Source organism: Marinobacter adhaerens HP15 (genome assembly GCF_000166295.1).
Taxonomy (GTDB): Bacteria; Pseudomonadota; Gammaproteobacteria; order Pseudomonadales; family Oleiphilaceae; genus Marinobacter; species Marinobacter adhaerens.
Genome location: NC_017506.1, coordinates 3,027,694 through 3,143,036 on the forward strand (window position 1 = coordinate 3,027,694; position 115,343 = coordinate 3,143,036).

Here is a 115,343-nt window from a genome sequence, read left to right on the forward strand (position 1 = left end):
GTTGTAAAGGGACTGGTTGTAACGGGACGAGGAGGCGTCTTCCGGGGTGGAGACGTGTACGTGGTGGCCGCGCAGGTGTTCGACTTTGAAACCGGCGTAGCAGACCAGTGACAGCAGGAAGCCGCCAGCCCGGGTTTCGAGTTTTTCGTCTTTGTGGATGAGTTCGTGGGCGACGTTGATGCCGAGACCTCCGACGATGCCGATGGAGACGATCCAGCCAATACTGCCCACCAGGCTGAAGGTGCCGGATGCCAGTTCCAGCATGCTCCAGACCAGTAAGGCTGCAAAGCCTGCCACCCAGCCCAGGGTAATCGCTTTATAGAACCGTTCGCCGACCATCCGCGGCACGTCGGTTTCTTCATCCGGGTTCAGGGAATCCTTGCCGAGCAGCATGTCCAAGATCGGAATGATCCCGAACACGACCACGGGGACGCCCCAGGAAAACAGGTTCACCAGATCAGTGGCCTGGCCGGCGGCCAGCAGCAGAGGCGGCAGCAACAGGGGCACCATGGCGATCAGGTAGCTGTACTTCTTGAGGGTCAGCAATATCCTTCGGCGGGTGGCCTCTCGATTTACCGATAACTGCGTTGTGCTCATTGGGTTCTCTCCATCAAATGCTTGTTGGTGAAACTCTGATCACCTGTTGTTTTGTGCATTATTGTCCTACAATACATCAGTCGTCAACATTTCTGGCGAGGTTTTTTGACAATTGTCAGGAAGCCCCGCCGAATCAAGGCGTTGTCGCTATCGCACTCCGAGGCTGTGATAAACTCATGCGCATACACTCTTCCGCCGGTCGGCTTACCTCAGCAGCCGACCGGTTCTTTCGACCTGTCCAGAGAGCCTTTATGGATTTTCAGGTGCCGAACACACTGGCCGAGCAGATTGCCAATTACCTGGCAGAACGGATCATGACCGGGCAGATTCGCCCGGGTGAGCGGATTCAGGAGGCCACGCTCGCCGGTGAACTGAAGGTGAGCCGGGCTTCGGTGAAGGAAGCCCTGTACACCCTGGAGCGCTGGCACCTGGTGGAGATCACGCCCCGTAAGGGCGCTTCGGCAACCCGGCTGGATGCGGCCCATGCTTCGGAGCTCTACGACGTTTATATGCACTTGCTGATGATGATGGCGGTGCGTTTGTGCGAGCGCTGGCAGGAACGCGACAAGCCTCTGGTGCTTGGGGCGGTGAGCAAGGTTGTTGACAAGATAAACGATGGCTCTGCCGACATCTCCGGGGTGGTTGAGGCGAGTTTTGGTGTGATGGATGCCTGTTGTGAGGTGGTTGGGAATCCTTATCTCACGGAGGCGCTGTCGAATTTCAAGCCGGCGGTCAGTCGGGCCTATTATCTGAGTGCCGATCGGTATCGTCGGGGTTTGACGCAGACCAGTGAGTTTTTTGCCAATCTGCCGCAGGCTGTTCTGGCGCGGGATTCGGTCAAGGCGCAGGCGTTGATTCGGGAATTTGCGGAGCACCAGAAGTCTCTTATTCAGCAGGCTTTGGCTTCGTAGTCCGAGCTTTGCCCCAACCTCTCCGGTGGCCTCTTCGTGTGACAGAGCTCACGGATCTTTTTCGCTTCACCCCCTATCGTAACAGTCTGTAACAAACCAAAGTTTTTGCTGCATTGGTTGTGCTGTCCCCCTGCGGCCCGGGGAGCGTTGAACGCTCACCACTAAAAAACAATAAACCAGACTTTTGGGGCCACCATGACTCAGTCACTAGCCTGTCGTCGAAACACCACATCTTCCACTCTCTCGCTCTGGGTGCTCGCCCTCTCGCTGCCATTGCCAGCGATGGCGGAGTTCAAGCCGTTGGACGATGGGGCGATGTCGGGTGTGACCGGGCAGGCGGGTGTGACGATTGAGCTGGAGACCAAGCTCAGCATTGATCGGTTCAGCTGGATTGATGAGGGTTCGTTGAATGTGAACGGGCTGCGGTTATCCGGGCAGAACGATACGGTGCTGGATAACATGAAGCTGACGATCGATATTGCCGGCGATGGGGAGGTGCTGGAGCACGGGTTTTCGGAGATTGCCCGGCGGGCCGATGCGGGGTTGTTGGACCCAACCAATCCGGATGTGGCCGATGCTCTGGCGAAGTATTCCGTCGCGGGCTCTTTTGGCAAGCAGTTCAATAGCGGTGATCTGGTGATGCACCTCGGTGCAACCGATTATGGCGATCCAACCAGTCTGGATGAATACCTGCAGGCGGTGGATTTTGAGCTGGCGGTAGACAGTGTGACCACTTCAGGCAGCGAGGGTTCGGCGACGCTGTTCTCGGACGTTCTTCTGCAAGGGCATATCGGGCCGACGGATCTGGTGATTCGTAACGGGGGCAGTTCCACTCGCACTCTAGCGAACGGCAACGAGGTGTCCGGTTCTGAACTGCAGCTGGATACCCATTTCGAAATTACCGACGGACGTCTGAACTGGGATGCAGCGGATGTGATTCTGCTGTTCAACTTTGCCGCGGTCGGTATTGAAGGACTTCAGATTCATAATCGGCGCGGCGATGACACGCTGGGCCATTTCGGTATGGCCAGTGCCACTGCAAAACTGTCACGGGGCACCAGTTCTGCTTCGGGCAACGACGGGCTTTCGGTGCACGATGTTGAGTTCCGGGCGGATATTGATATGCCGGTCTTCAAGATGGGCGGTACCAGTATCGGCAGTGTTCAGTTCACGGACTTCGCCATCACCAACACCACCATGATGGTGTATGGCCACTAGCCCGACACTGGACACCGACCACACCCTACCCTGTAAACTGCCCGTCTCACTCTGACGGGCAGCCCATGACTGACTCCACTGAAATCAGCTATTCAAAGCGCGCTTCTGGAAAAAGACTGGCGATGTTCAGTCTGTTGTTTCTGGCGCTCACCGCTGCCGGGCTGTATGCCGTTTACCATCTGTTCGCCGAGCGCACCCTTACCTTCGATACCAGGCTGATCGCTCCGGGAACCCTGTTATCGGTGGCTGGCCTTTTGCTGGTTTATTTTATCTCGGATGGCCTTCGGCTCTATTTTACCCTGAGAGCCCTGGGGCACAGGATTCCCCTGCCGGCCATGGTGCGACTGGTGTTTATCAATCTGTTCTTTTCCAACATCACGCCGATGGCCACCGGGGGCGGTTTCGCCCAGATCTGGTTTCTGAGCCACCATGGCGTTCCGATTGGGCGTGCGACGGCTGCGACCACGATCCGGACGATCCTGGCGGTGCTGTTCATATTTTCGCTGACGCCAGTATTCCTGCTCACGCTCAAACCCCTGGACGGCAATTCCATTACTGGCGATATCGGTACCGCTCTGGCAGTTCTGATTGTGTTGTACCTCGGCTTTTTCCTGGTTCTGCTGTTCCGGACCCGCTGGCTGATCGGCCCCCTGACCCGGCTGCTGAGGGCCGCGCGTCGGCTCCATCTGATCAGTGAACCCCGCCATCGGCGCTGGCAGTTCAAGGCACGCCGGGAAATGCTCCGGCTGTCACGGAGTTTTGGTGATTACCTGCGTGGTGCGCCGGTATTCGTCTGGCTGTCCATCCTGTTCACCGCCGTGTTTCTGCTTAGCCTGTTCAGCTTCCCGGCGCTGCTGATGCACAGCCTGGACTACCGTGTTGACTATGTGATGTCCGTGGGCCTGCTGGTTGTGACCACCTTCGTGATGTACTTCTCGCCCACGCCGGGCGCCTCAGGCATCTCGGAGGGTGTTTTCGGGAGCTTCTTCCGGGATATCCTCTCGGGAAACCACCTGATTCTGGTCATCGTCTGCTGGCGTCTGCTGACCATCTATCTGGGCATGATTATCGGGCTGGTGGTGCTACAGAAGGAACTTGTTGCCAATCGCAGGAGAGCCGGATGATCTTCCGCAACCCACTCAAGCTGCTGTTTTACCTCTGCCTTCTGGTGGTGTTTCTGCTGGTTGGCTACAAGACCTACCTGAATCTGTTCACGGAGGATTTCGAGGGGGTACATACCGAGCAGGTAGAACGGATTTATCAGGCACTTGAACCCGGCGAGCCCTTCAGTTTTGCGGTGGTGGGCAATATCAATAACTCGGTGGGCATCTTCGAGGACCGCATCATCCCGGAGCTGAATCGATCCGGGCTGGATTTTCTGGTTTCGGCGGGGAACGCTGTCAGTGGTGGCGGCGAAGACAAGTACCGGGCACTCTACGGCACTCTGAGCCACCTGGAGATCCCCTATCTGCTTACCTTCGGTGCCCACGAGTACGAGGATTTTGGCAGCTTCCGATTCTACGATCACTTCGGCCCGCACTTCTTCAGTATCGAGGCCGGTAACAGCCGGCTGATTTTCCTGGACAGCACCGGCAAAACACCCTGGCGCTGGCAGATCCGCTGGCTGAAAGACCTGTTGGCCCAGGACACCTCCCGGGCTCGGATACTGTTTATTGGCCACCCTCCCCTGCACCCGGACGAAAATGCCCCGTTCGATCAGAAAGAAGATTACCTGGCGCCCCCCGAGTTCCGGGATGCCCTGCTGGCGGCAATCAGGGACCATGGCGTGGACCGGGTATTTTCCGCCAATCTTTCGCTCTATGCCGAGGAGCAGGTAGGCGAGACCACGTTTGTGACGACCGGCGGTGCCGGTGGCCTGGTGATGAACAATGACACCAGCTTCTATCACTACGTGCGGGTAAACGTGGACGCCAACGGCGAGGTAAGCCACAGCCTCCAGCGCCTGAAGGTGGGCCAGCACCCGATCCTGAAGCGCCTGGAAAGCCTCTGGTTCTTTATCTACTCGCTGTTCTATACCGGGTATCTGAACTTTATTCTGATCGTCGCCGTGTTTGCGGCCATTGCGATCAAGCTGTACGGCGCCATTTTCATCGGCAAGGATTATTACCCGGACTACGACCTGGACCCTTCGCCCTGGCTGGACAGACCGATGCGGGTGGCCATGTTTACCAACAACTACCTGCCGTTCATCGGTGGGGTACCCATTTCCATTGAACGGCTGCGCCGGGGCCTGGAAGCGCTTGGCGATAAACTGCTGGTCGTGGCGCCCCGCTACAAGGGGCAGCCGGAAACCGAATCCCACGTTTTGCGAGTGCCCTCGCTACTGGCCATGGGCGAGAAGCGGGAATTCCGGCTGGCTAATATTTTCCTCGGGCGGATTCGCAAACGGGTACGGGCATTCAAGCCGGATATCATCCATCTGCACCATCCGTTCTGGCTGGGGTCGCTGGGCCTGTTCGTGGCGCGCACCCTGAACATCCCGGCCATCTACACCTACCACACCCGCCTGGAGCATTACGCCCACTTCGTGCCGCTGCCCGGCATGCTGTTCCGGAACCTGATTTCCCACGCGCTGATCAAACGCTTTGCCAACAAGTGCGACGGCGTGATCGTGCCTACCTACTCCACGGAGGAATACCTGCGGATGATCGGGGTTAAAACACCGACCTTCGTGCAGCCTACCGGCATTGAATATCACAAGTTCCAGGAGGTTCAGGAGAAGGACGTCGAACAACTCCGGGAGAAGCTGAAGCTCAGGAATGAGAAAGTGTTTGTCAGTGTTTCCCGGCTCTCGAACGAGAAAAATATCGACTTCATGATTGAGGCCATTGATGCCCTGCGGCGGGAAACCGATGTGCCCTTCCGGTTCCTGATGATCGGCGATGGCCACCAGAAGGATCGCTTGCAGAAGAAGATCGAAGACCTGGGACTTGAACAACACTTCACCCTTGTTGGTGCCGTGCCGCCGGACGAAATGGCCATCTGGTACCGACTGGGGGATGCCTTCCTGTTCGCCTCCATCTCCGAAACCCAGGGCATGGTGATTCTGGAGGCGATGGCTGCCGGTTTGCCGGTCGTAGCGGTTCGCTCCAGTGGTATTGAAGACGTGGTCCGACACGGGTTCAACGGCTTCAAGACGCCGGAAAAACAGGACCAGTGGCGGGCGCAGGTCAAAAAACTGCTGGAAGACGACGAGCTGCGCGAAAAACTCTCCGAACAGGCCCTGGAGTTTGCCAGGGACTACTCCGTAGAGCAGTTCGCCCAAGACGTTCGCACCATCTACGCCACCACACTCGCCATGGCCGCGAAGAAACGAAAAGGCTCGATAATCCATCCTGAATAGTTGGGGTTACAGTTTTCCGCAGCGGCCTGATCGGGCTAGACTGAATTCACGTATTACAAAGACAGTTTTAGCTATCAGACCTGGTTAATTATCGGAGACTAACGTGAGCGGCATCCCCGTCGGAATCAGCACCTGCCTGCTGGGCAAGGAAGTTCGCCATGATGGCGGCCATAAACATTCCCGCTACTGCACCCAGGTGCTCTCGAAACACTTTGATTTCCGCTCCATCTGCCCGGAGCTGGAAGCGGGCCTGGGCGTTCCGCGCCCGGCGATCCACCTGCGCGAATACAGTGATGGCCTGCGCCTGATCGAGACCAAGGGTGCGGCGGATCACACTGATGCCATGCAGGGCTTCATCGAACAGGTGATGCCGACCCTGGCAGACCTTCGTGGTTACATCCTGATGGCCAAGTCCCCCAGCTGTGGCATGGAGCGGATCAAAGTACACAACGAGGATGGCAATGTAACCCGCCGGGATGGCCGGGGCATGTTTGCCGAGGCGCTGCTGAAGGCCTACCCGCTGATGCCGGTGGAAGAGGAAGGCCGACTGAACGACAACATGATCCGGGAGAATTTCGTTGAAAGGGTTTTCGCCTACGACGACTGGATGCAGAACGTGGCCGGAGACAAGCTCTCGGCCAGGGCGCTGATTGAATTCCATACCCGCCACAAATTCCAGCTTCTGGCTCACTCCGAAAAGATCTACCGCCAGCTTGGTCCGATGCTTGGAGACCTGAAGTCCGAGCCGTTGGAAGACATTGCTGAACGCTACATCCACCAGTTCATGGAGGCCATGAGCAAGAAGGTAAGCCGGGGTTCACACATGAACGCCATGCAGCATCTGATGGGCTACCTCAGGGATTCCATGGGCGATGAAGACCGCAAGGTGTTGATGGAGCAGATGGAGGCCTACCATCGGGGCGAGGTACCGCTGGTGGTTCCCATGACGCTGCTGCGTATGGCCCAGAGAAGGGAGCCGGTGGATTACCTGCATGCCCAGCAGTACCTGACGCCTTATCCCGATGAGCTGGGACTCAGAAACAACGTCTAGAAACCGTAGAGCAGCGAGAGTGACGTTTCGGTGTCGGTGTTTTCGGAGCCGGCCGGAGCGTCAGACACGTGCTTGACCCGGAAAGCCGCCTTCATGGAGAGGTTGCCCACCACGTTCGCCTGCAGCGATGTTTCCGATTCGGTCACCGTGTTGTTTTCGTCCAGGCCAACTTCGGTGCTGAGCTTCTGACGGAACAGGGAATTTTCCGAAAGGGCGTAATCAAACTGGCCAGCAAGGCGGGCGATGGCCTCTTCCTCGGTGTCCTCGCCTTCGGCATTCACCATATCCAGCTTGTTATACCGATAACCGACACCGGCTGACAGGTCGAGGAAGGACCGCTCACCAGAGTTCCAGACCCGGTTGCCGTAACCCGTGGTTACGGTTGATTCGAAGTCGTAGCCGGAGAAGCGATCGTCTTCATAGGAGCCACGGAGAAACCAGTACTGGTTCTCGGCGAACTTGTAGTCGGTCTCCAGGGCGGCCTGATATTTCTCGGCAGTGGTTTCGTCTTCAGTCTCGGAATAGTTGGTGCGGAATTCGCCGGTGTTGCGCCAGGTTTCGACTTCATGGACCAACCCCAGGCGCCCCTTGATGTTGGTCTCTTCGGTATTGCCCGAGGTAATCAACACACCCAGTTCGGTTTCGCCCTTCCAGTTATCGGCGTCCTGCGCGCTGGCAAAGGGCGCGATAGCAACTGCGGTAATGGCTACAGCCAGTCGTAAATCCATGAAGTCTCCTTTCTGGGTTGGTCAGGCCCCGTCGGTGCTTCTCGCCCTCTCGCCATCCAGGCTTTTCCGGGCCTGACGTTCTCTTTCCGCCTTTTTCCGGGCCTTACGCTCGGCGATGATGCGTGCAGCTTCTCCGCCCACGTGGGCTTCGCCCCGCTCCTCTGCCAGACGCATCTGGCGTTCACGCTCGGCAAACCGGGCTTTCTGCTCTTCGGTCAGCGAATCGATGCACTGATGGCAGCTCACACCCTGCTCATATTCGGGGCGCTGCTTGTCTTCTTCGGTGATCGGCCTGCGACAGGCATGGCACTGGTCGTAATCGCCACGCTCCAGCCGGTGGTTAACCGTTACCCGATCATCAAAAACAAAGCACTCTCCGTGCCACAGGCTCTGCTCTTCCGGTACCTCTTCCAGATATTTCAGGATGCCGCCCTTGAGGTGATAGACCTCCTCGAAACCCTGCTCCTTGAGATAGGCGGTGGATTTCTCGCAACGGATACCGCCTGTGCAGAACATGGCCACCTTCTTGTGCTTCGAAGGATCCAGGTTCTGCTTCACGTATTCCGGGAACTCCCGGAAGGTATCCGTGGCCGGATTGACGGCATTCCTGAACGTCCCGATTTCCACTTCGTACTGGTTGCGGGTATCCACCAGCACCACGTCCGGATCGGAAATCAGATTGTTCCACTCTTTGGGATCCACATACGTGCCAACAATCCGCTTCGGATCGATACCGTCCACACCCATGGTGACGATCTCTTTCTTGAGCTTCACTTTGGTGCGTTTGAACGGCTGGATGTCCACAAAGGACTCTTTGTAATCAATGCCGTCGAACCGCTCGTCGCTGGCGATCCAGGCTTTCACGGCATCAATGCCTTCGCGGCTGCCGGCAATGGTACCGTTGATGCCTTCGCGCGCCAGCAGCAAAGTGCCATGCACGTCTTTATCAAGCATCAGATCCAGCAGCGGCTGGCGGAGGGATTTGTAATCGTTCAGGACTGCGAACTTGTACAGTGCGCAGACAACAACATTGTTGCTCATCATGTTCTCCTGCGGGCCGGACCGTAAATCCGGAGCATGGTTTCGGGGTTCATCTAAGGCGGGAGCCTGAGAGGGCGCAAATTTTAACCAACTCAGGCTCACGATCAAGTGCGGGGTTACCCGGGGCTCAACAGGTCACTCCGCCCCGTTGGCCAGTTCACGTTCAACTACGGCAGAGAGCTGCCCCCAGCCGGGACGGGTCAGGCGGATGTTATCCACCAGAACCGTCGGTGTACTGGTGACTCTCAGTTGCATGGCCACCTGGCGGCTCTGTTCGACTGCTTCACGGTGCAATTCCGTGGTCATACAACGGCGAAAGCGACGCTCTTCAAGGCCCAGATCACCGGCGTAGCGGGTAAAGGTGGCAACCGGATCGTTTGAACCGCTCCACTCGGTCTGGGAATCGTAAAGGCGTTCGTGCATGGCCCAGTAGGCGTCCTGGTCTCCGGCACAGCGTGCTGCCTGGGCGGCCAGCATGGCGTTCTGATGCTGCTGTAATGGCAGATCAAAGTAGACAAAGCGAACCTTGCCCTCAGCCACATACTCTTCCTTCAACTGCTTGCTGGCAGAGGCAAAGTTGCCGCAGGCGGGGCATTGATAGTCGGCAAACTCACGCACCACGACCGGTGCGTCGTCGGGACCCACGGAGACACCGAACTGGTCTAACTGGGCGGGGAAGTCCTCGGCATTCGGAGCGGCCACAGGCAGCCCGTCAGACGTGGGTTTTGGTGGAGCGGTCAGGAAAAATACACCAAGAAGCACTGCCGCAAGCGCAAGCAGTCCGATACCCGCATACAAAAGCTTGTTTGATTTTCCTTTTTGGGGCGGCGGCGCACCGGTTTCCTTGCGACGTTTTGCTTCACCCATGGAGGGACTCCTTATTGTGTTTCTGGTTTCCGGAATTAATTAGCTCGCGACCGTTTTCAGATCGGGCGTGGCACGCTAAGATCCTTTATATCCTACAAAAGTTCCAACAAAAATTAAGGAATCCTCATGCCATTGCCCGCTTCCCTGACAGACTCTCTCTCACTGCCCCTGGTGGCCGCACCCATGTTTCTGATCTCTGGGCCCGAACTGGCGCTCGCCTGCTGCAAGCAGGGCATCGTTGGCAGTTTCCCGGCTTTGAACCAACGCACCAGCGAGGGCTTTGAGGAGTGGCTGATCCAGATGAACGATGAGCTGGCCGCTTACCGAAGCGCCAATCCGGAAGCAAAAACGGCGCCCTACGCCGTGAACCTGATCGTGCACCGGACCAATCCGCGCTGGCAGGCAGACCTGGAACTGTGTGTTAAACACAAGGTGCCCATTATCATCACCTCCCTGGGCGCCGCCAGCCAGGTGGTGGAGGCGGTGCACAGCTACGGCGGGGTGGTGTTCCATGACGTGACCAACCAGAAGCATGCCCGCAAGGCGGCCGAAGCCGGTGTGGACGGCATTATTGCCGTGGCAGCGGGTGCCGGTGGCCATGCGGGCACGATCAACCCGTTCGTTCTGGTGCATGAAATCCGGGAAGTCTTTGACGGCACGATTTTGCTGGCCGGGGGGCTGTCCCATGGTGAGGATCTGCTGGCGGCCCAGGCCCTCGGTGCGGACCTGGCCTACCTGGGTACCCGTTTTATAAACACGTTCGAGTCCCAGGCCGATGAGGCCTACCGGAACATGATCATTGAGGCAGTGTCTGGCGACATTATCCATACCCCGGCGGTATCCGGTGTGCCCGCCAGCTTTATGCGCCAAAGCCTGGAAGCGGCCGGCTTCCCCATGGACAAACTTAACCAGGCCGGCGAGATCAACTACGGGGAAAAGCTGAAGCCCATTGATGATGAAGCCAAGGCCTGGAAAACCGTATGGTCGGCCGGCCAGGGCGTCAGCCAGATCCACGACGTGCTCACCGTCCCGGAACTGGTGAGCCGTCTGTCCGAGGAGTACAGAAACGCCCGGGAGCGCCTGTTATCGACAGGTTCCTAAACCTGGAACTGTGAGGCTTTATCCTTCAACGAGGTCAGTGTCCGGGCAATCTGGCCGCTGGCCTCGTCGGAGCGCTCAATGGCTTCCACCGTCTCGCGGGAGGAGCCTGCAATATCGCTCACGCTCACACTGACTTCACTGGCATGCCGGCCCTGCTCTTCCGCCACGGATGAAATAGCCATGGCCCGATCCTGAAGGCTGCTGAGCAACTGGTTGATCCGGTCGAAATGCTCGTCAGCCCGACGGAACTCCGACGACGACTCCGCAACCTGCCCTGACACCTCGCCAATGGCGCTGACAGCCTGCCGGCTGCCCTGCTGCAGACGTTCAATGATGGACTGGATTTCGGTGGTGGATTCCTGGGTCCGGCTCGCCAGAGTGCGGACCTCATCGGCCACCACGGCAAAGCCCCGGCCGGATTCTCCGGCACGCGCGGCCTCGATGGCGGCGTTGAGCGCCAGCAGGTTGGTCTGCTCTGCGATGGCGCCGATCACCGACAGCACCGATCCGATTTCCTTGCTCTGGTGGTCCAGCTGATTGACCGCTTCCACCGCCTGTTCAACATTACGGACTACCTGATCCAACCGGTTCCGCACTTCCCGGGAAATCCCCGCGGTGGCCTCACTCTCGGAACTGACGTTGCTGACCGAGCCTGCGATATCCTGAATGTTTTCCGCCACCTCGGAAATACTCCGGGACATGGCATCCATGGTGCCGGACACCTCCGCCACTTCCTGTTCCTGACGGTTCACGGCCGCCACCGCACTGCGGCTGATGTCACCCTGAGCCTGGGCCTGGCCGGCGGCCGATTCGGCAGACTCTTTCACGTCGGAGACCAGCTCCTGGATACGGGCAATGAACCGGTTCACGCCCTCGGCCATCTCCGTAAGCTCATCATTGCCTTTCATGGACACCCGGCGGGTAAGATCGGCCTCGCCATCGGCGATACCCCAGATCGCCGAGCTCAAACGGAAAACTCTGGGCAGCAAGCCTCCGCCGAGCACCAGTGCCACCAGCAGGATCAGAACCACCACGGAACCGATTGCCAACATGCTCAAATTGGCGGAGAGGCTCGAGGCTTCGGTATTCAACGCCTCCACAGTGTTCTGGATTCTGGAGCGAGTGTCAGCGTCCATACTCGCCAACTGCTGCTGAAGGCGCTGGTTAACCTGCTCGGTTTCTGCTTCGAGGGTGTCATGCAGCGCGTCGATGCTGCCGGTGATGGTAGCGCTGAATTCCTGCTCCAGGGCCGCCAGGTCCTGATTGATGCCTTCGAGCGACAGTCCCAGCTTCAGCTGACCAATGGCGGAACCCTGGGGAGCGATATCGGCCGTAATGATGACCACGTTGGGGTCGCGACTTGCCGCATCCAGGACCCGATTTGCCGCACCACGACCTTCCCCCTGCTCCATTAAGGTGCGTACCCGGTCATCGGTGCGGTCCACATAACGGGTCAGGCGTTCACCGTACTGGTCGTAATACACGGCAAACAGAACGGATTCACGGGCGTCGGCCAGCTCGACAAGATCGGTGAGGCGCGGGACATCCCGATCCCAGATCAGCGGGGCCGCAACAGCGGCGAGGACATCAGCCAGACCCTGAGCTTCCGCCATGACAGCGGTGCGAACGTTGCCGGCAACGCGTTCTTGTTGGGCAGTCTGCTGGCGGGTGAGTTCGGCGGAGAGTTCCTCGGTGGTCTTCTGCCGCATGGTCTCCAGGCGGGATCGGACATCCTCACGGGTATCCCCGAAGGAGGCACTGACCTGCTGGCTACTGGCCTCAAGGGCGGACCCTGCGGTGTCTACCAGGCGCTCTACCTGGCTGGAAATCAGCCACTGGCTGACCAGGACCTGAACCAGACCGGCAACGACCAGAACAACAAAAACCGGTCGGAGAAGGCGGCTAGAGATCAGCCGCCGGATAAAACTGAGTGACATACGGACTCCGCTAGCATGTGTGCTTCATGCATCCTGCACAGTCGGCAACAGCGTCCCTGCTTGGCGTGTCCGTATGTATAGCAAAACCCGGGCCTGAATAGCGCGCTTTTATGTACGGGTTTTGTAGTTAATCGTCATCGCTTTCTTCGAGTTCGATTTCATCGGCCGTATATCCGGAGGCCGTTTTGCGATATTCCACTTCGAGAATGATCGGCGCATCACTCCCGAAGAACGCATCAACGATGTCGCCCCTCAACACATTGTCATAATCGGCACTTGAGTCGTTTATCTGCACCCCGAAGAGCGTGATGGTTCCGGGGATCGCGGAGATGCCACGAAGCTGGCCCTCAAGCTCAAACTTGTCACGATCTCCGAAGTCAGCCTCCTCGCTATCAACTTCTACCCTCAACGCATCGATGAAGATGTCTGCTCCCAGCTCCTTTTCGATGCCTTCAACCTCAACTGCGGTATTGCCCACAGGAAGCATCTGGAGTGTGATGTCAGAACCGTCCTCAACGGTGAACGTTGTGTTTGGACCTACCCGGACCTCAACGCCCCCGATGAAGAACGCACTGTCGGTCGTTAACGAAACCACGCCCCTGATTTTTGCGTCGCCGTCCCGCAGTTCAATTTCCTCAGCTTCAACAACCGTATCCGAGACGAATTGCCCCTCCACCTGAATCAGGAGGCCTTCGGTAAGCTCGTCGAGAGTAATGCTGTCATCCAGTTCGGTTGCATCTGTCACCCGAACGGTCAGGCCTCCCATGGTGAACTCGCCGGGAAGTGTGCCAGCACCGGAAGGCGCGTAAGACGCATCGATGATTGCAGTAAACTCGATATCGTCGGCACTGCGGCGACTGAAGCGTCGGGCGTCGTCCCGGTCAATGGTGGCGGCAGTCAACACACTTCCTGACAGGGTTCCTTCTACCTCCCGGACAGCGCCGTTGATCAGGTTCGCCTCGGTCAGGTCTGATCCGAAACTGACGCTGTTCTCATCATATTCAACGGTGATCGTGCCAATCGTGAATTGATTCTGGGATATATCCACCGCTGACAATGTGCCTTCCAACTCGATACTAGTCAGATCCGGATTGATGACCTCAATGTAGCCGGCCCGATAGGAGCCATCGGCCTGACGCCAGGCGCTGACACGGACATGATCTGTGATAGAGGGTTCGCCAAGCAGTGTGGCGTAAGTTGTGCCGCGAACCACCGTCTGGCGATCAACCCGCACGGATTGCCCCATCACTGAAAGGGTCACGAATTCACCGGCACCACTTGGATCGGCAGTCACCAGGTCTACCGGACCCCGCAATGTATCGTCGTAACTGAGCTTCTCGGCCGTGCCTTTGCCATCATCAAACCACTCGCCTTCAACCCTGAGAATCATTCCTTCGCTCAGCAGGCCCTCAGCGGTGATGCCATCGTTGCTTTCCACTTCCCGATTCGGAATGTCATCGGTGCTGAATTCAACGCCATTAACAAAAACACTCCCGAATCCGGAAACCGGACCAACGCTGGACCCGGTGCCCCGGATACCACCATCGGCAACATCAAGGCCTCCGCCAGCGCCACCGCAGGCGGAGATCGCCCCGAAGACCACTGTTCCGGCTGCCAGCCCAATAACACGATTGCAGAAGTGCCGTTTCATAACTTTTATCTCCGTAGCCGGCGTTCCTGGCCGGCATCTGTCATATCGCTTCTTTAAAGCGCCTGCGGAAACTTTTTTATTCCCCACCCCGGCCGCCGTTTCCGGCGGGCTCTTCGAAGAAGAAGATGCTCACGCCGGTTCGGACGGGCTCACCGGATACACTTTCAGTCTCTTGACCGGATATATCCCGATCATGGGGACCAAGCCACTTGTCCAGTTCTTCCAGAAGAGACTGGGACCGTTCGGCTGCGTGCCTGCGCCAGCGCTCCATCACTTCCGGAGGGATATTGTTGTAGGTCAGGGTTCGCTGGAACAGCGGTGGCTGCCCGGACTCGTCACTGACCAGATTGTGATCAATGGTTGCGATGAGATCCGATACGTCCTCACCGAAAATCTGCAGCATTTCCTCGCTGTCTCCGGCCGGGACAAAGGCCCTTTGCTGCAGGACCAGGCGGCCCGATTCCCCCTCCACGGAGACCACCCCCACCCGAAGCAGTTCATCCAGCACGGAACGGGGCGGCATGTCGCCGCTGTAGCGTTTGACCAGCTCGCTGAAGCTTGCAGGCCCGTCGAAAGCCAGCATTGCAGGCTCTCCGTCCTTGGCCTGAAACACCGCATCGTGGACCCAGCCCGATACCACACGGGACGCCCGGTTGGTATGAAGCACGTCGCGGCTCCCAGCATCCTCCCCTGCCAGGATCTCCCGCTGGCGTTTGACTTCCTTGCGGGTCAGCCCGGTCATGACTGCAGCCCGTGAGTCCGTGGGCTTTCTCCGGTCGTCGGTGAAGTCCTCCAGGGCGGCTTCCACGTAGGCACGTTTAACCAGCTCGGAGAACTCACCGAAAGGAATACCATTGCGCAACAGCAACCTCGCCAGAGGGCGCAGAATGCGAAACAGCGCTTGATGCAGGGGGTTGGGCTTTTTCATGTTTGGGATTGTATTCCCATAGCGACTTCGAAAGCCAGAATGCGGGCCGACAACACCCCGGCCCGCTCCGGCGGTTCACTGATCAATCATCGCTGTCACTGTCGTCATTGCTGTCGTCGACCTCGACATTCTCGGTCAGCTCATACAAGCCACCACTGGTCTGGCGGTACCCGATTTCCACTTCATCACCAACCTGTGCGCCGGACAGGCTGTAGCCATTGCGAAGCACCTCAAGATTCATGATGGTGATGGAATCGGCTCCGATGGCACTCACCCGTGCCTCGAGCTCAAAATCGTCATCGTCGTCGTCATCTTCGCGTTCAATGCTGATGGCCTCGAGGAATCCGCCGTCACTGCTCTGTTGGCGACCTTCAATTTCGAGATAGTCTCCCACCTGCAGGCTCTGGATGTCCTGGACGCGACTGCGACGGTCATCTTCGTCATCGTCGTCGTCATCAATCAGGGTATTGCCGGTCAGCTGGACCTGGACGCCACTGACGACCATGGTTTCATTGGTCAGATCAAGAGACTCGATGCGACCATCCAGCTCGGCATCGGAATCCCGGCCTTCGATCTCTTCAGCCACCAGGACGCCATTGCGGAAATCCCCTTCCACTTTCACAAACAGGCCGTCTGCAAGGCTGCTTTCGCGGAGATCGTCGAACTCGGTGCCACCATCAATCTGGACGCGCACCCCATTCACCGAGAACTGTCCGCTAGCAGCGTCATAGTCATAAATGCTTCCGGAGATTTCGACATCGTCATCATCGTCGAAGAGGTCGTCCTCATCATCGATCTCCTCGGCCATGATGGTGTTGCCGTCCAGGTAGCCTTCCACTTCCACCACGATTCCGTTTGCCAGATCGTCCAGGGAGAAGCCGTCATCGCCGACAGCGCTGGTGTAATCAACCAGGAAACCGTTGATGGTGAAGGTCTGGGCGCTTGTGTCCAGATCGGCAACAACGCCTTCAATTTCTACTTCGTTGTTGTCATCGAATTCCAGGCCAATGGCCCGGGCACCCACAAAGCTTGCCCGGAAGCTGCCATCCTCAAGGCGCCAGGCGCTGACCCTTACACGATAGCCCTGGGGATTGTCGGTAAGGGCCGTTGGTGTTGCGCCGCGGAAGACGGTTTTGCCATCCAGGGCAATACTCTGGCCAAGCATGGTCAGAGTTCCGGTGCGGGTAACCTCATCCCAACTCATGCCGGAAATCGGCCCGCGCAGGGTATCGTCATAACTGACTTTGTCCGCCCGCCCCTGACCACTGTCATCCCAATCGCCCTCAACTTTGAGGATCATGCCCTTTTCGAGCTGATCCTCGCGTTCCAGGCCATCGTCGCTGCTAACGCGGCCGTTGGTCTCAAAGCGGGTACCGTTCACGTAAACACTGCCGAAACCGGATACCGCCCCGACACTGGTCCCCGATGAAGCATCACTTGTTGAGGCGTCTCCAGAGCCACCGCCTCCGCAAGCGGCGAGCGCGCCAGCAAGAGCGCCGGTCATGGCCAGTTTCACTGCAATTGCTAAAGGTTTGCGATTCATCGTTCTTCTCCAGGCTTGTTGTTGCGTCCCCGGGCGACCACGTCTTAGCGCCCGGCAATAAATTGGGAATTTTTTCCCATATATTTATTTGGGAATTTAATCCCATTATTTTTGGCTGTCCAGTTTTTGATCATGAAAATTTTGTGAACTTTATGGAGCAAAAAACGTAAATCTTTGAACGTTAAACCAAAACAGGTTCATTACGATGTTGGGATTTTTGAAAGGCGATCCGAAGAAAAAACTGCAGAAACAATACGAGGCGAAGCTCGCCAAGGCACTGGATGCCCAGCGCAATGGCGATCTGAGAACTCACGGAACCCTCATGGAGGAGGCCGAGAAAATCTACGCCGAGATACAACGGCTTTCTTCACAGGAAAAATAACAGCAGCATAGAAGTCCACCAGGTTCTACAATTTGTCATCAAAAGCGCAACTGGCAAATTGGCATAACCATGAAAGTTCTCCCGGGTGTCTTTACAGGGTTCCTGTTAACGTTTGCAGCCCTGATGTTTTTCGCCCAGTCCGCTTCGGCTGAGCAGCGCGAGCAGCTCAGGTTCTGCGAAGATCCCTGGGCCCCCTACACACTGGGAGAGATTGACTCTGTGCCCGAAGGCGGTATTGCCGTCGAGTTATTTAAGGAACTCGGAGAAAGGCTGGACGTCGATTTCCAGCTGAAGCTGTTACCGTGGAAACGCTGTCTGTTGTGGGCAGAAACCGGCGACTACGACGGCGTCATGCTGCTGACCCGGAACGATGAACGGGCAGCCTACCTGACATTTACCGACTCCGTTCATGAAGATAAAAACCTGGTCTGGCATCAGGCAGACAGGCGTTTCGGTCACAGCTTTGAAAGCTTTGCCGACTTCAAGGGTGTTCGTATCGGTGTAACAGCCGGGTTCAACTACGGTGAAAGGTTCAACCAAGCCGTTGATGAATTCGATCTTGTGGTTGAAGAAGCGCCGAACATATTGAGCAACCTCCGGCGCCTCGACCTGGGACGTATAGACGTATTCCTGGTTAACAAACCTGCAGCCGAATTTTCGATGGTTGAATTCCCCGATTTGCGACAGCGGCTTACTTACGCAGATGGCCCTTTCGAAGCCCTACCGTTTTATATAGGGCTGTCCAAGGCATCACCCGTGATCTTCGAGCTGGAACGTTTCAACCAGGCCATCGCCCACATGCGCGATGAAGGCACCCTCGAAAGGATTTTCAGCGCTCAGCCAGTGCCCTGATCCGGAGACAGCTGGGCCAGCCGCTGTTCCAGGCGCGCGACCTTCCTGCGCATGGTTTCAACTTCATCCAGCAGTTCCAGCGACATGGCCAGCCCCGGCAGATTCATTTTCAGATCCCTTTGCAGTCTCCGGGCCTTGCGCAGCCGGCTGAGGGCCGCAATGTCGAACTGCCAGTGAACGGTCTCGGGCAAATCTTCCAACGGGGCGATGATGCCGAAATTGACCAGTTTGATAACGAACTCTGCGTGGCACTCGCCACGTTCGCAGATTTCACGCAGGGTGAAGGTGCTGCCACTCTGGTCAAGTACCTCTACCGTCAGCACATGATCTTTATTGCTCATACCTTACTCCCGCTCACACGTGAAGCTTGCTGCGTGGATTGAATTGCTTCTCGGCCTCGGCCAGCTGCTCGTAGAGCTTTTCGGCCTCAGGGCTGTGTTTCTCGGGCATGGCAATCTGCAGGATGACAATCTGATCGCCCGGGTGCTTGCCCGGGAAACCCTTACCCTTGAGGCGCAGCTTCCGTCCACTGGTGGAGCCCTTCGGCACCTTCACATTCACCTTTGAGCCAATCGTTGGCACGGTCACCGTTGCCCCCAGAGCGGCCTCCCAGGGGGCGATCGGAACCGTGACCAATACGTCCCGGCCCTCCACCGTGAAATGCGGATGGGGTGCCAGCTCCACTTCAATGAACAGATCGCCTGGTTCTCCGCCACCAACGCCCGGCGCCCCCTGGCCTTTGAGGCGAATATGCTGGCCCTCGCGCATGCCTGCGGGAATCTTCACTTTCAGGGTCTTTTGCCGCGGCATCACCCGGCCATGCTCATCGGCCTCATGTACCGCAAAAGAAACCTGCTTTTCACAGCCGTGAAACGCTTCTTCGAGGAACAGGGCGAGCCTCGCATGCACATCCTCACCGCGCATTCTCATGTTCTGGCGGAAACCGCCACCACCGTAGCCCCCGGAGAAACCGCCCTGCCGGCCACCTCCGAATATCTCCTCGAAGAAGTCGCTGAACTGGCGCGCGTCGGCATCGGTATAACCTCCGCCACCGAAACCGGCACCGCTTTGCCAACCCGGAGGCGGCTCGAAAGAACCATCCGCCCTGGCGCCGTATTTACGCAGCTGGTCGTACTCCGCGCGCTTCTCGGGATCTTTCAGTACCTCGTAGGCTTCACCCACTTCCTTGAATTTGGTGTCGGCGTCCTCTTCCTTACTGACATCCGGATGGTATTTCCGTGCCAGCTTTCGGTAGGCTTTTTTTATCTCCTCGGCAGAGGCAGACTCACTCACACCGAGTACGGCGTAATAGTCTTTGAAGTCCATCAGGATCCTCACCACTGGTTATTCTGCTGGGCGTATGCCCGCTTACTAACCACTATATTTGATGAGATTGGGGAAATTACAAGGGGAAGGTCGTTCGTACTTGAGGTGGGTCAGGCATTTGGGGCGGAGATCCGCCCCAAATGAATAACAGAACTTACTTAACTTTCGGATCCAGCTCACCGGAGGCGTAACGCTCGAACATGCGCTCAAGGTTCACCGGCTTGATCTTGCTGGCGTTGCCGGCACAACCGAAGGCTTCGTAGCGTGCGATGCACACGTCGGTCATGGCCTTCATGGTTTCCTTGAGGAATTTGCGCGGGTCGAACTCGGCCGGGTTTTCAGCCAGGAAGCGACGGACAGCACCAGTGCTGGCGAGACGCAGGTCGGTATCGATGTTGACCTTACGCACGCCGTGCTTGATGCCCTCTACGATTTCTTCGACCGGTACACCGTAGGTTTCCGGAATCTCGCCACCGTATTCGTTGATGATCTTCAGCCACTCCTGGGGTACGGAGCTGGAGCCGTGCATAACCAGGTGGGTGTCCGGGATGCGGGCGTGGATGGCTTTGATCTGGTCGATGGCCAGGATGTCGCCTGTGGGCGGACGGGTAAACTTGTAGGCGCCGTGGCTGGTGCCGATGGCGATGGCCAGGGCATCAACGTGGGTTTTCTTGACGAAGTCCGCCGCTTCTTCCGGGTCGGTCAGCATCTGGCTGTGATCCAGGGTACCTTCCGCACCGATGCCGTCTTCTTCACCGGCCTGGCCGGTTTCGAGAGAACCCAGGCAACCCAGCTCGCCTTCTACGGAGACACCGCAGGCGTGGGCCATTTCAACGGTGCGACGGGTAACGTCGACGTTGTATTCGTAGTCGGTGGGGGTTTTACCGTCTTCACCGAGGGAACCGTCCATCATCACGGAGCTGAAGCCCAGCTGGATGGAGCGCTGGCACACGGAGGGGCTGGTGCCGTGGTCCTGGTGCATGACCACCGGGATGTGCGGGAATTCCTCAATGGCCGCCAGGATCAGATGGCGCAGAAATGGCGCACCGGCGTACTTACGGGCACCGGCGGAAGCCTGGACAATCACCGGCGAGTCGGTTCTGTCGGCGGCTTCCATGATGGCGCGCATCTGTTCCAGGTTGTTGACGTTAAAGGCTGGCACACCGTAACCATGCTCGGCGGCGTGATCCAGCATTTGCCGCATCGAAATCAGGGCCATGGGTCGTCTCCTTCATTTGGACTTTGGGGATAGTTGGATTCTTTCAGTAACTCGTTACGCGCCGCGTTCTTCCAGCACCGCTACTGCCGGAAGCGTCTTTCCTTCTACGAATTCCAGGAACGCGCCACCACCGGTGGAGATATACGAGATTTTGTCAGCAACGCCGTACTTGTCAACGGCGGCGACGGTATCACCACCGCCGGCGAGGGAGAAGGCGTCACTTTCGGCAATTGCTTCGGCCAGCGCTTTAGTGCCATTGCCGAACTGATCGAATTCGAAAACGCCAACCGGGCCGTTCCAGAGGATGGTTTTGGCGTTTTTCAGCAGTTCAGCGAATTCGCCCGCGGTCTCAGGGCCCACATCGAGAATCATGTCGTCCTCGGTGACGTCGGAGATGTTCTTGACCGTTGCGGTGGCGGTTTCGGCGAACTCGCTGGCAACAACCACGTCTACCGGCAGCGGGATTTCAACGCGACTGGCGATCTCTTTGGCGGTGTCGATCAGGTCGTGTTCGCATAGCGATTTGCCGACCGGGTGACCGGCCGCGGCCAGGAAGGTGTTGGCGATGCCGCCGCCCACGATGATGGAGTCACACACTTTCTCAAGGGCGTTGAGCACGTCCAGTTTGGTAGAAACCTTGGAGCCGCCAACGATGGCAACCACCGGTTTGGCCGGGTTGTCCAGGGCTTTACCAAGAGCTTCAAGCTCGGCCGCCAGCAGCGGGCCAGCACAGGCCTCGGGGGCGAATCTGGCCACGCCGTGGGTGGAGGCCTGGGCGCGGTGCGCCGTGCCGAAGGCGTCCATGACGTAGACGTCGCACAGGGCCGCGTACTTCTTCGCGAGGTCTTCGTTGTCTTTCTTTTCGCCTTTGTTGAAGCGCACGTTCTCGAACAGGACGACTTCGCCATCAGCGACTTCAACGCCGTCCAGGTAGTCCTTGATCAAGCGAACTTCCTGGCCGAGGACTTTGGTCAGGTGATCAGCAACGGGCTTCATGGAGGAGGCTTCGTCGTAAACGCCTTCTTCCGGACGGCCCAGATGGGACATCAGCATGACTTTGGCGCCCGCGTCTTTAGCCGCCTTGATGGTGGGCAGTGACGCGCGAATGCGCGCATCACTGGAGACTTTGCCGTCCTTGACCGGCACGTTCAAATCTTCGCGGATCAGCACTCGCTTACCGGCGAGGTTAAGGTCGGTCATTCTCTTGATGGCCATAACGTTCGTCCCTTCAACAAAATTTCAGATTAAGAATGTTTGGTTAACCAGCTTTTGCTGACATCGAGCATCCGGTTCGCGAACCCCCACTCATTATCGAACCAACACAGCACTTTCACCATGGTGCCCCCGGTGACCCGGGTCTGGCCGCCATCCACCACGCCGGAATGGGCGTCGTGGTTGAAGTCGGAGCTGGCCAGTAGTTCGTCGGTATAGCCGAGTATGCTCTTTAACGGACCGTTGGCGGCCTCTTCTAACAGGTTGTTCACCGCTGCCACGTCGGTGGCTTTGCCCACATTCACCACCATGTCGATGGCGGAGACATTCATGGTCGGCACCCGCATGGCGACCGAACTGAACTTGCCTTCCATGCTCGGCAGCAACCGCTCAATACCTTTCGCAAGACCGGTTTCCACCGGAACAATGTTGTGCAGGGCGCTGCGGGTTCGTCGCAAATCCTGGTGGTGGTAGGCATCGATAACCGGCTGGTCATTCATGGCCGCGTGAATCGTGGTGGTACTGCCCTGCTGCACGCCAAAGGCGTCGTCCAGCACCTTGATCACAGGCACCAGGCAGTTGGTGGTGCAGGAGGCGGCTGCAACGATCACGTCTTCCGGTGTGAGATCAGCGTGGTTGACCCCGTAGACAACGGTGCGGTCCACATCGGACTCGGCCGGCTGCGAGAAGAGCAGGCGTCTGGCCCCGGAATCGATGTGCTTCTCGGCCGTAGCACGATCCGAGAAGGCGCCGGAACATTCCAGCACCAGATCGACATCAAGCAGGCGCCAGGGCAGCTCTGCCGGGTCAGCGTGACTCAATACGCGGATGGCATCGCCATTGACCATCAGGTCCTGACCCGAAACCGAAATGTCACCCTGGAAACGCCCGTGGGTGGAATCGTATCGGGTCAGGTGGGCAATGGTGTCGATATCCGACAACTCGTTGATCGCGACCACCTGAAGGTGGTCGCGGAAGCCGTTTTCATAAAGCGCACGCAACACGCACTGGCCGATTCGGCCGTACCCGTTGATGGCGACACGAAAAGGCGCAGAGTCCGTCATCAGGCGTCCAGAAGCTCAGCAGCCACTTCCAGGACATTGTCGACGGTAAAGCCGAATTCCTTGAACAGCTCACCGGCCGGCGCGGACTCACCGAAGGTGGTCATGCCGATGATGCGACCGTCCAGGCCAACGTACTTGTACCAGTAATCGGCAATGCCGGCTTCAATGGCGATGCGGTTGGTCACATCCAGCGGCAGGACCTGCTGCTTGTACTCGGCGCTCTGGGCATCGAACACGTCCGTGGACGGCATGGAAACCACGCGCACGTTCTTGCCCTGATCACGAAGCTGGCCAGCCGCATCCTGCGCCAGGCCGACTTCGGAGCCGGTGGCAATCAGGATCAGGTCCGGCGTGCCTTCGCTGTCTGACAGGATATACGCGCCCTTGGCTACGTCCGCCAACTGTTGGGCATCGCGCGGCTGTGCCGGCAGCCCCTGACGGGAGAAGACCATCGCGGTCGGGCCATCGGTGCGCTCAAGAGCTGCTTTCCAGGCCACTGCAGATTCAACAGTATCCGCCGGACGCCACATGCTCATGTTGGGCGTGGTACGCAAGCTCGCCATCTGCTCGATCGGCTGGTGTGTCGGGCCGTCTTCGCCCAGGCCGATGGAGTCGTGGGTGAACACGAAGATGGAACGCTGCTTCATCAGCGCAGCCATGCGCACGGCGTTGCGGCAATATTCCATGAAGATCAGGAAGGTTGCGCCGTAGGGTACGAAACCACCGTGCAGGGCAATCCCGTTCATGATGGCGGCCATGCCGAATTCACGAACGCCGTAGTAGATGTAGTTACCGCTGGCATCTTCCTTGGTCAGCCCCTTGGAGCCAGACCAGATGGTCAGGTTGGAGCCGGCCAGGTCGGCAGAGCCGCCCATCAGTTCCGGCAGCAGCGGGCCGTAGGCGTTCAGAGTGTTCTGGGAAGCCTTGCGGGAAGCCACAGTCTCGGCCTTGTCCTGGCACTCCTGGATGTATGCCTGGGCCTTCTCGGCAAAGTCGGCAGGCAGGTCGCCAGCCATGCGGCGCTTGAACTCAGCCGCCAGTTCCGGCTCCGCCTTTTCGTAGGCGGCAAAATTCTGCTCCCACTCGGACTGGGCAGCGGCACCTTTTTCACGGGCATTCCAGGCACTGGCAATGTCGGCCGGGATTTCGAACGGGCCATGCTGCCAGCCCAACTGCTCGCGGGTCAGGGTGATTTCGTCGTCACCCAGGGGGGCACCGTGACAGCTTTCCTTGCCCTGTTTGTTCGGGGAACCGAAGCCGATGATGGTCTTGCAGCAGATCAGCGTGGGCTGCTCGGTGTTGGCGCGAGCGGCTTCGATTGCGGCGCGAATGGCGTCGGCGTCGTGGCCGTCGACTGCGGGAATCACCTGCCAGCCGTATGACTCGAAACGCTGCGGGGTGTTATCAGTAAACCAGCCGTCAACTTCGCCATCGATGGAGATGCCGTTGTCGTCGTAGAAGAACACAAGCTTGCCGAGGCCCAGGGTGCCTGACAGGGAAGCCACTTCGTGGGAGATACCTTCCATGAGGCAGCCGTCGCCGAGGAACGCATAGGTGTAGTGATCAACAATCTCGTGGCCCGGACGGTTGAACTGCGCTGCCAGGGACTTCTCGGCAATGGCGAAACCAACGGCGTTGGCAATGCCCTGGCCGAGGGGGCCGGTGGTCGTTTCAATGCCCGGGGTGTAGCCATATTCGGGATGGCCCGGGGTCTTGGAGTGCAGCTGACGGAAATTCTTGATGTCGTCGATGGAAACGTCGTAACCGCTCAGGTGCAGCAGGGAATACTGCAGCATGGAGCCGTGACCGTTGGACAGCACGAAGCGGTCCCGGTTGGCCCACTGAGGGTTGGCCGGGTTGTGGCTCAGGTAATCGTTCCACAGTACCTCGGCGATATCCGCCATACCCATGGGCGCACCCGGGTGGCCGGACTTGGCTTTCTGAACCGCATCCATGCTCAGCGCGCGAATGGCGTTGGCGAGATCTTTACGAGACGGCATTGACGTTTCTCCAGTGTTTTGCAGGAAAAGAATTCGTAGTGATTAAAGGGCGATCAAAATGAGGCGCGTATTTTCGCCGATTAGTGTGTGCCGGGGCAAATCGGCATGTGCCTGTTTCACGATTGTTTGCCTGTGGATTTCCGAAAGGTCTGATTTCAAAGAACGATAAACCTATATCAAAATTTTTTGATATGCCTATTGATTGACCACCCGAAGCCCCCTACACTTCGTTTCCATGACATCCATGAACACACACGCCGACAACCTGTCCTCCGTGGACGCATTGGCCCCGATCTTCAAAGCAGGCGGGGATCCGTTGCGCCTGGAGATTCTGCGTGTGTTGAGACGGGATACGTTCGGAGTTCTGGAGCTCAGCCAGTTGTTTGATATGCGCCAGTCCGGCATGAGTCACCACCTGAAGGTAATGAACAAGGCTGGTCTGCTTGAGCCCCAGCGTGAAGGCAATGCAATTTTCTATCGTCGCCCGCTGCACCTGGACAGCGACAAGCCAACCGACCAGACCATCCGACAGATATTTGAAGCGGTAGACCGGGTGCCACTGCCACCACATCTGCAGGAGCGCATTGAGGCCATCCGCACACAGCGCGCAGACCAGTCCCAGGCTTTCTTCGCCCGGCATGCGGAGCAGTTCCGCGAGCAGCAGGAACTGATCGCCGCTTTTGATCTTTACGCAGAGCCGGTCGCGGAAATGATCCGCAAACGGTCCCGCAAACATCAATGGCAGGCCGCACTGGAAATCGGCCCCGGCGAAGGTGCCTTCCTGCCGGTTCTGGCAGAGCTTTGTGGGCATGTGGTTGCCCTGGATAACAGCCGGGACATGCTGGCCAAGGCCACCCGCACCTGCATTGACGAACGGCTGAACAACATCGACCTGATAGAAGGTGTTACCGACACCCTGCTGGCCAGGGGCGACGCCTTCGACCTGGTCGTTGCGAATATGGTTCTGCATCACGTGCCCAGCCCCGCTGACATCTTCCTCGATGCCGCGGCGTTGATGAACAACGGTGGCTGCTTCGTAATCAGCGACCTCTGTAGTCACGACCAGGACTGGGCAAAAGCAAACTGCGGTGATCTCTGGCTCGGGTTTGAGCCGGAAGAGCTTACCACCTGGGCCGCGGACGCCGGCCTGGTTGCCGGAGAACAGCTGTTTATCGGCTTGCGGAACGGGTTCCAGATCCAGGTTCGGGAATTCTGGAAACACAGCGGTCAGATTTGACGACCTGGATCGCAATATCAACAAATTTTGATATACGGATACGTAGTTTTACGTATCCTCACACAGACCAACAAACCGGATACCGGAAAGCGCTTTAAGAAAACCGCTTACCGGCCTGAATTTGAATCGCTCACAGAGGAGCATGCGCTATGGCTGACTACAACATCTTCACTTCCGAATCGGTCTCTGAAGGCCATCCGGACAAACTGGCAGACCAGATCTCTGATGCCGTGCTGGATGCCATCCTGACCGACGATCCCCATGCCCGCGTTGCCTGCGAGACCATGGTAAAAACCGGTGTGGCCATCGTTGGCGGTGAGATCACCACCAGCGCCTGGGTGGATCTGGAAGACCTGGTGCGCGGTGTCATCAAGGACATCGGCTACACCTCCTCGAAAGTGGGCTACGACGGCGACACCTGCGGCATCATCAACATTATCGGCAAGCAGTCCGTCGATATCGCCCAAGGCGTTGATCGCAAGAAGCCTGAAGACCAGGGTGCCGGCGATCAGGGCCTGATGTTCGGCTATGCCAGCAACGAAACCGACGTACTCATGCCGGCGCCGATCACTTTCTCTCACCGTCTGGTGCAGCGCCAGGCCGAGGCCCGCAAGAGCGGCCTGCTGCCGTGGCTGCGCCCGGACGCCAAGAGCCAGGTGACCTGCCGCTACGAAAACGGCCGGGTTGCCGGTATCGACGCCGTGGTTCTGTCCACCCAGCACGATGAAGACGTGACCCAGGAAGACCTGAAAGAAGCGGTGATGGAACTGATCGTCAAGCACGCCTTGCCGCCCGAGCTGCTGCACAAGGACACCCAGTTCCACATCAACCCGACCGGCAAGTTCGTGATCGGTGGCCCCGTTGGTGACTGTGGCCTGACCGGCCGCAAGATCATCGTCGACACCTACGGCGGTATGGCGCGCCACGGTGGTGGTGCGTTCTCCGGTAAGGATCCGTCCAAGGTTGACCGCTCTGCCGCTTACGCCGGCCGTTACGTAGCCAAGAACATCGTCGCCGCCGGCCTGGCCGACAAGTGCGAGATCCAGGTGTCCTACGCCATCGGCGTAGCCCAACCGACGTCGATCTCCCTGAACACCTTCGGAACCGGCAAGATCAGCGACGACAAGATCATTGAACTGGTGCGCCAGAACTTCGATCTGCGCCCGTATGCGATTACCAACATGCTTGACCTGCTGCATCCGATGTATCGGGCAACAGCCGCCTACGGCCACTTCGGTCGCGACCCCTATGAAATGACGGTTGGCGGCAAAACCTTTACCGCCTTCCCGTGGGAGAAGACCGATCGCGCCGCGGCCCTGAAGGATGCTGCTGGTATCTAAACCGATTTCGGGCGTATGTCATCAGGCATACGCCCAAGCCAAACTGATTGAACTGACAGGAGAACACCATGAGCACTCCCGCAGAAAAGCTGAACAGCTTTGACGACTACAAAGTTCGCGATATTTCCCTGGCCGGCTGGGGCCGCAAGGAAATCAACATCGCTGAAGGCGAAATGCCGGCCCTGATGAAGCTCCGCGAGAAATACAAAGCCGAGCAGCCGCTGAAAGGCGCCAATGTGATGGGCTGTATCCACATGACCATCCAGACCGCCGTGTTGATCGAGACGCTGATTGAACTGGGTGCGAACGTGCGCTGGTCCTCGTGCAACATCTTCTCCACCCAGGACCAGGCCGCGGCCGCCATCGCCGCGCAGGGCATTCCCGTGTTTGCCTGGAAGGGCGAAACCGACGAAGAGTACGACTGGTGCCTGGAGCGTACGGTCGGAGCCGATGTAGACGGCTGGGAACCGAACATGATTCTGGACGACGGCGGCGATCTGACCGCCCTGCTCCATGAGAAGTACCCGGAAATCCTGGCTAACTGCCACGGCGTGACCGAAGAAACCACCACCGGTGTGCATCGTCTGCAGGAAATGCTGCGCGAGGGCACTCTGAAGGTGCCGGCCATCAACGTGAACGACGCGGTCACCAAGGCCAAGAACGACAACAAATACGGTTGTCGCCACAGCCTGAATGACGCCATCAAGCGCGCTACCGACCACCTGATGGCAGGCAAGAAAGCCCTGGTGATTGGCTATGGTGATGTAGGCAAGGGCTCTGCTGCTTCCCTGCGCCAGGAAGGCATGATTGTAAAAGTGACCGAGGCCGACCCCATCTGTGCCATGCAAGCCTGCATGGACGGATTCGAAGTTGTGTCTCCGTACATTGACGGCGTGAACACCGGTACCGAGTCTGCCGTGAACCGCGACCTGCTGCAGAACACCGATCTGCTGGTCACCACCACCGGCAACATGAACGTGTGCGACGCGCACATGCTCAAAGCCCTGAAAAGCGGTGCTGTGGTGTGCAACATCGGTCACTTCGACAACGAGATCGATACCGCCTACATGCGCAAGAACTGGGAATGGGACGAGGTGAAGCCGCAGGTGCACGTGGTGTACCGCGACAAGGCCACCAACGACCACCTGATCCTGCTGTCCGAAGGCCGCCTGGTGAATCTGGGCAACGCCACCGGTCACCCGTCACGGATCATGGATGGCTCCTTTGCCAACCAGGTTCTGGCCCAGATGTACCTGTTCGAGCGCAAGTTCGCCGATCTGCCGGAAGATGCCCGCGAGAAAGGCGTATACGTTCAGGTTCTGCCCAAGCACCTGGATGAGGAAGTGGCTCGGGCCATGGTGGAAGGCTTTGGTGGTGTTATCACCAAGATGACGCCGGAGCAGGCCAAATACATTGGTGTACCGGTCGAAGGCCCGTACAAGCCAGAAAGCTACAAGTACTGATCGGGTAAACAGATGCAATCCCAGAAACAGTTCAAGCGCCGTTTCAGCTTTGAGTTTTTCCCGCCCAAGACCGACCAGGGCAAGGAAAAGCTGCAGAACGTGCGCAACCAGCTGGCCGAGGTGAACCCGGACTTTTTCTCGGTTACCTTCGGCGCCGGTGGTTCCACCCGGGACCGTACCATCGAGACCGTGCTCAACCTGCATAGCCAGGGCATTTCCACGGCACCTCACCTTTCCTGCGTCGGGGGCACCCGCCAGGAAATCGGGGAGCTGCTGGATCTGTACCGGGAGCACGGAATCAACCGGATTGTCGCCCTGCGGGGCGACATGCCCTCGGGTATGGGAGCCGCCGGTGAGCTGCGCTATGCCAACGAGCTGGTGGAGTTTATCCGCGAGCACAGCGGCGATACCTTTAACCTGGAAGTAGCCGCGTACCCTGAGTTTCATCCTCAGGCCCGCAACGCCGAAGAAGATCTGAAGAACTTTGCCCGCAAGGTTCAGGCCGGTGCGAACAGCGCCATCACCCAGTACTTCTTTAATGCAGACAGCTACTTCTACTTCATCGACCGGCTGGAGAAAATGGGCGTTACCATTCCGGTGGTACCGGGCATCATGCCCATCGTCAATTTCTCCAACCTGGTTCGTTTCTCCGACATGTGCGGCGCGGAAATTCCTCGCTGGATTCGCAAACAGCTCGAAGCCTACGGCGACGACAGCGATTCCATCCGCAAGTTCGGTGAGGAAGTGGTTACTGAGATGTGCGAGAAGCTCCTGGCAGCAGGCGCGCCGGGCTTGCATTTCTACACCCTGAATCAGGTAGAGCCCAGCATCAGCATCTGGAAGAATCTGGGCATCAGTGAGCGGGAGAAGATTGCGTTTTAAGGCACCGTGCTATCCGCTCTCCCAACAAAAAAGGGGCAGATGAACACTTTCATCTGCCCCTTTTTTATTCCCCTCTCCGGCGGGACCTACCCGCCAAGCATTTGATTTCCTGTGTACATCTGCGTAATAGTCTAAAGTGTATGTGATGCAGTTCCATCAACGCTCCCCGGAGATCGCCGTCAACAGCAGTGATTGGTCCGGCTTGCCTTACCGGGCAAATGGAGCCTCATAAGAAAGAAAAGGAGAATGTATGAGCACGAAGTGGCTGAAGACCGTAAGCGCCAGCCTGGCACTGACCGTTGCCGCAGGAACCGTGAGCGCAGAAACCCTGCGCGTCGTCACTGACCCGAGTTTCGTTCCGTTTGAAATGATGGACCAGGAAACCGGTGAGATGATCGGTTTCGATATGGAGATCATCCGCGAGGTAGCCGACCGTGCAGGTTTCGAAATTGACCTCAACACCATGGACTTCAACGGCATCATCCCCGCCCTGCAAACCGGCAACGTCGACATTGCCATTGCCGGCATCACGATTACTGAAGAGCGTGAAGAAATCGTCGATTTCTCCGACCCGTACTACGACTCGGGTCTGCGAATCCTCGTTCGCGAGGGTAATGACGACGTTAGCGAATTCGACGACCTCGAAGGCAAGAAAATCGGCACCAAGATTGGTAGCACCAGTTATGACTACCTGGTCAAGAACCTTGACGCCGATGACGGTGTAACCCCCTACCCGGGCAGCTCTGATATGTACATGGCGCTGATGTCCCGTGCCATTGACGCAGTGTTCTACGATGCGCCAAACGTTGGCTACTTTGCCCGCACCAAAGGTGAAGGCAAGGTGACAACCGTCGGCCCGCTGTACGAAGGCCAGCAGTATGGTATCGCCCTCAAGAGTGGCAGTGAGTGGGTTGATGATGTAAACGAAGCCCTTGCCGCAATGAAGGAAGATGGTACTTACAAAACCATCTACGAAAAATGGTTTGGCCCCATGCCCGAGGGCATGTAAGGGCTCCCGGACCCCAGAGGTCTGATTCCCTTTGCCGGGGCTTCACTGCCCCGGCACTTCGTGACTCCAAAACTCTGCGGAGACTCTCACTGTGGAATTCCAGTTTCAGTTCGACTGGCAGGCAGCCATCGACTCTATCCCTTTTCTGATAAAAGGGATCCCCTACACCCTGCTGATTTCCTTCGGCGGTCTTCTGATCGGTTTTGCTCTGGGCATTTTCTTTGGCCTGCTGAGCATCAACAAGAAGTGGTTCCTGCGGTGGCCGGCAACCGCCTACATCGAAATCTTTCGTGGCACTCCGATCCTGGTTCAGGTCCTCTTTATTTTCTACGGCCTGCCCGACCTGATTGGCGGTCCCATTGATCCCTTGACGGCCGGCATCGCGGCCATCGCTTTGAACTCCGGCGCCTACATATCCGAGGTAGTCCGCGGTGGTGTTCAGTCCATCGATAAAGGCCAGACCGAGGCCGGCCTCTCTCTGGGGTTATCCCGTACCCAGACCTTCTGGTCTGTCGTGTGGCCTCAGGCGTTCCGCCGGATGATTCCGCCGCTGGGCAACCAGGCTATCGTCAGCATCAAGGACACCTCTCTGTTCTCGGTGATTGGCGTGGGCGAACTGGTACGCCAGGGCCAGATCTATATTGCCAACACCTTTACCGCGTTTGAGGTGTATTTTGTGGTCGCGATCCTATACCTGGCCATTACCCTGTCCCTGTCCATCATTCTCCGCTTCGTTGAGCGGCGCGGACTGGCTTCTGTCTGAAGGAACGTTACCCATGACTCAGATTGTGAAAATGAAGGGCATGAACAAGTACTTCGGGAAACTGCATGTCCTTAAAGATATTGACCTTACCGTTGAACAGGGCGAAGTGGTGGTTATTATCGGGGCCAGCGGCTCCGGCAAATCCACCCTGATTCGCTGCGTGAACGGACTTGAAGAGTATGAATCCGGAACACTGGAAGTGGACGGCCAGCAGCTCGCGCCCAAGAGCGGCAATCCGAAAGCTCTGGCTGAAATCCGCAAGGAAGTGGGGATGGTATTCCAGCAGTTCAATCTCTTCCCTCACCTCACGGTGAAGAGAAACATTATGCTGGCGCCCAAGAAGGTCAAAGAGACTCCCGAAACCGTCGCCAACGCCACCGCAGAGCGTTTGCTGAACCGGGTAGGCATCGGCAACCAGGCCGACAAGTACCCCAGTCAGCTTTCCGGCGGACAGCAACAGCGGGTCGCAATCGCCCGGGCGCTGGCGATGGAACCTCGCCTGATGCTGTTCGATGAACCCACCTCAGCACTCGATCCGGAAATGATCGGTGAAGTGCTGGATGTTATGCGGGAGCTGGCCAAAGAAGGCATGACCATGATGGTCGTCACCCACGAAATGGGCTTCGCCCGTGAAGTGGCCGATCGCGTGATCTACATCCACGAAGGTGCGATTGTGGAACAGGGCAAACCGGACGATGTGTTCGATAACCCGCAGAACGAACGCACCCAGGCGTTTCTTTCGCGGGTTCTTGCGCACTGAAGCAACCACTCAATCAGCCCCCGCTTCGGGGGCTTTTTCTTGAACGTGTCCCGTCTCGCAACGGAATTTCAGGCAATGCTATCCAGCTGGGCCTGTAATTGATGATCAACCCGACGTACCTCCCTCACGAGATTCACGCCCATACTCACTCCGGCCACGCCCATCAAATCAGTCGGAATCGCTCTTCTCTGCGTTTCGGAGAACCAGGTCAGCACATCTACCAGATGCCAGAGCGCACTCGCGCCCTCATGGACCGGCAACGGGAAACTGGCCAGATGAGTTTGAATGAGTTTACGCATGTTCTGGCGTGAGAAGTTCAACAAGCTGGCCATATCGGAAATACCAACAAGGTCCGGGCCTGCCTCCACCCAAGCTTCAATCAAAACCGTATAGCGAAAGCCCGTGGTCACGATCACAAAGATGAACAACAAGCTCAGAATGATACCCCCGGCCACCACATACGCTGCGAAGATTCGCCATTCCTCACTCACGGTTGCGCGCCTCGTAGCTCAGCTGTGTAAGAGAAAAGGGGTTGTTTACAGCAGGCGATTCTTCACTCAACAATAACCATAATAATGGCCGAAACTGTAAATATCATTGCGCAGGCAAAAGTAGAGGTGACAGGAATAAGCGCCCAAAGCTTTAAATGCCTTGGCGTCGCCCCATCCTCTTCACCCATTCGCGATGCAACTTTGCTACCGATCACAGGGAGATTCCTATAGGTGAAAAAGGACCAGACGTTCATGGCGCGAATCCACCTTCCCCAGGGACCATCGCCCCACAGAGTTTTTGTCATATCCAGGTAGGCGCCGGGCTCGGCAATCTTGGCCTCTACCACGCGTATCCTCGAAAACGCTACTGTCACTGTAAACAGAATTCCCAGTAAGCCGCCTATCATGGAGGCAATCCCCAAGAACGCTGAAATAACTGTGAGTTTCTCAATCAACAACAATTACCTCACGAATACTGGTAGCCATAATGGCTCCACGTTTCCTTTCGAGATTCCTCTAACGAATTGCCCCACCCGGTGCCTCATTTCACAGATTGAATCACCAAATTGGTGACCAAGGTGGTAATGACGGCCAGATACATGAGAAGCATTGGCGTTATAACCCAGGCTTGCCAACTTCGCGGCAAGGACACGGCCGGATCGCCTAGTAAAGATGCGCGTTGCTGGAAAAACGGAAAGGGAATCGCTCGGAAGATCAGATAAGCAAATACATTACTGCTTCTCATCAGTCGCCCAATGATCTTTCCTTGCCAAATGTACCTAGCTGCTGAAATACCCCCTCTTTCAGTCGCCACCCGAGCTTCAATCAAAACCGTATAGCGAAAACCGAGCGTGAGGATAACGAGTAAGGGCATAAGTCCAATAAAAAGACTCAGATAACCAATATGCGTCAACGTATAAATCATTTCGGTGTTTTCTTATTCAAGCTGCATAAATACACCCGCCAGCAGAACAACCACGAGCGTTCCATACATCGACAACACAGGCACCAGACACCACGCTTGCCAAAGCCTCGGCAGCGGAACGTCAGGGTTACCCAGCATGAATGCACGCTTGTGGCAGAAGCGAGACGAACAATTACGGAAAACAAGGAAGGCAAAGATATGACTGCATCTGACGAGGCGGCCAACAAGCGCTTCTGACCAAATCTGGCTGATAGTGGAGAGACTGCCAGAACGTGTCGAGACTCGTTGTTCTATTTTTTTTGCATAGTGAAAGCCCTTGGTCACAGTCACAACGATGAACATCAGGCTCAGCAGAATGCCCCCAGCCACGACATACGCTGCGAAGATTCGCAATTCCTCACTCACGGTTGCGCACCTCGTATATCATTTCTCCCGCAGCTGCGCCCATATCCCCGATTGTTTTTCCACCGATAGCGCTGCCGATGCCCGCCGCTATTATTCCGCAAGCTACTCCGCCCACCCCAGCAGTGCCGATGCCTACAGCCACGCAGAGTAACGGAGCTGCAAAGGCTCCCGCTGTGCCACCCGCAGCTGAGCCAGCAAATCGCAAAGACTCGGTTAGCCCAACTCGCTCGCACTCATTCGCTCGCCCAGTCGAGCACGCCTCGTAAATCTTATAACCAGCCAGCCCGGCATCCAGCGCCACAACCAATCGTCCGCCATGCTCCACAAACCGTGCAGCGCCAGCAGCTTTCGAATAGTGGGCTCCATAGCCCGGAATCGGCCCGACACCCGCTTCTTTCCAATGGTGAACAGTGCCTTTGGTTGAAAGCCCGAGGGCCTTCTTCAACTTGGAGTTGTCATCGAGCGAGAGACCCTTTCGCGCCATCTTTCCCAGGGCGAAATCCAATTTGGTGAATAGCGCCCGGCGTTGCTCGTAAAATTCCGGCACATTCAGCCTGCCGTATTTTCTGAAGGTATTCTGATACAGCGCCTCAATTTCCTTCAGTGTTGCATTGATGCTTTTGATCTGTTGGCCAATCATCGCCGCGCCGGCACCCATGCCAGTCGCAGCATTCGCCGTCATCAGCTCCAGAAGGTCATAGTGATCGACGATGAACTGGGCCTCCTGCTCGCTCAGTTGCCGCACTTGCTGATTGACCTGTGCAGCCACTGCCATCAGATCGTTTTCTTTGACCGTGCATTCCATACTTTCAGGGTCTGCAATAACGATCATTTCACCAGGTAAAACTCGGTTACCTAGCGCTGGATTCAGACGCTCAAAATTGTCAGGTTTCGCAGACGCATCACCATAAAGTTGAGACAACAGTTCGTTGCGGCTCATTGGTTCGCGAACGACATGGAATCCGGGCTCACTCAGATCCCGATTGTCGCTGGCGTCAGGATGAGTTGAATTTACTGTGCTGATCGTACTGAGCTCAGTCGCGGATGGTGAGTTGGTCGGAGAATTAGGGGGTTCAGCCCGGCCTGTGGAGCTCGCCCTCTCTGGTGTTGCCTGCACAGACTCCGCGGCTGTTGTTAAAGTTACTGCTGCTCTTGGCGTGACGGGGGATACGCCCGAAAATGGCGCAGGCGTGTGAGTATCACCAATCACCACACTGCCAGAACCAATAGTCACACCACCGCACGCAATCGCCCCGCCGGTCACCGCCGCCGGTTTGCCGTTGATCATGACGGTGGACGACCCACCGGTGATGGTGCGCGGATGAGGTGGATGCTTGGGTTTGGAATGAGGTGCCAGCGGGTCGCCTACCCGGGCAACTGGCTTGCCATCAATCAACACATCGGGGGAACCGGCAATCACCGGCGTGGGCGGGAAACCTTCGTGATCGGAGCCGAGGTCTCCGAGCAGAACAATCGCTTTACTCATGTCACGTCCTTTGTGTTTTTGCCGGGCCATCCTGGCCCGTTGCGGGTAAAACGGCAGTTTATACTGAAGCGCTCTTCCAGCCAAACCCATCGATCTCACAGTGTGACGGAATCAAGAGCGAGGAAACGTCAGGCAATACCGTGTCAGCTCAACCTGAAATCCGGGTGGCCGATATCCGCTGTTAACTGTAATATCCGCACAGGTTAACAGCGACAACCCAGAATCAGACCGTCTGACGGAGAATTATCATGCGCAATGCTGACCTCGTCACCCGTGGCCTCAAGTCCGTGTGGCACCCCTGCACCCAGATGAAAGACCACGAAGGCGCCGTGCCTCTGGTGCCCATCAAGCGTGGCGAGGGTGTCTGGCTTGAGGACTTTGAAGGCAATCGATTTATCGATGCCGTCAGCTCCTGGTGGGTCAATCTCTTTGGCCACGCCAATCCAAGAATCAACGCGGCGATCCAGAAGCAGATTGGCGAGCTGGAACACGTTATCCTCGCCGGTTTTACCCACGAGCCGGTGGTCAATCTGTCCGAGCGACTGATTGAAGTGACCCCGCCCGGTCTGAACAAGGTCTTTTACGCCGACAACGGCTCCTCGGCCATCGAAGCCGCCCTGAAAATGAGCTTCCACTACTGGAAGAACCACGACAAACCGGGCAAGAAGAACTTCGTGAACCTGAGCAACAGCTACCACGGTGAAACCCTGGGTGCGCTTGCCCTCGGCGATGTCTCGCTCTACAAGGACACCTATCAGCCGCTACTGATGGAAGTGCTGACAGCCCCGTCACCGGACGCCTTCAACAAGGAGCCGGGTGAGACCGACGAAGACTACGCGCTGCGCCAGTTTGAAGCCATGGAAAAGCTACTGGCAGAAAAGCATGAAGAAATCTGCGCCGTGGTGGTGGAGCCTCTGATCCAGTGCGCCGGCGGCATGCGGATGCACCATCCCATCTACCACACCAAGCTGCGGGAAGCCTGCGACCGCTATGGCGTGCACCTGATTGCCGATGAGATCGCCGTGGGTTTTGGCCGCACCGGCACCCTGTTTGCCTGTGAACAGTCTGGCATCACTCCGGATTTCATGTGCCTGTCCAAGGGGCTCACCGCCGGCTACCTGCCTCTGTCGGTGGTACTGACCACCGATGATGTCTACAACGCCTTCTACGACGACTACGAAACCCTCAAGGCGTTTCTGCACAGCCACAGCTACACGGGCAACCCCATTGGCTGTGCCGTGGCGTTGGCGACTCTGGACATCTTCCGGGATGACAATGTGATTGAGAGCAACCGCGCGCTCTCCACCTGCATGGCCGAATCGGTGGCGCACCTGGCAGACCACCCCAATGTCGGGGACATCCGCCAGCATGGGATGACTTTGGCCGTGGAGATGGTAAAAGATAAAGCGTCGAAAACGCCTTTTCCCTGGCAGGAACGCCGTGGCATTCGTGTTTATCAGCACGCATTGACCCGCCAGGCCTTGCTTCGCCCCCTGGGTAATGTGGTTTACTTCATGCCGCCTTACGTGATCACTGAAGAGCAGATCCGCCACCTGGCCCAGGTTGCAACGGAAGGCATAGAGATTGCGGTTCGCGACTGACAACCGCCAGGAACCTGAGAGACCAGCTCATGCGCATACCCCGCATCTATACCAATTCTGCCCTCGCCCAGGGCAGCACTGCCGAACTTGATGACAACGCCGCACAACATGTGGGCCGGGTATTGCGCATGCAGGCGGGACAGGAGCTGCTGCTCTTCAACGGTGATGGCAACGACTACCCCGCCACCATTTCCAGTGCCAGCAAGAAGAACGTGGAAGTCCAGGTTGGCACCCCGGAAGCCAACACCACCGAATCTCCACTGGAAATCGTTCTCGGCCAGACCCTTTCCAAGGGCGACCGCATGGACTACGCAGTGCAGAAAGCGGTGGAAATGGGTGTTACCCGTATCGTGCCGTTAACCACCGAACGATGCGACGTAAAACTGAAGGGCGACCGGGAAGACAAGCGCCTGCGCCACTGGCAATCCGTTGCCATCAGCGCCGCCGAGCAGTGCGGGCGCGCCCGGGTGCCAGAGATCCTGCCGGTGATGACGGTTTCCGAGTGGCTGGAACACAGCCGCGATTGCGAAGTCCGCCTGGTTCTCCACCACCGCACCGAACACGCCCTGAAGTCCATCATTCCCCCAGAGCGGGTGGCTCTCATGATCGGACCGGAAGGCGGCCTCTCTCCCGAGGAAATCGCTCACGCAGAAAAGGAAGGCTTCCTGCCGGTAGCCCTCGGCCCCCGGGTACTGCGAACGGAAACCGCCCCGGTTGCGGCCATGGCGCTTTGCCAATGGCTGTGGGGCGACATCGGCGGCTGACCGACACCGACCGTACCGCCGTCTCATGTTGGCACGCAAGTCATTGACATAACGGGGTGCCAACAACATTATCCCTGTCGACTCCGGAAGCAAAAAAACGATCACACGCGAGTAACGGGATGACAAGCCTGCTAAGCACCCAAGAATTCTGGCAATACCTCAGTATTCCGGTCATTGCCGCCCTGATTGGCTGGACCACCAACTGGCTTGCCATCAAGATGACCTTCTACCCCCTGGAATTCATCGGCAAACCACCGCTGCTTGGCTGGCAAGGTATTATTCCCTCGAAGGCCCGCAAAATGGCGGCCATCAGTGTCGACGCCACTATCTCCAAGATCGGAACCGTTCGGGAGATCTTCCAGCAGATCGATCCGAAAGTTCTCGCCACCCATATCGTTCACTCCGTCGAACCCCGCATCGAGGAATACGTGGACGAAATGATGCTCAAGGAATACCCCACCTTTTGGGAAAACCTGCCGGCCTCGGCCAGGAAGATGGTCTACGATCGCGTCCGCAAATCCACGCCCCAGCTCGTGGACAATCTCGTGGAAGATGTCTCCGATAACATTGAAGACCTGCTGGATATCAAGGGCATGGTCATCGAGCGCCTGGCCAGCGACAAGGAGCTGCTGAACCGGATCTTTATCGAGTGCGGTGAGGTGGAATTCCGGTTCATCATCAACTCTGGGCTCTACTTCGGCTTTTTGTTCGGCCTGATCCAGATGGCAGTCTGGTATGTCTATCCGAGCTGGTGGGTGCTGCCGTTCTTCGGTCTTCTGGTGGGTTGGGCAACCAACTGGATTGCCCTGAATGTGATTTTCCGGCCGCTGCACGCCAAAAAAGTCGGCCCCTTCCGGATTCAGGGTCTGTTCCTGAAACGCCAGCCGGCCGTGGCAGAGTCGTTCTGCCACATCGTGACCCACGAGATACTCACCGTTGGCAACATCATTAACGCGATTCTCGATGGGCCCAAGGGTGATCGCGCCCGCAACATGGTCAAGAAGCACATCAAACCGCTGGTGGATGAAACCGCCGGCATGGGCAAGGCGCTGACCCAGATGGCCTTCGGACCCACCGGCTTTGCAACGCTTAAGAACAAGGTTGGCGAGAAGGCCATCGAAATATCACAGACATCGTTCAACAACCCGGTGTTCGAGAAGGACCGGGCCAGAGCCGTCGAATCAATCATGGTCGAGCGGATGATTGCACTGTCTTCCGAAGAGTTTCAGGACTTGCTACGGCCCTGTTTCCAGGAGGATGAAATCAAACTGATTCTGGTGGGCGCATTCCTCGGCTTTGGCGCCGGTATCTGCCAACTGGTGTTCGTGTTCGGGGAGTCGTTCCTGTAAATTCCCGCCATAATTCACCGGCTTAAAACCTGTGCAAGGATGCGTCGTACATCTATACTCTCGGAAACGGAGGTTCATTACTTCGAACAGGTTCGACCCGGAGGCAACGGATGCCAGGTTTTCTCTCCTGGATTTCAGGATTATTCCCAAGCAAACAATCTGCACCACCCGCTCCGGAAGCGCGGCTGTTCAATCCATCCCCGGAGAAACCTGCGGCCGATACCCCTGACACCAGCCCGGAGCTTGCCCAACAGCTTGAGGAACATTTGTTCTGCTGGCTGCTGGATGCAGAGCCGGCGGCCCTGCGCGCTGATCTTTCTTCCTACGAGGACGTGCTGGAGGAGCTTTATCAGCGGCTCACCAGCAACAAAATGGAGGAACTGCCCCGCCAACCCATGAGCCTGCCCATGCTCATGCGGGCCCTGTCCGACGAGTCCACCGATCGCCAGCGGCTCACGGAGATCATTCTTGGTGATCCCTCCCTGACCGATCAATTGCTTCAGATTGCCAACAGCCCCTACTTCCGAACCAGCGACCACGCCATCGAATCGGTGGACCAGGCGGTATTTGTACTGGGGGTAGATGGCATCCGGAACGTGATTTCCGCGGCGGTTATGCGCCCCATGATGGCCGCAAGGAACAGCCGGGAAGCGCTGTTTGGTCAGCGTGGCTGGCGCTGGGGCCTGACCTGCGCGCGAGCCGCAGAACTCATTGCCAGAACCCAGGGCGAAGACACCAGTGCACACTTTATGGTGGGCCTGCTGCCTTCACTGGCGTACATCACGATCCGCCGTGAACTTCAGCGAATCTGCCGGTCGCGCACAGCAATCGGCGAACCGGAGCCGGCGCTTATTCGGCATGCTCTGGCGAGATACCAGTGGGCTACCTGCCAGCTCCTGGCGAACGAATGGAACCTCCCCCCCAAGTACCATGCGTACCTGCTGGCCGCGGAACGGCCAGCACCAAAACAGAAACACACTCCGCTGACGGACGGCATGGTTATTGGCACCCGGGAAGTGCTGAGGCACGCCCATCAGCGCAACCTCGCAGAAGAGGACCTGCCAAAAGTGGTGCGCCTGACCCCGGATCAGATCAGCAATATTCGCAACGCGCTGCAGAAGATGCTTCGGGAAGGCGGCCGTTCAACTGTCAGAAGTTGAGACAGGCTCCCTCTCCGCCACAGATCCTGGTTTTTCCTTTGCCTCGTCGCCGCGCAACAACTCCGCAAAGGTTCGTGTTTCCTCCACCTTGCGGACTCCCACCAATTCGGCAGGGATCACTTTAGGGAGCCGATCAACAATCCGGTCCTCGTCGTGGCGTACAACCCTGAGAACGTCTCCGATCGTTATCAGATCCAGCGCCCGCCCGGGCACCAGTCGATCGCCCTGACTCCCGGCCAGGCTCAGTAAACCGGCACGGATCAGTTTGTCACTGAGAGCCCGGGTTACCTCACCCGGCACCCTCAGCTGGTATTCCAGTAATTCCTGCTGGGGTGCAGGCTTGCCCTCGCTGAAGGGCTTGGCCACCAGCCACATGGTCGCCAGCGCCACATTTTCCTGCAGCTCTGGTGCCAGTTGCACCTCGCGCCGTTTGGCCACGGAGCCGGGATTCTGCAGATAGAACCCGATGCTGGCGCCCAGCAAGAGAATCATCCAGTTCAGATAGATCCAGATGAGCAGAATAATGCCGATGGCGAAACTGGAATAGATTGCCGCGTACTTCGCAGACCCGGCAACGAATGAGGCGAACAGCATGCCGGCCGCCTGCCAGGATACCCCGGCAACCAGACCGCCGATGGCCGCATAACGGAGTTTGACCCGGGTATTGGGCATGAATACATAGACGAATGTGAAAGCGCCAACCACCAGGAAAAACGGGGTGAACCGGCTGGCCACAAGAATTACCGATCCGAACGGTTCGATTTCGATGAGCTTCTGGACGATGGTTGAGGAAAAAATGGTCGCGCTGACGCCAATGGCCGAAACCATCAGAAGCGGTCCCACCATGATCACACTCAGATAATTGCTGAATCGCTGCGCCATGGAACGCATGTCTGGCACGCGCCAGATCATATTGAAGGAACGCTCGATTTTCTGGAGCAGTGAAACCACCGTATAAACCAGCAGCGCCAGGCCCACCGATCCCAGAACGCCGACCTTCATATTATCGACGAAGCCCAGGATCTGTTCGGCAAGATCAATCCCCTGCGGTCCCAGCGGCTCAAAGAACTGGAACAGGAACGGCTCCATCCGCTGATGCACTCCCAGCGCCTTCAATACCGAGAAGCTCAGGGCAAGGAGAGGCACGATACTCAGGAGGGTTGTGTACACAAGACTCATGGCGTGGAGAGTCAATTGTCCACTGAGAACATCCCGAGCCATCGCATAGGCAGTGCGGCCGACCTTGTACAACCAGGTCCAGGGCCAACTCTGGGGCGGATTGGGATTCGCCAGAATCCAGCGCTCAGCTGCCTGAAGCCGGTCTTTTAATTGGAATGAAGCCACTTTAGGTCCTGTCGTTCCATGTTTTGTTCAGATTATCAGTCAGATATCCAGTGTAACCAGAGTATGGCCGATTAACGGCAGTTTGCGAGGGCTACACATCCAATATAACCATATCATCATTTATTACTTCCTCTTATAACAGATCTTCTGTAAAAAGGCCGCTATTCAAGAAATGGTATTTTCTGATCAGGTATTTTCTCATGCGAATCAAACTTGCTCTGGGCGTTGCTGCACTTACCGCCTTCTCACCGGTGACTGCCCTGGCCACCAACGGCTATTTCAGTCACGGCTACGGCACCATCAGTAAAGGCATGGCCGGCGCGGGCACTGCACTGTCCCAGGACAGCATTGCAGCGGCAACCAACCCGGCCGGTATGGCTTTTGTCGGGAACCGGATTGACGGTGGATTCGAAGTTTTTTCGCCCCGGCGGGAATACACTGTCGAGGGTCCGGTCTCTCCTCCCCCTGCGTTCTCATTGCAGCCGGGCACTTACAAAAGCAGCCGCAACGGTTTCGTTATCCCCCACTTGGGTTTTAATCGGGAACTTTCCGACACCACAAGTTTCGGCGTTTCGGTGTTTGCCAATGGTGGCATGAACACCGACTACTCCGGTGAAAGTGGCGGCCCCTTCTACGCAGGCCGCACCGGCGTAAACCTCGAACAGCTTTTTATAGCCCCGACCTGGTCCTGGGAGTTCTCCGACAACCAGGCCTTCGGCATTTCACCAGTCATTGCCTATCAGCGTTTTGAAGCTGAAGGCCTGCAGAGCTTCGCGCCATTCTCGTCAGACCCGGGGGCACTTTCCAAGAACGGCACCGACGATGCCTGGGGTTACGGTTACCAGATCGGCTGGCAAGGTGAAATCACCGACACCCTCCGCGGCGGCCTGAGCTGGCGCAACATTCTGAAGATGAACGAGTTCGACAAATACCGCGGCCTTTTTGCGGAACAGGGCGACTTCGACATTCCCCAGATGTTCAACGCGGGTATCGCCTGGTCCGGACTTGAAAACCACTGGTTCCTGCTGGATATCCAGCACATCCGTTACAGCGAGATCAACAGCGTGGGCAACCCGCTGCTGCCCAATCTGCAGACGGCACAGCTCGGCGATGATAATGGCGCAGGCTTTGGCTGGGACGACATGACCATCGTCAAGCTGGGTTGGCAGTGGCAGCAAACACCGGCGCATGCCTGGCGGGCCGGCGTCAGCTATGGAGAGAATCCTATCTCCGACGAAGATGTGCTGTTCAACATCCTGGCACCGGGCGTTCAGGAGTGGCACTTCACTGGAGGATTTACCCACAGCTTCAGCGAAAACCTTGATGTGTCTGGCATGGCCTTTTATTCCCCGGCCAAGACAGTGACCGGTCCCAACCCGCTGGCACCGAACCAGACCATTGATCTGGAAATGTACCAGCTGGGCGCCTCGGTCAGCGCGGGCTGGAAATACTGATCTCCCAAGGCCAGTCTGCAAAGCCCCGGATCGTCCGGGGCTTTGCTGTTACAGCACAGATTTCAGATTAACAGCGGTGATGCCGACGATCCTCTGCCGCGCTTCCCGACTGGCCCAGGCCGAGTGCGGGGTCACAATCAGATTGGGAATATCGTCCGCTAGCAAAGGGTTGCCGTTGCGGGGCGGTTCCTCGGTCAACACATCAAAACCGGCGCCACCGATCTCGCCGGCGCGAAGCGCGTCCGCCAACGCCTGTTCGTTCACCAGGCCTCCGCGGCTGGTGTTGATGAGCAACGAGTCGGGCTTCATCATTTTCAGTTCACGGGCACCGATCAGATCCCGGGTCTCGTCGGTCAGCAGGCAGTGCAACGAGACCACGTCTGCCTGGGGCAGCAATTCGTCCAGCGGAATTCGCGAATAGCCATCGACCACACCCGGTTCTTGCCCGGGCCGAGCTCCAAGAAGAACCTTCATACCAAAGGCCGCAGCCCGCTCCGCCACGCCCTGGCCCAGATCGCCGTAGCCGACAATACCGAGAGTGCGCCCCTCAAGTTCCATGATTGGATGATCCATCAAGCAGAACATGTCGCTCTTGCCCCAATGCCCTGCCTGGACATCACGGGTGTAATCCAGAAGCCGAGTGGCCAGTGCCAACATCAAAGCCATGGTGTGCTGCGCCACCGTTGAGCGGCCGTAGTTGGTCACGTTCATCACCTTGATGCCGTGATCCTTCGCCGCCGCCTGATCGATGTTATTCAATCCGGTCGCCACCACGGCGATGGTCTTGAGTTCGGGGCAGGCGTCGAAATGCTCACGGGTGAGCACGACTTTATTGACCAGCACGGTATCGAACCCCCGGATGCGTTCCAGTATCTGATCCGGCGTGGTCCGATCATACTTTTCCAACCCGCCGGTTACCGACTCAATGGGCGAGAGATCCACATCGTCGCCAAGGGTTTTGGCATCAAGAAACACCGCTTTCATACTTTTCTCCTGAATCCAGATGGCCACAGATTAGGGTAGACTTGGTTAAACGTCCAAAACTCAACATGTCCAAGCACGAACAGGGTATGAACCATGGAACATGAATTCTGGCACGAACGCTGGGCCAAAAAAGAAATCGGTTTCCACGAGGGCACGGTTAACCAGTATCTCCACGACCATTGGCCGGAACTGGCTGGCAAAGGCACCGACGCCGTTTTCGTGCCCCTCTGCGGCAAAGCCCACGACATGTGGTGGCTCCACGACCGCGGCCACCCGATCATCGGTGTAGAGCTGAGCGAACTGGCCTGCAAGGACTTCTTCGAAGAAGCCGGCGAGAAAGCCAAAGTTCACCCCGGCGAACCCTTCATAACCTTCAAACACGATAACCTGCAGCTCTGGTGCGGCGACTTCTTCCAACTGGTACCGGAAGACCTCAAACACGTTCGACTGGTCTACGACCGGGCCGCCCTGATCGCCCTGCCGCCCCACATGCGCAGAGACTATGTGAACCACCTGACCGCCATCATCCCCGACGGCACCAGAATCCTGCTGATCACCCTGGACTACGACACTGAGATCAAGGGCCCGCCGTTCAACGTCAGTGACGAGGAAGTCCGGGAACTCTACCAGGACGACTACAAGATCGAGCACATCCTGACCAACACCCTGGCCAAGGATCATCCGTTTACAAAGAGAAAAGGTCTGGAAAACGCCTCTGAAAGCGTCTTCCGTTTAACCAAACTCTAGCCTGCCTTCAGGCGATCGCCTCCGTGATCTGATCGGAGTGTATCGGGTGGCTTTCTGACAACGAATTTGATGTCTGAGCGAAGCGAGTTGCCAATTCGTTGTCAGAAAGCCACCCGGTGCACTCCAGCCCCCTCACACTGTCCCCCCAGAAACACGGCAAGCTACAAAACCAACACACCCGCCTAACATAATTTAATGAACCTTAACCACTCACACACTGTCCAACTCCCGAACCGTGAACTAAGCTCAAAGTAAGCAAGCCGACCTCGACAAGATCGTGCACAGGCTTGTAAGTATCCATTCCTTCCACCCATAACTAAATAAACCACCCGGACGGGCGGAACTGACTGCAACGGGGAAATTGCGTGAACTGAAAGCTGAAGATACAGCGAGCGAGGGCGATCTATGAGCATACTGCAGCACTTCAAAGACCGGTATGAGAGTACTCAGGAAGAAGAATACAGTCTTGAGGAATACCTGGAGATCTGCAAAAAGGACCCAACGGCCTACGCCACGGCCGCTGAGAGAATGTTAATTGCCATCGGCGAACCAGAGTTCGTCGACACCTCGAAAGATCCGAGGCTTTCAAGGATATTTTCCAACAAGGTCATCAAGCGGTACCCCGAGTTTTCCGAGTTCTATGGCATGGAAGACGCCGTAGAAAACATCGTCTCCTTCTTTCGCCATGCCGCCCAGGGCCTGGAAGAAAAGAAACAGATTCTTTACCTGCTTGGTCCCGTGGGCGGTGGTAAATCCTCCCTGGCGGAAAAGCTCAAGTCACTGATGCAAAAAGTGCCCTTTTACGCCATCAAGGGCTCGCCAGTGAACGAATCTCCACTTGGCCTGTTCGATCCGGCCGAAGACGCCCAGATCCTGGAAGAAGAATACGGCATCCCCGCTCGTTACCTGAAAAACATCATGTCGCCCTGGGCCGTTAAACGGCTGCACGAATTCGGCGGCGACATCAGCCAGTTCCGCGTTGTAAAGATGTATCCGTCGGTACTCGACCAGGTTGCTGTTTCCAAGACCGAACCCGGGGACGACAACAACCAGGACATTTCCGCCCTCGTGGGCAAGGTCAACATCCGCATGCTGGAGGATTTCTCCCAGGATGATCCGGATGCCTATAGCTTCAGCGGTGGCCTGTGTAAAGCCAACCAGGGCCTGATGGAGTTCGTGGAGATGTTCAAGGCTCCCATCAAGGTCCTGCATCCGTTGCTGACAGCGACCCAGGAAGGTAACTACAACACCACCGAAGGCATGGGCTCGGTGCCCTTTGATGGCGTGATCCTGGCCCACTCCAACGAATCAGAGTGGCAGACCTTCCGCAACAACAAACACAACGAGGCGTTCCTTGACCGGGTCTATATCGTCAAGGTGCCCTACTGTGTTCGGGTGACGGAAGAAATCGAGATCTACAAGAAACTGCTGAGCAACAGCTCCCTGGAAGGCGCTCCCTGCGCGCCCGACACCCTGGACATGCTGGCCCAGTTCTCGGTGCTGTCGCGCATCAAGGAGCCGGAAAACTCCAGCATCTTCTCCAAGATGCGGGTTTATGACGGCCAGAACATCAAGGACACCGACCCGAAAGCCAAATCGATCCAGGAGTACCGTGACGCTGCCGGCGTGATGGAAGGTATGGATGGGCTCTCCACACGTTTCGCCTTCAAGATCCTGTCCAAGGTGTTCAACTTCGACACCACCGAAGTGGCTGCCAACCCGGTGCATCTGCTCTACGTTCTTGAAAAACAGATCGAACAGGAGCAGTTCCCTGCTGAAACTCACGAGAAGTATCTCCGGTTCATCAAGGAATTCCTGGCACCGCACTATGTGCAGTTTATCGGCAAGGAAATCCAGACCGCATACCTCGAGAGCTATAGCGAATACGGCCAGAACCTGTTCGACCGTTATGTCACCTATGCTGATTTCTGGATTCAGGATCAGGAATACCGGGATCCGGATACCGGCGAGATCCTCGACCGCTCTTCAATCAACGAAGAGCTGGAAAAAATCGAGAAACCGGCGGGCATTTCCAACCCGAAGGATTTCCGCAACGAAGTGGTCAACTTCGTCCTGCGGGCCCGGGCGAACAACGGTGGCAAGAATCCGTCCTGGCTCAGCTACGAGAAACTGCGCGCCGTGATCGAGAAGAAAATGTTCTCGAACACCGAGGATCTGTTGCCAGTGATTTCTTTCAACCCGAAAGCGAGTCAGGAAGATCAGAACAAGCACAAGCAGTTCGTCGAGCGTATGGTCGACCGAGGCTACACGGAGAAGCAGGTGCGGCTGTTGGCTGAATGGTACCTGCGGGTTCGCAAGTCTCACTAAGTCAGTGACCATTCACTGAGCTGGAGTAACGCCATGGGAATGACCCACATAGTCGACCGGCGCCTGAACGGTAAGAACAAGAGCGCAGTGAACCGTGAACGGTTCCTGCGCCGTTACCGACACCACATCAAACGTGCGGTGTCGGATGCTGTTCAGAAACGCTCGATCACCGATATAGAGCGGGGCGAGAAAGTCAGTATTCCGTCTCGCGACATTGAAGAACCCATCTTTCACCATGGCCAGGGCGGCAAGCGGGAGATGGTGCATCCGGGCAATCAGGAGTTTGTGGCCGGTGACACCATTCCCAAGCCCGATGGTGGTGGGGGCCAGGGCTCCGGGCAGGGGCAGGCCAGCCCGGACGGCGAAGGCATGGATGAGTTCGCTTTCCAGATAACCCAGGAAGAGTTCCTGGATTTCCTGTTCGACGATCTCGAACTGCCCAATCTGGCCCGTAAGAAACTCAAGGATACCGAAGCGTTCAAATATGTCCGCTCTGGCTTCAGCACCGATGGGGTGCCGGCCAAGCTGGATGTAGTACGCTCATTGCGCGGAGCCCACGCGCGCAGGCTGGGCCTGGGAGGGGCGCGCAAGAAGAAGATCCGGGATCTGGAGAAACAACTGGAAGCCCTGAAATCGGCGCCCGAGGATCTGGACGCGGCATTCAGCCATGAGGATCAGATCCAGGTACTCGAGGAGGAAATCGCACGACTGAAAGCAAACGTTCGCCGCATTCCCTTCATTGACGAAATCGACCTGCGCTATCGCCAGCATTTGAAAAAACCGCAGCCGGCCACCAGCGCCGTGATGTTTTGCCTGATGGATGTATCCGGATCCATGACCCAGATGCACAAGGACATCGCCAAGCGGTTTTTCATCCTGCTGTACCTGTTCCTCAAGAAGAACTACAAGAAGATCGAAGTGGTCTTCATCCGGCACCACACCAGCGCCAAGGAAGTGGACGAGGAAGAGTTCTTCTATTCGCGGGAAACCGGGGGCACGATTGTCTCCAGCGCCCTCAAGCTGATGCACAAGATTATTGAGTCCCGTTATTCCCCGGCTGAATGGAACATCTACGCAGCGCAGGCGTCCGACGGTGATAACTGGAACGATGACTCGCCGGTGTGCGGCAAGATCCTGGCCGACAATATCCTGCCACTGGTGCAGTACTTTGCCTATGTGGAAATCACGCCGCAGGACCATCAGATGCTCTGGTATGAATACGAGAAGATTCAGGAGCAATTCCCCCAGAGCTTTGCCCTGCAGCAGATCGCCGACCCCGGTGAAATTTACCCGGTATTCCGCCAGCTGTTCGAGAGGAAAGCCGCATGACTAACCTCATGGACCGACCCAATCCGCCCGAAAGCGACCAGCCCAGGGCCCGGGAGCCGATCTCCACGGGCTCTGAGTGGACCTTCGAACTGATCCAGGAATACGATGACGAGATTGCCAAGTGCGCAGCCGAGTTCGGCCTGGACACCTACCCGAACCAGATCGAGGTGATCAGCGCCGAGCAGATGATGGACGCCTACAGCTCCGTGGGCATGCCAGTTGGCTACCATCACTGGTCCTTCGGCAAACAGTTTCTCAGCACATCCAAGGGCTATCAGCGCGGCCAGATGGGCCTGGCCTACGAGATCGTGATCAACTCCAATCCCTGCATCGCCTACCTGATGGAGGAAAACACCCTGCCGATGCAGGCGCTGGTTATTGCCCATGCCTCTTATGGCCACAACTCCTTCTTCAAGGGTAACTACCTGTTCCGCACCTGGACCGACGCCAGCGCGATCATCGATTACCTGGTGTTTGCCCGTCATTACGTGGCGGAGTGTGAGGAGCGCCATGGCGTGGACGCCGTGGAGGAGATTCTGGATTCCTGCCACGCCCTCATGAACTATGGCGTAGATCGCTACAAGCGCCCTGCACCGATATCGGCTTCAGAGGAAGTGCGGCGCCAGAAGGAGCGTGAGGAATACCAGCAGAGGCGCATCAACGACCTCTGGCGGACAATACCGAAGCTTGACGAAGACGATGACCCGGTAAGGCGTCGCAAACGCTATCCAGAAGAGCCCCAGGAAAACATTCTCTATTTCATCGAGAAGAACGCGCCCCTGTTGGAAACCTGGCAACGGGAAATCATCCGCATCGTGCGGAAGCTTGGGCAGTACTTCTATCCCCAGCGCCAGACCCAGGTCATGAATGAAGGCTGGGCCACCTTCTGGCACTACACCCTGCTGCATCGCATGTACGACAAGGGGCTGGTGACCGACGGCTTCATGCTCGAGTTTCTCCAGAGCCACTCGGCGGTGGTGTATCAGCCGCCATTCAACAGCCCGTGGTATTCGGGCATTAACCCATACACCCTGGGATTCTCCATCTTTACGGATCTGCGCAGGATCTGCGAGAACCCGACAGACGAAGACCGTGAGTGGTTCCCGGACATCGCCGGCAGCGACTGGCTGGAAACCCTGCATTTTGCGATGAAGAACTTCAAGGATGAGAGTTTCATCCAGCAGTTCCTCTCCCCCAAGGTAATGCGGGATCTGAAACTTTTCGCAATCCAGAATGATGACCAGGAAGACGTGTACCGGGTAACCGCCATCCACGATGACCCCGGCTACCGGGACCTGCGAGAGAAATTGGCGCGCCAGTACAACCTCAGCTATCGGGAGCCCAATATCCAGGTATGGAATGTGGATGTGCGCGGCGACCGCTCACTGACCCTGCGCCATATTCCCGTGGACCGCGTCCCCCTGGGCAAGGAAACTGATGAAGTCCTGCGGCACGTGCACCGGTTGTGGGGCTTTGATGTGCACCTCGAGAGCGTGGATGATGGCACCGTGGTAGAGGACCACCACTGCCCGCCCAGGGAAGCTGAGGAGGATTAAGCCGGCAATTCAACGCTGACCCTCAGGCCCCCGAGGCCTGAACGTGTCAGCGTGAGGGTTCCGCCATAGATTCTGACAAGGTCGTTCACGATCGAAAGTCCGAGTCCCGACCCCGAGCGCTCTTCGTCAAGGCGGGCACCCCGGCTGAGAGCTTCGGCGCACTGGGTTTCGGACATTCCCGGTCCGTCATCTTCGACAACGATGGAGAGGCTCTCAGGCGATTGCTCAAGAACCAATTCAACGCGCTTTTCTGCCCAGTTGACAGCATTTTCCAGCAAATTACCGACTATTTCCTGAATATCCTGCTGCTCGTACCTGACAGGCCCGGCCAGTCCAAGATTCTTTTCAAACTGAACGCCCCTACGCGAGGCGAGCCCCTCCAGCGCCGCAAAGACTGGAGTCAGGGCCTCGGCCAAATCGGTTTTCCGACCCAAACCGACCGGGCCCGCCGCCGACGCCCGGGCCAGATGATGCCTGACAGCGGCATTCAGGCGCTGCAGTTCCGCCCGGAAAGCCTGTTGTTGAGACGCGGGTAACTGCTCGGATAACGTGCCCAGCACAGACAGCGGCGTTTTCAGCGCGTGAGCGAGATTGCCGGCCGCCGAACGGCCACGTTCAATCAGCGTCTGGTCCCGCTCGAGGACCAGGTTAATCGCCCGCGCAAGGCGGGCAAGTTCCTCAGGAAGGTCGGTTGCGAGGCTATTCTGTCGACCGGCTTCGACACTCTTCAGGCTTTTTTCGACGCGTCTCATGGGATCAAGACCCCAGCGTATCTGGAGCCCGATAAGGATCAACAAGAGAACCCCAAGCGTTGCCAGAGACACAGCAAGCAACCTGTGGAAACGAGCGACCTCGGCTCGAACTTCGGTCAGGTCGGCCGCCACTGATACATGCAACGGGTCCGGCAGGTTCGGAATCTGGATCGTGCGCGCCGCCACTCTCAGCGTTTGTCCCCCGGGGCCTGCTGACTGCCGATAGACAACCTGTGAACCTTCTACAACTGGAAGCCGCTGATCCCACAGGGATCGTGAGGTGATCACGCGTTCGGCACCATCAGTTGCCTGCCAGTACCAACCTGAAAAAACCCGCTCAAACCGCGGGTCGCCCAATTGGCGCTCCAGGACCAATGCATCGTTGGGAACGTCATAGGCGACACCGGCAATCACCACATTCAGCAGGGAATCCAACCGGTTGTTAAATGATGTATTCACGGCCTCGCGGAAATTCCAGGCCAGCAGCCCTCCAGCGACAGGCAAAACCAGCAGAATCAGCACAAGGGCGGACACCATCATCCGAGTGGCAATGCCCCAGCGTTTCAAGCCCGACAGGATCATGTTGGAGCTTTCCCGCCATTCATCCGGTAACCCTGGCCACGAACGGTCTCGATCGACTCTCCGCCAAGCTTCCGACGCAACCGGCTGACCTGGACATCAATCACATTGGAATCCGGCTCCTGATCACCGTCATACACATGTTCGGACAGTTCGGTACGGCTCACTACCCTCGGGGCGGCGTGGATCAGGCGGGACAGCAGCCTGAACTCCTGGGCGGTCAGGGCAACCGGCATTCCGGCACGCGTGACTTGCCCTGCGTGGGTATCCAGGGCAATTTCGCCGACCGTAATCATCGGATGGGCATGACCATGGGCCCGGCGCATCAGCGCACGAAGCCGGAACAGGACCTCCGCCGTTTCGAACGGCTTGGTGACATAATCATCAGCCCCGGCAGAAAAACCGGCGGCCTTGTCGGACCATCGCTCCCGGGCTGTCAGTATCAGGACCGGCAGGTCAATTCCTCGCTCCCGCCAACCCGCAAGCCATTGCACACCGCTACCATCAGGCAATCCGAGGTCCAGAATCACCACGTCGTAGCGTTCGGTGCTCACCAGAAAATCTGCACTGCGACCATCTTCTGCCACTTCCACCAGGAGCCCGGCATTGCTCAGCGCAGCGGCAAGGCCCTCGGCAAGAGCCCTATCATCCTCCACCAGCAATACTTTCATCGGCGCCTCATCCCCTGGATATTACGACCTTCCATTTCAATTATTTCACCGGTTTGGGCATCCACTTCAAATTCCACGACCTGTCCCTGAGGCCCAAGAAGCTCGATCTCGTATATCCGCCGGCCATCATCGTGATCCAGGTCCACATCGATTACGTCACCGATCCAGTCCTTCGAAAGGCTCTCGAGAATCTCGCCAAGAGGTTTGATTCTACCCGCCTGTACCTCCCGGTGCAGGCTGTGCCAATCCTCATCGTCATCGGCAAGAGCGTTGGGCACGCCAGCTACCGAGGCGATCACCAGCACCAGCAATACCGTGAGCACCGAGAGACGGAGGTAGTGATTTGCTGCTTTCGTGGCATTTTTCATGGCGTCATTTTGTCAAAGCCCGGATGAACGAATCATGAACGGAGCACTCACGCTGCGGTAAGCACATCCCGCCTAGGATGCACTCAGGTTGACGGGAAAACCCTTCCTGTCTCCGATCCTGTTTTCAAAACTTTCAACGGCACTAAGGAGATTACTATGAAGACGATCATAGCGCTTGCGCTGGCCGGCGGCATGATTTCCGCTCCCGCAGCGATGGCAATGGGCTCTTTTGACGATGCTGAACGTATTCTTAAGGCGGGCAGCGACTATGGCATCACCCAGTTCCGAAGTCTCGAATTTGAGTATGAAGGCTACGACGATATAGAACTGGAAGGTTGGGTCGACAACGATTGGTATGTTGAGCTGGACATGAACGACGATGGCTCTATAGAACGAGAGCAGCGTCGCAAGCACGGCGGAGAGCCTTCCGGATTGACTGCGGAAGAGGTCCGCAACTACCTGAAGGCAGCACAGGCAGAAGGAATGGACAGGCTCGAGGAGCTCAAGGTCAGTTCCCGGGGCTATATTGAAGTGGAAGGTAATGACCCTTCCGGCCAGGAACTCGAAATTGATTTTCGCGTCGGCGACCTGACGCCGGTCAGGATTGAACGGGATGACCAAAATTGACTGACGGGCACGCAGCCATGAAACAAACAACGCCGGGGCCGGTCATAGCCGGCCCGGTCTTGCGACATGCAGCACCGGACTCACTGGTGCTGTGGCTGGTAACCAGTGAGCCGGCAGAGTTTGCCGTTAAGGTGTTCCATGACTCAGAGACTCTTCTGAACCGGCCGCTAGCCGATTCAGAGGTGATCCGGCTGCGAATGGGTACCCGAGCTTGGTTGAACCTGCTGACCATCACGCCTGAGGCTACTCTCCCACAGGACACCCGTCTGGAATACGACCTGGGGCTCACCGCCGACGGCTCAGAGGCTTGCGAGTGGATCCGGACCTGGGCTCCACATATCTGCCCCGAGGGCCGGGAGAGGCCAGGCTTTACCCTGAAATCCAGACTGGACCGAATACTCCACGGCTCTTGCCGAAGACCCCACCACCCCTCTCCTGACGGGCTGGTTCGAGTGGATGAAGAACTGCAGAAGGCACAGAAGCTTGAGGATGTTCCGTCTCTGCTCCTGATGACCGGCGACCAGGTTTACGCCGATGATGTGGCCGGCCCTATGCTGCATGCCATCCAGTGTGTCATTCACCAACTGGGCCTTTACCAGGAGGTACTGGAAGGCGCCTCGCTGTCGCACAGCAAGGAACTGACTTCGGTGGCGAATGCCTATTACCACCGGGATGAACTGCTGCCGGAATCCGAATTCAATGAAGACCTGACCGAGCGCTTCTTCGGTGGCGTTCGCAAGCCGGTGTTTACCACCGCCAATGCCGGCAATCACCTGATTTCCTTTGCCGAGGTGATGGCCATGTATCTGCTGGTCTGGTCCCCGGAGCCCTGGGCTTTTGTGACCAGTGCCGAGCCGGTCGATGACCCGGACGAGCTGGCGCGCTATCGGAAAGAACAGGCCGCCATCGACGAGTTCCGCAAGAGCCTTCCGCAGGCAGCGCGGGCCATGGCCAACGTGCCCGTCTATATGATCTTTGACGATCATGACGTGACGGACGACTGGAATCTCTCCGCGCTCTGGGAAACCACCGCTTACGAACACCCCTTTTCCCGGCGCATTATTGGCAATGCCCTGCTGGGCTATCTTTTGTGCCAGGGCTGGGGCAACCAGCCTGGCAATTTCGGCCAACTGATCGAACAGTGCCAGAGGCTGTTCGAGTCCAGCAACGGGCAACACGAGCTGGACACGGCCATTCAGAATGATCTGATCGACCAGCTGTTCCACTTTCAACACTGGCACTACAGCCTGCCAACATCACCCAGACTGGTGGTGCTGGACACCCGCACCCATCGCTGGCGGAGTGAAATCCGGCGCAGTCACCCCTCCGGACTGATGGACTGGGAATCACTGACCGATTTCCAACACGAAATCATGGGCGAGGATGCCGTCGTGGTGGTTTCGCCGGCGCCGATGTTCGGGGTAAAGCTCATCGAGATGATCCAGCGGGTGTTTACCTTCTTTGGCAAGCCGCTGTTGGTGGATGCTGAAAACTGGATGGCGCATCGGGGCGCGGCCAGTGTGCTACTGAATATTTTCGGCCACCCCCGAACGCCCAGACACTTCGTGATTCTCTCAGGCGATGTTCACTATTCGTTTGCCTACGATGTGAGGGTGCGCCACAAACAGAACGGCCCCCGCGTCTGGCAGATCACCAGTAGCGGCATCAAGAACGAATTCCCCAACGCCCTGCTGGAATGGCTGGACCGGCTCAATCGCTGGCTGTTCGCACCCTGGTCGCCCCTTAACTGGTTCACCAAGAGACGACGCATGTGGATTTCCCCCAGGCTACCCGAGGGCCGGGAGGCCGGCGAGCGGCTGTGGAACGGAGCTGGCATTGGCGATGTTCGACTGGACAACGAGGGCGCACCCACCGCCATCCGGCAACTGAATGCCGGCGGCGGGGGAACGATTTTTCAGCAGCGGGCTAAAGACGACTGATCAGGCGTTGACCGAGGGCAGCCCGGACAAGGCCATGGCCAGTTCCTGTTCGTCGTATTCGTGGTCGCTCAGTTCACCGGCGAAGTAGGAGGTGTAGGCCGCCATATCGAAATGGCCATGGCCGCAGAGGTTGAACAGGATCACCTCTTCCTTGCCTTCCCGCTTACAGCGCAGGGCTTCGTCAATGGCGCCCTTGACCGCGTGGTTGGCTTCCGGAGCCGGGACAATACCCTCGTTCTTCGCGAACAGGACACCGGCCTCGAAGCACTCTCGCTGGGTGTAAGAGACCGCATCAAAAAGACCCAGCTCCTTGGCATGGGACACCAGCGGCGCCATACCGTGATAACGCAGACCGCCAGCGTGGAAGCCGGGCGGCGTGAACCCGGAGCCCAGGGTATGCATCTTGGTGAGCGGGGTCATGTGGGCGGTATCGCCGTAATCGTAGGCGTACTTGCCGCGGGTCAGCGTGGGACAGGCCGAGGGCTCTACCGCCACAATCCGGGATTTCTCGCCGCCTCTCAGGGCGTGCCCCATAAACGGGAAAGCAATTCCGGCAAAGTTGGAACCACCGCCAGTACAACCCACAATCACATCGGGCCAGCAGTCCGCCATTTCCATCTGCTGCATGGCTTCCAGGCCAATGATGCTCTGGTGCAGCAATACGTGGTTGAGCACCGAACCCAGGGCATACTTCGTGTTCGGGTCCTGGACCGCCAGTTCCACCGCTTCGGAGATGGCAATACCCAGGCTGCCTGTGTGGTCCGGCGTCTCAGCCAGCACCTTGCGGCCAAACTCGGTCAGTTCCGAGGGCGAGGCCACACATTTGGCGCCGTAGGTTTCCATGACCGCCCGGCGATAGGGTTTCTGGTTGTAGGAAACCCGAACCTGAAACACGGTAACGTCAATATCGAACAGGGAGCCGGCAAAGGACAGCGATGTGCCCCACTGCCCTGCACCGGTTTCGGTGGTGAGGGTGCGTATGCCTGCTTCGCGGTTGTAGAACGCCTGCGGAATCGCGGTGTTCGGCTTGTGGCTGCCGGCCGGGCTCACGCCTTCGTATTTGTAGAAAATCTTTGCCGGCGTGCCGAGGGCCTTCTCGAGGCGATGGGCCCGATAAAGCGGCGCCGGACGCCAGAGGTTGTAGACATCACGCACCGGCTCAGGAATCTCTATTTCCCGTTCGGTGGTCACTTCCTGTTCGATCAGCGCCATCGGAAACAACGGTTCCAGATCCGATGGGCCCACCGGCTGCTGGGTACCCGGGTGCAAGACGGCCGGCAGCGGCTCGGGGAGGTCCGCCTGCAGGTTGTACCAGTATTTCGGCATCTGGCTTTCTTCGAGAAGGAACTTGGTTTGCATGAATTAAAAATCCCTACTGTTTGTGTTGTTATCGCCCCTCAGAATACCCATTCCAGGCCCGCATAAAAAGTTCTTCCCGGGGCGGGTTCGAAATAGCCCCGATCTTCCACCGGGCGGTTCGCATTGGCGTTTATCCGCACGTTACTGAAGTAGTCCTGATCCAGCAGATTGCGGATCCCGGCATACAGGTTCAGGGTCTGATCCGCCATGCGCACTGAATCGCCGGCACGTATACCGACCAGCCAATAGTCACTCACCAGGGTCTGGTTGCTGTTTTCGGCGTAGAACTCGCCCACATACTGCCACTCCAGAGCCGCGAAACGACCGGCTGCACCGCGCCACTCCAGCTCGCTCACCCAGAGCTGCTCCGGCAGACCTGGAATAGCGTTGCCGCTGGCGTCGTTGCCCTGCTCATCCACAAAGTCCCTTAGCTCGTAATCCGCCAGGGTCAGCGCGCTGGTTACCCGCCAGGCGTACGAAAGGTCCCAGGCCAGACCGAGTTCAAAGCCATTGCGACGGGTTTCACCGGCGTTTTCGTAGAAGGTCTGATCGCCCACGTTAAAGGGCAGGATCTCGTCCTCCACCCGGATGGAGAACAGGGCCATGTCATAGCTGAGGCCACGGCCAAGCATGCCGCGCATACCCAGCTCGCGATTCAATGCCTGCTGCGGCTCCAGCTCGGGATTAAAGCCGCCGCCATTCGGATTGGCAAACTCGGTAAAGGTGGGTGACTCGAACGCCGTACCGAGGGTGGCATATACCTGGTGCGCCGGTGGCAGTTTGTAGCTGATACCGGCAACGCCACTGTATTCCCGGAAAGTCCGGTTGCCCGAATCATCGTTACCGTCTTGCAGCCAGTCGTCGTCAATGGCCAGACGCAACCGGTCGAACCGCACGCCAAGGGAGACGTTAAGTGCGTCGCTCAGCGCCAGGTCGCCCTGGCCAAACACCGCCACATTGGTGGCACTCTGGTTTTCCGCCTGGGTCTGGCCGGTGATATCGCCATCGATAGACACCGAATAGCGGCGCCGGTCGTCGGACTGATGGTGAACATCCAGGCCGGTAACCCACACCAGCGACAATCCGGCCAGAGTCGATTCCTGCTGGTACTGGGAACTGATGCCGTAAAAGTGCCGGTCGTAGGCTATGCGGCTGCTTCCCGGAAACGGCAACTGCTGTGCGAAATCCCGGTGAGTGTAGAAGGTATCGAGGGTGAGTTGGCCGGGAAGGACGCCCCAGTCTTCAAATCTTACACCCAGGGTCTGCTGGGTCACGGTCTGGCTACTGTCCAGCCTCTTGGCCAATGCGGTGGCCTGCTCCGGATCGTCCTCGGTCTGGGCCAGGGTAAGCCCGCCCGGATCTTCGGATTTGGGGTTATGCAGCGCGTTGAATGTGGCGGTTACCCGCCGTCCAGAATCCAGATCCCGTGCCACACGGGCGTTGAACAGGGCTTTCTCTGCCTTGCTCTGTTCCCGGTGGCCATCAAACGTCAGCCAGGAAAGCGTGGCTATACCGCTGGTATCACCATCAACGCCATTTCCCTGTATCGCGGCCTTGCGATAATCGTCACTGCCGCCATCGAGCCGCAGCCGACCGCCCTGGGGAAGCTCATCACCCAACGCCGTGGAAATATCGATCACACCGCCCGCGGCATTCCCATACTGAACCGAGGCAGGCCCCCGAATGACCTCGATTCGCTGGGCGGAATCCAGATCGATGGCATCGATCTGGGATTGGCCATCGGGCAGCGTGTAGGGGATGCCATCCACCTGAATCCGGATACCACGAATACCGAAGGGCGCTCTGGCGCCAAATCCGCGAGTAGACAATCTTAGATTCTGGGCGAAATTGTAGCGGTTCTGAAAGAACAGGCCCGGGACAGTGTTGAGTGATTCATCCAGTTGCAGGCGCTGCTGGCCCTCACGGATATCGGGTGCGTTGATGACAGAGACCGCCGCGGGCGTTTCGTACAGATCCCGAACCAGTCTTGGTGACGTTACTTGAAGCACCAGCTCCTCATCGTTGTCCAATGACGACTGTGCAATCGCTGGAAGCGAGCTCGACATCCACACCGGTGACAGAACAAGCACTGCCAGGTAGTTATTCCTGCTCAAGGGGCCTCCTCAGGGTTCGCTTATCAAGGGTTCTCTTGATAACGAGTACGCCAGCAATGGGGAAATGGAGTTATCCCATTGAATCCATCGGAAGAGCCGGCTCAGGCGGGGATCCAGGCTTCAAGCAGATCGACCAGCCAGGGCACGAGCAAGGCGGTAGCGAAGGCGGAAAGCGCCATCGCAAGCCCGGAAAAAGCACCCATCTGCGAACTTACCTGAAACGCCCGGGCGGTCCCGATACCGTGTGCTGCAACACCCATGGCAATGCCCCTGGCGGTGTCATCACGAACCCGGATCCACTCAAAGAGCTTGGTGCCCAGAACGGCGCCGGTGATGCCCGTGATAACAACCAATACGGCGGTCAGCGACGGAAGGCCGCCAATTTTTTCGGAAATCCCCATGGCCACCGGCGCCGTTGCCGATTTCGGTGCCAGGGACATCTGGATCTCCGTGGAGCCGCCCAGAAGACGGGCCAGGCCAATGGAGCTGCCAGCGGCGATCACCACGCCGCAGAAAAGCGAAATCGTCACCGGCAACCACAGCTGTCTAAGCCTGGAAAACTGCTGATACAGGGGGACGGCCAACGCCACCGTGGCCGGCCCCAGCAGAAAGTGAACAAACTGGCCGCCTTCAAAATAATCACTGTAGGAGGTGCCTGTTGCCAGCAGCAGGATAATGAGCATGGCGACGGACGTGACCACCGGGTTGGCCAGAGGGTTGGAGTTGGTTTTCAGGTACAGCCGGTAGGCCAGGCCATAGGCCACCAGGGTGATCGTGAGCCCCAATAGCGGTGATGCGGAGAGATATACCCAGATGTCTTGCAGGCCCGGCTCATTCATCGCCGCCCTCCTTTTCAGCAAGCGGCTTGGCAAACCAGCGGGTGGTTACCTGCATGATCAGCGCGGTGGCAACCATGGTAATCACGGTACTTAACAACAGCGCCAGGGTTATCGGAAGCCACTCGTCGGCGATGCGGCCAAAGTGCGCCATCATGCCCACGCCAGCGGGAACAAACAGAAGCGAGAGATGACTGAGCAAGGCCGTGGACGCCTGATCGACAGACTCCGGCGCCTTGCCCCGTATCATCAAAGTTACGAACAGCATCACCATGCCAAGTACGGGCCCGGGGATGGGAACACCGAGCAAGCGAACTGTAACCTCCCCTACCAACTGGTAGACAAGCAGAAGGGTAATGCCGTTCAGGAACTGCATAACGCAGGACTCCAGTCAGTTTTTGCTCTGTACCGTCGAAATGGGAATGATGCTTCGACCATACATAGCGAGAACAAAGCCGATGGGGAACATCAGCACCCCGTAGACAGCAGCCGGGATCGACATGGCGCTGGATTCCAACAGAGTCAGAGTGACCATAAGGGCAATGGTGCCGTTCTTTACACCCAACTCCACCGCCACTGCCAGGGATTCCCGCTGTGTCAGACCCGCCACCCGGCCGGCCGCCAGACCGAGACCAATACCGGCCAGATTCAACAGGATGGTTGCCGGCCCCGCCTGCTTCAGGAGCTCCCAGATCTGGTCGCGAACCCCGTACACCAGCGCCACGATCAGCACCGCCAGCACAATGCCACCGAAGATACTCACAATGCCCTCTGCCTTGCGGGCAACTTCCGGCTTACGGGTGCGAACCACCATCCCGATGGCGACCGGGAAGAGCACGATGCCAATCAGCATGCCCACGGTTTTCCAGACCGGCAGCACAATGTCTTCCTCGGTTCCCATGTAGTGCTGAAGGGCAATATTGGTAAACAGCGGCAGGGTGAGAATGGTGATCAGGCTGGCGCTGACGGTCAGTACTATAGAGAGGGCAATGTTGCCCCGCGAGAGCAGCACAAACAGATTCGATGTGGTGCCTCCAGGGCAGGCGGCGATGATCACCAGTCCGACCGCTATGGCCGGCGGAACCGCCAGCAACGTGGCCAAAATGAAGGCGATGAGCGGCATGACAAGAATCTGGGCAATGGTGCCGACGATCATCCCTTTCGGATACACCGCCACCTGGCGGAAGTCTCGTATCGTCAGGGTCATGCCGATACCGATCATGATGATGAACAGAGCAATCGGCAGTCCTGCCGAGATAAGCGGGCTGGATTCCACAACGCCTCCGGATGTTTTTGTTTTTACTGCAACCAACCGATGAAAAGTAGCACACACTCGCCTCTTTCGGGAGACTAAAACGGCAAAGGTTTGAGGTGATAAGGCACTGCAGAACCGGGGAACTTTATGACCTGAAACATCGTGTCACGAAGCAGTTGCAAGTATACTTGCATGAGATAACTAAAATACCTGGATACTGGTGGAGACGCACAAGGAATGAAACGCCTGGGAACGCTGGATGCCTCTTGGCTGGCCGTAGAATCTGAAGACACCCCCATGCATGTGGGCAACCTGCAGATCTTTTCGCTACCGGAGGGCGCCCCTGAAACCTTCCTCCGGGACATGGTGACCCGCATGAAGGAAACCGGCGATGTCGCGCCCCCCTGGGGTTTAAAGCTTGCCTGGTCCGGACTGTTGGGTCGGGTACTGGCGCCGGGCTGGAAAGTCGACAAGAAAATCGATCTGGATTACCACGTGCGTCACTCGGCACTGCCGCGCCCCGGCGGTGAACGGGAACTGGGCATATTGGTATCGCGCCTGCACTCCAACCCCCTGGACTTTGCCCGCCCACTCTGGGAATGCCACGTTATCGAGGGCCTCGAGAATAACCGTTTTGCGCTCTACACCAAGATGCATCATTCCATGATTGATGGCATCAGTGGTGTACGCCTGATGCAACGGGTACTGACAACCGATCCCGACAAACGGGACATGCCGCCACCCTGGTCGGTTCGGCCGGAGCGCCGTCGCGGCAGCAAATCCGATTCCGAGGCCAGCGTGCCCGGCGCGGTCTCACAGGCCATGGAGGCACTGAAACTGCAAGCGGATATGGCGCCACGTCTGTTGCAAGCGGGCAACAGGTTGGTGCATTCGGTCCGTCACCCCGAGGATGGTCTCACGGCACCGTTTACCGGGCCCGTGTCCAAGATCAATCACCGGGTTACCGGCCAGCGCCGGTTTGCCACCCAGCATTACCAGCTCGACAGGATCAAGGAGCTTGCCCACGTTTCCGGCGCTTCCCTCAACGATATCGTTCTGTACCTGTGCGGAACTGCCCTCAGGCGTTTTCTGCTGGAACAGAATGAACTGCCGGACGCTCCCCTCACCGCCGGCATACCGGTTAACATCCGGCCGTCCGATGACGAAGGGACAGGCACCCAGATCAGTTTCATGATCTCTTCGCTTGCGACCGACGAAGCCGATCCGCTGACCCGCCTGCAAAACATCAAGGCGTCAACGCGAAGGGCCAAAGAGCATTTGCAGAAGCTGCCCAAAAGCGCGCTCACCCAGTACACCATGCTCCTGATGTCGCCTTATATTCTGCAGCTGATGTCCGGCCTTGGCGGTCGCATGCGGCCGGTATTTAACGTCACGATTTCCAATGTGCCGGGGCCCCAGAGAACGCTCTACTACGAGGGCGCGAAACTGGAAGCCATGTACCCTGTCTCGCTGATTACTCACGGTGGCGCTTTGAACATCACCTGCCTGAGCTATGACGGTTCACTGAACTTCGGCTATACGGGCTGCAGGGATACCCTGCCGAGCATGCAGAGACTTGCGGTTTACACGGGTGAGGCACTGGACGAACTGGAAAGCCTGATTCTTCCGCCAAAGGCCAAACCGAAAGCTGCGGCCAAGCCCAGTGCGCCGCGCAAACAGCCGACGAAAAAGAGTAAAGCGGACTGATACAACGGACAATCAGCCCGCGCTTTGCCAGTGGGCGGCGCCCACGAAAATCAGTTGCAGGAAGCGGGTGGTCCGCTTCCTGATCTGCTCGATCTGATAGTCGTCGTCGGCGGATACGCCGAGCAGATCAGTCAGGCTGAAGGCGACACTGCGCACCACCAGATCACAGGTCATGTCCAGATCCTGATCGGTCAGATGGTCCACCAACCTCAACCTGCGCAGATCATTGGCAAGCTCACTGGCAAAGAAACGCATCTCGCTCCGGATACCTTCCTGCACCGCCCTGCTCTCACCGGCCAGCCCCTGGGCCATGAACAGAAAGAAACTCCGGTTGGCCTGCGCGTGGCTGATAAAGATGGCCACCGACTCTTCGATCAGTTTGTCCGCCTGCAACACATTCGCCCGGGCTTCTCGCATCATCCTGCGTAGCACCAGGCCCAGCTCATCCACAAGCTGCAACCCCAGATCGTCCATATTGCGGAAATGCCGGTAAAACGAGGTGGGCACCACGCCTGCCTGACGTGTCACCTCCCGGATACCAAGACTGGCGAAATGCCGGCCCTTGCCTACCAGGGTTAACGCCGCGGTCATCAGTTTCTCGCGGGTTTCACCCGGCTTTCTTCGCTGTTTTTCCGCCATCCTGTACCCATACCGCCTGCCGTTAGCCAATGGTTCACGAGTGTACACATCCCAAAAAATAAAAGTACAGAATGCTTGTCATTTTGAGCCATTACGAGCTCTGCCGTTGTCAGTTGACGTTGTCGTGTGTACATTCGTACACATTAGTGAACACTTGTACACAAGGGAAACAGAAAGCCTCAGGGAGGCAATGACCATGTTAGCGAAACAGACCCAGCAAAAAGCCCTTCACTGGCTCGGAAGGCAGCTATTCAACCGGGATGACCCGGAAGCGTTTTTTGACCCACTGCTGGAACGCATCAACCCCATGTGGGTACAAGAGTACACACCGGCCAGAGTGGAGCAGATCCTTTCTGAAACCGGGGACACCAAGACACTGGTTCTGAAACCGGCCAGGCGCTGGTCGGGATTCCGCGCGGGCCAGCATGTGAACATATGTGTTGAAGTGGATGGAGTACGCCGAAACCGTACGTTCAGCCTCTCGAGCTCACCCCTGCTCTGGCAGGAACAGGGACTGGTCACGCTGACCATCAAACGCCTTCCCGGCGGCCTGGTGACCAACTGGCTTCACGATCACCTGCAAACTGGTGCGGTAATCGGTCTGGGCGAGGCCTTTGGTGATTTTCTGATACCGGAACCGGCCCGGCCGGTGCTGTTCATTGCCGGTGGCAGCGGCATCACGCCAGTGTTGAGCCAGCTTGAAACCATGGCGGCCCAGGATTACCGGGCACCGGTGACACTGCTGTATTTCGTCAGAACCCGTGATGACGTTATCGCCCGGGAGAAACTGTTGGCCCTGAAGGCACGCTATAGCGCCCTCACGCTTAATATCATCGCCACCAACGAGTCCAGGGAACCCCGCTACCTGCGTGGCCAGGATCTGGATGCAGTGCCGGGCATCAAGGCTCGGCAGGTCTATCTCTGCGGCCCCAAAGGCCTGATGGATCTGGCCCAGGGCCTCCTCTCCGAGAGAGGCTTTGCTGACGCGGATATCCACAGCACGTTCTTTTCCGTGCCAAGTGCCAACCTTGGAAACGAAACGCTCGGTGGTGAGGTTCAGTTTGAGGGCAGCCAGATGGTGGTCGGTTCCGAGGGCGATGCCACCCTGCTGGAAATTGCCGAGGCCGCCGGACTGACACCGCGCCACGGATGCCGCATGGGCATCTGCCACCAGTGCAGTTGCCGGAAAACCACGGGTACCGTCATCAACCGTCTGACCGGCCAAACTTCCGGCCCCGGCGAGGAGACTGTCCAACTTTGTATCTCCGTTCCCCGCGGCCCGGTCTCGCTCGACCTTTAAGAACCCACATCCGATTTTATTGCGGGGCCTGAGTGCACCGCAGGGAGTATGACCATGAAAAAGATGACCGAAGCGCAACTCGCAGAACTTGAAACAGATCTGAACGCGATCCGGGAGGAGGTTCTGGAGGACCTCGGAGAACGGGACGCACGTTACATCCGGAGGATGGTCCGACTGCACCGGAGTCTCGAAGCCGGTGGCCGGATCATGATGCCATTCGGCTTCCTTCCGCCGGTGTTCGTTGCTGCCACGGCAACCCTGGGCATTGCCAAGATCCTGGAAAATATGGAGATCGGTCACAATGTCATGCACGGCCAGTATGACTGGATGAACGACCCGAGCCTGCATTCCCAGACCTACGAGTGGGATACGGTCTGCACAGGTGACTCCTGGCGCCGTACCCATAACTATGAACATCACACCTACACCAACATCATCGGCAAGGACCGTGACTACGGCTACGCCGTCTTACGACTGACCGATGACGAGCCCTGGAAACCCTGGCACACGCTGCAGTTCATCAATTACATTCTGCTGAGCGTGTTCTTCCAATGGGGCGTGGGCCTGCACGAACTTGAAACCGAGAAGCTGCGAAGCCGGGAAATAAGCTGGCGGGAAAAACTGCCGTTCCTGAAGCAATTCGCCCGCAAGGGTGGCCGCCAGGCCTTCAAGGATTACGTGTTCTTTCCGCTGCTCACCTTGCCGGTGGCGCCTGTTGTTCTGGCGGGAAATGTTGGCGCCAACCTGATCCGCAACCTCTGGTCATCCACCGTGATTTTCTGCGGCCATTTCACACAGGATGCGGAAACCTTTACCGAAGAGGAGTGTGAGGGCGAGAGCAAAGGCCACTGGTATCTGCGCCAACTCACCGGGTCTTCAAATTTCACCGGTGGTCGTTGGCTGCACATCCTGAGTGGGCACCTCAGTTACCAGGTAGAGCACCACGTGTTTCCTGACCTGCCTGCCCACCGATATCCGGAAATTTCCGGGAAGGTGCAGGCGGTGTGTCGAAAGCACGGCATACACTACAACACAGGCAGTTTTGCCAGTCAGTATGGAACAGTCATCAAGAGGATACTGAGGCACTCCCTGCCCGGAAAGATGGCTGGGCTTGCCAGAGCTGCCTGACGGGGTCGAGCCGGCCAGGCAAGCGAGAGGGGACCTGGCCGGTTCAGGCTATCTGAAGCAATCTCAAAAGCTGGGGTCTGTGCTGTTCCTGAATGACGTCGGCAAGCGTGTACTTGTCGAGCACCTCCAGAAACGCTTTCAACGCTTCCCCAAACATTGATTTGAGACCGCACACCGGCGTTATCTTGCACGCATTCTTGGAGGAGAAGCACTCCACGATGCTCAGATCCTGCTCGGTTTCCCGCACCAGGATGCCGATGCTGATATCCGAGGGCGAACGGTGCAGACGCATACCGCCCTTTTTGCCACGGATAGTCTCGATATAGCCTTTTTTGTTCAACTGGTGCACCACCTTCATAAGGTGGTTTTTGGAAATATCATAACTGTCGGCGATTTCCTGTATGGTCGCCAGACGATCACCCTGTACTGCCAGATAAATCAGTACTCGAAGTGAATAGTCCGTGTAACGGGTGATGTGCATTCAAAGCTCCAGTCGTTATGACAATCGTTCAGTAAGAAGGGCGGGTCACCAGGTAACATGCGGTGCCGCATAAAAACACGCCAGAAATCCCCAGCACCAAACCGGAAGCGCCCAACACAAACAGCATGCCCCAACTGAGCGCCATCATGCTGCACGCCAACACCTTTGCCCTTGCCGGCACCGCCCTGCGTGTGCGCCACTGATCAATGGCCGGCCCAAACCTCGGGTGATCTTCAAGCCACTGGGCAAAGGCTGGCGATCCCTTGCTGGCAAAAAAGGCGGCCAACAGGACAAAGATCGTCGTGGGCATAAGCGGCAAAACCACCCCGGCAAATGCCAGACCGATTGAGATATACGCAAGAATGCGAAATCCGGTTTTCCCGATACGATCGCCCATCGCGGGGTTCTCACTACTGTTGATAATTGCATTTAGTCTACAACGATAGAACCTATGGGTCTCTAGCAAACAGGAACTCTAAGGCTTACCTCCCGAGGGGTATCGGAATTGGTGATCCAATCTGCAATACTTGGGCTATACTCAGGTTAAAAAACAACCGGCAACAGGACCCTCCCGATGTCCCAGAACAAGCTGACAGACCGTTTTGGTCGCACTGTCAATTACGTGCGTCTGTCCGTCACTGACCGTTGCGACTTCCGCTGCGTGTACTGTATGGCCGAGGATATGACCTTCCTGCCCCGTCAGCAGGTTCTCACCCTCGAAGAAATCGCTCGCGTTGCCCGTAGCTTTGTGGATCTCGGTACCGAAAAAATCCGTCTGACCGGCGGCGAACCGATGGTACGAAAGGACATTCTGGAGCTGGTCAAGGAAATCGGTACCTACGGCTTGCGCGACTTCGCCATGACTACCAATGGCAGTCAGCTCGCCACCATGGCAGAGCCTCTGCGCAAGGCGGGGATGCACCGCCTGAACATCAGTCTGGATTCTCTGGACCCCGAAAAATTCCGCAACATCACCCGCACTGGCAAACTCTCGCAGGTTCTGGACGGTATTGATGCTGCCCGGGAGGCCGGCTTCCGGGGCATCAAGATCAATACCGTGGTCATGAAAGGCCGCAATGATGAAGAGGTCCCCGAGCTGGTCGAGTTCGCCCGGAAAAAGCAGGTGGACATCACCTTTATTGAAGAGATGCCCCTGGGCGAGATTTCCGAGCACGATCGCGGCCTGGCGCTGTGCACCAGCGAAGAGGTTCGGGACATTATCCGCAAGCACCACGAGCTGGTTCCGGCAACCGAGGATTCCGGCGGTCCAGCCCGCTACTACCGTATGGAAGATAGCGAAACGCGGGTGGGTTTCATTTCTCCCCACTCCCACAACTTCTGCTCGACCTGCAACCGGGTCAGAGTAACCGTTGAGGGGCGGCTGCTTCTTTGCCTCGGTAACGAGCACTCGGTGGATTTGCGCCGCGTGCTGCGTGGAAACCCGGTGACCGATGACAAACTGCGCGAGACCATCATCAACGCCATGGATCTGAAGCCGGAGCGGCATCACTTTTCAGCGAATGGCGATGTGCAGATTCTCCGCTTTATGAACATGACTGGCGGCTAAAAAGGTCAGCAAACCCGGAACAGGCCGCGTCCGCTCAGCCTGTTCCGCACACCAACCAATTCAAATAATCCGCGAGAACCGCTGGCTGGCGCCCTCTTTACGGTACAGATCAAAAATCTGGCAGATCGCCCGGATCAGCAACCGCCCTGCGGGCTGAACCTGCAGTGCATTGCCATCATCGGCAATCAGTTCATCCTGAACCATGGGCTTCAGACGGCTGAGCTCATCGGCAAAATAACGGTTCAGATCTTCGTTCCAGACGTCTGCGAACAGCTGGCGATCCAGACGGAACTGGCAGATCAGCTGGCCGATCACCCAGCGGCGGATGCGGTCATCTCGGGTCAGGTTCACGCCTTTGGTGATCGCCAGTTGGCCGGCATCGATGGCCGCTTCCCAGGAAGGCAGGTCGTGATTGTTCTGGAAATAGGCGTCGTCGGTCTGACCAATGGCGGAAACACCCAGGGACACAAGATCGCACTCGGAGTGGGTGGTGTAGCCCTGGAAATTCCGGTGCAGACGTCCCTCCCGTTGCGCAACGGCCAGGCTGTCATCCGGCTTGGCGAAGTGGTCCATACCGATGTATTCGTAGCCGGCCTCCAGAAGGCGGTTGATGGTGTTGTGCAGGATGGCCAGCTTCTGCTGGGGGCTGGGCAGGGTGTCGCCCTGAATCCGGGTCTGCGGATAGAAACGCTCCGGCAGGTGGGCATAACTGAACACGGAGAGCCGGTCCGGCGACATCTCGATCACAGCCTCCAGCGTCTCCGCAAAGCTCTCCGGCGTCTGGTACGGCAGGCCGTAGATCAGGTCCAGGTTAATAGAACGGAAGCCGATGCGCCGCGCCTCATTGAGCACGGCTTCGGTCATGGCCCGAGGCTGGGTGCGGTTGACCGCTTTCTGAACCTCCGGGTTTACATCCTGTACCCCCAGACTGATCCGGTTAAAGCCGAGGTTCCAAAGGGTTGGCAGGGTATCCTGATCCACTTCCCGCGGGTCAATCTCCACACTGTAATCCCGCTCCTCACCGGTTTGCAGGTTGAACAGCTCCCCGTAACCCGCCATCAGGTGTTCCATCACATCTTTTGGTAAAAACGTGGGGGTACCGCCGCCCCAGTGCAGCTGGGTTACTGGCCGGTCGACCCCGAACAGTTTTGACTGGATGGCCGCCTCTTTCAGCACCCGCTCTACGTAAGGCATGGCCTTGTCACGTTTTTTGGTGATGACCTTGTTGCAGGCGCAGTAGTAGCAGAGGTGCGCGCAGAACGGCAGGTGGGTGTACAGCGACAGCGGCCGGCCACTGGCCTTGCTGCGAGCCGCTGCTTTCACCATGTACTCAATCGGGTAGTTCTGATTGAACTCGACGGCCGTGGGATAGGAGGTGTACCTCGGGCCGCTCAAGTCATAGCGACGGATCAGGGCGTCATCCCAGATGAATTCTGGCAGTGTAGCGTCTTGGGCTTTGAGTGCGGATGTGGGGGTCATGTCAAACTCGGGGTCAGATGAAATCGGGGCCAGATGGAACGTCCACCTTTCCCCATGTTCAGGGAAGCTGACGCATTCTAAGGCAATCCCTGTCGCCTCTTTTTGATGCGTGTCAGCTGAACGTTGGTTTAAGTTTACCAACGCTGCATATGAACCACCCTTGGGCTGTTGGCGTACTTGGTTTACCCCTTTGTGGGCATAGCCCGCAGCTTTCTGATTGGAGGATTCCCCAGCATGGCCAACCTGATTCTGATTCTCGGCGACCAGTTAACGAGAAACATCAGCGCTCTCGACAACGCCGACAAGGATCGGGATCTCGTGGTGATGGCCGAAGTCCATGAGGAAGCCAGCTACACCAATCACCACAAAAAGAAAATCGTACTGCTGTTCAGTGCCATGCGTCACTTCGCCCGGCAACTGGAGAGCGATGGCTGGCAGGTTCACTACCAGGCCTATCACCCGGACAACGAGCACCAGAGCCTCGAGGCAGTGGTTGGCGAGCAGGTTAAGCAGATCATTGCCAAGAGCGTAATCACCACAGAGTGTGGTGAATGGCGGCTGCATGAGCAGATCAGTGGTTGGCACGAGCGCCTTGGGGTGCCGGTGGAAATCCGGCCGGATTCGCGGTTCATTGCCACCAAACAGGAATTTGCAGACTGGGCCGAGGGCCGCAAACAGTTGCGGATGGAGTTTTTCTACCGCGAGATGCGGCGCAAGACCGGGTTGTTGATGACATCCGACGGCGAGCCCGAGGGTGGTCAGTGGAATTTCGATGCGGACAACCGGAAGAAATGGACCGGCAAGCCGCCAGCCCCCGCACCATTCCGGATAGAGCCCGATGCCATTACCCAGGAGGTTATCGCCCTGGTGGATGAGCACTTCAGCGATCACTTCGGCACCACCGACGATTTCCATTTTGCCGTTACCGCCGAAGACGCGCAGGCGGCGCTCGAGCACTTCATCGATTATGCCCTGCCCTGCTTCGGCGATTATCAGGACGCGATTTCGGACAACGAGGACTGGCTGTTTCATTCCATCCTGTCGCCCTACATCAATTCCGGGCTTCTGGATCCGGTGGCGGTTTGCGAGGCGGCCGCTCAGGCGTGGTATTCAGGCCGTGCACCGATCAACGCGGTGGAGGGATTTGTCCGTCAGATACTGGGCTGGCGCGAGTTCGTGCGGGGCATTTACTGGATGAATATGCCGGGATATGCCAAAGAAAACCGTCTGGGCAACACCCGCGCCCTGCCCTGGTTCTACTGGACCGGGGACACGAAAATGCGGTGCATGCACAAGGCCATTGATGCCACCCGTCGCAACGCTTACGCCCACCATATTCAGCGCCTGATGGTTACCGGCAACTTCGCGCTGCTGGCGGGTATCAAGCCGGAGGAAATCTGTGACTGGTACCTGGCGGTATACGCCGATGCCTATGACTGGGTGGAACTACCCAACGTGCTGGGGATGGTCATGCACGCGGATGGCGGCTACCTGGGCTCAAAGCCCTACGCCGCCAGCGGCAAGTATATCCAGCGCATGTCGGACCATTGCGCCAACTGCCATTATAAGGTGAACAAGGCCACCGAAGATGACGCCTGCCCGTTCAACGCCCTGTACTGGCATTTCATCGATCGCCATCGGGACGACTTTGCCAAAAACCCGCGTATGGGCATGATGTACCGGAACTGGGACAAGCAGAAGCCCGAGAAACGGGAAGCGCTGCTCCAGCGCGCCGAATACCTGCTGGCAAACGTGGAGCAGCTTTAAAACCGCAACAGCCAGTTAGTGCGGGGCGATCCGCTTCTCCGTTTCCGGATCGAAGAACACAACCTTCTTCATATCGAACATCAACTCGGCAGTCTCGCCCCAGGTCACCGGGTGTTCCGGATCAATCCGGCAATGAACGTTGGTATCGTTCAACTGAATCAGAGCAATCACATCCGGGCCGGTGGGCTCGGTCACTTCGATGGTGAACTCGCCCTTCGCCACCAGGGTCTGGTCGTTTTTCTGATCCTGGGGCTGGGTGATGTGCTCCGGCCGGATACCCAGAATCACCTTTTTGCCCACCCGGTCGGCCAGAAATTCCGGCACCGGAAGCTTCACCGACCGGCCATCATTGCCACGCACTTCCGCCTGCAGACCACCTTCACCCTGCTCCACAGTCACCGGCACAAAGCTCATCGCTGGTGAGCCCATGAAACCGGCCACAAACAGGTTTTCCGGTCGGTCGTAGACTTCTTTCGGTGTGCCCAGCTGTTGCAACTCACCATCCTTGAGCACTGCAATCCGGTCCGCCAGAGTCATCGCCTCGATCTGGTCATGAGTGACGTACACAATGGTCGTTTTCAGGCGCTGGTGCAGCTTCTTGATCTCGGTGCGCATCTCCACCCGCAGCTTGGCATCCAGGTTGGAGAGCGGCTCGTCAAACAGGTAAATACGAGGCCGGCGGGCTAACGCTCGGCCCATGGCTACCCGCTGCTGCTGACCGCCAGACAGGTTGGCTGGCTTCTTGTTCATAAGCGGGGAGATTTGCAGCAAATCGGCCACCCGCTCTACTTCCTGATCAATCTCGTGCTTTGGCAGACCGCGGATCTTGAGGCCGAATGCGATGTTCTCCCGCACAGACATGGTCGGGTAAAGAGCATAGGACTGGAACACCATGGCAATGTCCCGGTCTTTGGGCTCCATGGTGGAGATGTCCTTGCCGTCCAGGACTATCGAGCCATCGGTGATGGTTTCAAGGCCGGCGATGGTGTTCATCAGGGTGGACTTTCCGCAGCCGGAAGGGCCAACCAGTATCAGGAATTCACCGGAAGCGATGTCGATGTCGATGCCCTTGAGGGTTTCCTCGGCAACGCCCGGATAGGTTTTGCGGATGCTCCGCAGTTCCAGTTGAGACATTATTGTTATCCTCTCAGGTCAACCTTTGACAGATCCGGCGGTCAGGCCCCGGATGAAGTATTTGCCGGCAACGATATAGACCACCAGCGTGGGCAGCGCCGCGATCATGGCTGCCGCCATATCCACGTTGTATTCCTTTACCCCCGTGCTGGTGTTCACCAGATTGTTGAGCGCCACGGTGATGGGCTGGCTGTCACCGCTGGCGAACACTACGCCGAACAGAAAATCGTTCCAGATCTGGGTGAACTGCCAGATCAGCGACACCATGAAAATGGGTGTGGACATGGGCAGCAGGATACGGAAGAAGATCGTAAAGAAGCCGGCGCCATCGAGCCGCGCTGCCTTGATGAGCGCATCCGGAATGGCCACGTAGTAGTTCCTGAAGAACAGCGTGGTGAAGGCCACCCCGTAAATCACATGAACCAGCACCAGGCCGCTGGTGGTATTGGCCAGGCCAAGTTTTCCGAGGGTTGCAGCCATAGGCAACAGAACCACCTGGAACGGGACAAAACAGCCGAACAGCAGCATTCCGAAAAACAGGTCAGAGCCCTTGAACTTCCACTTGGACAATACATAGCCGTTAAAGGCACCCAGCAACGTGGAAATCAATACCGCAGGCACGGTCATCTTGAACGAGTTCCAGAAATAACCGCTGATCCCCTCACACTGAACACCGGTGCAGGCCTCGGACCAGGCTTTGGTCCAGCCAATGGTAGTCCAGTCCGTGGGCAGAGCCATCAGGTTGCCGGTCCGGATATCCATGGGTGTCTTGAAGCTGGTCACCAGCATGATAAATAGCGGAATCAGGTAAACCAGGGCGGCCAGGAGCAAAAGCCCGTAGATGGCCACGCGGCTGGGACGAAAGCCGGTGCGAACCACATCAGTCATGGCGCTTCTCCCTCAGTTCCGAATACAGGTAAGGCACGATCAGGGCCAGAATGGCGCCCAGCATCAGCATGGCACTGGCGGACCCCAGGCCCATCTGGCCACGGGTAAAGGTGTGGGCATACATGAATACCGCCGGCAGGTCGGTGGAGTAGCCCGGACCACCGGCGGTCATCGCCATCACCAGATCAAAGCTCTTGATGGCTATGTGAGCCAGAACCATCACTGCGCTGAAGAATACCGGACGCAGGGACGGCAGGATGATTTTCCAGTAGATCAGCGGTAGGCTGGCGCCATCGACCCGTGCGGCGCGGATAATGGAGGAATCCACACCGCGCAGCCCCGCCAGAAACAGCGCCATGACGAAGCCGGAGGCCTGCCAGACGGCGGCCATCACGATGGTATAGATAGCCATGTCCGAGCTGACCAGCCAGTCGAAGCTGAACGAGGTCCAGCCCCAGTCGTGCATGAGTTTTTCCAACCCGAGGCTGGGGTTCAGGATCCATTTCCACACGGTGCCGGTGACAATCATCGACAGGGCCATGGGGTAGAGGTAGATGGTGCGGATCGCACCTTCCTGACGAATCCGCTGATCCAGGAAAATGGCCAGTATCACCCCAATAACCAGGCAACTGAGAACGAAAAGACCGCCGAAGATGCCCAGATTGATCGAGGCGGTCAGCCAGCGGTCGTTGGCCATCAGTTTGGCGTACTGATCGAAACCGACAAAGTCATACACCGGCAGGAAGCTGGAGCTGGTAAACGACAGCACACCGGTCCAGAGCATGTAGCCGTATATGCCGACACCGATGAGGACAAATGTGGGCGCCACAACCAGCTTTGGCAGCCAGCGCTGCAACGCGTCGAGAAAGCGTGACGGCGCCCTGGCCACCCTGGCGGGTTGGCGTTGAATGTGTTCCATGATGAGTCTCCCGAGAGGATCGGGGGCCACCCGAGTGGGGCGGCCCCTACCGGATCAGAGTGCCGCCTGAATAGCTGCCGCCAGCTGGTCAGTGGCCCGGGCCGGATCCTTGTTATCGGAGTTCACGAAGTTGGTGACAACATCAAAGATCTGGCCCTGAACATAACTGGTGGTAGCCAGGCCATGGGCAAAGCTGGGCACCAGGCCGCCGTCCTCAGCACTGCTTTTGAACGTGTCCATGGACGCCTGGGCACAGGTGTCAAAGTCGGTACGAACCGGGATCGAACCCTTGGCCTTGTTGAACACGGCCTGGAACTCCGGCTCCATGATCGTGCGGGCCAGGTCTTTCTGGGCCTTGGTGTTGTCCTCATCGCTGAGACTGAACATGGCGAACGAGTCGACGTTAAAGGTGAACTGACCACCGGTACCCGGTGCCGCGGCACACACATAATCCTCACCCGGCGTCAGACCGGCAGCAGTGAACTCACCCTTGGCCCAGTCGCCCATGATCTGCATGGCGGCTTCGCCCCGAATAACCATGCCGGTGGCGGTGTTCCAGTCACGCCCGGCGGCATTGTCATCCACGTAGCTCATCACCTTGGCAAACTCGGCGAAGACCTCTTCCATCTGTGCGCTGTTAATTACGTCCATGTCGTGCTCAACAAAGGCACTGGCGAAGTCGTCCGGGCCCATGACCGCAAGCGCCACGGCCTCGAAAACCGTTGCGTCCTGCCAGGGCTGGCCTCCGTGGGCCAGAGGAGTAATGCCTGCCGCCTTAAGCTTCTCAGCGGCCTGATAGAACTCATCCAGGGTCTTGGGCACACCCACACCGACCTTGTTCAGGGTCTCAGGATTTGCCCACAGCCAGTTAACCCGGTGCACATTCACCGGCACCGCGACATAGCTGTCCTCGTATTGCATGACATCGGCAATAACCGGCGGAATCAGCTGACCCCAGTTGTTGGCCTCCGCCACGTCATCGAGACTGGTTAGAAACCCAAGCTTGGCCCATTCCCGGATATCCAACCCCTTGATCTGGGCGGCAGCCGGAGGGTTGCCGGAAACAGCGCGGGTCTTGAGCACGGTCATGGCGGCTTCACCGCCACCGCCGGCCACGGCAAAGTCCTTCCAGGTGTGGCCCTGATCTTCCATCATTTCTTTCAGTGCGACCGCCGCGCGGGCTTCCCCGCCAGCTGTCCACCAGTGCAGAACTTCAACTTCACCGGCCTGGAGCGCCTGGGCCGGAAGCAATGCCGCGGATACGGCTGCAGCGGTGAGAGTCTTCTTGAACGTAGTCATGGTCAATTCCTTCCTGTTTTATTGTCTTGATCAGGTTCAGAACCAGATTTCCATCTGGGTGCCAAAGGTCCACTGACTGCTTTCGAAATCACTGTCGACGCCAAGTGCATCGCCAGAAGCGTAGGTTTCAAGCTCGTCATCCCAGGTTGAGTAACTTGCAAACACGCGGATTTCAGGACGGTTCCAGAACCCGCCGACCTGGGGCTTGAAGGTGGGCGCTACAGTAAAACGGCTGTAGTCTCCATCCACGGAATTTCTACTCTGATAGCCGAGGGTGGTGAGATCCATGGTCTGCCAGGAGGCCTCGTACTGCATTTCAAAATTCGCGCTCAGCTCCTGGGCAACACGGGCATTAAAGGTCAGCCACTGGTATTCGTCGCCCTTGATGTAACGATCCTCACTGGTTTCCGCCAGAATCGCCGGTGCGAAACGCCAGGTTTCGCTGAGGTAGGTGGTGCCGTATACCGCTACACGGGTGCTGACCGCATCTTCGTGCAGGTCGCCATCGGCGCCGATGTTCTTGGTTTCGGCGCCCAGGCCGGTACCGTGAATTATCGCGGCCTTGAAGCTACCGTCTGAGATTCCGAAGAAACTGTCCCCGTGGTAGGCAAGCATGGTGTGCAGGCCGGTCTCGGCGGCTTCGGTCACGCCACCGACTACCCGCAAATCGTTCTCCTGAGCCTTCATACCATTGATCAACCACTGGACGTTCCCGAAGTAGTTATTGGCAGTGAGGATCAGATTGTCAGTGTCTGCGGTGATGTCCTGATCCTGGATATCGGAAGGGAACTCCAGGAAGCTTCGGCCATAGAGGGAGAAGTTGGATTTCAGGCTGTCTGAAAACGTGACGTCGTAAACACCCGCGCCCAGACCTCCCAGGAAAACGATGTCACTGTCGAGCCAGTGGATATCGAAGTTCAGATCCCTGTCGAAACGCTTGCCGGCCCAGATCGCGGCGTCGTCGAAAATACCGGAAAAGCTGGCCAGGTTACTGAATTCCACATAGGCCTGGCGAACGTTCAGGGCACCGTCACCGGCCGTCCAGTCGTTCGAGGACGTGGTTGAGTCGGCAATCATCAGCCTGTAGTGGGATTTGGTCCCGTTCTCGGCCACCTGCTTGTAGTTCAGGATAGCCTCAAGATAGGTATCAGGCTCATTGCCGAGTCGACCGACTGCACCGCCAACGGAACCGGCGGGGGTCAGGTAGGGTCCGCCCGGGGCACTTTGCAGATCGCCGTTCAGAAGCAGGCCGGAGCGCGCATAGGTGTTGAAGGAAAAGCCCTCCAGACCACTGGCCTTCGGTTCAACCTCGGCCAGCTTTGCCTCGAGAGTCGCGAGCCGTTCTTCTACGGTCTGGTCCTGAGCCTGTGCCTGTCCGGTCATCAGGCTAAGCGATATCAGGCCAACGGCAGCGGGTAACAGACATACGTTGGGTGTTCTTTTTGCAGGGTTTGCAGGGGTAGTGCCATAGGTAACATTGAGCATTCTTGACTCCTTGTTTTTGTTTTATTGGCAACGATGGAGTCTATGGCAAGAAACGAACACGCTACGTATCAAAGGGAAATGCCCATGTAACAAGGTTGTTACACAAGCTGTCAGTGGCGGGGCAAGGTCAGCTGGACGTGCAATCCTCCGGTGGGGCGGTTGCTGATCTCCAGCTCACCGCCGTGACTCTGGGCAATGTTTCGCGCTATTCCGAGCCCGAGACCAAAACCCTGATGCTGATTTTTGTCCAGCCTGTAATAGGGTTCGAAAATGCGGGACAACTGGTCATCGGATACACCGGGGCCTTCGTCCTCCACATGGATCACCAACTGCCCCCCCGTATCTTCAATACTCACCATTGCTCTGGCCCCGTATTTGACGGCGTTGTCCACGAGATTTCCGAGGCACCGTTTCAGCGCCAGCGGCTTACCCCGATAGGAACTGCAATGTCCCTGCACGATCACCTGTCCGGAGCCCTCGCCCTGGTAGGCTTCAGCCATTCCCCTTAGCATTTGCTCAACATCCACCGACTCGGGATTTTCGTGAATGTCGGTATCCTTCATGGACTGGAGCGCATTTTTCGCCAGCAATTCCAGTTCCCGGAGGTCCGCTTCCAAACGTTCCCGCATCACATCGTCCTCAATCAGATCCACCCGCAAACGTAACCGCGTGATGGGTGTCTTGAGGTCGTGTGAAATGGCACGGAATAGCTGGTTCCGGTCGCTTATGTAACTCTGCAACCGGCGGCGCATGGTGTTAAAGCTGCGGGTCACGGCCAGGATTTCCGCACTGCCCTTCTCGACCAGGGGTGGCTGATTGTCCTCGAGCGGCAGATCCCGGGCCGCCTTGGCGAGCTTCCTTAGCGGGCGCGTCTGTTGCCGGATAAGCCACGCGAGCACGGGAAAAAGGATGGCGATCATCACCACCAGAAACAGAATCTGCTGCCCCGGGATGCCTTCATCCTCCAGTGACACGAAGGGTGCCGGCAGTGCCGCAGCCAGGTACAACCATTCACCGTCTGCGACTTCGATCTGGGTGACCAGCACTGGCGGATTCAAAGGCTCCAGAGTCAGCGCATAGTGGGCCCAGGATTGCGGCAGCGCATCCAGGGGCAATTCAGTGTTCAGGATCCTCAACTCGGCGGGGTCGACAAAATCGACATACAAGTTGATCCGGTTGCCCAGTCTCTTGTGCAGTACCGTTTCAACCTCTTCGGTAACCAGCTGTTTTCGTTCGGTGTCTGGTAACGGCACCATATCGATACGCTTATCATTGAGCGAGACGAAAAAGCGGGTGCCGCCCATGTCACGTAGCTGATCCAGCACAATGTGCCGGTATTCCAACGGAAGCGAGTTAAAAAACTGCGCCGTTGCCGCGGCCGACTGAGCCAGGTTACGGGTGGTGGCCACCAATCCCTCAACCTGCTGGGCCCGAAACGTGGCTATCCAGGCGGCGCTGGAAATAATCTGGGCGCTGGCCATCGCCAGCAGTGTCAGCAGCAATACCCGGCCAAGCAATGAGGAAGGAAACCAGCGCCAGGATTTCTTTTCCGCTTTACCCGCCTTACTCCGAAACATGAGTCACCGTTGCTGCCAGAAGGTAACCGGCACCCCGGACTGTCTTGATCAGACGGGGATTACGACCCTGATCTCCCAGCCGTTGCCTCAGGCGGCTTACCGCCACATCGACGACCCTATCAAGGGGCATGGACTCCCGGCCACGAGTAACATCGGATATGGTGTCTCGATCCAGAACCTCGTTGGGATGGCTCAGAAACAGCTGCAGCAAGGCGAAGTCCGCCCCGGACAGTGCCGTGCCTTGCTGGTTCTCATCAATCAGCTCATGGGCCAGGGTATCCAACCGCCAACGATCGAAGTCGACGTAGCGAGGGTTGTCGGACCGACTGAAGCTGGCCCTGCGGAGAAGAGCTTTCACTCTGGCCTGCAATTCGCGGGCGCTGAAGGGTTTGGCGAGGTAGTCATCAGCACCCAGCTCCAGCCCAACAACACGATCTGTCTCGTCAGAGCTCGCCGTCAACATGATGATGGGCACCCGGCTGTATTCGCGAATCTGCCGGCAAAGGGTGAAACCATCATCCCCCGGCAGCATGACATCCAGCACAATCAGATCGACATGGGAGGAGTTCAGCCGCTCTCGCATCTGATCGCCATCTCCCGCAGTCCTCACGTCATAACCTACACGGGTCAAATGCTCCTCTAACAGCTCGCGGATGGCGGCGTCGTCATCCACGACCAGTACTGATGCTTTTCTTTCGTTCATGGGTTGGACTTTGTTGTTGTTCATGGTTAACAGAATATGTTCTTAAGTTGTGCAGCAAAAGCCCCACATTGGTGCTAGCCTGACATTAGGATTGTTAACACCATGGACGCGGCCCCGACGATGAACCTTCGACTGGCAGTGGGTCTGACAACTGTACTGGCATCACCCCTTTGCCAGGCCCAGCCTCCAATCTTGAACCTCTACACCTTTGAAAGCCCCCCGTATCAGATGGTGGGCTCTGACACGGGTGGAGAAAGTCAGATCTCCGGTGAAACCGCAGACACGGTGATTTGTGCTGCCAACCGTGCCGGCTGGTCAACCCGCATCCGGATTACGCCCCAGAACCGCGCCATACATTCGCTGGAACGCAATATGATCGATGGCTATTTTGCCATTGATCCTTCCGCAGAACTCGACACCATTGCCACACGGAGCGATCCGGTGGCGCTTGAGAAGTGGTACTTTTTCACTCGCGACGACAAAGCGTTTACCAAAGACCTTCGAATAGGCGTTGTCGCCGGTAGCAATGAAGAGGCCTGGCTGAGCGCTAAAGGCTATGGGATTTTCCTGAGCGTATCCTCCCCTTCACAGCTGTTGGCCCTGCTCAAGCGGGGCCGGATTGATACCGCCCTGATGGATGAGCGAGTCATGGATCGTCTGCGCCAGGCCAAAGAGTTGGCCGGCACGCAGCTCCGTGCGCACTTCGTTCGCTATGCCCCGCTCTACCTTTATCTGGGCGAAACCTTTACCTCAGAAAACCCCGAATTTCTCGGCATATTCAACCGCACGCTGAACAGCTGTATGGCTGGGCAACTTGCGCTGTCACAGGAAGAAGATCGACGCATTTCGGAGCTGTCGAGCCGGCTTTTCAAGGAAATGAACAGCATCCTCGATGTTCGCCAGATCATCGACGAAGGACCGAGGCAGGAGAGCTTTACTGACGTAATGACCATCGACAGCCAATGGACGGCGCTGTCACCCCTTGCAGTGCCAGATCTGGCAGCGGACATACTGGCACTTCCAGGCTCCAAAGCGCTGCAGGCGTGGCAACATTCCCACCAGGGCCTTGTCACAGAGGTAATGCTGGTCAATGACATGGGAACCCTCGCAGCGATGAGCCAGCTCACCTCAGACTACTGGCAAGGTGATGAGCCCAAATTCCAGAAAGTCATTGAAAATCAGGCAACCCAACCCGGCGGCGATCCACCGATATACCTCTCACCCATTCGGTACGACAAGTCCGCGGCCAGATTCCAGGTTACCGCCAGCAGGCCGGTTTTGAGTGATCACGGGGAACCGGCCCTCGGTGTGATCGTGATCGGACTCAGTATCGAGGAAGCACTGAGCGACTCTGAACAATACTGATTGATTCAATCGTCCTCCCGGCAAAGCAGACACTCAGGGCGGTCCGACTTCACAGGCCAACACCAGAGCCCAGAACTCCGAGAAGTCATTGACCACCACATCCGGCTTATCCGGGTGTTTGTGGGTACCCGGAAAAATCTTGTTCAGCCAGGGCAGATCCCACTGGGCCCCGTTGAAGAATACCGAGGTCAGGCCCGCGCGCTTGGCGGCAATAACGTCAGTCGTGCTATCGCCCACGTACCACACACTCGGGTCGGGCGGGTAATCCAGTTTCTGGACCGCCAGCAGCAGTTGATCCGGGTGGGGCTTGCGCAGGGGTGTATCGTCGCCGCAGACGTCAACATCAAACAGATGCGTCCAGCCGGTATCCTCCACCGCCGCCAGTTCGTGCTCGAAAAACTCGCGGTCCCGGTTGGTAATGACACCCACCTGGATGCCCAGCCGCCGTAACCCTTCCAGAACTTCGCGCACCTTCGGCTCAAACGCCTTCACGGTACCGTAGTGTTTCCGGTAGTGGTGGTTGAACGCCTGGTGGGCAATCTGCTTGGCTTCCTGGTCATCCCCGAACAACACCTCAAAGATATCGGTTCGGGAAATCTTGCGGTCTGCCTTCACCTTCGGATGCAGCTTCGCAAACTCCCTGACGTAGGCCACCAGCTTCACATCTTCCGGGGTTTTGCTGTCTTCCGGCGCCACCATGCGGTCCATCAGTTTGAGTTTGTGGAAATCCGGCAGCATGTCGTCCACCGCGTGGTACATGGCGTCGAGGGTATCTACCAGGGTGGCGTGCCAGTCGAACAGGATGACTGCCGGACGGATGAGCTTGACCACCGCCGGGTGCCAGTCCGGCTCAATTCTCGGCTCGGGTCGCTGTGGCGGCGGAAAGGGCCGGGGTCGAACCTCGGCAGGCGTCTGCTCGAAGGCCTCCGGCTGGCTCCGCTCAAGCAGGGCTAAAAGGTCCATGAGGTCCTCAAAGCTGTCCAGAATGGCCGCGGGCGCGTCCCGGTGCGAGAACCAGCTGTCGATCCGGCCGGATTCCCAGCAGGCGCCGTTGTAGAACACGCCCGACACGCCGGCCTTGTTGGCGGTGAGCATGTCGACGTAGCTGTCGCCGACATACCAGGCCGTTTCATCCGCTGGCAGACCGAGCTTTTCAAGCGCTTTGAGAATCACCTCGGGGTCGGGCTTGTACTCGGTTACATCGTCGGCACAGACCGTGGCATCGAACAGGCGGCGCCATCGGCCTTCATCGACCGTCTGTAATTCACGATCCAGAAACTCCCGGTTCCGGTTGGTGGATACCGCCAGCCGGATCCCCATGGCTTTCAGGGCGCTGAGGTACTCATACGCGCCGGGTTGAAACGGTTTTACCTGCCCGAAATAACGGCGGTAGGCCTCGTTGTAGGCCTTGTGGGCAATCAGCTTGGCCTCTTTGTCGTCGCCAAAGATGGCATTGAAAATGTCCGTCCTTGAAACCCGCCGCTCTGCCAGAATACGCGGATGCAGGCGCCGGAATATCCGGATGTAGCGCACCAGGCGCGCGTCGTCGCCGGTACGGCATTTATCCTCCGGCAGCAGCCGCTCCACGAGCCCCAGCTCTTCCAGTTGCGGCAGCATATCTTCCATGGCACTGAACATGGCATCGTGGGTGTCGACGAGGGTGCCGTGCCAGTCAAAGATCAACACCGACGGTGCTGAAATGGAATCGCAAAATCGGGCCATGCCCCGCCTCCATCAGAAGTTGCCTCAAGCCGGCCTTGAAATCCGCCGCCGGGCCGGCAAAACTCAGCGGTACTGACAAGAAAGATAAACCCGGTTTCCACTGCGTGCACGCATCGAGTCTGATCCATGCCAGTATCGAGCTACCTGCTGCCCTACGACTTTTCACCGCTGACCCTGCTCAGTTACATGCTGGTGCTCGGGTTTTACGGTGCAGCGCTACTGAGGATGCCGGAGCAGGACCGGCCGGGATCGGGCCGGATCGTTACATTCACACTGGGCGTTATGCTCTGCTATGCGGTGATGCAGACCCGGTTCGACTACTACTCCCAGTACATGTTTTTCGTTCACCGGGGACAACACCTTATTCTTCACCACCTGGGGCCAATTCTGATTGCGCTGTCCAATCCACTGCCGGTGATGCGCTTCTGGTATCAGAAAATTTTGCCGTCTGTGCGTTATTGGCTGCAGCCTCTGGGGTGGATTTACCGGATTCTGCAGCAACCCTTCATCGCCTCGTTTCTCTTCGTGGGGCTGATCTATTTCTGGCTCTGGCCGTCCATCCATTTTGACGCCATGCTCAGCCGGCAGCTCTACTGGATCATGAACTGGAGCATGCTGCTGGACGGCCTGCTGTTCTGGTGGCTGATCTTCGATCCCCGTAGTCCTGCAGTCACGAATGCGCTTGGCTATGGGAAACGTATCCTGCTGCTGGCGCTGGTGGCGATACCCCAGATGATTCTTGGCGCCTGGATCGTATTTTCCAGGGGCATGGTGTATGACGTTTACGAGGTCTGCGGGCGGGCATGGCCGATGCCTCCGGAAACGGACCAGTTGCTGGGCGGCCTACTGACCTGGATTCCCCCGGCCATGATGAGCATCCTGGGCATCCTGATCGTGCTTCGCCGGGCCATGCATGAAGATGGCAAATTCCCGAAAAGCCGCTCTCTGGCGGGAGGTAACGCATGATCAGAATACGGCTACTCTGGCTGATTTTCCTGGCACTGATGTTCACCGGCTGCACCGGGAATGATGAAAGCTGGCATGGCAAAGACATCTCAGGCCTGATGCCCGAGCTTGAGTTCCGGCTCGAGGGCACTGATGGGAATACCGTGACCCCCGCTGACTCACGAGGCACCATCCGGCTATTGTACTTCGGCTTCACCTCCTGCCCGGATGTCTGCCCGACCACGCTGACCGATCTTCGCCGGTCCGTTGGGCAACTGCCCGAAGAGTACCGGGACGATGTAACAACCCTGTTCGTCAGCGTTGACCCGCGCAGGGATACGCCGGAACGCCTGGCCAGCTACGTAGATTTTTTCGGTGATCGGGTTGTTGGCATGACAGCGGAAGAACCCGCGCTTCGAGAGCTCACCAAACGCTATCGAACAACCTTCGGTTACGACAAGCCCGACTCCAGCGGCAACTACAACGTCTCCCACAGCAGCGCCGTTTACGTGTTCGATCGCAGTGGCAACGCCCGGCTGCTGCTACGCCCCGGCCTGTCGCCCGAGCAGATCAGTGAAGACCTGGCCCAGTTGGCCCGGGAATCGGGTTAATCTCACCCTTGACCCTGTAGCAACTACAGGGTTTTGAATACTCCCCAGAATCATCAATAAACGGAGAGCAGAAAATGCACAGCCACCATGATCACAGCCAAGGGCACGGCCATGCGCAGCATTTCGACACGCATAATCGCTCGTTTGCGCTGGCCGTCGTGCTCAATGTGGTCTTTGTTGCCATTGAGGCGGTCTACGGTGTCCTGTCCGGATCCCTGGCCCTGCTGGCAGATGCCGGCCATAACCTGAGCGATGTGCTGGGCCTTGTCATGGCCTGGGTTGCGAGTTGGCTTGCCACCCAGAAAGCCACCGACCGGAACACCTACGGACTGAAAAAATCCACGATCCTGGCAGCTCTGTTCAACGCGCTTTTTCTGATTGCTGCCGTTGGCGGCATTGCCTGGGAGGCCATTGGCCGTTTCAGCGAACCGGCGGAGGTTACCGGTTTGACCGTCATCGTGGTCGCCGGCATCGGGGTCATTATCAATGGCCTCACGATGCTGCTGTTCATGAAAGGCCAGGAGGGCGATCTCAATATCCGCGGGGCGTTCCTCCACATGGCGGCAGACACGGCTGTGTCCGTAGGCGTTGTAGTTGCCGGCCTTGTGATCCTGTTTACCGGCCTTGACTGGATCGATCCGCTCGTAAGTCTGGTGATCGCAGCGGTGATCTTTATGGGAACCTGGCAGTTGCTCAAGGATTCGCTCAGTCTTGCGGTAGACGCGGTACCCAGGGACATCAACCCGCAGGAAGTCCTCGATAGCCTGAAAGGACTGCCCGGTGTTGAATCGGTTCATCATCTCCACATCTGGGGGCTGAGCACAACAGAGAACGCTCTCACAGTCCATCTGGTAAAGCCCGACCCGTCCAGTGACGATCAGATCATCGAGCAGGCCACCCGAATGCTGGCAAGTGACTTCAATATCCAGCATGTGACCATTCAATGGGAGCGGGAGGCCAGCAATTGTCCGACACTTGCCTACTGCTGATCCCCGGGAAGGAGCCGGACGTACTATGGCCAGAAACCTGAACGGAGCCCGCTAGTGCCCCACAAAAAGCTGAATCTCCCTGAAAAGACCTGCCCGGTCTGCCAGCGACCCTTCGCGTGGCGGAAAAAGTGGGCAAAGGACTGGGAAAATGTCCGCTACTGCAGCGAACGTTGCCGGCGCGAGAGGAACGCATCCACATGACGACCGTTGTGTGGTTCAAGCGCGATTTGCGTACACGGGATCATGCCCCCCTGGTGGCGGCAGCCAGCCTGGGAGAGCCCGTCATTCCGCTGTATGTTATCGAGGATGATTACTGGCAACTGCCGGATACCAGCGGCCGGCAGTGGGCGTTTATCCGGGATTCTCTGGACGACCTGGACCGACAGTTGCGCAAGGCCGGCAGCCAGTTGCTGGTGATTAGAGGGTCGGTGACCGATGCGTTGAAGAAGCTTCAGGCCCGCCAGGGCATCGACCGCATCTTCTGCCATCAGGAAACCGGCGGACACTGGACTTTCGAGCGAGACAGGGCGGTAATTGGCTGGTGTTCGGAAAACCAGGTGGAATTCCGTGAGTGGAACCAGTTCGGTGTGGTTCGCCGCCTGAGCGACCGGGATGTCTGGGACAGGGCGTGGACCGAGCTGATGCGCCAGCCAGTGCTGGAGGCTCCGACTGCAATCCCGACATCGGATACCCTGAAGACCGATTGGGCTGCCGACAATGGCCAGGGTTTCGAAGTGCCAGACTCATGCCCGGACCGCCAGAAAGGCGGCAGCGCGAGAGGGGAAAAGCTCCTCGAATCCTTCCTGGATCGCCGCTGCGTCGGTTACCAGTACAACATTTCCAGCCCGAACACCGCCGTCAGGGCCTGCTCGCGCCTGAGTCCGCATATTGCCTACGGCACCGTCAGCCTGCGGGAGATCTACCAGGAGGCCAAGGCCACCGGGAACCACCGCAACACCCTGCCCCGAAAAAAGAAAAGCCTGACCAGCTTCCGCTCCCGGTTGCACTGGCATTGCCATTTCATCCAGAAACTGGAAGACGAGCCGGAGTTGGAGTTCCGGGCCATGCACCGGGAAATGGAGGCGTTGAAAACCGGGCCCAATGATTCCGAGCGACTGCAACGCTGGCAGGAAGGCCAGACCGGATGGCCCCTGGTGGACGCCAGCATGCGTGCACTGGCCCACTCCGGCTGGATCAACTTCCGGATGCGAGCCATGCTGATGGCAATCGCCAGCTACCAGCTGTGGCTGCACTGGCGCGATCCGGCCCTTCACCTGGCCCGCTTGTTTACCGATTTCGAGCCGGGCATACACTACTCCCAGACCCAGATGCAGTCCGGACTCACAGGCATCAACGCCCTGCGAATCTACAACCCGGTGCTGCAGAGCCAGAAACTGGACCCGGAGGGCGAGTTCATCCGGCGGTGGATTCCCGAGCTGGCCGGCGTGCCCAGTGAAATGATCCACACGCCCTGGTTAATGACGCCGGCGCAGAAGGAACGATACGGCGGTAACACCTATATCGCACCTGTCTGTGACCACGAACAGGCAGCCCGCGTGGCTCGCAAGGCGGTAGGCGACTTCAGGAAACAGAGCGTCAGCCGGGCAGAGACAGATCGGGTGCTGCAGCGTCATGGCAGCCGCAAGGGCCCGATTCAGAAGCGTCCTGCAGTGCCCGGCAAGCGGAAACCTGATGGCGAGCCAGGAAACAGCCAATTGTCTCTGTTCGAGTGATAGACTCGAAACAAGGGTTTCTGAACCAGGCGGAGATCAAAGTGAAAATTGGTGAACTTGCAAAAACGACAGCCATTCCTGTTGAAACCATCCGCTACTACGAAAAGATCGGCCTGCTACCAGAACCGGACAGGGACAACAGTGGCTACCGGTCTTACCGCACTGCCCATCTGGACAGGCTTCTTTTTATCAAACGCTGCCGCAATCTCGACATGGCCCAGGAAGAGATCCGCGAGCTGATCCGGCTGGCCGAGCAACCGGAGGCGGATTGCAGCAAAGTAGATGCCTTGCTGGCCCAGCATCTCGTGCACGTTCGCGAGAGACTGAAGGAGCTCGCCAGCCTCGAACAGACACTGGTGAACCTCCAAAAAGCCTGTGCGGACGGCGGCACCGTGCGCGAGTGTGGCATTCTGGGCGGGTTAAGCTCAGAGCTGGAATCACTGGAAGCCGAAAATCCTGATAATCACGTGCCCGGCACCCATGGCCCGGGCCACAGCTGATGAAATAAAAAGTTTTGGCAGAGATTGTTGACCCTATAGCAACTACAGGGTTTTTAATAAAGACATTCGATTAGAGGAGGTCTTTATGGCGTGCAGTTGCTCCGCCCCCGAACCCAAATCCCCTGCTCCCGGCTTTCGTAAGGCCTTATGGATTGCGCTCTGGGTAAACCTGGCCATGTTCTTTGTCGAGGGCATCGCCAGCCTGTCATCCGGTTCTGTCTCACTGATGGCGGACGCCATCGATTTCTTTGGCGACAGCGCCAACTACATCCTGTCCCTGACCGTGCTTTCCATGGGAATGTTGTGGCGCGGCCGGGCAGCCATGGTCAAGGGTATTACCATGACGGCATTCGGCCTGGTGGTCTGGGCCCGGGCAGTCTGGGTGGTGCAGGCGGGCATAACACCAGAGCCGCTGACCATGGGCGCGGTTGGCCTGCTGGCACTGGCCGCCAATGTAAGCGTGGCCGCAATGCTGTTCAAATTTCGTGAAGGGGATTCGGACATGCGCTCGGTCTGGCTGTGCAGCCGAAACGATGCCATCAGCAACATCGCCGTTATGGTGGCTGCGCTCGGCGTGTTCGGTACCGGAACCGCCTGGCCCGATCTGATTGTGGCGGCCATCATGGGCACGCTGGCGATCACAGCCGGCATCAGCGTGATGCGCCATGCCCGCAGCGACATTGCCCAAGCCAGGGCCAGTGAAGCGCAACCGGCAGCTACAGCATCGAGCAGCCGCTAAAACGCCAGGGAGATCATTACCGGGATAAACGCCAGGGCAAACAGCGTGGTAAGCAACACCGTACCCGCTGCCTGCCTCGGCGAGGTATCCAGCAGCGTGGCGATAACCACGGTGTTAGCAGCAATCGGGGTGATCGAGATGAGGAACATGGCCTTGTGAACCGCTGGCTCGTATATGCCCAGCACTGCTGAATCAACCCACCAGAACACAATCGCCACCAGTGGCCAGATCACGAACTTCCCGAAAAACGCCAGCGCGGTGAAGCGGACATTGCCCGCCAGTCCACGAAAGCTGGTGATGCTCATGCCGATGATCATCATGCCCAGAATGCTGTAGGCCCCGCGCAGGTTATCGAACAGTGGCACGAAGATATCGGGAATCCCAACACCCGTCAGATTGAGGGCAACGGCCGCCAGGAAGGCATAGACAGACGGGAGTTTCAGCACCCGCCAGAGCGCATCCTTGATGCTGTAGCGCCCTCTCGCCGCCAGATAGAAGCCCACGGAGTTCTCGAACAGCGTGGTACCCAGCATGCACACGATGTAGAGCCCGAGCCCCTCTTCACCGAACAGCAACAACGCAACCGGAACCCCGAAGTACCCGGTGTTACCGGAACCCACACACAGGGGAATGATGTTGGCACTGCCGTCGGAGAGCACCCTCTTTGCCAGCTTTAATTGCACAATTCCCAGAACAGAAGAAATCCCGAATACCAGAAAGGGCAGCAAGATGACTTCGGGAGAAAGCGGCGCTGCCATAACACCGGAAAACACCACGGATGGTGTCACGATGTAGAGCATGATGCCGGCAATATGGCGACCACTGGCCTCAAGATAGCGACCGGCGATCCAGCCCAGTGCGACGGTCACATAGAGCGGTATAAGCTTGAAGAAAAGGGCAAGGGCTGCAGCCATCGGAACTCCGTGAGGCAAGGGTAAACTTCCAGCGACAGGAGGCGGAGTCTATCACTGAACTTTCACCGAATCGCGATATCGACTCAGTGAAAAAGCCTTAATGATTTAAGTCATTTCAAAAGATTCTTCTCTGATACCATAATTGAGGTGACACTCATAACAGGGTCAATGCCATGAACAGTATTTTCAGGCCAGACGTCTCCTCGGCTCCATGCATGCTGGGAGAAAACAACCCGGATATTGTTGAGCAGGATGCCGCACCAGAGTCGGCAGCCCTCCTGCATGGCCTGAGCCGGGTATTCGGTATTCGTCTGGCGGGCCATGAAAATGATCCGGACGCCCGGTTTCTGGCAGACCTTGCATGCCTGTTCCACCTCAGACGGGTGGACCCCGAAACTGCACTGGAAAAGCACGATAAACCCTGGGCAAACGTTTACCTGATTCAGTACGGCATACTCCGGCTTTTCCGGGAAGCGCCAAGTGGCAAGGTGTCGGTGCACCATTTTTTTTCCGAAGGCGATATGGTCTGGCCGGTTTTTGGCCGAACCCGCACGGTACGCAATACCCTTTGCCTGACTACGGTCACGCCGGTGACTACCTGGGTGGCCGACTTCTCGGCTTTCCGGTCGGCGATCCAGTCTCATGGAGAGGGGCTCTGGCCCCAGTTCGCCCTGGCACTGACAGAAGAAATCGCAGAGCTCACCAGCATGAGGGAATTCCGAAAGCACACAATGCCGGCCCGTGATCGATATCGGTTATTGCTCGAGGAATATCCGGAACTGGTCAAACGGGTGCCGGACAATCAGCTGGCGTCATGGCTCGGTGTTGTGCCGGCGACTTTTTCCCGTCTGAAAACCGGAGCCGCAAGAACCTGACTGTGAAGGCGAGGCTCCAGGAGCGCTGCATAAAAAAGGGCAGCAAGCTCTCGCCTGCCGCCCTGAAAAACGCTCAACGCTTTGCTAAAACCTCAGTCTTATCCGTGCAGCTTTACTGCCAGTTCGGCAACGTGCTTACCCTGGAAGCGGGCAATGGCGAGTTCCTTTTCACTCGGTTGCCTGGAACCATCGCCACCGGCGATGGTTGAAGCGCCATAGGGCGTTCCACCGTTCACTTCAGAGATATCGAAGAACTCTGGAATGCCATACCCGAGGGGCACAATCACCATGCCGTGGTGCGCCAGGGTGGTCCAGAAAGAGCTGATAGTATGCTCCTGTCCGCCCCCGGTGCCGGTAGACGTGAACACGCTGGCTACTTTGCCGTGGAGCTTGCCTTCAGCCCATAAGCCACCCGTCTGGTCCAGAAAGGTACGCATCTGGCCCGCCATGTTGCCGAAACGAGTGGGCGTGCCGAAAATCACCGCATCGTATTCTGCCAACTCTTTCGGATCAGCCACCGGCGCTTCCTGATCCGACTTCCCGCCAGCACTGGCAAACGCTTCGTCGCCCATCGTCTCGGGCACGCGCTTGATGGTTACATCGACACCGTCAACGCCTTTAGCGCCGTCGGCAATGGTGTTTGCCATCGTCTCGATATGGCCATACATGGAATAATAGAGCACAAGTACTTTTGCCATGAGAAAAACCTCCCGTGTCTTTAAATCGATATACAGATGCTAACCAGAGGCAGACTCGAGAGAAATCGGAAGTTTTCCGACAGGTTATTCAGTTTTTCTGAACAGCCTCACAGGATGGTCACTCTGGGCCATTGCGTACACGTGTACGCTCAAGTATTTTATTGGCATGACATATCAGGAAGACCATTCAGTGACAGTGACAGCGACAGCAACTCCATCCCCGGCACCCAATACCCATCACCGCATTGAGGAATGGCTGAACAGTGCCACCCACGGGCTCGGAGCCATCCTGAGCATTATCGGCACTGCGGCCTTGATCATTGGGGCCAGCCAGTTCGGGGATATCTGGAAGATAGTCAGCTTCAGTATTTTTGGCGCTTCGCTGATCCTGCTATACCTGGCCTCCGCCCTGTATCACAGTGCCAGGCGGCCGGAACTGAAAAGCGCCTTCAAGACCCTGGATCATTGCGCCATTTTTCTGCTGATCGCCGGCACCTACACGCCGTTCCTCCTGGTAAATATGCGCGGAACGGTCGGCTGGACGCTGTTCGCCGTAATCTGGTCACTGGCGATCACCGGCGTAGTGCTGAAGGTTATTTTCAAAAACCGCTTCAAGCTCGCAAGGGTTGGCATCTATGTGGCCATGGGCTGGCTGATCACTTTCGCCTCTTCCGATCTGGTGGCCAACCTGAGTGAGACCGCCCTGAACCTGACGATTGCCGGCGGCGTTGTCTACACCGCCGGCGTCGCCTTCTACCTGGCTGACCGCATACCTTACATGCATGCGATCTGGCACCTGTTCGTGATCGGCGGCAGCGCCTGCCACTTCAGTGCCATCTACTATGGCGTGCTGCCTTTCAGCGTCTGAACCAAGTACTGTCCTTATTTACCGATGCTTGCGGTACCCGCAGACAAGTGGAGTAATTGATGACGAAGTGGCTGGTTAAATCAGAACCTTCAGAATGCGGCATCGAGGATTTTGCCACGGCCCCGACCGGTGTGATTCCCTGGGATGGCGTGCGCAACTACCAGGCCCGGAATTTTCTGGCGCGCATGGCAGAGGGTGACGAGGTCTTTCTTTACCACTCCAGCTGCAAACATATCGGGATAGCCGGTATCGTAAAGGTCGTTCGCAGCGCCTATCCAGATCCAACCCAGTTTGATCCTGAATCGCCCTACTTTGATGCCAAGAGCACCGCTGAGAAGCCTCGCTGGCAAGCCGTGGACATGAAGTACGTTCGCACGCTGCCGAAACTGATCCCGCTGGATGAGCTTAAATCCATGGCCGGGCTCGAAGACCTGCCTTTGGTCCGCAAGGGTAACCGGCTCTCAGTGATGCCCGTGAGCGAGGAGGAGTGGCAGATCATCCTGGGCCAGGCTGGCTGACACCAGGGATCTGCCATCAGCTCGTCACTCGTCGTGGGGAATCGGGTCCGGGCTGCGATCCCAGCCCACGAGAGCCAGGGTTGCCACCACGCCGATCAACAGCCCCATCCATGGCTCAAAGAACGCCAGAGCAGCACCGATCAGAACCACCGTTCCCCTTGAGGCATTGTCCCTCGGGATCGACATGGCAATGTAAGCACAGGCAAAACCGGTCAGCACAAGAGTCAGCGACAGCGCAACACCCAGCAGCGGTTTGAGGCCGGTCAGCAGCGGCAACAGGAAGAAGATGAACGGCAGGCCCATCAGGTAGTAGGAGGCCAGGCCACTGTGCAAACTGTTCATGGCCTTCGGCCCCTGCTTCCAGCGCTGCACGACAATTACATGTACGCCGGTCCACACCGCTCCCTGGGTCGGGAAAAAGGGCGCCACAATACCCATGATGGCGTTACGGATCGACAGGGAGAAATGAGTGCGGTTCAGGTTGATATCCACGTGCTCGTCCTTGCGCACCTTCAAGCCATCCCGCAGCACTTCATTCCCGGTGACCAGATCGCCAAACAGAATGATGTAGGCAATCAGTGCCAGCGGAATACTCTGGAGAATCATCTCCTGGGACGGCCAGCCGATGGCCAGTGGAGAAACCTTCGCCAATGCCTCGCCCAGTGGTGGCACCAGAATTCCCCATTGAATATCGAAATCCACCTCGCCAACCAAGGGCCCGACGATGGCCGCAGCCAGAAAGCCCGGCAGCAGGCCCAGGGCTCCCAGCATAAAGAAGAACCGGCTGCGCTCCTTGAGCTTCTGCATCGGAATGGAGAACGTGAATATCAAACAGATGGCACAGGCAAGACCCGTGGCGATGGGCTGTTCAAGCAGAAAGCGCTCGGCATCGTCCACGAACACCCGCTTGAGCGCAGCAATCGACGCCCCGAGAATGATGCCGGCCTTAAGCGTGTCGGGTAGCCAGATCACAAAGCGACGACCCAGGCCGGTTATCCCGAGAAACAGGACAAGCGAGGCAAACACCAGGCTCAGCGCAGTCATCGCCTGGAACCGGCTGACCGGATCCTCGTAGCCCCCTATCACAAACGCCAGAATCAGGGGCAACGCGGGGGTAATCCAGCCGCCAGCGTAGGGCTCGCCGAAAACAATCACCGCCGAGGCAATCAGGGAGGCATGGATCATCGACAATGCGACGGCTTCTTCAAAACTGAGGCCGAAGAAGGCGGTCATTACGGGAATCAATGCCAGGCCTGTAGCGGCTGAAACAAACAGCCCTTGCAGGAACTCGGACCAACACAGGCGCGTGTGGTAAAAGGGCACGCGGAACGTGAACGGCCCCCAGCGCCAGCCGGGTAACTCCGGTCTATCTTCCATGGATTGTCACTCGCTTTTTGGTTTTATTGTTTGCGACTTGATTATGGAAAGGGTTTGCGGATCGCACGAATGAATATTTCTGATCAGGCTGAATAAATCCTGCTAATTACACCCAGCCAGGTACCTTGCAAAACGAACGACCCTTGTTGAGGCTATCCAATTATGTCCCGGCCCTTTAGAATTCGGCCTTCCCCGAATCTTCTGGAGCCGTCGCCTGCCATGCCGTCCCAACTGAACCCCGCCTCCGGTTTCGAGAAACTCCGCCGCATTGAGTCCAGCAAGGTTTTCCAGGGCGCAGTCATCACCATCATCATCCTGTCGGCACTGACCATTGGCGCCAAAACCTATGATCTGCCGCCCCTGGTGGAGAAGTCGCTCATCGTGATGGACAACGCCATCACCCTGTTTTTCCTGCTGGAAATCCTGTTCCGATTCGGTGTGTGCGCCAACAAGAAACGTTTTCTGTTCGACGGATGGAACCTGTTCGATACCCTGGTGGTCATCGGCAGCCTGATTCCTCTGGATAACTCCGAAGCGGTTCTGCTGGGACGTCTGTTGCGGGTTTTCCGGGTGTTGCGCCTGGTGTCGGTGGTTCCGGAGCTCCGGTTCCTGATCAACTCGCTGCTAAAAGCGATTCCGCGCATGGGCTACATCGCCCTGCTGATGTTCATCATTTTCTACATTTACGCGGCCATGGGTTCGATGTTCTTCGCCAGCGTGGACGAGGAACTCTGGGGCGACGTGGCCATCGCCATGCTGACACTCTTCCGGGTGGCTACCTTCGAGGACTGGACGGATGTGATGTACGCCACCATGGAGCAGTATCCGCTGAGCTGGGTTTTCTACATCACCTTCATATTCCTGACGGCGTTTGTTTTCCTGAATATGATGATCGGGGCAATCCTGGAGGTCATGAGCGAGGAGCAGAACGCCAAGCAGGCCCAGAAGGCCCACGATGAGCGGGACGAAATTGCCCGCCAGCTCCAGGCCGTTCAGGTACAACTGGCGGAGCTGACGAAGCAGATCAGCGAAAAGCGCTGACTCAGAACGGCTTGGCCAGGGCCAGATGAAGAATGGCCGTAACCTGCACCAGGGCCAGTACCGCCGCGGAAATTCGAACGGGCTTTCCGAGGGTGGTTTTCAGGGCGAACACGCCAGCAATGATGTAGCCGACCAGTAAGACAATTTTGGCAATCAGCCAACCCGGCATGGCCGAAGCGTACCCGGCCACAAAAACCAGAGAGATCGCCGCCACCAGCAAAATGGTGTCGTTGATGTGGGGAATGAACCGCAGCGGTGTCTGTCGCCACCCAGGTCTTCCGACGGCGTCCAGGAGCAGACGCAGGGCAAAGAGGGTGATGGTGAGGTACGCGGTGGTCACGTGCAGGTGTTTCAGAATCATGTACGCGGTCATGAAAGTTCCTTAGTTAACAGGCGTTTTGCCGCATTGTACGCAATCTACCTACAAGCAGGTATGGTTAAGGCGGTTGTCAGGGTTTAACATATACACAGAATACATGTATATGAGAGACATCTATGCGGGCCATTCCTACTTCCCCTGAACGGGCGTCGGTCAGCGTCAGCCAATTATTTTCCTACCCCTTTCGGATTTTCTTTCTGTCCATGACCGTTCTGGCCCTTGCCGTCATTCCCCTCTGGGTGATGCAGGTCAATGGTGTTATCAGTCTTCCACTGGCCATGCCCGGGTTATTCTGGCACCAGCACGAGATGTTGTTTGGCTTTCTGTCGGCAGCGATCGCGGGGTTCCTATTAACCGCAGTGTGCGTGTGGACCCAGACAGAACGAACCCATGGATTCAGATTGGTGCTGCTCTGGGGCGTCTGGCTGGCCGGCCGTGTACTGCTGGCAACCGGTGCTGACCTGCCCTTTTGGCTGGTTCAGGGAGTAAACCTGGCATTCCTGCCCCTGGTGGTGGTGGATGCCGGCTGGCGTATCTGGCACGCCCGGCAAAAACGACAACTGATGATCATGGTGATACTCGGCCTGCTTTGGCTGATGCAGATCGGCTTTGTCACCCGCCTCGACATGGCCTTCAGCTATGGTGCACTGGTCATGGCCATGGCACTGATCAGTATTGTCGGTGGCCGCATCACTCCGGCGTTTTCCACCGGCTGGTTGCGCCAGAGGGGACTCGACAGCAACGCTGTAAAGACCATTCCCGCGCTGGACATGGCAACTGTATTCAGCCTGATTCTGCTGATGGTATCCCTGGTGACTGGCTGGCAAACCGTTACCGGTTTGCTGGCGCTGCTGTCCGGTGGGCTTATGCTGGTGCGTCTGGCGGGATGGAAGGGCTGGCTCGTACGCCAGGAACCCCTGCTCTGGATTCTGCACCTGTCCATCCTGTGGGTGCCGGTAGCCCTGTTCCTGCTGGCAGGCACACTGTTCGCGGGCTGGCCCTCCAACGCCTGGAGCCATGCCGCCGGCACCGGGGCGGTGGCGTGCCTGATTCTGGGGGTTATTGCCCGGGTCGCCCTCGGCCACAGCGGCAGACCGCTGGTGTTGCCGAAGGGAATGGTGTTTGCCTTCGTTGCAATTCATCTGGCCGCGCTGGTACGAGTACTCACAGCCTTCGAGATCATCCCATGGCACCCGGGCATTGGTGGCAGCGCCCTGCTCTGGCTGGTCGCCTTTGGTATATTCCTGTACCGCTACACCGCCATCCTGGCCAGCCCCAGACCGGATGGCCGAGAAGGCTGAGCATTTTCCATTCGGTCGCACAAGCACCTTGATGACCATCAAACGGGGTTAACAGACGAGTTCGGGGAACTTCAAACCGGCAATCATCCACTAAAGGTCAATAGCAGCTCCCGAAATTCGAGCTAAAGTATGAGGAAATCATTTTGTAACAGAGACACTGGCACTATGAACCCGGATCATTTTGATAAAGAAGACCTGATCAAATGCGGCCATGGCGAGCTCTTCCCCGGCTCCATGCGCCTGCCCATCAACGAGATGCTGATGTTTGACCGCGTCACGCACATTGCGGACGACGACGGCCTGTACGGCAAGGGCAGCCTGGTAGCGGAGCTCGACATCAATCCGGACCTGTGGTTCTTCAAGGTGCACTTCGTTGATGATCCCGTGATGCCGGGCTGCCTCGGCCTCGATGCCATGTGGCAGCTGGTAGGCTTCTTCCTCGCCTGGGGTGGCGGTGAAGGCAAGGGCCGCGCATTGGGCGCCGGTGAAGTGAAGTTCACCGGCCAGGTCTTGCCGACGGCCAAGAAAGTCACCTACCGTCTGGATCTCAAACGCGTGATCAGGCGCAAACTGACCATGGCAATTGCCGATGGCCGGATGGAGGTAGACGGCCGGGAAATCTACACAGCCAAAGACCTGCGGGTCGGCATGTTCACCTCGACCGATGATTTTTAGGAGTTAACAGGATGCGTCGTGTTGTAATCACCGGTATGGGCATTGTTTCCAGCCTTGGTACCAACCAGAAGGAAGTCGCACAGTCACTCAGGGAATCCCGTTCTGGCATCGGCTTTAGCGAAGAAGCCCGGGACAATGGTCTGCGCAGCCACATCTGCGGCCAGATCAACCTGAACCTGCCCGAATTGATTGACCGGAAACTGTGGCGTTTCATGTGCCCCGCTTCCGGTTACACCTATCTGGCGATGCTTGAGGCTATCGAGCAGGCCGGGCTGACCGATGAGCACATCAAGGCCGACACCACTGGTATCATCTTTGGCCAGGGCGGCGCCTCGACGGTTGAGCTGCTGGATTCCATCGATACCCATCGCGACCGCGGTATCCGCCGTGTCGGGCCCTATCGCGTGCCGCGCACCATGGGCAGTGCGATCAATGCGTCACTGGCAACCGGGTTTGGCATTCGCGGCATCAACTACGGCATCACCTCTGCCTGCGCTACCAGCGCGCATTCGATCGGCCATGCCGCCGATCTGATCGCTCTCGGGCGCCAGGATGTCATGTTTGCCGGCGGTGGCGAAGATATCCACTGGACCCTGAGCCTGCTATTCGATGCCATGGGCGCCCTGTCGACGAAATACAACGACACGCCTGAACTGGCGTCACGCACCTATGACGCGAACCGGGACGGCTTCGTGATTTCTGGTGGTGGCGGTGTGTTGGCCCTCGAAGCGCTGGAGCACGCGGAAGCGCGGGGCGCAAACATCCTGGCAGAGCTCGTCGGCTTCGGTGCAACTTCCGATGGCGCAGATATGGTTGCCCCGAGTGGCGAGGGCGCAGTGCGCTGCATGAAGCAGGCAATGAAGAACCTGGATGGCGAAATCAGCTACGTGAATACTCACGGCACCAGCACCCCGGCCGGAGACATCACCGAGCTGAAAGCATTGAAAGAGACATTTGGCGACAAGATCCCGCCGCTGAGCTCCACCAAACCCCTTTGCGGCCACGCTCTTGGCGCGGCGGGCGTACATGAGGCTATTTACAGCCTGATCATGCTGCGTGAAGGCTTTATTGCTCCATCGGCAAATATCCAGGACCTTGATGAAGGGGCCGAAGGCTACCCGATCGTTCGGGAACGCATGGATAACCAGAAACTGGACCTGGTGATGAGCAACAGCTTTGGCTTTGGCGGCACCAATGCCTCTCTGGTGTTCAAAAAGGTCTGATCAGGATCAGGAAAGCCTGACAGAGCGATATTCAGCCGGGGATGTTCCCATCCAGCGCTTGAAAGCCCGGCTGAATGCGCTCAACTCCGAAAAACCGAGCTGCTCGGCAATCTCCACCAGCGGTTTGGTCCTGTCCTGCATGTAGGTCAGCGCCTGCCTGCGGCGAACATCCTCCAGCAAACGGGCGAATGTCAGCCCTTCACGCTTCAGTTTCTTGTGCAACGTGTAGCGGCTCATATGCAGCTGCGACGCCACGACTTCCACACCAACTTTGCCACGAGCAAGCTGAACACTGATCAGGGAACTGACCCTGACACTCAGCGAAGCCCGCGCCACCTCTGGCGTCAGAGGCTTTGATGCCATCCTGAATTCCTCCTTTGCAACGCTTCGGCTCGAAAAGCCCGAACCGTGAGCGTACACATGTTAGCCGAAAACAATCAATAAGACCTTTGAGCAGGATCAAGGGAACGGCCGACGGCATACGGCAGAATGCCCCGTTTTCAGAATCGCCCGGAGCCACTATGAACACCCCAGAACTGCTCGCCCCCGCGGGCACCCCCGAACACCTTGAAACCGCCTTTGCCTATGGCGCCGATGCGGTCTACGCCGGCCAGCCGCGCTATTCGCTGAGAGTAAGAAACAACAGTTTCAAAGACGTTGCAGCGCTTGGCGCGGGCATTGAACGGGCCCACGAACTGGGCAAACAGTTCTACCTTGTCTCCAACATAGCACCTCACAACGACAAGGTGCGGTCCTATCTGAGGGATCTGGCGCCAGTACTGGAACAAAAACCCGACGCGCTGATCATGTCGGATCCCGGCCTGATAATGCTGGTGCGGGAAAAATGGCCAGACCAACCCATCCATCTTTCAGTACAGGCCAACGCGGTGAACTGGGCCACGGTAGAGTTCTGGCGGCGTCAGGGAATCAGCCGAGTCATCCTCTCCCGTGAACTGGCCCTGAATGAAATTCGCGAGATCCGCGAACGGGTCCCGGAGATGGAGCTCGAAGTCTTCGTTCACGGCGCCCTGTGCATGGCTTATTCTGGCCGCTGCCTGCTCTCGGGTTACATGAACCACCGGGACGCCAACCAGGGCGCCTGCACCAACGCCTGCCGCTGGAACTACAAACAGGTCCAGCACGGCCACGACCAGACCGGCGACCTGATCGCCACCTGCGGCGGCGGCGATGTACAGGAGGTGGCACCGAAAGAAATCCTGCTGGAAGAGCCCAACCGCCCGCGCGGATTCATACCCGCCTATGAAGACGAGCACGGCACCTACATCATGAACTCAAAGGATTTGAGAGCCGTTCAACACGTCGCTGAACTGGCAAAGATGGGCGTTCATTCCCTGAAAATTGAGGGCCGAACCAAAAGTACCTACTACGTGGCACGCACTACCCAAGTCTACCGCCGAGCCATCGACGAGGCGATGCAGGGCAAGCCGTTCGACATGAACCTGATGGACGAACTGGAAGCCCTCTCCAACAGGGGCTATACCGAAGGCTTCCTGCGCCGCCATATGCCCCGGGAATACCAGACCTACGAACAGGGCTCCTCATTCCTTGGCACCCAGCAGGTGGTTGGCACCATTACTGACACGGATGACCAGTGGCTGACCATAGACGTGAAAAACAAATTCGCGCCCGGCGACCAACTAGAACTGATCAGCCCAGCCGGCAACATCCGGTTCTCGGCTAATGTCATGGAAAACCGAAACGGCCAGGCCATGGACTATGCGCCGGGCAGCGGGCATATCGTGCGGATTCCGATACCTGCTGATCTTCCTCAGAATCTGAACCACAGCTACCTCACCAGAATATTGCCCTCGGCGCCTAGCAATTAGTCTGAGGCGGGGTGAGGGGGAAGTCTCCCCAGACTGTGTGTTGCCAGGGATGGCAACACCAAGCCCCCATGGATGGGTTCACGGCGTGTCTGGGGAGACTTCCCGCTCACCCTGCCATGCACTCACCTCAAAAGCCCCAGACCTACAAGAGCCAGACTATCAGCCTCATTACCACCCCCTTAGTGCCCCAAAGGCCGATTAAGGTATAATCACCCCACGTTCAAATTAATACCTGACTATTTTACTCTGGTATTGTATAATCGCTGCCCAGAAGCGATGGATTCAAGCTGCTTTTCTGCTTATTTATCAGCATCAGCTTTGGAAATCCGTCATCCAAAAAGCGATTGCAGGGCGTACTCACAGGATGAGAGATCACTGCAACACCCAAACTGATGACATTCGATCGACAGCCCATTCATGAGGCTGCCGGCGACACCAAGGGCGCAAGCCCGCGATGAGAGAATACGGAGCGACGATCATGGCGACCACCGACACCGAGGTGAACGAGCTGATCAAACGGGAATACGAATACGGATTTGTAACAGACATTGAATCCGACACATTCGAACCCGGCCTTAATGAAGACGTTATCGCCCGCCTTTCCGGCCTCAAGAAAGAACCGGAATGGATGCTGGAGTGGCGGCTGAAAGCCTACCGTCGCTGGCTCGAGATGGACGAGCCGGACTGGGCCCATGTGGGCTATCCGAAAATCGACTACAACTCGATTTCATATTACTCCGCGCCCAAGCGTCCGGAAGACATGCCCCAGAGCCTGGACGAAGTGGATCCGGAACTGCTGAAAACCTACGAAAAGCTGGGCATCCCCCTGCACGAGCGTGAAAAGCTGGCGGGCGTGGCTGTTGATGCCGTATTCGATTCGGTTTCCGTAGCAACAACGTTCAAAGAGCCTCTGGCCAAGGCCGGCGTTATCTTCTGTTCCATCTCCGAGGCGATCCAGGATTACCCGGAGCTGGTCAAAAAATACCTGGGCTCGGTAGTGCCGGCCGGTGACAACTTTTTCGCCGGGCTGAACTCCGCGGTCTTCTCCGACGGTACCTTTGTCTATGTACCCAAGGGCGTTCGCTGCCCCATGGAATTGTCCACCTATTTCCGCATCAACGCGGCCAACACCGGACAGTTCGAGCGTACTCTCATTATTGCCGAAGACAGCAGCTACGTGAGTTACCTTGAAGGTTGCACCGCGCCCATGCGGGACGAGAACCAGCTGCACGCTGCGGTTGTTGAACTGGTGGCTCTGGACGACGCCCAGATCAAATACTCCACGGTGCAGAACTGGTACCCGGGTGATGAAGAAGGTAAAGGCGGCATCTTCAACTTCGTCACCAAGCGTGGCGCCGCCATCGGCAAGAATTCCAAGATTTCCTGGACCCAGGTCGAAACCGGCTCCGCGGTAACCTGGAAGTATCCGAGCTGTGTCCTGCGTGGCGAAAACAGCGTTGGTGAGTTCTATTCCGTAGCACTGACCAACAACTACCAGCAGGCCGACACCGGCACCAAGATGATTCACCTGGGCAAGAACACCTCCAGCACGATCATCTCCAAGGGTATTTCCGCCGGCAAGAGCTCCAACGCTTACCGCGGCCTGGTGAAATTCGGCCCCGGGGCGGAAGGTGCACGTAACTTTACCCAGTGCGATTCGCTCCTGATCGGCGACCGCTGCGGCGCCCACACGTTCCCTTACATTGAAAGCAAGAACAAGTCGGCCATCGTAGAGCACGAGGCAACCACTTCGAAGGTCAGCGACGAGCAGATGTTCCTTTGCCGCCAACGCGGTATCGACCCGGAACAGGCGGTCTCCATGATCGTGAACGGCTTCTGTAAGGAAGTGTTCAAGGAGCTGCCCATGGAGTTCGCTGTCGAAGCCGGCAAACTGCTCGAAGTAAGCCTCGAAGGGTCCGTCGGTTAAACGTCTATGCCCCGCTGACCTGGAGAAGGTCAGCAAGCGGGGAAGCTTTCCGGGATACGCTGTAAATACGTCCCTGTACGCTCGACAAAATCATCCATGATTTTGACGATCCCGGAAAGCTTCCCCGCTCACTGCCCCGAACGTTTTACGGGCACCGAAAGGGTCTAAATTTACAGACTGAATTTTAGAATAGAGAGAAGCCTACAAATGCTGAGCATCAAGAACCTGCACGCATCCGTTGAGGGCAAAGAAATCCTCAAGGGCATCAACCTGGAAATCAAGGCCGGGGAAGTTCACGCCATCATGGGCCCCAACGGCTCTGGTAAGAGCACCCTGTCGCAGGTGCTGGCAGGCAACGAAGCATTTGAAGTTACCGAGGGTGAAATCACCCTGAACGGCGACAACCTGCTGGAACTTGAAACCGAAGAGCGTGCCCGCGAAGGCATTTTCCTGGCGTTCCAGTACCCGGTGGAGATCCCCGGGGTGAGCAACCTGCAGTTCCTGCGCACCGCCGTGAATGCCATGCGCCAGCACAAGGGCCAGGACGAGATGAACGCGGCCGAGTTCATGAAGCTCGCCAAAGAAATTTCCAAGCAGGTGGATCTGGATCCGGCGTTCCTGAAGCGGGGCGTCAACGAAGGCTTCTCCGGTGGTGAGAAGAAGCGTAATGAGATCATGCAGGCCCTGCTGCTGCAGCCGAAGCTGGCGATTCTCGACGAGACCGACTCCGGGCTCGATATCGACGCCCTGAAGGTTGTTTCTGACGGCGTGAATGCTCTGCGCGCGGAAGACCGCGCCATCCTGATGGTGACTCACTACCAGCGTCTGCTGAACCACATTGTGCCGGACTACGTGCACGTTCTGGCGGGCGGCAAGATCATCAAATCCGGTGGCCGCGAGCTGGCGCTGGAGCTGGAAGAACGCGGCTACGGCTGGCTGGGCATCAAGGATGAAGAAACTGCCGACAGTTCAGCCAACTAAGGAGGTCGCGGAATGAAACCAGCACCCACTCTTTCCACCGCGTTCCTGCACCCGGCCGGGCAGTCCCTGCCGGAGCCCCTGCTCGCCCTGCGCAAGCAGCGTGGAACCGCTCTGGTCGACATGCCCTTGCCGACCCGGAAAACCGAAAACTGGAAATACTCCAGCAAGTACCTGAAGCTGACCGACGACATGGCCATCTCCCTGCCGGCGGATGGCAAGACCGGCAGCGGCCTGGCAGTGCCCGGCTACAAGGTTGCGTTCCTTAACGGTGTAATGATGCCAGAGGCCTGCGAATATCCGGATCTGGACGGCATCAGCATCAAGAGCTTCGGCGATCTGAGCGATGAGGAAGCCAGCGATCTGGCGGACCGCCTGGACAGCACCCTGGACAACAAGGCGGTTCAGATGGCACGGCTGAATTCCGCCCGTTTTGAAGACGGCCTGCTGATTCGCCTGAAGCCAGACGCAGTGCTCGACCAGCCACTGTTCATTGTTCATGAGGTAACGGCCGAGGCCAGCGGTTCGGCTTTCCCGCGCATTTTCGTGGATGCCGGCCGTCATAGCCAGATTACGCTCGTGGAGGAGTACATCTCCAGCGGCTCGGCCCAGGTCATGGTCAATACCGTCACTGAATTCAATGTGGCCGACGGCGCCAACATCACCAGCATTCGCCTGAACATGGAAGGTGAGAACGTCCAGCACATTGGCTCAACCGGCGTCCTGCAACAGCGCAGCTCCCGTTTTGAAAGCCATACCGTTGGGTTTGGTGGCCCCCTGCGCCGGCATGATCTGCAGGTACGGCTTGAAGGTGAAGGCGCTGAGTGCAAGCTCAACGGGGTAGTTGTTACCCAGGGCAAACAGCACTATGACAACCACACCACCATCGAGCACGTGGCTGCCCACTGCAACAGCGAAGAAACCTATCGCAATATCGCAGCGGACCAGTCCCACGCCGTGTTCAATGGCCGGATTCATATCCATCAGGACGCCCAGAAGTCCAATGCGGATATGAACAACAAGAACCTGCTGCTGTCGAACGGGGCAGAGATTGACACCAAGCCGGAACTGGAAATTTATGCCGATGACGTGAAATGTGCCCATGGCGCGACCATCGGCCAGCTTGACGAAATCTCGCTGTTTTACCTGGTTTCACGGGGTATCGGCCGGCGTCAGGCGAACGTTCTGCTCACCATGGCCTTTATCAACGAGCTGGTCGAGCAGATTCCGGTTGAAGCAGTGCGGGAGACGGTCCAGGGCCGTCTGAACCACTTCTTCGAACAGACATTTCAGGAGGCGTAACCGGTTATGACCGATCTGTCCGTGGCAAGCACCGCCAAGCGCACCACCTTCGACGTGGACGCGATTCGCCGGGATTTCCCGATCCTGTCCCAGCAGGTAAACGGAAAGCCCCTGGTGTATCTGGACAACGGTGCGTCGGCCCAGAAGCCGGAGGCTGTGCTGGATGCCATGGATCGGTATTACCGTGAGATGCACTCCAACGTCCATCGGGGCGCCCATACGCTGGGAGACCGTGCGACCTCCGCCTTCGAGGGTGCCCGCGAGACAGTTCGAAACTTCCTGAACGCCGAAAGCACCCGGGAAATTATCTGGACCCGCGGCACGACCGAGGCCATCAACCTGGTTGCCAACGGCCTCGCCCCGCGCCTGAAGGCTGGCGACGAGATCCTGGTGAGCCACATGGAACACCACGCCAACATCGTGCCCTGGCAGATGATTGCCGAGCGCACGGGTGCGAAAGTGGTGCCTGTTCAGGTGACACCGGAAGGCGAGCTGGACCTCGAGTCCTTCACCAGCCTGCTCAATGAGAAGACCCGGGTGCTGGCAATCACCCACGTTTCCAACGTTCTTGGCACGGTGAACCCGGTGGCGGCCCTGATTGAACAGGCCAAGGCCCACGGCATCATCACCCTGGTGGACGGGGCCCAGGCGGTACCTCATTACCAGCCGGACGTTCAGGCGCTGGGCTGCGACTTTTACGTGTTCTCATCGCACAAGCTGTTTGGCCCCACAGGTATTGGTGTGCTTTACGGTAAGGCCCAGTTGCTGGAGGAAATGCCTCCCTACCAGGGCGGTGGCGAGATGATCGAACGAGTGTCCTTTGAGCGAACCACCTGGAATACCCTGCCCTACAAATTCGAGGCAGGCACCCCGGCCATTGCCGAGGCAGTCGGACTGGGAGCCGCCATCGACTACCTGAACGGCCTGGATCGTTCCGCCATGGAAGCGGCCGAGACCGCCCTCCTTGAGCGGGCCAACCAGCTGGTGGAAACCGTACCCGGCATGGAGATTATCGGTACGGCAAAAAACAAAGTGCCGGTTATATCCTTTAAAATTGCGGGCCTGCACCCCAGTGATATAGGCACGCTGCTGGATCAGCAGGGAATCGCAATCCGCACGGGCCACCATTGCGCCATGCCGCTGATGGATTTCTATGGAGTTCCCGGTACAGCCAGGGCTTCATTCGCGTTCTACAATACTCTGGACGAGGTGGATACATTGTTTACCGCCCTGCAGAAAGTCCAGCGTCTGTTTGCCTGATGGAGGTGGAATTATGACAGCCGAAGTCTTCACCCCGACCGTCGCCGTCACCATGACGCCCAGCGCGGTCAAGCACGTGCGCAAACAGCTGGAGAAAAAGCCGGACGCCAAGGGCATTCGGCTGGCCATCAAGAAAAGTGGCTGCTCCGGCTTCAAATACGAAACCCAATGGGTGGAAGACACCGCCGCCGACGACAAGGTGTTTCACATTGATGGCGTCGATGTTTTCGTGAAAGAAGAGCATCTGCCGCTGGTGAACGGCATCGAGATCGATTTTGTGACGGAGGGCGTGAACTCCATGTTCCAGTTCCGCAATCCGAACGCCACCGCAGAGTGCGGTTGCGGCGAGAGTTTTACCGTCGCGTAATCCGATATAAAGATTGAAAAGAGCGAGGCCCGAACAGGCATGCAAGAACGGGAAGTGGTCCTGACCAAACGCGAGGTGGAAGCCCGCCTTGTTCCTTCCGGAACCGAAATCATGATTCCGTCGGACACCTTTGTGACCATCACGCAGTCACTGGGTGGCACCTTTACGGTCGCTGTTAACGGTAACCTTGCCCGGATTGAAGGCCACAATGCCGACGCGCTCGGCAAGAAACCCCTGGAAAGCAGCTTCGAAACCCCGGAAGACGGCACCGTCAACGAAAACCAGGTCTGGGAAGCCATGCAGAACTGCTACGATCCGGAAATTCCGGTGAACGTGGTGGATCTGGGCCTGATTTACGAGTGCAGGATTGAAAATGGCACCGAAGACGGCAACCATGTGTACGTGCTGATGACCCTGACTGCCGCCGGCTGCGGCATGGGCCCGGTGATAACCGAAGATGTGAAAACCAAGCTCGAGCATGTGCCCAATGTGGACAAGGTGACCGTTGAACTGACCTTCGATCCGCCCTGGAGCAACGAAATGCTCACCGACGAAGCCAAACTCGAACTGGGAATGCTGTAAATGACTGCCAGTGAACAGGACTTTCTGAACAACCCCCTGGGTAAAGACACCACCCTGGATGACGTTCTCGATGGCTTCGAGCTGCTGGACGACTGGGAAGAGCGCTACGCTTTTATCATTGATCTGGGCAAGCAGCTTCCTGCGTTTCCCGAAGAATCCCGGGTTGAAGAAAACTATGTTCATGGCTGCCAGAGCCAGGTCTGGCTGATTCATCACTACGATGAAGACAGTGGCCGGCTGTACCTGTTGATTGACTCCGACGCCATGATTGTTCGTGGACTGGCTGCCATCATCCTGGTCGCCCTTAACGGCAAAACCCCGAGGGACCTGCTGGCCACGGACATTGATGAGTTGTTCGAGCAGCTGGACCTGTTCCGGCACATTTCCCCGACCCGCGGCAACGGGCTCAGGGCGATGGTTGGCAAGATCCGCGACATTGCGGCCGCCGAGGTGGCCAACGCCAGCAACTGATGCCCGTCGGCCCTACCAGATAATCGCTATATCATCTCTCTGGATATTCACGATGCCGCCCAGTTGCGGCATGGTACCCCGACTGAAATGCGGCTGAACTTTTTCGAGAGTCACTGACAAGTCGCTGTCTTGCAACTCTGGTGAGTCATCTGGTGATTCCAGGTAGCGCTTGCTGCGATAGATCTTCAACTCATCACCCGGTCTGAGGCCTGCTGTAGCCCCGGATTCCAGCGTTACAGAAAAGTCGTCTACCCGCGCAATTCTGGTCATGAAGGGCTGACACGCCAATGCATCCGTTACTGCCATCGCCATGTCTGCGATAACATCCTCGACAGCCTGGCCGTAGGCGGTTTTCTGGAAGCCGGCAGAACCGAACCCTGCTGAACTGCCAGGCCCGGCATCCCAGTCGGCTGCGGCTTCAAATCTCTGACGATAGACCGGCGCACCACTGAAACCGTCGAAGATAACGAGATCAGCCGCAAACCGGCGCCGTTGATCTACTGCCCCGATGCCCCGCTGCATTTTATCCAGCACGGAGGTGCCCCACGCTGACGGATCCGCAACGCCAAGATCCCGGATAACGCCTGTCACTACGAACTGAACGCCCATTTCACGGGCCAGTTCCAGTACATTGGTCAATCGATTGTCGCCCTGTTGTACCGTAGGCGCGTTCAGCAGATCCGTGAACATCCGTGAGGTTGTCGCACCAAAGACCTGCAATCCGCCCTGAGCCACCAACCGCTGCTGGAGTTGTTGCGGCAAGATTTCGCCGGCGTCATCAATCCGCCCGACTCTGGCCTGGTCCGGATACAAGACAGGAAACCCGGTCACTGCGACGCGCTTTTTCAGGCGTCCGGAATCTCCAGATCCACACTGGCTGCGACTCTCGCTGATATCGCCCCGGACAATCACCCGCAACAGATTGCCACTCTGGTACTCATCAATTACCCGCACATTCCGGGCTCTGGCGCTTGACGCCAGATCCATCCGTGACTCAGTGATCACGCCGTTTTTCATGGTGTCGTGCGTGCTAACCCTGGCTTCATACTGCAGGGAAAGGTCCCGGATTGCGGCCTTGCGGGCCTCGGCCCGGGCGGCTTCCAGGTTGCCATTATGGATATTGGCGTGGCCCACGCCTTCCAGAACCACCGCATGGGCGGCAGAAACCACGAAGAGCGCCAGAGCTCCGAGCACAGCCAGTGACAGCAAGCGTTTCATAATTCTCGATACTCCCTACACTCTCTATACTCTCGATCAATCAAGGTAATACAGGGAATCCACGCCTTTGCTCTGCACATCGCCCACGCTGTCATTTTCCTGCGGCATGGGAATCGGGCAGAGATCCCGCACCTGATCATCAGCAACCTTGGCCACACAGGCCCGGAAACGTGGCTCGAGCTTCAGTTCCATTACCGTTTCGAAGACACCGTCGCTGTGCTCGTTGACCGCGACCAATTTGGCGCCGCGAATGTAGCTGTCCACGTAGGTTCTGAAGGTGTCATTGCGCAGCACAAAATCATTAACGGTGGAACTGCCGTACACGACGGTACCGTAGACCCGTTCAACGAGATTCCGGTAGGCGTCCAGCTGGGAGGCCCGCCGGGCCATCAGACGTTTGCGGGTATTTGAACGGTCGGCCGCAACATCCTCATAGGTACCCAGACCGCTCACCCGCACAGTAATTGGCTCCAGCATCGTATCCTGGCGGGACTGGTTGCCGTTATCCCCCTGATAACTGCCAACCGGCGCACAAGCAGCCACCGTTGTTGCCAGCAGAGGCATAAGTATCCAGCGAAGGTTCATTGCGTGTCTCCAGAAAACGTCATTTCCGGTTTTCCATGAAAAAACTACGCCAGTTTTTCTAACTGCCTGATATTCCGATCAACAACTCCCAACCGCATTATTTTGCAATCCCTATGCGGCAAAAAACTGCCTCTGTTTACACATCAAAAACAAACCGTTACCCCATGCGTCATGAGCTGGATAAGGTTCTGCCTTACCCTTTCAGGTACGTAACATCTATTTTGCCTTTTTACCTGACAGGATTCTTCATGACCGGATATCGCCTGACCAAACTTTCTCTGGCTATTGGTCTTTCCATTGCCACCAGTTCTGCACTGGCCAGCCCGCAGTCGTTTATGTCTGCCCGCTCTTTTGCCATGGGTGGCACTGGCGTCGCTGTAGCAACACCATCATCAGCGCCGATGGATAACCCGGCGATGATGGCCTCCGATCACCACAGCTGGAACGATGATTTTGGGTTGATGCTGCCCTCGGTGAATGCTCGCGCAGCGGATGAGGAAGAAACAGTTGACCAGGTGGATGATATCCAGGATGTAATCACTGATCTTGAATCGCTGGTTTCCGGTTTTGATCCCAATACCGACGACCCACAAAGTATTCAGGACGGCGCCGCCGATCTCAGCGACCGTTTGACCGAATTCGACAGGGACACCATGCGAGTGAACGCCGGTCTGGGGCTGGGCCTGGCTGTGCCGGGACAATCTCTGGCTGTCGGCGTGTTTACCAATGCAAACCTGACAGCAACCGTTCGTGGTGACGTGTCCGATCAGGATATTACCGCACTGAATGCGATTGCCACTGCAGCAACGGCCCAGGACGTTCAGAATGCCGTCGACCAGATCAGTACGAATGGCACCCTGAACCTGACATCACAAGGAAAAATACTGGCATCCGCCGTCGGGGAAGTGGGCATCAGCTTCGCACGGGCTTTTGAGCTACAGGATGGCAACAGCTTCCAGCTTGGCCTGTCGCCGAAATACGTGGAGCTGCGCACCTTCCAGTACACGGAAGCGGTTTCCGGTTTCGAAGATGACGAATTCGACGATGACCAGTATCAGACTGAAAAGAGCGGCTTCAACCTCGACGTGGGCGCAGCCTACAGCTTTGGTGATTCCAACCAGTGGAACACCGGAATTGTCGTTAAAAACCTGATCCCCATGGAGCTCGACTCCGCTGCGAGCCGGCCTTTGCTCGGAGAGGAAGTTCGCACATTAAAGCTGGACCCGATGGTTACAGCGGGCATCGCGCACAAGAGCGAATACCACGTTATCACCGCGGAAGTGGACCTGACCAAAAAGGAAGCCTTTGGCTTTGAGGACGACACCCAGTGGGCAGCCCTTGGCGCCGAATTCGACGCCTTCCGTTACGCCCAGTTGCGGGTGGGTGTTCGCCACAACCTGGCCAGCAACGATGACAACGACGGCATTGAAGAGAAAACCCAGTTCACGGCAGGTCTCGGACTGAACATTGTCGGCGTCCGCCTCGATATCGGCGCCCTGTACAGCGATGCAGATGCCGGTGCCGCCCTGGAGCTTGGCACCGCGTTCTGATGGAAAGCTGAAAGTGGGGTCCGATGAAGATTTCATCTGACCGCAAGCTCCAATCAAAGCCCGCCCGGGCAATCCGGGCGGGCTTTTTTATGGCCCTCATGCGTCACAGGTTTGCCTGCCCTGCCCGGGAACCGGATAATCCACCGACACACTCCCGAAAGGAATCAGCGATTTCATGCAGGCCTATCTGGTTGGCGGTGCCGTTCGTGACGAATTACTCGGCCTTGAGGTCAAGGACCGGGATTGGGTGGTGGTCGGCGCAACTCCAAGGGAAATGCTAGCCAACGGCTTCAAGCAGGTGGGTGCGGACTTCCCGGTATTTCTGCATCCCCGAACCCGGGAAGAATATGCCCTGGCTCGCACCGAACGGAAACAGGGTCGCGGCTACCACGGCTTCACTGTTTACAGCGCGCCCGACGTCACCCTTGAGCAGGATTTGAAGCGCCGGGACCTGACCATCAATGCGATGGCAAAAGCTGAAAACGGCGATCTGGTCGACCCCTTTGAAGGCCGCCGAGATATTGAAGATCGCAAGCTTCGGCATGTCTCGGAGGCCTTCGCCGAGGACCCCCTGAGAATTCTGCGCACCGCCCGGTTCGCAGCCCGCTTTCACCCGCTGGGATTTTCCGTGTGCGACCAGACCATGGCCCTGATGAAGCGCATGGTGGATAGCGGAGAAGTAGACCACCTGGTGCCCGAACGGGTCTGGCAAGAATTCCAGCGGGCGCTGCATGAACAGGCGCCCGAGGCCTTTTTCGAAGTTCTTCGTGACTGCGGCGCCCTTGAGGTTCTTATTCCAGAATTAGCTTCGGAAAAAGTTTTTCAACTCGCGATGGCGGCACTTGGCTGCGTCCACCGCCGCTTGCACGCCGAGACGGAGGAGCGTTTTGCGGCCCTGCTCTCCCCACTGGATGCCCCTGTTGCAAAGGACCGGGCCAAAGCCCTAAAGGCACCCAATGACTGTCAGAATCTGGCGCGACTGGTTACTGCCTTCACACCCCAGATCCGGGACATTGATGCGCAACGCCCGGAAGCCGAAACGCTTCTGGACCTGCTCGACCAGGCGGACGTCTGGCGCCGCCCGGAACGTTTTTCGCAACTCACGAAGGTGCTCGAGTGCGCCTTGCCGGGCGATTCCCTCACACTGGACCTGCTGCGAACCGCTTCGGAAGCGGCGACCGGCGTTGAGCCGAGAACCCTCCTGGCGCAAGGGTATAAAGGCAAGGAACTGGGCAACGCGATCCGCACCGAGCGCCTGAAACGCATCGGCGACGCCGTCGCCCCGACCAACCACTGAGGAGGCACCATGCCGTCCACAACGCCTGTTGCCCTGATCACCGGCGCAGCCCACCGCCTTGGCGCACAGACAGCCCGGACACTTCACGAAAGAGGCTGGAACCTGGTGATTCACTACCGGAGCCGGGAAGAGCAGGCGAACTCACTGATTGCGCAGATGAACCGCGAACGGCCAGACTCCGCCTGCGCCCTCCGGGCAGATTTGAGCCAGTTGGCTGGAGTCGATCAGCTGGCCAGTGACGCCGTCGCGCAGTGGGGCCGACTGGACGCACTGGTGAACAATGCGTCGGTCTTCTACCCCACCCCGACCGCAGACGCCACCGAAGACGACTGGGACACGATCCTGAACACCAACCTGAGGGCCCCATTTTTCCTGCTCCAGAAATGTCTTGCCGAACTTCGACGAAACCGCGGCAGCGTCGTAAATCTGATCGATATTTACAGCGAAAGGCCCATCGATGATCACCCGCTGTACTGCGCCACCAAGGCCGGCCTGGCTGCGCTGACACGCTCCTGGGCGAAAGACCTGGCGCCGGACGTGCGCGTGAACGGCGTATCGCCAGGCGCAATCCTGTGGCCAGAGGGCGAAGCCGAGATGGACCAATCCGCCCAACAGGCAATTCTCCAGAAGACGCCACTGGCCCGCACCGGCAACCCCGACGATATTTCCAAAACCATTGCGTTCCTGATCTGCGATGCGCCCTTTATCACCGGTCAAATCATCTCTGTTGATGGCGGTCGAAGCCTGAACATGTAGCTCCCTCTGCCCGCTCAAGGCCTGTTCTTTGGCCGGGCGCCGCTTTCCGGATACAATGCCGGCAGTTTTCAATCCTGCACGCGTCGGCTCACGGCCCGCGCGCGCCAATGATCCGGAGAATTCCCATGCGTGATGTCGTTATTGTTGCCGCCCGCCGTACTGCTATCGGAACCTTTGGCGGAGGTCTCTCCAGCCTGAGCGCAGACCAGTTGGGAACCGCTGTGATCAAGGCGATCCTTGAAGAAACCGGTGTAGCCGGCGACCAGATCAACGAGGTGGTGCTGGGCCAGGTGCTTACCGCCGGTTGCGGCCAGAACCCGGCTCGCCAGTCTGCCATCAACGCGGGCATTCCTGCCTCGGTGCCCGCCATGACCATCAACAAGGTCTGCGGCTCCGGCCTGAAAGCGGTTCACATGGCGGTGCAGGCCATCCGGTGTGGCGACGCCGAGATGATGATCGCCGGTGGCCAGGAGAGCATGAGCCAGGCGCCCCATGTGCTGCCCAACAGCCGGAATGGCCAGCGGATGGGCAACTGGTCCATGGTGGACACCATGATCAAGGACGGCCTTTGGGACGCCTTCAACGATTACCACATGGGCATCACGGCCGAGAACATCGTCGAGAAATACGGCATCAGCCGGGACGAGCAGGACGAGTTTGCAGCGGCGTCCCAGCAGAAGGCCGCCGCCGCTCGCGAAGCCGGCTATTTCGATGGCCAGATTGTTCCGGTCTCCATTCCCCAGCGTAAGGGCGACCCGATAGTCGTTGACCGCGATGAAGGTCCTCGCGACGGCGTCACTGCCGAGGGGCTTGGCAAACTCCGTGCGGCCTTCAAGAAAGACGGCACCGTTACCGCCGGCAACGCCTCATCCCTCAACGATGGCGCCGCAGCCGTGATGGTCTGCAGTGCCGAGAAAGCGGAAGAACTGGGGCTGACTCCGATTGCCACCATCAAGGCTTACGCTAACGCAGGCGTGGACCCGACGATTATGGGTACCGGCCCGATCCCGGCCAGCCAGCGGTGTCTGAAGCTTGCAGGCTGGAGCACGGAGGATCTGGATCTGGTGGAAGCCAACGAAGCCTTCGCAGCCCAGGCCATTTCTGTGAATCGCGACATGGGCTGGGACACCGGCAAGGTTAACGTGAACGGCGGTGCCATTGCCCTGGGCCACCCCATCGGCGCATCCGGCTGCCGCATTCTGGTCTCCCTGCTGCATGAAATGGTTCGCCGCGATGTTCACAAGGGCCTGGCCACACTGTGCATCGGAGGCGGCATGGGCGTTGCCCTGGCCGTCGAGCGCTAAGCTTCATGCTCCACGTTGTGCTGTACGAGCCGGAGATACCGCCGAACACCGGCAATATCATCCGGCTCTGCGCCAACACCGGCTGCCAGCTGCATCTGATCGAACCTCTGGGTTTTAACCTGGAAGACAAGCAAATGCGGCGGGCCGGGCTGGATTACAGCGAGTACGCCACGGTCAAGATCCACAGGAACTACCAGGACTTCCTGGCCAGCGAGCAGCCCGGGCGCCTGTTCGGGCTGACCACCAAGGGCAGCACCCACTACCACCAAGTGACCTACCAGGACGGCGACTACCTGATGTTTGGTCCAGAAACCCGCGGCCTTCCAGGTGATGTCCGCGAGGGTTTGGTGCCCGAGCACCGCCTGCGGGTTCCAATGCAACCGGAAAGCCGGAGCCTGAATCTCTCCAACACCGCAGCCCTGGTGGTTTACGAGGCTTGGCGGCAGCTGGGATTCCAGGGCGCGGTGTAAGCGCTGGATGGCCCTGTTCGGGCTGGCACAACCATTGGGTAGCCTTCCTCCAGTTCAACTACTCTCGCCGTGAAGCCGTAGACGGTTTCCAACAGTTCAGGCGTAAGCACTTCACGCGCCGAGCCTTCATGAACAAGTCGGCCCTCCCTCATCAACAGCAGGCGATCTGCAAATTGGGCCGCCAGGTTAAGATCGTGGACAACCGCCAGGACCGCCATACCTTCTGCCTTGGCCAGACGTCGAACCAGATCCAGCACCAATTGCTGATGGGCCGGATCCAGAGCGGCAGTGCATTCGTCCAGCAGCAATAGCCTGTCTCCTGGGCTGTCGATAATCTGGGCCAGCACCCGTGCCAGTTGCAACCGCTGCTGCTCACCACCGGACAGTCCGGGAACCAGCCGATATCTCAGGTGGGCAATATCCAACTCTTCCATCAGTCGATCTACCGTCGGGTCACTGCCACCCCGAGCGGTCCCGGGGCGACCCAGCTGTACCACTTCCTCGACCGTCAACGGAAAATTAACCTCCACCCGCTGGGGCATGACCGCTCGCTGACGGGCCAGCCGCTCCGGGCGCCATTTCCCGAGTTCTTGGCCGGAAAGCGTCACGCTGCCGCCATAGGGAAGATCACCACTGATCGCCCTGAGCAGAGTCGACTTGCCAGCACCGTTCGGGCCCAGGAGCATCAACACTTCTCCTGCCTCGAGGTGGCAATCAATGCCATGGACAATCCGGGAACGCTCGAGAGAGACACTGACGTTGTTAATGCAAAGAACCATCAGATCACCTTTGTTCTCAAAAGCAGCGCAAGAAAGAAGGGACCGCCGATCAGAGCCATCATCAGGCCTATGGGCAGTTCCGCCGGTGCTACCACCATCCTTGCCAGGGAATCCGCGGCCACCAGAAGGGTGCCGCCCACAAGGGCACTGAGGGGTAACACCACCCGGTGACTGGCACCAAGTAGCTGGCGTACGAGGTGTGGCACCACCAGGCCGACAAACCCGATCAGTCCACTGACCGCAACAGCAGCTCCCACGCCCAGGCCAACCACCAGGATCGCGGCTTTCTTGACGGTATCGGTGCGATAGCCCAGGTGCCCGACGACGGATTCTCCCAGCAGGAATGCATCCAGCGGACGGGCCAGCCAGGGGGCGGCCAATAATGCCAACAGCATGAACGGAGAGCCCACCAGCAGATCATCCCAGCCGGCGTGGCCGAGACTGCCCATGGTCCAGAAGGTCAAGGAACGCAGCTCTTCGTCGTTAGCATAGAAGGTCAGCAACCCTGTGGCCGCGCCAGCTATGGCGTTAATCGCAATACCGGCGAGTAACAGGGTTGCTACCGCTGTTTGTCCCGACTTGTTGGCAACGCGCCAGGCCAGCAGAACCGTGCCACTGCCGCCAAGAAAGGCGGCAATGGGCAAAGCCCACTCGCCGGTCATGGCCAACCAGCCACCCAGCCAGGTATTCCCCAGCACGATCACCGCAATGGCCGCCAGTGAAGCGCCGGCGGATACCCCGATCAGCCCCGGGTCGGCCAGAGGGTTGCGAAACAGTCCCTGCAGCAGGGCACCGGAGACTGCCAGCACCGCTCCAACCAGAAAGCCGAGCAGGAATCTCGGCATTCGCACTTCCAGCAGCACCATGGACGCCACCGGATCGTTCGCTTCCCGACCAGTTATCACGCTCAGGATATCCCCGAATGCCAGCGGGTAAGCGCCACTGGTAACAGACACCAGAGCAACAAGCGCGGCGGCCAGTAATGCGACCACCAGTGATGGCCCAAAACCGAAGCGCCCCGCGGCATCAAGAATCATTGGCTGCCACTTGCGAAGGGTCAGGCAATACACTGTTCATTGCGGCCATGGCGTCAGGCAGCCTCGGGCCGAAACCCAGCAGCATCATGCCGTCCGCCACCAGCCGGCGACCGCTCTGCCAGGCATCGAGATGCTCCACCTCCGGCCAGGAATCGATCATGAACTGGCCCGGCGTGGATTCAGCAATCACAATGGCA

Annotated in this window: 110 protein-coding genes (2 of these 110 only partly in view); 59 read left to right on the forward strand and 51 right to left on the reverse strand. The window is 57.8% G+C overall.

Translation table 11 applies throughout. The features are described from left to right. Nucleotides 1-597, reverse strand: the 5' portion of a protein-coding gene (locus HP15_RS14335) for an alkane 1-monooxygenase (protein WP_049784493.1). Its footprint begins 540 nt before the window's first position; only the first 597 of its 1,137 coding nucleotides appear in the window; it begins with the start codon at nt 595-597; its stop codon lies beyond the left edge, outside the window. Nucleotides 598-848: 251 nt separating this feature from the next. Here HP15_RS14335 and HP15_RS14340 point away from each other — a divergent pair, with 251 nt between their 5' ends. The 5 genes from HP15_RS14340 to HP15_RS14360 all read left to right on the forward strand — a co-directional run bounded on the left by HP15_RS14340 (nt 849) and on the right by HP15_RS14360 (nt 7,141). Continuing rightward, entirely contained in the window at nt 849-1,508 is a 660-nt protein-coding gene (locus HP15_RS14340) for a GntR family transcriptional regulator (protein WP_014578146.1), read from the forward strand. A 195-nt stretch (nt 1,509-1,703) separates the two neighbouring features. Then, nucleotides 1,704-2,726 (forward strand): DUF6160 family protein, encoded by a 1,023-nt coding sequence (locus tag HP15_RS14345; protein WP_041645528.1) that lies wholly within the window; start codon nt 1,704-1,706, stop codon nt 2,724-2,726. A gap of 65 nt (nt 2,727-2,791) precedes the next feature. Then, the gene (locus HP15_RS14350; protein ID WP_014578148.1) at nt 2,792-3,850 is read left to right on the forward strand and encodes a lysylphosphatidylglycerol synthase transmembrane domain-containing protein; all 1,059 of its coding nucleotides are present in this window, start codon (nt 2,792-2,794) and stop codon (nt 3,848-3,850) included. After that, nucleotides 3,847-6,090 (forward strand): glycosyltransferase, encoded by a 2,244-nt coding sequence (locus tag HP15_RS14355; RefSeq protein ID WP_014578149.1) that lies wholly within the window; start codon nt 3,847-3,849, stop codon nt 6,088-6,090. The genes HP15_RS14350 and HP15_RS14355 overlap by 4 nt, the downstream gene beginning before the upstream one ends. A 103-nt stretch (nt 6,091-6,193) precedes the next feature. Further along, nucleotides 6,194-7,141, forward strand: coding sequence for a YbgA family protein (locus HP15_RS14360; protein ID WP_008175265.1), 948 nt, complete (start codon nt 6,194-6,196; stop codon nt 7,139-7,141). Here the strand turns inward: HP15_RS14360 and HP15_RS14365 are convergent. From HP15_RS14365 to HP15_RS14375, 3 genes are all read right to left on the reverse strand, one after another. After that, nucleotides 7,138-7,869, reverse strand: coding sequence for a DUF481 domain-containing protein (locus tag HP15_RS14365; protein WP_014578150.1), 732 nt, complete (start codon nt 7,867-7,869; stop codon nt 7,138-7,140). The two genes, HP15_RS14360 and HP15_RS14365, sit on opposite strands and share 4 nt — an antisense overlap. A 21-nt stretch (nt 7,870-7,890) precedes the next feature. Continuing rightward, a complete protein-coding gene (trhO, locus tag HP15_RS14370) occupies nt 7,891-8,910 on the reverse strand; it encodes an oxygen-dependent tRNA uridine(34) hydroxylase TrhO (RefSeq protein ID WP_041645530.1) in 1,020 nt (339 codons plus the stop codon). A gap of 135 nt (nt 8,911-9,045) precedes the next feature. Next, a complete protein-coding gene (locus HP15_RS14375) occupies nt 9,046-9,777 on the reverse strand; it encodes a DsbA family protein (protein WP_014578152.1) in 732 nt (243 codons plus the stop codon). A gap of 126 nt (nt 9,778-9,903) precedes the next feature. Here HP15_RS14375 and HP15_RS14380 point away from each other — a divergent pair, with 126 nt between their 5' ends. Next, a complete protein-coding gene (locus HP15_RS14380; RefSeq protein WP_014578153.1) occupies nt 9,904-10,878 on the forward strand; it encodes an NAD(P)H-dependent flavin oxidoreductase in 975 nt (324 codons plus the stop codon). Here the strand turns inward: HP15_RS14380 and HP15_RS14385 are convergent. The 4 genes from HP15_RS14385 to HP15_RS14400 all read right to left on the reverse strand — a co-directional run bounded on the left by HP15_RS14385 (nt 10,875) and on the right by HP15_RS14400 (nt 16,937). Beyond that, a complete protein-coding gene (locus tag HP15_RS14385) occupies nt 10,875-12,815 on the reverse strand; it encodes a methyl-accepting chemotaxis protein (RefSeq protein WP_014578154.1) in 1,941 nt (646 codons plus the stop codon). The two genes, HP15_RS14380 and HP15_RS14385, sit on opposite strands and share 4 nt — an antisense overlap. 127 nt (nt 12,816-12,942) lie before the next feature. Continuing rightward, the gene (locus HP15_RS14390) at nt 12,943-14,466 is read right to left on the reverse strand and encodes a DUF5666 domain-containing protein (protein ID WP_014578155.1); all 1,524 of its coding nucleotides are present in this window, start codon (nt 14,464-14,466) and stop codon (nt 12,943-12,945) included. A 76-nt stretch (nt 14,467-14,542) separates the two neighbouring features. Beyond that, nucleotides 14,543-15,394 carry a DUF6502 family protein gene (locus HP15_RS14395; protein ID WP_014578156.1) on the reverse strand — a complete coding sequence of 284 codons (852 nt, stop codon included), beginning with the start codon at nt 15,392-15,394 and terminating at the stop codon, nt 14,543-14,545. Between the two features lie 82 nt (nt 15,395-15,476). Continuing rightward, nucleotides 15,477-16,937: a DUF5666 domain-containing protein gene (locus tag HP15_RS14400; RefSeq protein ID WP_014578157.1), complete on the reverse strand. Its 1,461-nt coding sequence runs from the start codon at nt 16,935-16,937 to the stop codon at nt 15,477-15,479. Between the two features lie 205 nt (nt 16,938-17,142). Between HP15_RS14400 and HP15_RS22390 the strand changes: the two genes are divergently transcribed. Both HP15_RS22390 and HP15_RS14405 read left to right on the forward strand, forming a co-directional pair. After that, a complete protein-coding gene (locus HP15_RS22390) occupies nt 17,143-17,319 on the forward strand; it encodes a DUF6435 family protein (protein WP_014578158.1) in 177 nt (58 codons plus the stop codon). Between the two features lie 69 nt (nt 17,320-17,388). Then, nucleotides 17,389-18,171, forward strand: a complete 783-nt coding sequence (locus HP15_RS14405) for a substrate-binding periplasmic protein (protein WP_014578159.1) — start codon at nt 17,389-17,391, stop codon at nt 18,169-18,171. On the opposite strand, the gene HP15_RS14410 is transcribed toward HP15_RS14405, so the two are convergent. The 6 genes from HP15_RS14410 to tkt all read right to left on the reverse strand — a co-directional run bounded on the left by HP15_RS14410 (nt 18,156) and on the right by tkt (nt 24,992). Beyond that, entirely contained in the window at nt 18,156-18,512 is a 357-nt protein-coding gene (locus tag HP15_RS14410) for a chaperone modulator CbpM (protein ID WP_014578160.1), read from the reverse strand. The genes HP15_RS14405 and HP15_RS14410 overlap by 16 nt on opposite strands. 13 nt (nt 18,513-18,525) lie before the next feature. Continuing rightward, nucleotides 18,526-19,497, reverse strand: coding sequence for a DnaJ C-terminal domain-containing protein (locus HP15_RS14415; protein WP_041645533.1), 972 nt, complete (start codon nt 19,495-19,497; stop codon nt 18,526-18,528). A gap of 154 nt (nt 19,498-19,651) precedes the next feature. After that, entirely contained in the window at nt 19,652-20,716 is a 1,065-nt protein-coding gene (fba, locus tag HP15_RS14420) for a class II fructose-bisphosphate aldolase (protein ID WP_014578162.1), read from the reverse strand. A gap of 54 nt (nt 20,717-20,770) precedes the next feature. Next, the gene (locus tag HP15_RS14425; RefSeq protein WP_014578163.1) at nt 20,771-21,931 is read right to left on the reverse strand and encodes a phosphoglycerate kinase; all 1,161 of its coding nucleotides are present in this window, start codon (nt 21,929-21,931) and stop codon (nt 20,771-20,773) included. Nucleotides 21,932-21,960: 29 nt separating this feature from the next. Then, nucleotides 21,961-22,992, reverse strand: coding sequence for a type I glyceraldehyde-3-phosphate dehydrogenase (gap, locus tag HP15_RS14430; RefSeq protein WP_014578164.1), 1,032 nt, complete (start codon nt 22,990-22,992; stop codon nt 21,961-21,963). After that, nucleotides 22,992-24,992, reverse strand: a complete 2,001-nt coding sequence (tkt, locus tag HP15_RS14435) for a transketolase (protein ID WP_014578165.1) — start codon at nt 24,990-24,992, stop codon at nt 22,992-22,994. The genes gap and tkt overlap by 1 nt, the downstream gene beginning before the upstream one ends. Nucleotides 24,993-25,236: 244 nt before the next feature. On the opposite strand from tkt, the gene HP15_RS14440 reads away from it, so the two are divergent. The 7 genes from HP15_RS14440 (at nt 25,237) to HP15_RS14470 (ending at nt 32,446) form a co-directional block, all read left to right on the forward strand. After that, nucleotides 25,237-26,229 (forward strand): ArsR/SmtB family transcription factor, encoded by a 993-nt coding sequence (locus tag HP15_RS14440; RefSeq protein WP_227499645.1) that lies wholly within the window; start codon nt 25,237-25,239, stop codon nt 26,227-26,229. A gap of 149 nt (nt 26,230-26,378) precedes the next feature. Further along, a complete protein-coding gene (gene metK, locus HP15_RS14445; RefSeq protein WP_008175302.1) occupies nt 26,379-27,569 on the forward strand; it encodes a methionine adenosyltransferase in 1,191 nt (396 codons plus the stop codon). 68 nt (nt 27,570-27,637) lie between these two features. Beyond that, nucleotides 27,638-29,032 carry an adenosylhomocysteinase gene (gene ahcY / locus HP15_RS14450; protein WP_008175303.1) on the forward strand — a complete coding sequence of 465 codons (1,395 nt, stop codon included), beginning with the start codon at nt 27,638-27,640 and terminating at the stop codon, nt 29,030-29,032. A 12-nt stretch (nt 29,033-29,044) separates the two neighbouring features. Beyond that, entirely contained in the window at nt 29,045-29,914 is an 870-nt protein-coding gene (metF, locus tag HP15_RS14455) for a methylenetetrahydrofolate reductase [NAD(P)H] (RefSeq protein ID WP_014578167.1), read from the forward strand. A gap of 250 nt (nt 29,915-30,164) precedes the next feature. Then, nucleotides 30,165-30,923 (forward strand): transporter substrate-binding domain-containing protein, encoded by a 759-nt coding sequence (locus tag HP15_RS14460; protein ID WP_008175305.1) that lies wholly within the window; start codon nt 30,165-30,167, stop codon nt 30,921-30,923. Nucleotides 30,924-31,014: 91 nt separating this feature from the next. Continuing rightward, the gene (locus HP15_RS14465; protein ID WP_014578168.1) at nt 31,015-31,686 is read left to right on the forward strand and encodes an amino acid ABC transporter permease; all 672 of its coding nucleotides are present in this window, start codon (nt 31,015-31,017) and stop codon (nt 31,684-31,686) included. 13 nt (nt 31,687-31,699) lie between these two features. Beyond that, nucleotides 31,700-32,446, forward strand: coding sequence for an amino acid ABC transporter ATP-binding protein (locus HP15_RS14470; protein WP_014578169.1), 747 nt, complete (start codon nt 31,700-31,702; stop codon nt 32,444-32,446). Between the two features lie 68 nt (nt 32,447-32,514). Here HP15_RS14470 and HP15_RS14475 read toward each other — a convergent pair whose 3' ends face one another. The 5 genes from HP15_RS14475 to HP15_RS14495 all read right to left on the reverse strand — a co-directional run bounded on the left by HP15_RS14475 (nt 32,515) and on the right by HP15_RS14495 (nt 35,783). Further along, on the reverse strand, nt 32,515-32,937 hold the full coding sequence (locus tag HP15_RS14475) for a hypothetical protein (protein ID WP_014578170.1): 423 nt from the start codon (nt 32,935-32,937) through the stop codon (nt 32,515-32,517). Nucleotides 32,938-32,999: 62 nt separating this feature from the next. Further along, the gene (locus HP15_RS14480; RefSeq protein WP_169702169.1) at nt 33,000-33,392 is read right to left on the reverse strand and encodes a hypothetical protein; all 393 of its coding nucleotides are present in this window, start codon (nt 33,390-33,392) and stop codon (nt 33,000-33,002) included. Between the two features lie 86 nt (nt 33,393-33,478). Further along, nucleotides 33,479-33,862: a hypothetical protein gene (locus tag HP15_RS14485; protein ID WP_041645538.1), complete on the reverse strand. Its 384-nt coding sequence runs from the start codon at nt 33,860-33,862 to the stop codon at nt 33,479-33,481. 12 nt (nt 33,863-33,874) lie between these two features. Continuing rightward, a complete protein-coding gene (locus HP15_RS14490; RefSeq protein ID WP_041645540.1) occupies nt 33,875-34,267 on the reverse strand; it encodes a hypothetical protein in 393 nt (130 codons plus the stop codon). Next, nucleotides 34,260-35,783, reverse strand: coding sequence for a type VI secretion system PAAR protein (locus HP15_RS14495; RefSeq protein ID WP_227499646.1), 1,524 nt, complete (start codon nt 35,781-35,783; stop codon nt 34,260-34,262). The genes HP15_RS14490 and HP15_RS14495 overlap by 8 nt, the downstream gene beginning before the upstream one ends. A 218-nt stretch (nt 35,784-36,001) precedes the next feature. Between HP15_RS14495 and HP15_RS14500 the strand changes: the two genes are divergently transcribed. The 4 genes from HP15_RS14500 to HP15_RS14515 all read left to right on the forward strand — a co-directional run bounded on the left by HP15_RS14500 (nt 36,002) and on the right by HP15_RS14515 (nt 40,627). Further along, on the forward strand, nt 36,002-37,354 hold the full coding sequence (locus HP15_RS14500) for an adenosylmethionine--8-amino-7-oxononanoate transaminase (protein ID WP_014578174.1): 1,353 nt from the start codon (nt 36,002-36,004) through the stop codon (nt 37,352-37,354). 29 nt (nt 37,355-37,383) lie between these two features. Beyond that, complete coding sequence (locus tag HP15_RS14505; protein WP_014578175.1) at nt 37,384-38,118, forward strand: 16S rRNA (uracil(1498)-N(3))-methyltransferase; 735 nt, start codon at nt 37,384-37,386, stop codon at nt 38,116-38,118. A 119-nt stretch (nt 38,119-38,237) separates the two neighbouring features. Next, nucleotides 38,238-39,467 (forward strand): DUF445 domain-containing protein, encoded by a 1,230-nt coding sequence (locus tag HP15_RS14510; RefSeq protein WP_014578176.1) that lies wholly within the window; start codon nt 38,238-38,240, stop codon nt 39,465-39,467. Between the two features lie 110 nt (nt 39,468-39,577). Then, nucleotides 39,578-40,627 carry an HDOD domain-containing protein gene (locus HP15_RS14515; protein ID WP_014578177.1) on the forward strand — a complete coding sequence of 350 codons (1,050 nt, stop codon included), beginning with the start codon at nt 39,578-39,580 and terminating at the stop codon, nt 40,625-40,627. Here the strand turns inward: HP15_RS14515 and HP15_RS14520 are convergent. Next, nucleotides 40,610-41,971, reverse strand: a complete 1,362-nt coding sequence (locus HP15_RS14520) for a YihY/virulence factor BrkB family protein (protein ID WP_014578178.1) — start codon at nt 41,969-41,971, stop codon at nt 40,610-40,612. The two genes, HP15_RS14515 and HP15_RS14520, sit on opposite strands and share 18 nt — an antisense overlap. Before the next feature lie 200 nt (nt 41,972-42,171). Here HP15_RS14520 and HP15_RS14525 point away from each other — a divergent pair, with 200 nt between their 5' ends. Further along, nucleotides 42,172-43,425: an OmpP1/FadL family transporter gene (locus HP15_RS14525; protein WP_014578179.1), complete on the forward strand. Its 1,254-nt coding sequence runs from the start codon at nt 42,172-42,174 to the stop codon at nt 43,423-43,425. A gap of 48 nt (nt 43,426-43,473) precedes the next feature. Here the strand turns inward: HP15_RS14525 and HP15_RS14530 are convergent, their stop codons facing one another. Further along, nucleotides 43,474-44,409 carry a D-2-hydroxyacid dehydrogenase gene (locus HP15_RS14530; RefSeq protein WP_041645545.1) on the reverse strand — a complete coding sequence of 312 codons (936 nt, stop codon included), beginning with the start codon at nt 44,407-44,409 and terminating at the stop codon, nt 43,474-43,476. A 93-nt stretch (nt 44,410-44,502) separates the two neighbouring features. On the opposite strand from HP15_RS14530, the gene tmpT reads away from it, so the two are divergent. From tmpT to HP15_RS14550, 4 genes are all read left to right on the forward strand, one after another. Continuing rightward, nucleotides 44,503-45,156 carry a thiopurine S-methyltransferase gene (gene tmpT / locus HP15_RS14535; protein ID WP_008175346.1) on the forward strand — a complete coding sequence of 218 codons (654 nt, stop codon included), beginning with the start codon at nt 44,503-44,505 and terminating at the stop codon, nt 45,154-45,156. A 405-nt stretch (nt 45,157-45,561) separates the two neighbouring features. After that, the gene (locus tag HP15_RS14540) at nt 45,562-47,484 is read left to right on the forward strand and encodes a PrkA family serine protein kinase (protein ID WP_008175348.1); all 1,923 of its coding nucleotides are present in this window, start codon (nt 45,562-45,564) and stop codon (nt 47,482-47,484) included. Nucleotides 47,485-47,523: 39 nt separating this feature from the next. After that, nucleotides 47,524-48,813 carry a YeaH/YhbH family protein gene (locus tag HP15_RS14545; RefSeq protein ID WP_014578181.1) on the forward strand — a complete coding sequence of 430 codons (1,290 nt, stop codon included), beginning with the start codon at nt 47,524-47,526 and terminating at the stop codon, nt 48,811-48,813. Continuing rightward, the gene (locus HP15_RS14550) at nt 48,810-50,369 is read left to right on the forward strand and encodes a SpoVR family protein (RefSeq protein ID WP_041645549.1); all 1,560 of its coding nucleotides are present in this window, start codon (nt 48,810-48,812) and stop codon (nt 50,367-50,369) included. Before HP15_RS14545 ends, HP15_RS14550 begins: the two co-directional genes overlap by 4 nt. Here HP15_RS14550 and HP15_RS14555 read toward each other — a convergent pair. The 3 genes from HP15_RS14555 to HP15_RS14565 are packed head-to-tail and all read right to left on the reverse strand — an operon-like array spanning nt 50,366 to nt 52,739. Beyond that, nucleotides 50,366-51,703: a sensor histidine kinase gene (locus tag HP15_RS14555; protein WP_014578183.1), complete on the reverse strand. Its 1,338-nt coding sequence runs from the start codon at nt 51,701-51,703 to the stop codon at nt 50,366-50,368. The genes HP15_RS14550 and HP15_RS14555 overlap by 4 nt on opposite strands. After that, a complete protein-coding gene (locus HP15_RS14560) occupies nt 51,700-52,371 on the reverse strand; it encodes a response regulator (protein ID WP_014578184.1) in 672 nt (223 codons plus the stop codon). The genes HP15_RS14555 and HP15_RS14560 overlap by 4 nt, the downstream gene beginning before the upstream one ends. Continuing rightward, nucleotides 52,368-52,739 (reverse strand): PepSY domain-containing protein, encoded by a 372-nt coding sequence (locus HP15_RS14565; protein ID WP_014578185.1) that lies wholly within the window; start codon nt 52,737-52,739, stop codon nt 52,368-52,370. Before HP15_RS14565 ends, HP15_RS14560 begins: the two co-directional genes overlap by 4 nt. Nucleotides 52,740-52,895: 156 nt before the next feature. On the opposite strand from HP15_RS14565, the gene HP15_RS14570 reads away from it, so the two are divergent. Next, entirely contained in the window at nt 52,896-53,366 is a 471-nt protein-coding gene (locus HP15_RS14570; RefSeq protein WP_014578186.1) for a hypothetical protein, read from the forward strand. 17 nt (nt 53,367-53,383) lie between these two features. Continuing rightward, nucleotides 53,384-55,306: an alkaline phosphatase D family protein gene (locus tag HP15_RS14575; RefSeq protein ID WP_014578187.1), complete on the forward strand. Its 1,923-nt coding sequence runs from the start codon at nt 53,384-53,386 to the stop codon at nt 55,304-55,306. Here HP15_RS14575 and HP15_RS14580 read toward each other — a convergent pair whose 3' ends face one another. From HP15_RS14580 to HP15_RS14600, 5 genes are all read right to left on the reverse strand, one after another. Continuing rightward, entirely contained in the window at nt 55,307-56,665 is a 1,359-nt protein-coding gene (locus HP15_RS14580; protein WP_014578188.1) for a TrpB-like pyridoxal phosphate-dependent enzyme, read from the reverse strand. It lies immediately after the preceding gene. A 38-nt stretch (nt 56,666-56,703) separates the two neighbouring features. After that, nucleotides 56,704-58,779, reverse strand: a complete 2,076-nt coding sequence (locus HP15_RS14585; RefSeq protein ID WP_014578189.1) for a TonB-dependent receptor family protein — start codon at nt 58,777-58,779, stop codon at nt 56,704-56,706. A 101-nt stretch (nt 58,780-58,880) separates the two neighbouring features. Continuing rightward, entirely contained in the window at nt 58,881-59,618 is a 738-nt protein-coding gene (locus tag HP15_RS14590; protein WP_014578190.1) for an LrgB family protein, read from the reverse strand. Beyond that, a complete protein-coding gene (locus HP15_RS14595; RefSeq protein WP_014578191.1) occupies nt 59,611-59,991 on the reverse strand; it encodes a CidA/LrgA family protein in 381 nt (126 codons plus the stop codon). The genes HP15_RS14590 and HP15_RS14595 overlap by 8 nt, the downstream gene beginning before the upstream one ends. Before the next feature lie 15 nt (nt 59,992-60,006). Beyond that, entirely contained in the window at nt 60,007-60,891 is an 885-nt protein-coding gene (locus tag HP15_RS14600) for a bile acid:sodium symporter family protein (protein ID WP_041645550.1), read from the reverse strand. Between the two features lie 216 nt (nt 60,892-61,107). Here HP15_RS14600 and HP15_RS14605 point away from each other — a divergent pair, with 216 nt between their 5' ends. Then, complete coding sequence (locus tag HP15_RS14605; RefSeq protein ID WP_014578193.1) at nt 61,108-62,577, forward strand: WS/DGAT/MGAT family O-acyltransferase; 1,470 nt, start codon at nt 61,108-61,110, stop codon at nt 62,575-62,577. Between the two features lie 12 nt (nt 62,578-62,589). Here the strand turns inward: HP15_RS14605 and HP15_RS14610 are convergent, their stop codons facing one another. Further along, nucleotides 62,590-63,216, reverse strand: a complete 627-nt coding sequence (locus HP15_RS14610) for a TetR family transcriptional regulator (protein WP_014578194.1) — start codon at nt 63,214-63,216, stop codon at nt 62,590-62,592. Nucleotides 63,217-63,412: 196 nt separating this feature from the next. On the opposite strand from HP15_RS14610, the gene HP15_RS14615 reads away from it, so the two are divergent. Both HP15_RS14615 and HP15_RS14620 read left to right on the forward strand, forming a co-directional pair. Further along, nucleotides 63,413-64,516 carry a ferredoxin reductase gene (locus HP15_RS14615; RefSeq protein WP_041646337.1) on the forward strand — a complete coding sequence of 368 codons (1,104 nt, stop codon included), beginning with the start codon at nt 63,413-63,415 and terminating at the stop codon, nt 64,514-64,516. A gap of 54 nt (nt 64,517-64,570) precedes the next feature. Beyond that, a complete protein-coding gene (locus tag HP15_RS14620) occupies nt 64,571-65,644 on the forward strand; it encodes a fatty acid desaturase family protein (RefSeq protein ID WP_041645553.1) in 1,074 nt (357 codons plus the stop codon). Between the two features lie 43 nt (nt 65,645-65,687). Here the strand turns inward: HP15_RS14620 and HP15_RS14625 are convergent, their stop codons facing one another. Both HP15_RS14625 and HP15_RS14630 read right to left on the reverse strand, forming a co-directional pair. Continuing rightward, nucleotides 65,688-66,125, reverse strand: a complete 438-nt coding sequence (locus tag HP15_RS14625; protein WP_014578197.1) for an RrF2 family transcriptional regulator — start codon at nt 66,123-66,125, stop codon at nt 65,688-65,690. Between the two features lie 28 nt (nt 66,126-66,153). After that, a complete protein-coding gene (locus tag HP15_RS14630) occupies nt 66,154-66,522 on the reverse strand; it encodes a YbaN family protein (protein ID WP_014578198.1) in 369 nt (122 codons plus the stop codon). Nucleotides 66,523-66,699: 177 nt separating this feature from the next. Between HP15_RS14630 and moaA the strand changes: the two genes are divergently transcribed. Further along, complete coding sequence (gene moaA, locus HP15_RS14635) at nt 66,700-67,692, forward strand: GTP 3',8-cyclase MoaA (protein WP_014578199.1); 993 nt, start codon at nt 66,700-66,702, stop codon at nt 67,690-67,692. 60 nt (nt 67,693-67,752) lie between these two features. Here moaA and hemN read toward each other — a convergent pair whose 3' ends face one another. Further along, the gene (gene hemN / locus HP15_RS14640; protein WP_014578200.1) at nt 67,753-69,171 is read right to left on the reverse strand and encodes an oxygen-independent coproporphyrinogen III oxidase; all 1,419 of its coding nucleotides are present in this window, start codon (nt 69,169-69,171) and stop codon (nt 67,753-67,755) included. Between the two features lie 234 nt (nt 69,172-69,405). On the opposite strand from hemN, the gene HP15_RS14645 reads away from it, so the two are divergent. Then, nucleotides 69,406-70,938, forward strand: coding sequence for a cryptochrome/photolyase family protein (locus HP15_RS14645; RefSeq protein WP_041645554.1), 1,533 nt, complete (start codon nt 69,406-69,408; stop codon nt 70,936-70,938). Between the two features lie 15 nt (nt 70,939-70,953). On the opposite strand, the gene HP15_RS14650 is transcribed toward HP15_RS14645, so the two are convergent. From HP15_RS14650 to HP15_RS14680, 7 genes are all read right to left on the reverse strand, one after another. Then, nucleotides 70,954-72,072: an ABC transporter ATP-binding protein gene (locus HP15_RS14650; RefSeq protein ID WP_014578202.1), complete on the reverse strand. Its 1,119-nt coding sequence runs from the start codon at nt 72,070-72,072 to the stop codon at nt 70,954-70,956. An 18-nt stretch (nt 72,073-72,090) separates the two neighbouring features. Next, entirely contained in the window at nt 72,091-72,960 is an 870-nt protein-coding gene (locus HP15_RS14655; protein ID WP_014578203.1) for a carbohydrate ABC transporter permease, read from the reverse strand. Continuing rightward, nucleotides 72,953-73,879 carry a carbohydrate ABC transporter permease gene (locus HP15_RS14660; protein WP_014578204.1) on the reverse strand — a complete coding sequence of 309 codons (927 nt, stop codon included), beginning with the start codon at nt 73,877-73,879 and terminating at the stop codon, nt 72,953-72,955. The genes HP15_RS14655 and HP15_RS14660 overlap by 8 nt, the downstream gene beginning before the upstream one ends. Nucleotides 73,880-73,933: 54 nt before the next feature. Further along, complete coding sequence (locus tag HP15_RS14665; protein WP_041645557.1) at nt 73,934-75,178, reverse strand: ABC transporter substrate-binding protein; 1,245 nt, start codon at nt 75,176-75,178, stop codon at nt 73,934-73,936. A 36-nt stretch (nt 75,179-75,214) separates the two neighbouring features. Then, a complete protein-coding gene (locus HP15_RS14670; protein ID WP_014578206.1) occupies nt 75,215-76,663 on the reverse strand; it encodes a carbohydrate porin in 1,449 nt (482 codons plus the stop codon). 110 nt (nt 76,664-76,773) lie between these two features. Then, nucleotides 76,774-78,240 carry an ATP-binding protein gene (locus tag HP15_RS14675; RefSeq protein WP_014578207.1) on the reverse strand — a complete coding sequence of 489 codons (1,467 nt, stop codon included), beginning with the start codon at nt 78,238-78,240 and terminating at the stop codon, nt 76,774-76,776. After that, nucleotides 78,227-78,943 carry a response regulator gene (locus HP15_RS14680; RefSeq protein WP_041646342.1) on the reverse strand — a complete coding sequence of 239 codons (717 nt, stop codon included), beginning with the start codon at nt 78,941-78,943 and terminating at the stop codon, nt 78,227-78,229. The genes HP15_RS14675 and HP15_RS14680 overlap by 14 nt, the downstream gene beginning before the upstream one ends. A gap of 102 nt (nt 78,944-79,045) precedes the next feature. On the opposite strand from HP15_RS14680, the gene HP15_RS14685 reads away from it, so the two are divergent. Further along, nucleotides 79,046-80,308, forward strand: coding sequence for a substrate-binding periplasmic protein (locus HP15_RS14685; protein ID WP_049784494.1), 1,263 nt, complete (start codon nt 79,046-79,048; stop codon nt 80,306-80,308). A gap of 33 nt (nt 80,309-80,341) precedes the next feature. On the opposite strand, the gene HP15_RS14690 is transcribed toward HP15_RS14685, so the two are convergent. Next, nucleotides 80,342-82,030, reverse strand: coding sequence for an HAD family hydrolase (locus HP15_RS14690; RefSeq protein WP_041645559.1), 1,689 nt, complete (start codon nt 82,028-82,030; stop codon nt 80,342-80,344). Nucleotides 82,031-82,156: 126 nt separating this feature from the next. Here HP15_RS14690 and HP15_RS14695 point away from each other — a divergent pair, with 126 nt between their 5' ends. The 7 genes from HP15_RS14695 to HP15_RS14720 all read left to right on the forward strand — a co-directional run bounded on the left by HP15_RS14695 (nt 82,157) and on the right by HP15_RS14720 (nt 87,547). Then, nucleotides 82,157-82,996 carry a cytochrome c oxidase assembly protein gene (locus HP15_RS14695; RefSeq protein WP_014578212.1) on the forward strand — a complete coding sequence of 280 codons (840 nt, stop codon included), beginning with the start codon at nt 82,157-82,159 and terminating at the stop codon, nt 82,994-82,996. Further along, a complete protein-coding gene (locus HP15_RS14700; protein ID WP_014578213.1) occupies nt 82,993-83,586 on the forward strand; it encodes an SCO family protein in 594 nt (197 codons plus the stop codon). The genes HP15_RS14695 and HP15_RS14700 overlap by 4 nt, the downstream gene beginning before the upstream one ends. 74 nt (nt 83,587-83,660) lie before the next feature. Next, entirely contained in the window at nt 83,661-84,575 is a 915-nt protein-coding gene (locus HP15_RS14705) for a cation diffusion facilitator family transporter (RefSeq protein WP_041645560.1), read from the forward strand. A 54-nt stretch (nt 84,576-84,629) separates the two neighbouring features. Next, entirely contained in the window at nt 84,630-84,776 is a 147-nt protein-coding gene (locus HP15_RS21980) for a DUF2256 domain-containing protein (protein ID WP_075267585.1), read from the forward strand. Next, nucleotides 84,773-86,308: an FAD-binding domain-containing protein gene (locus HP15_RS14710; RefSeq protein ID WP_041645563.1), complete on the forward strand. Its 1,536-nt coding sequence runs from the start codon at nt 84,773-84,775 to the stop codon at nt 86,306-86,308. Before HP15_RS21980 ends, HP15_RS14710 begins: the two co-directional genes overlap by 4 nt. Before the next feature lie 41 nt (nt 86,309-86,349). Then, the gene (gene cadR / locus HP15_RS14715; protein WP_041646344.1) at nt 86,350-86,808 is read left to right on the forward strand and encodes a Cd(II)/Pb(II)-responsive transcriptional regulator; all 459 of its coding nucleotides are present in this window, start codon (nt 86,350-86,352) and stop codon (nt 86,806-86,808) included. 85 nt (nt 86,809-86,893) lie between these two features. Next, a complete protein-coding gene (locus tag HP15_RS14720; protein ID WP_014578217.1) occupies nt 86,894-87,547 on the forward strand; it encodes a cation diffusion facilitator family transporter in 654 nt (217 codons plus the stop codon). Here HP15_RS14720 and HP15_RS14725 read toward each other — a convergent pair. Further along, on the reverse strand, nt 87,544-88,461 hold the full coding sequence (locus HP15_RS14725) for an AEC family transporter (protein ID WP_014578218.1): 918 nt from the start codon (nt 88,459-88,461) through the stop codon (nt 87,544-87,546). The two genes, HP15_RS14720 and HP15_RS14725, sit on opposite strands and share 4 nt — an antisense overlap. A 173-nt stretch (nt 88,462-88,634) precedes the next feature. Between HP15_RS14725 and HP15_RS14730 the strand changes: the two genes are divergently transcribed. Continuing rightward, nucleotides 88,635-89,336 (forward strand): Crp/Fnr family transcriptional regulator, encoded by a 702-nt coding sequence (locus tag HP15_RS14730; protein WP_041645565.1) that lies wholly within the window; start codon nt 88,635-88,637, stop codon nt 89,334-89,336. A 98-nt stretch (nt 89,337-89,434) separates the two neighbouring features. Here HP15_RS14730 and wrbA read toward each other — a convergent pair whose 3' ends face one another. Further along, on the reverse strand, nt 89,435-90,034 hold the full coding sequence (gene wrbA / locus HP15_RS14735; RefSeq protein ID WP_014578220.1) for an NAD(P)H:quinone oxidoreductase: 600 nt from the start codon (nt 90,032-90,034) through the stop codon (nt 89,435-89,437). 166 nt (nt 90,035-90,200) lie between these two features. Between wrbA and trhA the strand changes: the two genes are divergently transcribed. Together trhA and HP15_RS14745 are read left to right on the forward strand one after the other, a co-directional pair. Next, a complete protein-coding gene (gene trhA, locus HP15_RS14740) occupies nt 90,201-90,902 on the forward strand; it encodes a PAQR family membrane homeostasis protein TrhA (RefSeq protein ID WP_014578221.1) in 702 nt (233 codons plus the stop codon). A gap of 59 nt (nt 90,903-90,961) precedes the next feature. Then, a complete protein-coding gene (locus tag HP15_RS14745) occupies nt 90,962-91,420 on the forward strand; it encodes an EVE domain-containing protein (RefSeq protein WP_014578222.1) in 459 nt (152 codons plus the stop codon). Between the two features lie 24 nt (nt 91,421-91,444). On the opposite strand, the gene HP15_RS14750 is transcribed toward HP15_RS14745, so the two are convergent. After that, a complete protein-coding gene (locus HP15_RS14750; RefSeq protein ID WP_014578223.1) occupies nt 91,445-92,797 on the reverse strand; it encodes a hypothetical protein in 1,353 nt (450 codons plus the stop codon). A 219-nt stretch (nt 92,798-93,016) separates the two neighbouring features. Here HP15_RS14750 and HP15_RS14755 point away from each other — a divergent pair, with 219 nt between their 5' ends. Continuing rightward, nucleotides 93,017-93,838 (forward strand): ion transporter, encoded by an 822-nt coding sequence (locus HP15_RS14755; protein WP_014578224.1) that lies wholly within the window; start codon nt 93,017-93,019, stop codon nt 93,836-93,838. 1 nt (nt 93,839) lies between these two features. Here the strand turns inward: HP15_RS14755 and HP15_RS14760 are convergent, their stop codons facing one another. Continuing rightward, on the reverse strand, nt 93,840-94,211 hold the full coding sequence (locus HP15_RS14760) for a SirB2 family protein (protein WP_041645567.1): 372 nt from the start codon (nt 94,209-94,211) through the stop codon (nt 93,840-93,842). A gap of 122 nt (nt 94,212-94,333) precedes the next feature. Here HP15_RS14760 and HP15_RS14765 point away from each other — a divergent pair, with 122 nt between their 5' ends. From HP15_RS14765 to fabB, 3 genes are all read left to right on the forward strand, one after another. Then, nucleotides 94,334-95,518 (forward strand): NnrS family protein, encoded by a 1,185-nt coding sequence (locus tag HP15_RS14765; RefSeq protein WP_014578226.1) that lies wholly within the window; start codon nt 94,334-94,336, stop codon nt 95,516-95,518. 165 nt (nt 95,519-95,683) lie between these two features. Beyond that, complete coding sequence (gene fabA / locus HP15_RS14770; protein ID WP_008169354.1) at nt 95,684-96,193, forward strand: bifunctional 3-hydroxydecanoyl-ACP dehydratase/trans-2-decenoyl-ACP isomerase; 510 nt, start codon at nt 95,684-95,686, stop codon at nt 96,191-96,193. A gap of 11 nt (nt 96,194-96,204) precedes the next feature. Beyond that, entirely contained in the window at nt 96,205-97,416 is a 1,212-nt protein-coding gene (gene fabB / locus HP15_RS14775; protein WP_008169352.1) for a beta-ketoacyl-ACP synthase I, read from the forward strand. 6 nt (nt 97,417-97,422) lie between these two features. On the opposite strand, the gene HP15_RS14780 is transcribed toward fabB, so the two are convergent. Continuing rightward, the gene (locus HP15_RS14780) at nt 97,423-97,779 is read right to left on the reverse strand and encodes a helix-turn-helix transcriptional regulator (RefSeq protein WP_014578227.1); all 357 of its coding nucleotides are present in this window, start codon (nt 97,777-97,779) and stop codon (nt 97,423-97,425) included. A gap of 158 nt (nt 97,780-97,937) precedes the next feature. Here HP15_RS14780 and trhP point away from each other — a divergent pair, with 158 nt between their 5' ends. The 8 genes from trhP (at nt 97,938) to HP15_RS14820 (ending at nt 106,150) form a co-directional block, all read left to right on the forward strand. Then, a complete protein-coding gene (trhP, locus tag HP15_RS14785) occupies nt 97,938-99,263 on the forward strand; it encodes a prephenate-dependent tRNA uridine(34) hydroxylase TrhP (protein ID WP_041645569.1) in 1,326 nt (441 codons plus the stop codon). Between the two features lie 478 nt (nt 99,264-99,741). Continuing rightward, entirely contained in the window at nt 99,742-101,190 is a 1,449-nt protein-coding gene (gene sufB / locus HP15_RS14790) for a Fe-S cluster assembly protein SufB (protein ID WP_008169346.1), read from the forward strand. Nucleotides 101,191-101,397: 207 nt separating this feature from the next. Next, complete coding sequence (gene sufC / locus HP15_RS14795; protein WP_008169344.1) at nt 101,398-102,171, forward strand: Fe-S cluster assembly ATPase SufC; 774 nt, start codon at nt 101,398-101,400, stop codon at nt 102,169-102,171. A 12-nt stretch (nt 102,172-102,183) separates the two neighbouring features. Next, nucleotides 102,184-103,470 carry a Fe-S cluster assembly protein SufD gene (sufD, locus tag HP15_RS14800; RefSeq protein WP_008169342.1) on the forward strand — a complete coding sequence of 429 codons (1,287 nt, stop codon included), beginning with the start codon at nt 102,184-102,186 and terminating at the stop codon, nt 103,468-103,470. 6 nt (nt 103,471-103,476) lie between these two features. After that, nucleotides 103,477-104,730: an aminotransferase class V-fold PLP-dependent enzyme gene (locus HP15_RS14805; RefSeq protein WP_014578230.1), complete on the forward strand. Its 1,254-nt coding sequence runs from the start codon at nt 103,477-103,479 to the stop codon at nt 104,728-104,730. A 13-nt stretch (nt 104,731-104,743) separates the two neighbouring features. Continuing rightward, entirely contained in the window at nt 104,744-105,097 is a 354-nt protein-coding gene (locus HP15_RS14810; RefSeq protein ID WP_008169339.1) for a HesB/IscA family protein, read from the forward strand. A gap of 39 nt (nt 105,098-105,136) precedes the next feature. Further along, nucleotides 105,137-105,679, forward strand: coding sequence for a putative Fe-S cluster assembly protein SufT (sufT, locus tag HP15_RS14815; protein WP_008169336.1), 543 nt, complete (start codon nt 105,137-105,139; stop codon nt 105,677-105,679). Continuing rightward, nucleotides 105,680-106,150, forward strand: coding sequence for a SufE family protein (locus HP15_RS14820; protein WP_008169334.1), 471 nt, complete (start codon nt 105,680-105,682; stop codon nt 106,148-106,150). Nucleotides 106,151-106,162: 12 nt separating this feature from the next. Here HP15_RS14820 and HP15_RS14825 read toward each other — a convergent pair whose 3' ends face one another. Together HP15_RS14825 and HP15_RS14830 are read right to left on the reverse strand one after the other, a co-directional pair. Next, complete coding sequence (locus HP15_RS14825; RefSeq protein WP_014578231.1) at nt 106,163-107,368, reverse strand: flagellar assembly protein T N-terminal domain-containing protein; 1,206 nt, start codon at nt 107,366-107,368, stop codon at nt 106,163-106,165. A 36-nt stretch (nt 107,369-107,404) separates the two neighbouring features. After that, nucleotides 107,405-107,953, reverse strand: coding sequence for an LPP20 family lipoprotein (locus HP15_RS14830; protein ID WP_014578232.1), 549 nt, complete (start codon nt 107,951-107,953; stop codon nt 107,405-107,407). Nucleotides 107,954-108,201: 248 nt separating this feature from the next. Here HP15_RS14830 and traF point away from each other — a divergent pair, with 248 nt between their 5' ends. From traF to trmL, 5 genes are all read left to right on the forward strand, one after another. Further along, nucleotides 108,202-109,503, forward strand: coding sequence for a conjugal transfer protein TraF (gene traF, locus HP15_RS14835; protein WP_008169329.1), 1,302 nt, complete (start codon nt 108,202-108,204; stop codon nt 109,501-109,503). Nucleotides 109,504-109,678: 175 nt separating this feature from the next. Next, nucleotides 109,679-110,800: a CCA-adding protein gene (locus HP15_RS14840; RefSeq protein WP_014578234.1), complete on the forward strand. Its 1,122-nt coding sequence runs from the start codon at nt 109,679-109,681 to the stop codon at nt 110,798-110,800. A gap of 9 nt (nt 110,801-110,809) precedes the next feature. Continuing rightward, nucleotides 110,810-111,556 carry a pteridine reductase gene (locus HP15_RS14845; protein WP_014578235.1) on the forward strand — a complete coding sequence of 249 codons (747 nt, stop codon included), beginning with the start codon at nt 110,810-110,812 and terminating at the stop codon, nt 111,554-111,556. Nucleotides 111,557-111,681: 125 nt separating this feature from the next. Then, the gene (locus HP15_RS14850) at nt 111,682-112,860 is read left to right on the forward strand and encodes an acetyl-CoA C-acetyltransferase (protein ID WP_041645570.1); all 1,179 of its coding nucleotides are present in this window, start codon (nt 111,682-111,684) and stop codon (nt 112,858-112,860) included. A 5-nt stretch (nt 112,861-112,865) separates the two neighbouring features. Beyond that, the gene (trmL, locus tag HP15_RS14855; RefSeq protein WP_041645572.1) at nt 112,866-113,330 is read left to right on the forward strand and encodes a tRNA (uridine(34)/cytosine(34)/5-carboxymethylaminomethyluridine(34)-2'-O)-methyltransferase TrmL; all 465 of its coding nucleotides are present in this window, start codon (nt 112,866-112,868) and stop codon (nt 113,328-113,330) included. Here trmL and HP15_RS14860 read toward each other — a convergent pair. The 3 genes in view from HP15_RS14860 to HP15_RS14870 are tightly spaced (each overlapping or abutting the next) and all read right to left on the reverse strand, a layout consistent with a single transcriptional unit that may run on beyond the window. Next, a complete protein-coding gene (locus HP15_RS14860; protein WP_014578237.1) occupies nt 113,288-114,109 on the reverse strand; it encodes a heme ABC transporter ATP-binding protein in 822 nt (273 codons plus the stop codon). The two genes, trmL and HP15_RS14860, sit on opposite strands and share 43 nt — an antisense overlap. Continuing rightward, on the reverse strand, nt 114,109-115,146 hold the full coding sequence (locus HP15_RS14865; protein WP_014578238.1) for a FecCD family ABC transporter permease: 1,038 nt from the start codon (nt 115,144-115,146) through the stop codon (nt 114,109-114,111). The genes HP15_RS14860 and HP15_RS14865 overlap by 1 nt, the downstream gene beginning before the upstream one ends. Further along, on the reverse strand, nt 115,136-115,343 hold the 3' portion of the coding sequence (locus tag HP15_RS14870) for a heme/hemin ABC transporter substrate-binding protein (protein ID WP_081449844.1). It continues 647 nt past the right edge of the window; 208 of the gene's 855 nt are visible here — the last part of the coding sequence; its start codon lies beyond the right edge, outside the window; its stop codon occupies nt 115,136-115,138. The genes HP15_RS14865 and HP15_RS14870 overlap by 11 nt, the downstream gene beginning before the upstream one ends.

Coding starts and splice junctions, on each gene's coding strand:
- sufB (WP_008169346.1), top strand. CDS start 99,742: ATGGCGACCACCGACACCGAGGTGAACGAGCTGATCAAACGGGAATAC.
- HP15_RS14705 (WP_041645560.1), top strand. CDS start 83,661: ATGCACAGCCACCATGATCACAGCCAAGGGCACGGCCATGCGCAGCAT.
- HP15_RS14515 (WP_014578177.1), top strand. CDS start 39,578: ATGCCAGGTTTTCTCTCCTGGATTTCAGGATTATTCCCAAGCAAACAA.
- HP15_RS14840 (WP_014578234.1), top strand. CDS start 109,679: ATGCAGGCCTATCTGGTTGGCGGTGCCGTTCGTGACGAATTACTCGGC.
- HP15_RS14780 (WP_014578227.1), bottom strand. CDS start 97,779: ATGGCATCAAAGCCTCTGACGCCAGAGGTGGCGCGGGCTTCGCTGAGT.
- HP15_RS14410 (WP_014578160.1), bottom strand. CDS start 18,512: ATGAGCAATAAAGATCATGTGCTGACGGTAGAGGTACTTGACCAGAGT.
- HP15_RS14610 (WP_014578194.1), bottom strand. CDS start 63,216: ATGGCGGAAAAACAGCGAAGAAAGCCGGGTGAAACCCGCGAGAAACTG.
- HP15_RS14390 (WP_014578155.1), bottom strand. CDS start 14,466: ATGAAACGGCACTTCTGCAATCGTGTTATTGGGCTGGCAGCCGGAACA.
- HP15_RS14810 (WP_008169339.1), top strand. CDS start 104,744: ATGACAGCCGAAGTCTTCACCCCGACCGTCGCCGTCACCATGACGCCC.
- HP15_RS14470 (WP_014578169.1), top strand. CDS start 31,700: ATGACTCAGATTGTGAAAATGAAGGGCATGAACAAGTACTTCGGGAAA.
- trhP (WP_041645569.1), top strand. CDS start 97,938: ATGAACACCCCAGAACTGCTCGCCCCCGCGGGCACCCCCGAACACCTT.
- HP15_RS14755 (WP_014578224.1), top strand. CDS start 93,017: ATGCCGTCCCAACTGAACCCCGCCTCCGGTTTCGAGAAACTCCGCCGC.
- HP15_RS14550 (WP_041645549.1), top strand. CDS start 48,810: ATGACTAACCTCATGGACCGACCCAATCCGCCCGAAAGCGACCAGCCC.
- HP15_RS14560 (WP_014578184.1), bottom strand. CDS start 52,371: ATGAAAGTATTGCTGGTGGAGGATGATAGGGCTCTTGCCGAGGGCCTT.
- HP15_RS14425 (WP_014578163.1), bottom strand. CDS start 21,931: ATGGCCATCAAGAGAATGACCGACCTTAACCTCGCCGGTAAGCGAGTG.
- HP15_RS14440 (WP_227499645.1), top strand. CDS start 25,237: ATGAACACACACGCCGACAACCTGTCCTCCGTGGACGCATTGGCCCCG.
- HP15_RS14355 (WP_014578149.1), top strand. CDS start 3,847: ATGATCTTCCGCAACCCACTCAAGCTGCTGTTTTACCTCTGCCTTCTG.
- HP15_RS14865 (WP_014578238.1), bottom strand. CDS start 115,146: ATGATTCTTGATGCCGCGGGGCGCTTCGGTTTTGGGCCATCACTGGTG.
- traF (WP_008169329.1), top strand. CDS start 108,202: ATGACCGGATATCGCCTGACCAAACTTTCTCTGGCTATTGGTCTTTCC.
- HP15_RS14555 (WP_014578183.1), bottom strand. CDS start 51,703: ATGATCCTGTCGGGCTTGAAACGCTGGGGCATTGCCACTCGGATGATG.
- moaA (WP_014578199.1), top strand. CDS start 66,700: ATGTCCCAGAACAAGCTGACAGACCGTTTTGGTCGCACTGTCAATTAC.
- HP15_RS14540 (WP_008175348.1), top strand. CDS start 45,562: ATGAGCATACTGCAGCACTTCAAAGACCGGTATGAGAGTACTCAGGAA.
- HP15_RS14385 (WP_014578154.1), bottom strand. CDS start 12,815: ATGTCACTCAGTTTTATCCGGCGGCTGATCTCTAGCCGCCTTCTCCGA.
- fabA (WP_008169354.1), top strand. CDS start 95,684: ATGAACCCGGATCATTTTGATAAAGAAGACCTGATCAAATGCGGCCAT.
- HP15_RS14825 (WP_014578231.1), bottom strand. CDS start 107,368: ATGAAACGCTTGCTGTCACTGGCTGTGCTCGGAGCTCTGGCGCTCTTC.
- HP15_RS14730 (WP_041645565.1), top strand. CDS start 88,635: ATGAACAGTATTTTCAGGCCAGACGTCTCCTCGGCTCCATGCATGCTG.
- HP15_RS14505 (WP_014578175.1), top strand. CDS start 37,384: ATGCGCATACCCCGCATCTATACCAATTCTGCCCTCGCCCAGGGCAGC.
- HP15_RS14680 (WP_041646342.1), bottom strand. CDS start 78,943: ATGAACGAAAGAAAAGCATCAGTACTGGTCGTGGATGACGACGCCGCC.
- HP15_RS14615 (WP_041646337.1), top strand. CDS start 63,413: ATGTTAGCGAAACAGACCCAGCAAAAAGCCCTTCACTGGCTCGGAAGG.
- HP15_RS14495 (WP_227499646.1), bottom strand. CDS start 35,783: ATGGCCCGGCAAAAACACAAAGGACGTGACATGAGTAAAGCGATTGTT.
- HP15_RS14380 (WP_014578153.1), top strand. CDS start 9,904: ATGCCATTGCCCGCTTCCCTGACAGACTCTCTCTCACTGCCCCTGGTG.
- HP15_RS14395 (WP_014578156.1), bottom strand. CDS start 15,394: ATGAAAAAGCCCAACCCCCTGCATCAAGCGCTGTTTCGCATTCTGCGC.
- HP15_RS14850 (WP_041645570.1), top strand. CDS start 111,682: ATGCGTGATGTCGTTATTGTTGCCGCCCGCCGTACTGCTATCGGAACC.
- tkt (WP_014578165.1), bottom strand. CDS start 24,992: ATGCCGTCTCGTAAAGATCTCGCCAACGCCATTCGCGCGCTGAGCATG.
- HP15_RS14765 (WP_014578226.1), top strand. CDS start 94,334: ATGCGGGCCATTCCTACTTCCCCTGAACGGGCGTCGGTCAGCGTCAGC.
- HP15_RS14595 (WP_014578191.1), bottom strand. CDS start 59,991: ATGCAGTTCCTGAACGGCATTACCCTTCTGCTTGTCTACCAGTTGGTA.
- HP15_RS14350 (WP_014578148.1), top strand. CDS start 2,792: ATGACTGACTCCACTGAAATCAGCTATTCAAAGCGCGCTTCTGGAAAA.
- HP15_RS14650 (WP_014578202.1), bottom strand. CDS start 72,072: ATGTCTCAACTGGAACTGCGGAGCATCCGCAAAACCTATCCGGGCGTT.
- trmL (WP_041645572.1), top strand. CDS start 112,866: ATGCTCCACGTTGTGCTGTACGAGCCGGAGATACCGCCGAACACCGGC.
- ahcY (WP_008175303.1), top strand. CDS start 27,638: ATGAGCACTCCCGCAGAAAAGCTGAACAGCTTTGACGACTACAAAGTT.
- HP15_RS14630 (WP_014578198.1), bottom strand. CDS start 66,522: ATGGGCGATCGTATCGGGAAAACCGGATTTCGCATTCTTGCGTATATC.
- HP15_RS14750 (WP_014578223.1), bottom strand. CDS start 92,797: ATGGAAGATAGACCGGAGTTACCCGGCTGGCGCTGGGGGCCGTTCACG.
- HP15_RS14720 (WP_014578217.1), top strand. CDS start 86,894: ATGGCGTGCAGTTGCTCCGCCCCCGAACCCAAATCCCCTGCTCCCGGC.
- HP15_RS14820 (WP_008169334.1), top strand. CDS start 105,680: ATGACTGCCAGTGAACAGGACTTTCTGAACAACCCCCTGGGTAAAGAC.
- HP15_RS14690 (WP_041645559.1), bottom strand. CDS start 82,030: ATGGCCCGATTTTGCGATTCCATTTCAGCACCGTCGGTGTTGATCTTT.
- fabB (WP_008169352.1), top strand. CDS start 96,205: ATGCGTCGTGTTGTAATCACCGGTATGGGCATTGTTTCCAGCCTTGGT.
- HP15_RS14675 (WP_014578207.1), bottom strand. CDS start 78,240: ATGTTTCGGAGTAAGGCGGGTAAAGCGGAAAAGAAATCCTGGCGCTGG.
- HP15_RS14485 (WP_041645538.1), bottom strand. CDS start 33,862: ATGATTTATACGTTGACGCATATTGGTTATCTGAGTCTTTTTATTGGA.
- HP15_RS14665 (WP_041645557.1), bottom strand. CDS start 75,178: ATGACTACGTTCAAGAAGACTCTCACCGCTGCAGCCGTATCCGCGGCA.
- HP15_RS14365 (WP_014578150.1), bottom strand. CDS start 7,869: ATGGATTTACGACTGGCTGTAGCCATTACCGCAGTTGCTATCGCGCCC.
- HP15_RS14510 (WP_014578176.1), top strand. CDS start 38,238: ATGACAAGCCTGCTAAGCACCCAAGAATTCTGGCAATACCTCAGTATT.
- gap (WP_014578164.1), bottom strand. CDS start 22,992: ATGACGGACTCTGCGCCTTTTCGTGTCGCCATCAACGGGTACGGCCGA.
- trhO (WP_041645530.1), bottom strand. CDS start 8,910: ATGAGCAACAATGTTGTTGTCTGCGCACTGTACAAGTTCGCAGTCCTG.
- HP15_RS14670 (WP_014578206.1), bottom strand. CDS start 76,663: ATGCTCAATGTTACCTATGGCACTACCCCTGCAAACCCTGCAAAAAGA.
- HP15_RS14620 (WP_041645553.1), top strand. CDS start 64,571: ATGAAAAAGATGACCGAAGCGCAACTCGCAGAACTTGAAACAGATCTG.
- HP15_RS14725 (WP_014578218.1), bottom strand. CDS start 88,461: ATGGCTGCAGCCCTTGCCCTTTTCTTCAAGCTTATACCGCTCTATGTG.
- HP15_RS14565 (WP_014578185.1), bottom strand. CDS start 52,739: ATGAAAAATGCCACGAAAGCAGCAAATCACTACCTCCGTCTCTCGGTG.
- HP15_RS14460 (WP_008175305.1), top strand. CDS start 30,165: ATGAGCACGAAGTGGCTGAAGACCGTAAGCGCCAGCCTGGCACTGACC.
- HP15_RS14525 (WP_014578179.1), top strand. CDS start 42,172: ATGCGAATCAAACTTGCTCTGGGCGTTGCTGCACTTACCGCCTTCTCA.
- hemN (WP_014578200.1), bottom strand. CDS start 69,171: ATGACCCCCACATCCGCACTCAAAGCCCAAGACGCTACACTGCCAGAA.
- HP15_RS14830 (WP_014578232.1), bottom strand. CDS start 107,953: ATGAACCTTCGCTGGATACTTATGCCTCTGCTGGCAACAACGGTGGCT.
- HP15_RS14845 (WP_014578235.1), top strand. CDS start 110,810: ATGCCGTCCACAACGCCTGTTGCCCTGATCACCGGCGCAGCCCACCGC.
- metK (WP_008175302.1), top strand. CDS start 26,379: ATGGCTGACTACAACATCTTCACTTCCGAATCGGTCTCTGAAGGCCAT.
- HP15_RS14545 (WP_014578181.1), top strand. CDS start 47,524: ATGACCCACATAGTCGACCGGCGCCTGAACGGTAAGAACAAGAGCGCA.
- trhA (WP_014578221.1), top strand. CDS start 90,201: ATGACATATCAGGAAGACCATTCAGTGACAGTGACAGCGACAGCAACT.
- fba (WP_014578162.1), bottom strand. CDS start 20,716: ATGGCCCTGATTTCGATGCGGCAAATGCTGGATCACGCCGCCGAGCAT.
- HP15_RS14695 (WP_014578212.1), top strand. CDS start 82,157: ATGCCAGTATCGAGCTACCTGCTGCCCTACGACTTTTCACCGCTGACC.
- sufT (WP_008169336.1), top strand. CDS start 105,137: ATGCAAGAACGGGAAGTGGTCCTGACCAAACGCGAGGTGGAAGCCCGC.
- sufC (WP_008169344.1), top strand. CDS start 101,398: ATGCTGAGCATCAAGAACCTGCACGCATCCGTTGAGGGCAAAGAAATC.
- HP15_RS14700 (WP_014578213.1), top strand. CDS start 82,993: ATGATCAGAATACGGCTACTCTGGCTGATTTTCCTGGCACTGATGTTC.
- HP15_RS14760 (WP_041645567.1), bottom strand. CDS start 94,211: ATGACCGCGTACATGATTCTGAAACACCTGCACGTGACCACCGCGTAC.
- HP15_RS14575 (WP_014578187.1), top strand. CDS start 53,384: ATGAAACAAACAACGCCGGGGCCGGTCATAGCCGGCCCGGTCTTGCGA.
- HP15_RS14345 (WP_041645528.1), top strand. CDS start 1,704: ATGACTCAGTCACTAGCCTGTCGTCGAAACACCACATCTTCCACTCTC.
- HP15_RS14660 (WP_014578204.1), bottom strand. CDS start 73,879: ATGGAACACATTCAACGCCAACCCGCCAGGGTGGCCAGGGCGCCGTCA.
- HP15_RS14340 (WP_014578146.1), top strand. CDS start 849: ATGGATTTTCAGGTGCCGAACACACTGGCCGAGCAGATTGCCAATTAC.
- HP15_RS14605 (WP_014578193.1), top strand. CDS start 61,108: ATGAAACGCCTGGGAACGCTGGATGCCTCTTGGCTGGCCGTAGAATCT.
- HP15_RS14500 (WP_014578174.1), top strand. CDS start 36,002: ATGCGCAATGCTGACCTCGTCACCCGTGGCCTCAAGTCCGTGTGGCAC.
- HP15_RS14530 (WP_041645545.1), bottom strand. CDS start 44,409: ATGAAAGCGGTGTTTCTTGATGCCAAAACCCTTGGCGACGATGTGGAT.
- HP15_RS14710 (WP_041645563.1), top strand. CDS start 84,773: ATGACGACCGTTGTGTGGTTCAAGCGCGATTTGCGTACACGGGATCAT.
- HP15_RS22390 (WP_014578158.1), top strand. CDS start 17,143: ATGTTGGGATTTTTGAAAGGCGATCCGAAGAAAAAACTGCAGAAACAA.
- HP15_RS14655 (WP_014578203.1), bottom strand. CDS start 72,960: ATGACTGATGTGGTTCGCACCGGCTTTCGTCCCAGCCGCGTGGCCATC.
- HP15_RS14415 (WP_041645533.1), bottom strand. CDS start 19,497: ATGGACTTCAAAGACTATTACGCCGTACTCGGTGTGAGTGAGTCTGCC.
- HP15_RS14400 (WP_014578157.1), bottom strand. CDS start 16,937: ATGAATCGCAAACCTTTAGCAATTGCAGTGAAACTGGCCATGACCGGC.
- wrbA (WP_014578220.1), bottom strand. CDS start 90,034: ATGGCAAAAGTACTTGTGCTCTATTATTCCATGTATGGCCATATCGAG.
- HP15_RS14805 (WP_014578230.1), top strand. CDS start 103,477: ATGACCGATCTGTCCGTGGCAAGCACCGCCAAGCGCACCACCTTCGAC.
- HP15_RS14590 (WP_014578190.1), bottom strand. CDS start 59,618: ATGAATGAGCCGGGCCTGCAAGACATCTGGGTATATCTCTCCGCATCA.
- HP15_RS14745 (WP_014578222.1), top strand. CDS start 90,962: ATGACGAAGTGGCTGGTTAAATCAGAACCTTCAGAATGCGGCATCGAG.
- tmpT (WP_008175346.1), top strand. CDS start 44,503: ATGGAACATGAATTCTGGCACGAACGCTGGGCCAAAAAAGAAATCGGT.
- HP15_RS14405 (WP_014578159.1), top strand. CDS start 17,389: ATGAAAGTTCTCCCGGGTGTCTTTACAGGGTTCCTGTTAACGTTTGCA.
- HP15_RS14860 (WP_014578237.1), bottom strand. CDS start 114,109: ATGGTTCTTTGCATTAACAACGTCAGTGTCTCTCTCGAGCGTTCCCGG.
- HP15_RS14580 (WP_014578188.1), bottom strand. CDS start 56,665: ATGCAAACCAAGTTCCTTCTCGAAGAAAGCCAGATGCCGAAATACTGG.
- HP15_RS14645 (WP_041645554.1), top strand. CDS start 69,406: ATGGCCAACCTGATTCTGATTCTCGGCGACCAGTTAACGAGAAACATC.
- HP15_RS14625 (WP_014578197.1), bottom strand. CDS start 66,125: ATGCACATCACCCGTTACACGGACTATTCACTTCGAGTACTGATTTAT.
- HP15_RS14685 (WP_049784494.1), top strand. CDS start 79,046: ATGGACGCGGCCCCGACGATGAACCTTCGACTGGCAGTGGGTCTGACA.
- metF (WP_014578167.1), top strand. CDS start 29,045: ATGCAATCCCAGAAACAGTTCAAGCGCCGTTTCAGCTTTGAGTTTTTC.
- HP15_RS14570 (WP_014578186.1), top strand. CDS start 52,896: ATGAAGACGATCATAGCGCTTGCGCTGGCCGGCGGCATGATTTCCGCT.
- HP15_RS14375 (WP_014578152.1), bottom strand. CDS start 9,777: ATGGGTGAAGCAAAACGTCGCAAGGAAACCGGTGCGCCGCCGCCCCAA.
- sufD (WP_008169342.1), top strand. CDS start 102,184: ATGAAACCAGCACCCACTCTTTCCACCGCGTTCCTGCACCCGGCCGGG.